The sequence below is a fragment of the Afifella sp. JA880 genome, assembly GCF_025379905.1.
GTDB classification, from domain to species: Bacteria; Pseudomonadota; Alphaproteobacteria; order Rhizobiales; family Afifellaceae; genus Afifella; species Afifella aestuarii.
Genome location: NZ_JAOANH010000001.1, coordinates 454,752 through 570,094, shown reverse-complemented (window position 1 = coordinate 570,094; position 115,343 = coordinate 454,752). Strand labels below are relative to the sequence as shown.

Below are 115,343 nucleotides of genomic sequence, written 5' to 3'. Positions count from 1 at the left end.
TGGCTTCGGCTTCATCTCGCCGGAGGACGGCAGCAAGGACGTCTTCGTGCATATCTCGGCGATCGAGCGCTCCGGCCTGCCGCAGCTTGCGGAAGGCACGAGGATCTCGTTCGAGACGCAGCAGGATCGTCGCGGGCGCGGCCCGCAGGCGGTCAATCTGCAGCTGCTCGACGACGAGGCCTGAGCAAGTCGGCGGAGGTGCGCCGGCGTTCTTGAGAGGACGCTTTTCGCCCACGAACGGCAAAGCGACAAAAATTGGGGCGGCTCGCTTGCGCGGGCCGCCCCTTTTTCTTGGCTTCTCGGTCTTCGAGATGCGTCAGCCTTGCTGGCTCTCCATCTCTGCAATCCGGAGCATCGCTGCCCCGGACCGGGGTGAGGCATCAGCTCAGCGTGTTGCAGAAACGCTGGATGCGTTCGCAAGCCGCCTCGAGCGCTTCCGTCGAGGTCGCATAGGAGATCCGGAAGTTGGGGCCGAGACCGAAGGCTCCGCCATGAACGACCGCGACACCCTCCGCTTCGAGAAGCTCGGTGACGAAATCCTGGTCGTTCTCGATGGTTTTGCCTGAGGGCGCCTTCTTACCGATCGCCGCCGCGCAGGACGGATAGACGTAGAACGCGCCTTCCGGCTCCGGGCACTTGAGAAGGGCACTCTGGTTGAGCATAGACACGACCAGATCGCGCCGCTTCTGGAAGGCCTTGCGCGAAGTCTCCACGAAATCCTGAGGTCCAGTGAGCGCCTCGACCGCCGCCCATTGCGCGATGGAGCAGGTGCCGGAGGTCTGCTGGCTCTGGATTTTGGTCATCGCCTTGATGAGCTCGTCCGGGCCGCCGGCATAGCCGATGCGCCAGCCGGTCATCGCATAGGCCTTCGACACGCCGTTCATCGTGAGTGTGCGTGAATAGAGCTCCGGCTCTGCCGCGGCGAGCGTGGAAAACGGCTCGTCGATGTAGAGAAGATGCTCGTACATGTCGTCCGACATGATCCACACATGCGGATGCTTCATCAAAACCGCCGCGAGCGCCTTCAATTCAGCTTCGGTGTAGGCCGCGCCGGAAGGGTTGGAGGGCGAGTTGAAGATCAGCCATTTGGTCTTCGGCGTGAGCGCGCCCTCAAGGGCTTCCGGCGTCAGCTTGAACTTGTTTTCAAGCGTCGTGTCGACGAAGCGCGGCTCGCCACCGTTGAGAAGAACCATATCCGGATAGCTCACCCAATAAGGTGCCGGAATGAGGACCTCGTCGCCCGGGTTAAGGGTCGCCGCCAGCGCGTTGTAAAGAATCTGCTTTCCACCGGTCCCGACGATGGTCTGCGTCGGTTTGTAGGTGAGACCGTTCTCGCGCTTGAACTTCTCGGCGATCGCCGTGCGCAGTTCCATGATGCCCGGAACCGGCGTGTATTTCGTCTCGCCACGCTTGATGGCGGCGATCGCGGCTTCCTTGATGTTGTCGGGCGTGTCGAAATCGGGTTCGCCCGCACTGAGGCTGATCACGTCTCGTCCCTGCGCCTTCAGTTCACGCGCCTTCTCGGCGACGGCGATGGTCTGGGAGGGCTGAACACGAGCGAGGTTGTCGGCAAGGAAGGCCATGAGTTTGAAATCCGACTGAAGGGAGTTAGCAACGGGCGCGAAACCTAGGCCCATGGGGCGAGAGGCGCAAGGCGCAAGCGCGTCGAACGCACAATGGCAGATGCGCTTTGCCGACGGATGTTGCTCGACCTCAGCGGGATTGAGGCGAACCTTCAGTCCAATTCCTTGCCGGAAAGGCAGCAAGTGGAAAAGCCCGCGCGCAGACAACCGCGGCAGAGAGAAGATGCTAACTCTCTATTCCATGCAGGATTCCGGGAGATTTTCGGGCATTCGCCGCTGGCTGCCGCGGGTCGCGGGGGAGGCGGGGCATGTGGCGATCGTCTGGCGCCGCGCCTGACGGAGTGCTCGCTTCGGCCTCGTAGGGTCAAGATCCATTGGGTGATCTATTGCGTGTTGGTCCGAAGCAGGTTCAGCGAAGGTTTCTTGAAGTTCACGCAACGAATTCCATGGCGCGGGTATTCTCGACGAGAGGGGCGCGTCAATGGGAGATACGAATGCGCAGACTTCTTGCCGCGAGCACGGCTCTCGCTCTCAGCATGTCCACACTGGCCTACGCCCAGACGGGAGCCGAAGAGCCTGCTTCGACGCCCGATGTGAGTGCGCCAAACCCTGATCAGAACAGTGATGAGGGTATGGAGGCCGATCCGGATATGGACATGATGTCCGATCAGGACGGGCAATCAGAGATGGAGGATGACACAGCGTCGTCGTCGCAGAACCAACCGAGGCAACGTTACGGCTCTGGCTGGGGCGGATCCGGCTATGGCGGTTGGGGTCCCGGCAATTGCATGATGGCGCCTGGAAACGGGCCCGGAGGCGGCTGGTATGGCGGAGGCCCCGGCTATCAGGGTGACTGGGCGGGCCAGACGCCGATGCAGCGACCCGGACCTGGTGGGGGTTGGGGCCAGTGGGGTCCCGGTCCGGCGGCGATGGGGCCTGGCCATCACGGCATGAAATGGCGGGGCCATCACGGGCATGGCATGGCCCGCGGCGGCACCAGCTTCAGGCTGCGTCAGGGCGACACGACGATCCGCGTGACGTGCTCACCGAAAGAGAGCGCGGAGGCCTGCGCCAGCGCGGCCGCCAAATTGATGGAGGCGGCCCACGAAATCGGCGCATCGGACGTGAACGTAAGGCGAGGGAGCGGCAGTACGCAGTAGCCGCACCAGAACAAACAGGGCTTCGCGCCTGCGGGCGCGGAGCGCTATGCGTGGCTGCGCCCATCAGTCAGAGCGCCGATCCATTATGGCAGTGGGATGCCCTGGTCCTTTTTCGGCACGTCGTAGCCCCGTTGGACAGCTGGGCGGTCGGCGATGCGCAGATACCAATCGCGCACATGCGGGAAATCGCCGAGATCGATGCCCTGCCACTCGAAACGTGAGGCCCACGGCCATGCGGCCATGTCGGCGATCGAATATTCCCCGGCGAGATAATCGTGCTCTGCGAGCTGCGTATCGAGCACCTTGTAAAGGCGCGCAGCCTCCTTGGCGTAACGCTCTTCCGCATAGGAAGCCTTGCCGGGATTGAACTTCAAGAAATGATGCGCCTGACCGAGCATGGGGCCGAAACCGCCCATCTGCCACATCAGCCATTCCATCGCCCGCCAGCGACCGGCATCGTCGGTCGGCATGAATTTGCCCGTCTTTTCCGCGAGATAGAGGAGGATCGCGCCAGATTCCATAAGCGCCTGGCCACCCTCGTGATCGACGATCGCCGGGATCTTGTTGTTCGGGCTGATCTTGAGAAATTGCGGACGAAATTGCTCGTCCGCCATGATGTCGATCGGATAGACCTCGTAGGCGAGCCCCATCTCTTCGAGAGCGATGGAGACCTTGCGGCCGTTCGGAGTGGTCCAGGTGTAAAGATCGATCATGGCAATGCCCACCTTAAGGTCAGGCGGGCCAGTTAGCAGGAGCGCGCCATAGGCTGCAAGACGAGCCGGCGCGCTCTTTCGTTACAAAACCCCAGGGAAGGGCTCAGCCGTAGGCGATCTCGAGGATCTCATAGCTGTGGGCACCGCCCGGAGCCGCAACCTCGACGGAATCGCCGACACTCTTGCCGATGAGGGCACGCGCGATTGGCGAAGAGATCGAAATGCGGCCGAGGCGGACATCGGCTTCCATGTCACCGACGATCTGCCAGGTCTTCTCCTCATCGGTGTCCTCGTCGACGAGCTTCACTTTGGCGCCGAATTTCACCGTCGAGCCGGTCAGCTTCGACACGTCGATAATGTCGGCGCGCGACAGCTTGTCTTCGAGCTCCGCGATGCGGCCTTCGTTCAGGCTCTGTTGCTCCTTCGCGGCGTGATATTCCGCGTTCTCCGAGAGGTCGCCATGCGCGCGGGCTTCGGCAATCGCCTGAATGATGCGCGGCCTTTCCTCGGAGGTGAGTCGTTTGAGCTCCGATTCCAGTTGCGCATGGCCGGCAGCGGTCATCGGAATCTTTTCCATCTTCTCCTCCACGACGCCTCGTTTTTGGGCTGGGGGCAACAAAAAAGCGGGTGCTCCACCGATGAGGGGAACACCCTGCTTGACGAAACTAACTCAGGCTGCGTCGAAGTAGGATTGCAGCGGCCTGACTTCAAGCTGCCCGCCGAGAAGGGCTTCAATGCCCTGTGCCGCAGCACGTGCTCCCGCCAAAGTGGTAAAATAAGGCACTTTGTGCAGCAGCGCGGCTCGTCTCAGCGACCGGCTGTCGGCGAGGGCCTGAGCGCCTTCCGTGGTGTTGAAGACCAGCTGCACCTCGCCATTCTTGATAGCATCAACGATATGTGGCCGGCCTTCAAGTACCTTGTTTACCTTGGCGCAGGCGATCCCGTGTTCTTCCAGAAAACGCTGTGTGCCGGTCGTCGCGATGATCGTGAAGCCGAGGGATGCAAGCTGGCGCATCGTGTCCATCACGCGCGGCTTGTCTCCGTCGCGCACCGAGACGAAAGCCGTACCGCCGGTGGGAAGCTGCACGCCACCGGCGAGCTGGCTCTTGGCGAAGGCCACGGCAAAATCGTAGTCGAGGCCCATGACTTCGCCGGTCGAGCGCATCTCCGGTCCGAGCACCGTGTCGACGCCGGGGAAACGGGCGAAGGGAAACACGGCTTCCTTCACGGCCACATGTTTGTGGACGAGCGGCGTCGCCTCCAGATCCTTCAGCTTTTCGCCGGCCATGATCCGCGCGGCGAGCTTCGCGATCGGCCGGCCGACGGCCTTTGCCACGAAAGGCACCGTGCGCGAGGCGCGCGGGTTGACCTCCAGCACAAAAATGTCGTCGCCCTTGACCGCGTATTGCACGTTCATGAGACCGCCGACGGAAAGCCCCTTGGCGAGCGCCGCCGTTTGACGGCCGAGTTCGTCGATGATCTCTTTCGACAGAGAATGCGGCGGCAGGGAACAGGCGGAATCGCCCGAATGGATGCCGGCTTCCTCGATATGCTCCATGATGCCGCAGACGACGACATCGGTGCCGTCGCAAAGCGCGTCGACATCGACTTCGATCGCATCGGCAAGGTAGGAATCGATCAGCACCGGCGACTTGCCGGAGACGACGACCGCCTCGTTGATATAGCGCTCGAGCTGGGCGGTATCGCGCACGATTTCCATCGCCCGCCCGCCGAGCACGTAAGACGGCCGGATGACGACCGGAAAACCGATCTTCTCGGCGATCGCGAAGGCTTCTTGCGCCGAATGAGCGATCCCGTTGCGCGGCTGTTTGAGGCCGAGCTTCCCGAGAACCTGTTGGAAACGGTCGCGGTCCTCGGCGAGGTCGATCGCATCCGGCGAGGTGCCGAGGATCGGTATGCCCGCCTTTTCGAGCGGCTGGGCGAGTTTCAGCGGCGTCTGGCCGCCAAACTGCACGATCACGCCTTTGAGCGTTCCGGCGCTCTGCTCGACCCGCAGGATCTCCAGCACGTCCTCCGCCGTGAGCGGCTCGAAATAAAGCCGGTCGGAGGTGTCGTAGTCGGTCGAGACCGTCTCCGGATTGCAGTTGATCATGATCGTCTCATAGCCCGCATCGGCGAGCGCGAAGGCGGCATGACAGCAGCAATAGTCGAATTCGATGCCCTGACCGATCCGGTTCGGCCCGCCGCCCAGGATGACGATCTTTTCCCGGTCGCTCGGACGCGCCTCGTCCTCGGCGTCGCCGCCGGCGCGGAAGGGGCGCTCATAGGTCGAGTACATATAGGCCGTGGCGGCGGCGAACTCGGCCGCACATGTGTCGATGCGCTTGAAGACCGGCCTGACGCCAAGACGGTCGCGCAGCGCGCGTACGCTTTCCTCGTCGGTGCCAGCGAGTTTGGCGAGGCGGGCATCGGAAAAGCCGAGGCTCTTCAGGCGGTGCAGGACCACCTTGTCGTCCGGCACACCGTTGGCGCGGATGCGTTCTTCCCAGCCGACGAGCCCTTCAAGCTCCCGCAGGAACCAGGGATCGATGGCGCAGGCTTCATAAATCTCTTCGCACGACGTGCCGAGACGAAGCGCCTGTGCCACCTTCAACAACCGGTCAGGCGTGGGGCGGGCAAGGGCAGCGCGAATGGCATTCTTGTCGTCGCCTTCGCCGAGGCCCGGAATCGTGACCTCATCCAGCCCGTCGAGCCCGGTCTCAAGACCCCGCAGAGCCTTTTGAAGGGATTCGCTGAACGAGCGCCCGATCGCCATCACCTCGCCGACGGACTTCATCGACGTGGTCAAAGAGGGTTCCGCTCCAGGAAATTTCTCGAAGGCGAAACGCGGGATTTTGGTCACGACGTAATCGATCGTCGGCTCAAAAGAGGCCGGCATCGCCCCGCCAGTGATCTCGTTTTCGAGCTCGTCGAGCGTATAGCCGACGGCGAGCCGCGCCGCGACTTTCGCGATCGGAAAGCCGGTCGCCTTGGAGGCAAGGGCCGAGGACCGCGAGACGCGCGGATTCATCTCGATGACGACCATGCGTCCGTCGGCCGGGTTGATCGCGAACTGCACGTTCGAGCCGCCGGTCTCCACGCCGATCTCACGCAGCACCGCGAGCGACGCATCCCGCATCACCTGGTATTCTTTGTCGGTGAGGGTGAGGGCGGGGGCAACGGTGATCGAATCACCCGTATGCACGCCCATCGGATCGATGTTCTCGATGGAGCAGATGATGATGCAGTTGTCCGCTTTGTCGCGGACGACCTCCATCTCGTATTCCTTCCAGCCGAGCACCGATTCTTCGATCAGGATTTCGTTGGTCGGCGAGGCGTCGATGCCGCGTTCGGCGATCTCGAGAAATTCTTCACGGTTGTAGGCGATGCCGCCGCCGGTGCCGCCGAGCGTGAAGGAGGGGCGAATGATCGCCGGCAGACCGATCTCTTCGAGTGCAGCAAGGGCTTCGGGAAGCGAATGGGCAAGACGCGAGGTCGGCGTATCGAGGCCGATCTTCGTCATTGCTTCGCGGAAGAGCTCTCGGTCCTCGGCCTTGTCGATGACTTCCGCGCGTGCACCGATCATCGTGACGCCATAGCGATCGAGAACGCCGGCCTTGGCCACGGACAAGGCGCAATTGAGCGCCGTCTGCCCGCCCATCGTTGGAAGGAGTGCGTCGGGCCGCTCCTTCTCGATGATCTTGGTGACCACATCGGGCGTGATCGGTTCGATGTAGGTGGCGTCCGCCAAATCCGGATCGGTCATGATGGTGGCCGGATTGGAATTGACGAGTATGACCCGATATCCCTCGGCCTTCAGAGCCTTCAAGGCTTGCGTGCCGGAATAATCGAATTCGCAGGCCTGGCCGATCACGATCGGTCCGGCCCCAATAACCAGAATGGAAGAGATGTCGGTGCGTTTCGGCATGGGGGCGTGCTGGTAGGCGGGCCGTTCTGCCCGGCCGGTTCCGAGTGGTTGGAAAGTTGCGCGCTTATAGAGGAATTCGCGCAAGAGGCAAAGTCGCTCCCTGGAGCGCTGTGGACCTACAGCCTCGTGGAGCCCAAAGCAGAGCCGACACGACCGAGAAAAATGAGGTCAGCTCATGCCAGCGATGGCAGACGGCTCAGATTCGGGGCTCAAATCTTCTTGTGGGTCTTGGCCGTCTTCGTACGAGGTCGTCTCGCCATCGTAGTCGGCGATCCCGACCGAGAGCGCGTAGCAGGCGAGGCGAACCGACTTCGGGATCTTGACCTTCTTGCCGTCACGTTCGCCTGTCTCATAATACTGAATCATACGTTTCTTGAGGCCCAGCCGGTCGGCCGCCTCTTTCTGTTTCATTCCGAGCTTTTTTCGCCAGGCTTTGAACTGGTCGGGTGTCATCGTGGAAACGCCCAAGGCAGGTCCCTTTCAGCTGACCGAATTTAGGGGCTTTTTACACTGCGGCCTATAGCGAAATCGTGAAGGCGCAAAAAGTGCATTTCTTGTTTGACAAATGCGCACAATGTGCACATATTCACGATGAAGGCGCAAATAGTGCTCCTTTTGGCGGCTAACATGCCGCCAGACGCAACCTGTCAGAGGAGGGCTCAGAGATGTTGAATGACATCGTCCTGCAGCGGGCTCGCCTGGGTTACGATCGCGTGGATATGCATCGCTACGCGACTCTGAACTGCGGCATGGCACGTTTGTTCAAACGTGTAGGACATTGGTTCAGCTGAGGTTTCTCACGGCGATTACGCTGTAAAGAAGTGTGATGAACAAAAACGCGGCTCCCCTGGCCGCGTTTTTGCTTTCAGGCGACGGAACCGCCGGCCATCTCCGTTTCTTTTCCCGTCGCAGAAACGGACGGAGCATCGGATGCGGTGGCGGGGTCGGCGGCAGTCGAGCAATATCGAATATCGAACTGGCGGGCGAAGCTCGCTGCCGATCGGACGTGCCGGCGGCGGCATTGGCTTCCTGATCGTGGCCGCAATCCTTTTCTTCGTCTTCGGCATCAATCCGATGGAACTCATCCGCGAGGTGGAGACCGGCCAGGGGCAGATCTCGAGCGAACAGCGCTCTCCTTCAGGAGACGTCGCCTCCACCCGAACGGAAGTGGATGATTTCGTGGCGACAGTGCTTGCCGAAACCGAAGACGTCTGGGGCGACATTTTCCGCGAGGCGGGGGCCGACTATCCCGAACCCACTCTCGTCCTCTTCAACGATTCCGTTCGCTCCGCCTGCGGCCTGGCGGGCAGGGGCGCGGGCCCCTTTTATTGTCCGGGCGACCGAAAGCTCTATCTCGATTTGTCGTTCTTCGAAGAGTTGAAGCGCCGCTTTCGTGCTCCCGGCGATTTCGCGCAGGCCTATGTCATCGCGCATGAAGTCGGCCATCATGTGCAGAACCTGACAGGCGTTCTCTCGAAAGTGAACGAGATGCGTCAGGGCATGAGCGAGCGTGCCGGCAACGCTTTGTCTGTGCGGGTCGAGCTTCAGGCGGATTGCTACGCCGGCATCTGGGCGAACCGGACGCGCGACAAGGGATTGCTGGAGGAGGGCGATCTCGACGAGGCGCTGAATGCGGCAACCCAGATCGGCGACGATATGATCCAGAAGCGCACGCAAGGCTATGTCGTGCCCGAGGCTTTCAATCATGGCTCGTCAGAGGAGCGGCGACGCTGGTTCCGCCAGGGTTACCAATCGGGAGATCTCGATGCCTGCGATACTTTCAGCGTTTCGACGCTTTGAGGCGGAAGGATGAGCGTTGCGGGCCGCACGGCCGTGCTGTGCCTCGCGCTGGCTGGAGGTCTTGCGGGCTCGCAGGCGCCGGAATTCGCCCAGCAATATCGGCAGCGCCTGGGCGGCGCGGTCGATGAAATGCGGCAGGTCGTGGCGGAGTTCGACGAGGATGTCCGCCGCAACGGCCTCGACCGCGACGAGGCTGTGGCGCTTTACGCCCAGTCGCCCGAAGCGTTTCTCAAGGATCGCGGGCTCTCGATGAAGCGTCTTCTCGCACGTTTCTCGACGCTCAGCCGTCAGCAGGCGGAGCTGGAGCTCGCCGAGCCTTTGATGCGACCGATGATCGTCTTCAGGAATCCGGACCAGAAAATCGTGCAAGGCGCCTGGCAGATCTACGAGCCGGCCGTTCCGGTGACGGCAGCGGGCGCTGCTTGGGCTTTCGCCGGACTTTCTCTCATCGGCGGTTTCGCCTGGTTCTCAGGCAAAATGCTGCGCTTCCTCTTTGCGAACAACCGCAGGCGCTCAGAAGCCACCCCCAGCTGAGACCGGCTTCGGAAAAGCTGGTCCGCCGGTGGCGGCGGCCTACGCCGGCGTCTTGTCCGTTTGCGCTTTGAGGTTCTCGCGAATGAGATTCATGAAGCGCTGGAAGAGATAATGGCTGTCCTGAGGGCCAGGCGAGGCTTCCGGGTGGTATTGCACCGAAAAGACCGGCTTGTCCTTCAGGCGCAGGCCGGCATTGGATCCGTCGAACAGCGAGACATGCGTCTCTTCCACCTCGGGCGGCAGGCTGTCGCGATCGATCGCGAAGCCATGGTTCATCGAGACGATTTCCACCTTGCCCGTGGTCTTGTCCTTGACCGGATGATTGGCGCCGTGATGGCCCTGATGCATCTTGGCCGTCTTCCCGCCGAGCGCGAGGCCCATCATCTGATGGCCGAGGCAGATGCCGAATGTCGGTGTCCCGCTGTCGATGACGCTGCGAATCGCCGGAACCGCGTAGGTCCCCGTCGCAGCCGGATCGCCCGGACCGTTGGAGAGGAAAACGCCGTCCGGATTGAGGGACAGAATATCTTCCGCCGTCGCCGTCGCAGGCAGAACTGTGACCTTGCAGCCCTCTTCGGTCAGGAGGCGCAGGATGTTCCGCTTGATGCCGTAATCTACGACCACGACGTGGCACTCGCCGTCCTCGCGATGTCCATAGCCTTGGCCGGGCTTCCAGCTCGTTTCGTTCCAGTCGTAGCGCTGGCCCGAGGTGACGCCCGGCACGAGATCCTGCCCGTCCATCTTCGGCATTGCGGCCGCTTCCGCTTTCAGCGCCTCGTAATCGAAATTGCCGTTCGGGTCGTGAACGATGACGGCATTCGCCATGCCGTTTTCGCGGATGCGATTGGTGAGGGCACGGGTGTCGACGTCCGCAATGCCGGGGATGCCGCGAGCCTTCAGCCACGCATCGAGGTTTTTCGCCGCACGCCAGTTGGACGGAGCCGTGATCGGTGCTCGCAAGACGCAACCGGCCACGCCGGAATTGCGTGCCATGTTCACCGTCTCGACGTCTTCGTCGTTCGTGCCCACATTGCCGATATGCGGGAAGGTGAATGTGATGATCTGCCCCGCATAGGAGGGATCGGTCAAAATCTCTTGATAACCGGTCATCGCGGTATTGAAGCAAACTTCGCCGGAAGACTTGCCTGTTGCTCCCAATCCTTCGCCTTCGATGATGGTGCCGTCGGCGAGGACGAGGCAGGCAGTGGGTTTGCTTTCGGGCCAGGAAGTGGCGGTCATGAGCGGATCCGACGGTCAGCATGAACAGGTGGAGCTTGCGCTCTCTTGCGTCCCCGCTGCGAGTGTCTATATCGACGGCCTCTATGGCGCGCTGGGGCAGCGCGCGATACGTAGTGGGCGGATCATGTCGCGTCAACGCGAGGATGGTTGAGACCCACATGAGACCCACAGCCGACCACCGAGACTTCACTTCTCATTTTATCTGAGGCGTCTGACGACGCATCGAAGGGGTGACCCATGGTTGATCGAATCCGCGATCAGATCAGCGAAGGCCTGAAAGAGGCCATGAAGAAACAGGACCGCGTGCGCATGACGACGCTGCGGTTGATCAACGCCGCCATCAAGGACCGCGACATCGAGGCGAGGACGAAAGGCAAGGACGGCGTCTCCAACGACGAGATTATGTCGATCTTGACCAAAATGATCCGCCAGCGCGAGGAATCCTCCAAGATCTACGAGGAGAACGCCCGCCTCGACCTCGCCGAGCAGGAACGCAAGGAAATCGAGGTCATCCGTTCGTTTCTGCCGCGGCAGATGGATGACGACGAGCTCAAAAGCGCCTGCCGCGATGTAGTCGGAGATGTGGGCGCTCAGGGCCTTCGCGACATGGGCAAATGCATGGGCACGCTCAAGGAACGCTATTCCGGGCGCATGGATTTTGCCCGGGCGAGCTCCGTCGTGAAGGACATTCTGAGCTCCTAAGAGCGCTCTTCAGGGCCTTCACGCGCCGATCTTGGCGCGTGAAGGCGTAGCTCTCGACGTGGCCTGACGCGCCAGGGATGTGGGGTTTCCTGGCGGAACTCGTCTGCCGATCGGTTGTTGGAAAAGCCGATACTCCAGCAACACGATTGGGATGTGACAATGGTTCCAGCCTGGCTCCATATTCTTGCGATTGCGTCTTTGCTTCTCGGTTTCGTCTGCGCTCTCGTCATTGCCGTCGATGAGCGCCGCCATCCGCAGCATATGTGGATCATGAACATCGTCTGGCCGGCGCTCGCGCTCTTTGCCTCACTCATCGCGCTCTGGGCCTATTTCACCTACGGGCGGCTCGCGACGCATGAGAAGATGCATGCGGCGATGCAGGCGAACGAGACGCCGCCGAGCCAGCGCCTGACGCCATTTCCCGTGATGGTCGGCAAGGGCACCAGCCATTGTGGATCCGGTTGCACACTTGGCGACATCTGCGCGGAGTGGATCGCCTTTCTGTTTCCGACCGTCGCCGTCTGGTTCGGCTGGCAGACGATCTTTTCGGAGAAGATCTTCGCGGTCTGGATCCTCGATTATATCCTAGCCTTCGGCTTCGGTGTGGCCTTCCAGTATTTCACCATCAAGCCGATGCGGAACCTCTCTCCGGTGCAGGGTCTCATCCAGGCGGTGAAGGCAGACGCTTTGTCTCTCACGGCCTGGCAGGTCGGCATGTACGGCTTCATGGCCATCGCCCATTTCTATATCTTCGCGCATGTCCTCGGCGTGAAGCTCGAAGTGACGAGCGTCGAGTTCTGGTTCATGATGCAGATCGCGATGATCTTCGGCTTCATGACGGCTTATCCGGTGAATTGGTGGCTGATCCGTGCCGGCATCAAAGAGAAGATGTAGGCCTGAAGCCGCGTTGCCGGCGCAAGCTGTGAGTAGCGGGGAGGGCGCGGCGCTCATGCCATTTGTTCTGCCGCGTTTCCCGCCGCTGTGCTAAGAGGGCGGGATGCGTTTCCCGCCATCTTTTCTCGACGCGATCCGAAGCCGGATCCCGATCTCCGACGTCGTCGGCCGGCGCGTGTCGTGGGACAAGCGCAAATCGCTGCCATCTCGCGGCGATTACTGGGCTTGCTGTCCGTTCCACGGCGAGAAGACGCCGTCTTTCCACGCCGACAATCGCCGGGGCCGCTATCATTGCTTTGGCTGCGGTGTGTCTGGCGACCATTTCACCTTTCTGGTCGAGCTCGACGGGATGACGTTTCCGGAGGCGGTCGAGCAACTTGCCGCCGATGCCGGACTGAAGCTGCCCGATCCCGACCCGCGCGAGGAGGCGCGCCAGGCCCGCCGTATGGGCCTTGTCGAGGTGATGGAGAAGGCGGCTGCCTTTTTTGAACAGAATCTCGCCGGAAAGGATGGGGCCCGGGCGCGCGCTTATCTGCGCGATCGCGGCCTCGGACAGGACATTCAACAGCGCTTCCGCCTCGGCTTTGCGCCGTCCTCGCGCAATGCGCTGAAAAACCATCTCGCCGAGGCGGGCGTGAAGCCGGAGGAGATGGCGGAGGCCGGCCTCGTCATCGCTGGCGACGACGTTCCGGTGAGCTACGATCGCTTCCGGGATCGCATCATCTTTCCGATCCTCGATTTCCGGGGGCGGGTCATTGCGTTCGGCGGGCGGGCGCTGTCACCGGACGCTCAGGCCAAATACCTGAATTCGCCGGAAACCCCGCTCTTCTCGAAGAGCCGCGTTCTTTTCAACGGCAAGATGGCGCGGGCCGCGAGCGCCAAGGGGCAGAAGGTGATTGCCGTCGAAGGCTATATCGACGTGATGGCGTTGGTGGCGGCAGGCTTTGAAGCCGCTGTCGCCCCGCTCGGCACCGCTTTGACGGAAGAACAGCTGCAGCTTCTCTGGCAGATGGCCGAGGAACCCATCCTGTGCTTCGATGGCGACCAGGCCGGTATCAAGGCGGCGGCGCGGGCGATCGATCTTGCCTTGCCGCATCTGAAGCCTGGACGCAGCCTGTTGTTTGCGCTCCTGCCGGAAGGGCAGGACCCGGACGACCTCATTCGGGCTTCGGGATCGGATGCATTCGCTTCTCTTCTCGATCAGGCGAACCCGCTTGCGGACATGCTCTGGCGCCGGGAGATGGAGCGCGGTCCGCTCGATACGCCGGAGCGTCTCGCCGGCGCCGAGAAAGCGCTCAAAGACGCTGTGGCGCAGATCGGCGATGCCGATGTCCGCCGCAACTACGAGCAGCTTTATCGCGACCGTCTGTTTGAGCGCCGTCGCAACCGCGGGGGAGGCGCGAAGCAGGGCCGCACGCCCCGCCAGAATTTTGGCGGAGGACGACGCCAAGGTGGTGGCAAGGGCGGTCGCTTCATACCGCCCGAGGCGCTGGGCGAAGCCTCGACCAGCCTTCTGTCGACGGCGCTTGTGCGTGGCGGTGGGCGGACGGGGGCGGCGATCGGCCTTTCCGACGCCATCCTGGTCGGCACCTTTCTGGCTCATCCTCAGCTTGCCGAAGAGAGGCTCGAAATGCTCGGCCGCATTCCTTTCACGGATGCGGCACTCTCTGAGCTTGCCGGCACAATAGCTTTGGCTTTGTCCGAAGAGCCCGAACTGAGCGCGGGCGCACTCCTTGACCGACTGAAGACAAAAGGACATTCGGCGCTGGTGGAGACAATCGGCCGCAAGCTGGCCACTTCAGGCCTTGCCGATCTGGGCCCGGGCGGAGATTCTCTCAAGGCCGCAGCCATTTGGGACGATGCGGCCCTCTTGCGTCTGCGCACCACAACTCTATCTAACGAGCGCCGGGAGGCAGCACGTGATCTTGCTAACGAGACGATTGAGGCCAGTTTAACCCGGTTGAAGGATATACAAGAGGAAGATCTGAGGCTCCGCCATCGTGCCTTTGAAGACGAGCAGACGGAAACCATTCTCCTTCATCCCTTCAAGGCTCGCCGTTGAGGCGGGCCAAGTTTGTTCGAGCGGTCGAGCGTTCGAGAAAAACAAATTGCCGATAAAGCGGGCCATGGTTAAGTGGCGCTTTACGGTGCAGCCCTTAGTTTGGAACGCAACCTCGACAGCGATAGCACGGGCGATTGACCATCGCACCGCTGAGACGACGGATCAATGACGACAGCGAACCAGCCCCAGACGACCGAAACCAAGGACGAGACGCGCGACGGCCAGCATAGCGATGGCCCGCTTCTTGATCTCTCTGATGCCGCTGTAAAGCGCATGATCAAGGAGGCGAAGAAGCGCGGCTATGTCACGGTCGATCAGCTCAACTCCGTCCTTCCCTCGGAGGAGGTGACCTCCGAGCAGATCGAGGACACCATGTCGATGCTCTCCGATATGGGCATCAACGTGGTGGAAGCCGACGAGGCGGAAGAGAACGAGCCGCAGGCGGAAGAAGAGGAAGAATCGGAGGGCCGCGATCTCGTGGAGGCCGGTTCGACCGCCGTCACGAAGAAGACGACCAAGCGCGAGCCGTCCGATCGCACCGACGATCCCGTGCGCATGTATCTGCGCGAGATGGGGGCGGTGGAGCTCCTGTCGCGCGAAGGCGAAATTGCGATCGCCAAGCGCATCGAAGCCGGGCGCGAGGCGATGATCGCAGGCCTTTGCGAAAGCCCGCTCACCTTCCAGGCCATCATCATCTGGCGCGATGAGATCAACAACGGCGACACGCTGCTGCGTGACATCATCGATCTCGAAGCGACCTATGCCGGGCCCGATGCCAAGGCGCCGGATCCAGCGCAGGGCCAGGCCGCAGGCGGGGCGGAAGCCGAGGCCGGGCAAGCTACCGAAGGCGGTGAGGAGAGCGACGAGGACGAGGACGATTACGAGAACAATCTGTCGCTTGCCGCCATGGAGGCGGAAATCAAGCCGCAGGTGCTCGCGACCTTCGATACCATCGCGGACAATTACAAGCGCCTCAGAAAACTGCACGATACGCTTGTCGAAAACGACATGCAGAGCCGGGCGCTGACCCCGCCGCAGGAGCGCCGCTACAAGAAGCTGCGTGACGAGATCGTTGCCGAGGTGAAGTCGCTGTCGCTGAACCAGGGCCGCATCGATGCCCTGGTCGAGCAGCTTTACGACATCAACAAGCGGCTCGTGTCTCTCGACACCAGGCTGATGCGCCTTGCCGAGGGCTATGGCGTCGACCGCATGGAATTTCTGTCGCATTATCGCGGCAACGAGCACGACCCGCACTGGATCCGCCGCGTGGCGCGTCTGACCTCGCCGGGCTGGCGGGATTTCGTCGCCAACGGCAAGGATCAGATCCACGATATTCGTACGGAAATTCAAGAGCTTGCTGTGAGAACCGGACTCGAGATCTCCGAGTACCGCAACATCGTTCACAAGGTGCAGAAGGGCGAGCGCGAAGCCCGGCAGGCGAAGAAGGAGATGGTGGAAGCGAACCTCCGGCTCGTCATCTCGATCGCCAAGAAGTACACGAACCGCGGCCTGCAATTCCTTGATCTGATTCAGGAAGGCAATATCGGCCTGATGAAGGCGGTCGATAAGTTCGAGTACCGCCGCGGCTACAAGTTCTCCACCTATGCGACCTGGTGGATCCGCCAGGCGATCACCCGCTCGATCGCCGACCAGGCGCGTACGATCCGCATCCCGGTGCATATGATCGAGACGATCAACAAGATCGTCCGTACCTCGCGCCAGATGCTGCACGAGATCGGCCGCGAGCCGACCCCGGAGGAGCTGGCCGAGAAGCTGCAGATGCCGCTCGAAAAGGTCAGAAAAGTCCTGAAGATCGCCAAGGAGCCGATCAGCCTCGAAACGCCGATCGGTGACGAGGAAGATTCGCATCTCGGCGATTTCATCGAGGACAAGAACGCCATTCTGCCGATCGACGCGGCGATCCAGTCGAACCTCCGCGAGACGACGACGCGCGTTCTCGCCTCGCTGACCGCCCGCGAGGAACGCGTTCTCCGCATGCGCTTCGGCATTGGCATGAACACCGACCACACGCTCGAGGAGGTGGGCCAGCAGTTTTCGGTGACCCGCGAACGCATCCGCCAGATCGAGGCGAAAGCGCTCCGCAAGCTGAAGCATCCGAGCCGCTCCCGGAAGCTCCGGAGCTTCCTGGACAGCTGATCGTCCAAGGCAAGAGACACAAAAAAAAGCCCGGCCATCGTGCCGGGCTTTTTCGTTCTGGTCACTCGTGTTCGGAGCTCGGAAGCGCTGCCTACTCCTCGATCCCCCAGACCATGTTGACCTGGACCTCGACGGAGACCTCGCCGCCTTCCAGCGGCACCGCTGCCTCGTCCATTTGCGCGCGCGCCATCGCCATCATCTTCGGCTGCGGGCGGCCATAGCTCTGTTCGGAGATCGACTGGATGGGCCCGAGGGTGATTCCGGCCGCCTCGGCGAGCTGTTCGGCGCGGGCACGCGCGTCCTCGACCGCCTTTTTGCGGGCCTCTTCTTCGAGCGGCTTCGGGTCGTCGATGGTGAACGACAGATTCTGGACGCGGTTGGAGCCGAGCTCCACGACCTTGTCGAGCGTCGAGCCGGCGCTTTCAAGATCGCGGATGCGAACCGTGAGGAGGTTGTCGACGCGGTAGCCGACGATCTTGCGCTCGGAAGCCTGGCCTGGGCGCGGCTGCTCGTAGACCGGCTGGATGGAGAAGCCGGAGGTCTGCAGGTCACGGTCGGCGATGCCCTGGTCCTTCAGCGCCTGGGTCACCTTCGTCATCGCCTCCGAATTGGCGCGAAGCGCCTCCTGCGCGCTCTTCGCCTGTTCCGACACGCCGAGCGTGACGACGGCCATGTCTGGCGTTCCGAATGCCTCGCCGTTGCCGGAGACGTTGATTTGCGGGCGCTCCGGCCCATCCTGTGCGAGCGCCGGTGCTGCGAATGCGGCGAGCGAGAGGGCGAGGGCCGGGGCGATAAGGCGTCTGGTCGGCATGTCGGTTCTCCGGGGTGCGTGAATCTGTGGCCCGTGCGAATGCCTGCCGAATGCGGCTCTTTTTGGGGCTGTTGTGTCGCGCCGGCTTGCCCGGTGCCGGGCAATCGCGTACCTGACGCCTGTCTGGGTCCGTAGCTCAATTGGTTAGAGCCGGCGGCTCATAACCGCTTGGTTGCAGGTTCGAGTCCTGCCGGACCCACCACGCCCTTTTCCCCCGCATGCTCTCGAACGAATTCTGATGCGCGCTGCTCGCCAAAGCTGTGCGGGACGAGGCGTTGGCCTCTGCGCAGCCTTTCGCGCAGCGGGTGAGGCGTTTACGGCATTGCGTGGCGCTCGCTCATCCGTATTGTGCGCGGCCTCAGATGGATTTTTCGATCACCAAAGAGCGCTTTGCCGAAAAATCGTTCGTATTGGTGAGGCGAAAACGGGAGGAAGAAAATGAAAATTTCGCAGTTTGGCGCGATTGCGCTGTTTTCCGCCACACTTGCCGCGATGGCGGGGCCGGCTTCGGCCGAAACCTATCGTTTGTCGCAAAATACCAGCAACACGACGACCTGGCAGAAGGGCGCCGAGAAGTTCAACGAGCTTCTGGGTGAGGCGACCGACGGCAAGATGGAAGTCCGTATCTTCCCGAATGCGCAGCTCGCCGGTGGCGACCAGATGAAGCAGACGGAGATGGTGAGCCGTGGCTCCATCGACTTCATGCTGACCTCCGCGATCAACGTCACGCCGCTTGTGCCGGAGCTTGCGGTCTTCTCGTTGCCGTACCTCTATTCGGACTATGACGCGGTCGACGCCACGACGAGCGGCGAGCCGGGGCAGAAGATCGAAGAGATCTTGAAAGAGCACGGCATCATCGCTCTCGCCTGGGGCGAAAACGGCTTCCGCGAAGTGACCAACAATGTCCGTCCGATCAAGACGCCGGAGGACATGCAGGGCCTCAAGATGCGCGTCTCGGGTCCGATGTACATCGACGTGATGCAGGCGCTCGGCGCCAACCCGCAGCAGATGCAATGGTCGGAGACGTTTCCGGCTCTGCAGCAGGGCGTGGTCGACGGCCAGGAAAACCCGATCGGTGCCGTCATCATCCCGCAGCGCGTCTACGAGGTGCAGAAATACCTGACCACTTGGCACTATTCCTACGACCCGCTTTTCCTCGGCGTCAGCGAGAAGCTGTGGGATTCGTGGGATGATGAGACGAAGACCACGGTGAAGAAGGCCGCCGAAGAGGCGATGGAATACCAGAAGGAAATCAGCCGTGAAGGCACGGCCAAGGGCGTCGAATTCCTGCGCGAACAGGGAATGGACGTCTACGAGCCGAACGCCGAAGAGATCGACGCTTTCCGCGAAGCGACCAAGCCGGCCTTCGACACCTGGTCGAAGAAGGTGGGCGAGGATCTCGTGAAGAGCTTCCAGGACACCATCGCTCAGTCGAACTGAGGCATCGCTCGTGCAGGCGGGGTGTCTGTGCCCGCCTGCACGTTCAGCCTTTGAGGAGGTTTCGTGTCGTTCCTGTTGCGCGAAGCGGAGAAGATCGTCTGCGCGGTGATCCTTCTTGCGATGACCGGCCTAGGCTTCGCCAATGTGGTCGTGCGCTATCTGACCAGCTATTCGCTCGCATCGACGGAAGAGCTCCTCACCAACGGCTTTCTGCTTTTGACGGTTTTCGGCGCGGCCATCGCCGCACGCAACGGCGAGCATCTTGCCGTGACCATCCTCTACGATGCCGTGCCGAGGCCGGTTCGGAGGGCGATCCTCGTCCTGTCGAGCGTCCTCTCCGTCGCTCTCCTCGCGATGTCGGCCTGGTTCACCTGGCAGCTTTTCGCGAACCAGTTCGAGAGTGGTGTGCGCTCCTACGCGCTGCAGATCCCGGCCTGGTACTACAGCGTGGCCCTGCCTTTCGGCTTCGCGCTCGTCATTATCCGCTACATTCAGCATGCCTTCGAGCGCTGGCGCGGTGACACGCATGAGGTCGTCGCCGATGTTTGACCTCGATGCAGGCACGCAGATGGTGATCCTGTTCTTCGTGCTGTTGTTCCTGCGCGTGCCAGTCGCGTTCGCCCTCGGGCTTTCCGCCGTCTATGCGATGTGGGCGATCGGCTTCGGTCTCGATATGGCGGGCGATCTCATCGCGAGCGGGATCGCCAAATTCTCCCTGCTGGCGATTCCGTTCTTCATCCTTGCCGGCACCCTCATGGGCTCCCTCGGCATTGCTGAGCGTATGATCGCCTTCTTCCGCGTTCTCGTCGGCGGCCTGCCGGGGGGCATGGGGCTTGTCGGAACCGTCGTCTGCCTCTTCTGGGGTGCGGTCTCGGGCTCCGGGCCGGCATCGGTTGCCGCAATCGGCCCGCTGATCGTGCGCGGCATGGCCGAGGATGGCTATCCGAGAGCTTTTGCAGCCGGCCTCGTCTGTGCCGGTGCGGGACTTTCCATCGTCATTCCCCCCTCGATCGGTCTCGTCATCTACGGCGTCATTGCCGAAACCTCGATTTCGGACCTCTTCACGGCAGCGATCATCCCGGGCCTTGTCATGGGGCTCTTGATGCTCGTCGCTCTGCCTTTCGTGCCGAAAGTGGATGCGAACGAGATGCCGCCGAGCCTGGAGCGCCTGATGCCGCAGGATTTTTCGGAGCTCCCATACGGGCGGCGGCTGTGGCGCTCCTTCCTGCATTCCTTCTGGGGTCTGATGACACCGCTCGTCATCCTGGGCGGTATCTATTCCGGCATCTTCACGCCGACCGAAGCGGCGATCGTGGCGACCGTCTATGCGCTCTTCGTCGGCGGCCTCGTCTACCGCACCTTGAGCTTTGCGACGCTCTACGAGGCGCTGTCCGCAGCTGCGGCATCCTCGGCCGTCGTCATGCTTGTGGTGGCCTATGCAAGCCTCTTCGGCTGGGTGGTGACGGTCGATGATCTCATCGGCAAATACTCGACCGTGCTTCTCGGGTTGAGCGACCAGCAATGGGTCATCCTCATCGTCATCATGCTCATCCTCCTGATCGCGGGGATGTTCATGGACGCGATCACCATCATGTTCATCACGCTGCCGATCTTCCTGCCGGTCATGCGCGAACTCGGCTGGGATCCGGTCTGGTTCGGCGTCCTGGTGATGGTCAATCTGGCGATCGGGCTCTTCACGCCGCCCGTCGGCATCAATCTCTACGTGGCAGCCAATATGACGTCGCTGCCGCTGGAGAAGATCGCGCGCGGCGCCGTGCCGTTTTTGATCACGAGTCTCATCGGCCTCATCCTCATCGCCGCCTTTCCGGGGCTGTCGAGCGTGCTCGTCGAGGTGTTGAAATAGGCGGCGGCGAGGTTCTGCCGTCCTGGCGAATGAGCGTGGTCAGGTGGCGGATGACCTGTCGGAGGCCCGAAGGATCCAACTCGCAATCTTCGGCCAGGTTTGCGACAGCGTGCGCGAGCTCATGAAAAGCCCGATATGGCCGCCGGGCACCGTCTCCTTCACGATCGCGTCCTTGGGCGTTCCAAGGAGACGGTCGGCCTCCAGCACCTGCTCCGGTGTGGTGATGTCGTCGGCGGCGCCGGCAAGGAGATAGACCGGGCAGCGGACATCGCTCAGCTTGAGCGGCCGTCCGAGGCCGACGAAGGTGCCCTTGGCGAAGCGGTTCTCCTTGAAGATCTCTTTGATCACCTGGAGATACCAACGTCCCGGCAGGTCGATCGGGTTTTCGTACCAGCTCTCGAAGGTCTCGCGTTTGGCGAGATAGGCCGGGTCGTCGATGTGCTCGTAAAGCTCGATGTGCTCGTCAATGTAATGCTCGGCGGGATGCATGTTCTTCCAGCCGCGCAGCATAAAGCGGCCGAGCATCAGCCCCCCGCCGAGTTCCACGAGTTCGCGGTAGAAGGAAAGGGGAGAGGCCTGCACCATGCGCTTGATGGGGCCGTCGCCGGCATTCGTGTCGATGGGCGCTCCCGCGAGAACGAGGCTTTTGACCTTCTCTGGAAAGCGCGCGGCAAGCATGGCCGATGCCCAGCCGCCCTGACAGAGCCCGACGAGATCGACCGAACCGCCGAGATCCTCGATCGCGACGAGAAGTTCTTCCAGATAATTGTCGACCTCGAAGTCGCGCATGTCGGGGGTGGCCGACTTCCAGTCCGTCAGGGCGACATGGGCGATGCCGCCATCGAGCAGCGTTTGGACGAGGCTTTGGCCCTTGTGATAGTCGGCGATCATCGCGCTATGCCCGGCATAGGGGGCGATGACGAGCGTCGGGCGCCCTTCTTCGCGTCCGTAATCGCGCAGATGCATGGTTCTCAGTTCGAGGCGGACCCGGTTCTCCGTCGCAAGCTGCGGCCGCAGTTCGTGATGGATCTTGATTTCCTCCTCGATGAATTTGACGTTGCGGGCATAGAGTTCCGCTTCCTCTTCAGCGAGAGCGGACGCCATGGCGACCGGCCAGAAGGCCGGCACGCTGGCGAGCTTGAACTCATGCGGTCGCGGCGTTCCTTGAGACATGACGACGGCTTCCCCCGTGACGAGCTAAAGACGGGAGCTATTGTCCGCTCCCCGTCTTCAGGTGGCGTGTCGAAAAAGCCCGGGCAAGTCGCCGTTAGGCGGGGCAGGGCTGCGCGAAACGAGCCTCTGCCGCGCTGAAGTCACCGATCAATCCGGATCGTCGCTTTCTCGCGACCGACCCTTGCCGACATTGGTGCGGAAGAACGAGCCGACGATAATCGGCAGGATGAAGCCGACGATCGCGAGCCCCCAGAGCGTGATCGACAGCCACGAATCGACGAGCGCCGACCAGTCGCCGTTGGAGATCGTCAGCTCGCGGCGCAGATTGACCTCCATTTGGCCTCCAAGGAGGACGCCGAGGATTACCGGCACCAATGGTACGTCGAGCTTGCGCAACAGCCAGCCGCCCAGGCCGAAAAGCACCATGACGACGAGGTCGAAGGTCGAACCGGAAATGCCGTAGACGCCGACGAAGGCGATCATCGCGACCGCCGGCATCAGGTATTTCGGCGGCACGAGAAGAACCCGCACGAACAAAGAGACGAGCGGGATGTTCATGATCAGCAAGATGATGTTGCCGATGAAAAGCGCCGCGATCAGGCCCCACACGACATCCGGATTGGACTGAAAGAGGAGCGGGCCAGGCGTGATGTTGAGGGCGAGCAGCATGGCGAGCAGCACCGCCGTCGTGCCCGAGCCTGGAACGCCGAGCGCCAGCATCGGAACGAGGGCGCCACCGGCGGCGGCATTGTTGCCAGCCTCTGGCGCAGCAACGCCGCGAGGGTCGCCCTTGCCGAAGGTGCCATTGCGGTCGGAGACGCGCTTTTCCACCGAATAGGCGATGAACGAGCCGAGCGATGCACCGGCCCCGGGCAGGACGCCGGCGAGGAAGCCGAGAACGGTCGAGCGCCCCATCGTGCCGGCGGTCTTGCGGAGCATCGAAAGCGGCGCGGTAACGCGGTTGACGAGCTTGCTCGCGTCCTCCGCATGAGCTTCTTCGCCGCGGTGTTCCAGGAAGATGAACACCTCAGAGACCGCGAACAGGCCGACGATCGCGACCAGAAAATCGATGCCGTCGTAAAGATGCACCTCGCCGAAAGCGAAGCGTGGCACGCCCGTCTGGGCATCGACGCCGATCATGGCGATCCCCACCCCGAGGGCTGCGGAGAAGGCGGCCTTCGCCTGATTGCGGCTGGCGATACCACCAAGCGTGGCAAAGGCGAGGGTGAAGAGCGCGAAGTACTCCGCCGGGCCGAAGAGCAGGGCGACCTTGACGAGCTGCGGGGCGAGGAAGACGAGCCCCCAGGTTGCAAAGAACGAGCCGACGAAGGAGGCGATGCCGGAAAGTGCGAGCGCCTCGCCGGCCTTGCCCTGCTGGGCCATCGGATAGCCGTCGAGCGTCGTCATCAGCGCCGGCTCGTCACCCGGAATGTTGAGCAGGATCGACGAGATGCGCCCGCCATACATGGCGCCGTAATAGACGCTGGTCAGAAGGATCAGAGCCGGCGTTGCAGGCAGGCCGAGCGTGAAGGCGAGAGGGATGAGAATGGCGACGCCGTTCGAAGGCCCCAGTCCAGGCAGAGCGCCGAAGATCGTGCCGAGGAAGCAGCCGAGAAGAGCCAGAAGCACGTTCTGGAAGGTGAGAGCGACGGCAAAACCATCGGCAAGGGAGGAGAGTGCGTCCATCGTAAAATCCTCCGCTTTCTCAAAAGCCCCAGGGGCCGCGCGCGAGCGACAGGCCGAGGACGACGCCGAAAAGGACGTAGATGCCAACCGAAATGGTGGCACCTGCGATCGCCGCTTGCACAGGCCCCGCGCCGAGACGCCAGGACAGAAACATTGCGGTGATGGCGGTCGTCAGGACAAAGCCGCCGATCGGCAGCGCATAGGCGTAACCGAAGAGCACTGCGGCGGCGAAAAGCACTTCCATCGTGCGCCCGAAGCTCGCCCATTGCGGTTCCGGATCGGGCTTGATGATGAAATAGATGGACGAAAGTCCGAGAATGACGCCGATGATGATCGGAAACGTCTTTGGTCCGACCGGATCGGACATGAAGCTTTCCTGGATGAGCGTCGCCTGCCAGATATAGAACGCGGCAAGCGCAACGCCGATCACGCCGAGTATCCGATCGCTCATGATCTCTTCCCGTTATCGAAGAGGGCCGCGCCGAGGTCCGGCACGGCCCTTCGCGGTGTCACCTGATGATGCCGATTTCTTTGGAGAGATCTTTGATCTCCGCGACGGAGTCTGCCACGAATTTCTCAAAATCTTCGCCCTGAAGATCCAGCGGGGCAAGGCCATTGGAGGCCATGATCTTCTTCCATTCGTCGGATTTGTAGGTTTTGCCGATGGTTCCGACCCACCAATCATAGGCTTCGTCCGACATGCCGCCCGGAGCATAGAAGCCGCGCCAATTGGCGCCGACGGCATCGATGCCCTGTTCCTTGGCGGTCGGGAATTTCGAGAAATCGCCGGGCAGGCGTTCCGGAGCGAGGACGGCGAGGACTTTGATGTCGCCGGAATCGACAAAACCCTTCGCTTCCGATGCATCGCCGGAGAAGGCCTGAACGGAGCCCGCGAGAAGCTGGGTCACCGCTTCGCCACCGCCTTCGAACGCGACGTATTTGATCTGACGCAGCTTATCGATGCCGGCGCGCTTGGCTGCGATCAGGACCTTCAGATGATCCCAGCCGCCGACGGCCGAGCCGCCTGAAACCGCGATCGAAGAGGGGTCGGCCTTGATGGCGTCGAACAGCTCGGGAAGCGTGTTGAATTTCGAATCCTTGGCGACCGCGATGATGCCATAGTCGGCGCCGACGGAGGCGAGCCAGCGGACCTGATCCATGTCGCCGCCGGGATAGGCGCCCTGGGCGAGGCGGCTCGAGGTTGCCGAAGAGGCTGCGACGATGAGGTTGTTGTCGTCATTGCGCTTGTTGACGACTTCGGCAAACGCGACGCCGCCGGATCCGCCGGCGAGATTGGTGACCTTCATCGTGCCTGGGATGAAGTCCAGATCCTGCATGGTCTTGCCGACCTGGCGGCAGGTGAAGTCCCAGCCGCCGCCGGGATTGGCGGGGGCGATGCATTCGGTCGACGACGGCTCGAAGGCCGACGCCCGGTCGCTCAGCGTGGCCGTGGCGAAGGCCAGCGGCAGAGCAAGTACAAGCAAACGACGCAATGACATGGTCATGAATCCTCCCTGATTTGACCATTCTGACGCAGCTTCTGGCTGCGATAGGAAGCCGGCACTTCGCGCGGAGCCATTCCGTCGAAGGTCCAGCGATAGGCTGGTGGTGTCGGGCCCTTATTGCGGCCACCCTGACACATCTGCTCCCAGGCATGGGAGAGAATGCCGACGGAACGTGACAGGCAGAAGAGGCCCCTGGCAAGAGGAGCCGGAAAGCCGAGCTCGGCGTAGATGACGGCGGTTGCCCCATCGATGTTCATCGGGACGGGTTTGCTCTTCGCCTCCGTCAGCGTTTTTTCAATTGCACGACCGATCTTCGCAAAGCGTCCGGAAACGGTCCCGGCCGCGGCTGCCTCGTCGACAAGCCCAAGGAGGCGGGGCGCGCGGGGATCGACAGGCTTGTGAAAGCGGTGGCCGAAGCCGGGCACGAAACGGCCGCGTTCCGCCTGCCAGCGGTCTAGGATATCGGCCGTCTTTTCCGGCCCGCCGGCGTCGTCGATCATGTGGTAGAGTTCGACGGCCTGCTCGCCTGCGCCACCATGCACGTCGTCGAGGAAATTGACTGCGGACGCCATGGCGCCATTCAAGGGCAGGCCACAGGTGACGGCCATGCGAGCCGCCGCGATCGAAGGAGCCTGAGGCCCATGATCGACGGCCGCTACGAGCGCCGCCTCAAATAGGGCCGCCTCGTCATGGCCTGGCAGTTCGCCGCGCGTCATGAGCCAGATCATCTCGGGAAAACTGACCTGGCCGATGAGGTCCTGGACCGGGTAGCCGCGGAAACTGATCTTGCCCGGCTCCATCTCGATGATGGAGGTGCGCCACCAATCGGACACGTCGCTCATATCGCACCTTCCTTCTGAAGCGTCTCGATCTCGCTCGCCGGCAGTCCGAGAGCGCCGTAGACTTCCTGGTTGTGCTCGCCGAGTTGCGGCGGCGGCGCGTCGACGCTGGGTGCCTCGCCACTCATCTTGATGCCGGTGCGGATGACCGTGATGTCGCGCCCGACGCCTGGAACGTTCTGGAAAGTCCCGAGCATTCCTCTTTCGGCGATCTGCGGATGCGCCAGGATGTCAGGGACACTCATCACGGCACCCGCCGGGACGCCGATCTCGTTCAATTCGCGCACCCAGTCGCGTGCAGGGCGGCGTGTCAGTGCCGTTTCCAACTCAGCCTTGAGACGAACGCGGTTCTCCTTGCGCTTCTCGCGGGTGGCGAAATCCGGATCCTGAAGCAGGTCCTCGCGTCCAAGATGGCGGGCAAGGAGTTGCCACTGCTCGTCTTTGTTGGCCGCGATGTTGAGAAGCCCGTCCTGCGCCTGGAACGAGCCGGAAGGTGCAGACGTCATGTTTTCGTTGCCCTTCGGCGAAGGCTCGACGCCGCCGATCAGATAATTCGAGACGACCCAGCCCATGGTGGCGATCGTCGCTTCGAGCATGGAAACATCAAGAAACGCACCGCGCTCCTCGGCATTGAGGGCAGCTGCGATTGCAAAGGCCGCGGTCAATCCGCCGATCGTGTCTGCGATCGGGTAGCCGACGCGCAACGGGCCTGAATCATTGTCGCCGGTGATCGACATGACGCCGGACGCGCCCTGGATGATCTGGTCGTAGGCGGGGCGTCCGATCCAGGGGCCGCTTTGCCCGAAGCCGGAGATGGCGCAGTAGATGAGCTGCGGGTTGACGTCCTTCAGCGCCTCATAGCCCACGCCCAGCCGCTCCATGACGCCGGGGCGAAAATTCTCGACGAGCACATCAGCGCTTTCCACCAGGCGGCGGAAAATGGCTTTGCCGCGCTCGTCCTTGAGGTTGACCGTGACGGATTTCTTGCCGGCGTTCTGCGCCAGGAAGGAGATGCCCATGTTGCGGGCATTGAGCTCGGGATCGGCCCCGAGCTGGCGCGCGAGGTCGCCTCGACCCGTCGCCTCGACCTTGATCACCTCCGCACCGAAATGCACGAGCTGATGGCAGCAGAATGGACCTGCGAGGACGTTCGTCAGGTCGAGAATGCGGATACCGGCGAGGGGCCGGAGCATGGCGTCTCCTTTTCGATCAGAGGGATAGCGGGACGTGCGGAATCAATTCCGCAAGTTGGGCCGATGTCCTCCGGATCGTTCTTCATTGTTCTTGCGTTCTGTCAGGTAGAACGTATATTCAACGTAGCAGAACGATTGTATAGCGGCAAGAGGGGAAGACAATTGTGGCAGCGGCTGAAAACGGTGGTTCCAACGATGCGGGCCAGCGCGGCGTAGAGGCCGTCGAGCGGGCCTTCCGCATCCTGGCCTGCTTCGATGAGGGAGAGTTGACACTCACGCTTGCGGAGCTTGCGCGCCGCACGGGCCTCTACAAGAGCACGATCCTGCGGCTCTGCGTGTCGCTGGAGCGTTACGGTTACATCGCGCGCCAGCCCGATGGGCGCTATCGGCTCGGCGCGACGGTGTGGCGGCTTGGGGCGCGTTACCGGCAGAATTTCACCGCTGCAGACCTCATCCGCCCGGAACTGCGTCGTCTGGCCGAGACGATCGGTGAGACGGCATCCTTCTATGTTCGCGACGGTGACAGCCGTGTCTGCCTTTATCGCCATGAGCCGGACCGCGCGATTCGTCACCACATCGTGGAGGGCGCGCGTATGCCGTTGACGGCGGGGGCGGCGTCCCACCTTCTCCTTGCCTGGACTGAGGATGATCCGCGGTACCGGGAGATCCGGCGGGTGGGGCACGCGGTCTCTCTGGGTGAACGCGATTCAGACATCGCTGCGATCGCCGTCCCTGTCTTCAGTCCCGACGGCAATTTGCGCGGCGCGCTCGCCATCTCCGGGTTGATCACGCGCTTCGACGACGCCCGGCGCGAGACGGTGCTGGTGGCGTTGAAAGAAAGCGCCGAGCGGATCGGTCGCCAGAAGACGGTCTCCTGAGACGCTCAGTCAGGCTTGCCGGGCGTGTGTGGCTTTGCGAGGTGTTTGAGGCCGAGCGGGATCAGCGCCACCATGAGTGCGACCCGGACGAGATGATGACAGGCCACCATCGCCGGCGCGATGTGAAGGGCGACTGCGACCACCCCCATCTCCGGGGCGCCGCCGGGCAGGAATGACAGAAGCAGCGGCGCCGCGTCGATCCCGGTGAGTTTCGAGGCGGCAAGGGCGGCGAGGAAGGTGCTGAAGGATAGCACCACGCCGATGATCGCTGACATCCAGCCGTCGCTCAAAATGTCTCGAAGCCGATAGCCGACGAAGCGGACGCCGACATTCGCGCCGATAATGATTTGTGCGACGATTGAGATCTGCGCCGGCACATGCGCCTCGACGACGCCGAGGCTGTGGACGAAGGCGGACAGGACGAGCGGGATCAGCAGGAGACCCGAAGGCACTTTCATCACCCGCCCGAGAAAATAGCCGGCGATCGCGCAGCCGAGAAGCAGCAGAAGATCAAGGGGCGACCCGTCGATTGGCGGCAGGCTGCCTGGACGCGTGGCTCCGGCGAGATCGTAATCCCCGAGAAGATGGATGAGGATCGGCATCGTCACCAGAAGGGCGACGAGGCGGGCGGAGTGGCAGAGCACGACCCGGCGGGGATCCGCGCCATAGGTTTCGGCAATGACGCTGACGACCGACAGACCCCCGGCATCGCCGCCAGAAAGGCGGTTGCCGGCGTCATCTTCGCCCATGTCCGCAGAACCAGAAAGGCGAAGAAGAAGAACGCGATCGACAACAAGATCATGATCAGGAGGCTCGGCCACCAGCCGGGGATCGCCTTCACCGTTTCTGGGTCGAAGCCGGCCCCCAGCATCGTGCCGACGATCACCATGGCGTAACCGCGCCAGGAACCCGGCAGGGCGAGCCGGACCCCGAAAAGCGACAGGAGGCCGGTCGCCGAAAAACTTCCGAGCACCCATGGCAGTGGGATCGACAGCGCGGTGAAGGTGAGGCCGCCGGTGAGGCCGGCGGCAAGAGTGGCAAGACCGATGAGAAGGGTTGATGCTCGGCCGGATGTCTTCTGGCTCAAGACGAGCCGGCGGCCGCTTCCTCCGCGCTTTGCCGGTTTTCACGATGGCGGCGCCACAGGGGCAGCACCACCGCGGAAAGCAGAAGCAGGACGAGGAACAGGATCGCGATCGGCCGCTCGGCGAGATAGGCGAGCGGGTTGCCGCCCGAGATCTGCAATGTGCGCACCATCTCACCCTCTGTCATGCGGCCAAGAAGCAGGCCGATGACCGTCGCTGCGACGGGATAGGAATGCCGGCGCATCATCCAGCCGAGCCCGGCAAAGACGGCGACCGTCACGGGACCAGCGATGGTGCCGGTGATACCGAACCCGCCCCAGGCACACAAGGCGAGAACGGAGGGTACGAGGTAGCTGAGCGGCACGCGTACCACCATGCCGAGCACGCGCAGCGACAGGATGCCGACGACCGCAAGCAGGATCACCTGGCCCATATTGCCGATGATGATGGAGTAGACGACGTCCCGGTTGTCTCTGATGAAGGACGGTCCGCCCACGAGATTGTGGAAAGAGAAGGCCGCGAGGAGCACGGCCGTTGCCGCACCGCCCGGCACGCCGAGTGCCAGAAGCGCCGTCATCGATCCGCCTTCGGAGGATGAGTTTGATGATTCGGCCGCGACGACGCCCTCAGGCTCGCCCTTGCCGAACTTTTCCGGATGGTCGGAGCTGCGGCGCACTTCGCCATAGGCGACGAGATTTGCAACCGAGGAGCCGACGCCCGGCACCGCTCCGATCAGGGCGCCGATCAGGCTGCCGCGGATCAGGGTCTTCGGATAGCGAAACGTCTTGAGGAAGCCCTTGAGGAGCGCCGAGAGCGAAATCGTGCGCAGGCCCTTGGCGTCGACGAGATAGGAATTGCCGCGCAGCCGGAGAAGCTCGGAGGCGGCAAACATGCCGATCATCGCCGGGACCACCGGGATACCGTCGATGAGATAGGGATTGCCGATGGTCGTGCGCATCGTGCCGGTCGTCGACATGCCGATCTGGCTCAGAAGCAGACCGAGAAGGCCCGCATAAAGGCCCTTCGCCATGGTGCTGTCGTTGAGCGTGGCGATGAGGGTGAGCCCCCAGAACACCACCATCACCATTTCAAGCGGACCGAGCTTCAAGACGACGACGGTCAGCGGTTCGATCAGGAGAAAGAGCAGGACATAGCCGACAAAAGCGCCGACGACGGAGGCGCCGAGGCCGAGGCCCAGCGCTTCGTTATGCCGGCCCTGACGGGCCATTGGATAGCCGTCGAAGGCGGTCGCGACGCTCGACGACGAACCGGGGATGTTCATCAAGATTGCCGTGACGCCGCCACCATAGGCGCCACCGGTGAAAATCGACGTCAGGAACAGCATCGCCTGAAGGAAATCCATGTTCCAGGTGAGCGGCAGGAAGACGGCCATCGCCATGGAGATCTGCAGGCCCGGAATGGCGCCGAAGACAAGCCCGATGAGAAGGCCAGGCAGGACATAGAGCCAGGGGCCGAAACCGCCGAAAAGAAGGTCGAGCGACTGTGAAAGTGCGAGGCCGTCGATCATGAAAGGACCGCCAGGGGCATGGGGAAGGGAAAGAGCGAGCCGAAGCTCTCCACCAGGAGCGCTGTAAATACGGCCGCGTAGAGCGGCGGCGCCCAGAGGCGCTTTTCACCGCTCAGATGCACCCCGATCCACACGAAGAAGAATGTCGCGAGATCGAAGCCGACCTTGGTCAGCGCCACGCAGAAGACGCCGAAGCAGGCAAGCAGAACGACATCTCCGAGGGTCTCGCGGAGCGGTGTCCTTTCCAGGCCTTCCGGATCGTGGGGGCGCAGCAGGCTCTTGCCGAGGATGAGGGCGGCAAGCACGAGGAGCGCGATTCCGACAGGCACGACGACGATGAGATTGTAGAGCTTCGTCGATGCGGAAATGGCGCTCCAGTTGAGATAGATCGCGGTGATCGATCCGAGGATCAGAAAGACGAGATGAGTGGGCGCGATACGCAGCGGCATGATCTGCGACAGACCTCGGGAAAGATTTCGCCGGAAGGGTGGGGGGAGAGGGCAAGAGCCCTCTCCAGGCGGGTTCAGCCCGCGACGTCGTTAAAACGCTTCAAGATCTCGAAGTTGGACTTGATGATCTCGGTGGTTTTTTCCGGCCCGAGCCATTCGGCGCCGATGCCCTGCTTCTTGAGGCTTTCGACGAATTCCGGGTCGTCGAGAGCCGCCTTGTAGGCGTCCGTGATGCGCTGGAAGCGCTCCGGATATTTCTCCTTGAAGGTCGCATGGGCCGCGAGGCCGCGCATCGAGCCGACGAGCGGTGGCACGGTCACGCCCTCGTCCGAGAGAGCCTCGTTCAAGGTCGGGGCGTCCCAATCCGGCAGGCGCTTCTCGGAGGCGACGGCGAGGGGGCGGATATATTCTGCAATCGACAGCGACCCGTCGGCGCCGAGCACTGTCATGTCGACCTGTCCGCCGGCTGCGGCGGTGCGGGCTGCCGACCCCGATTCGTAGGTGACGATGTTCACGTCATCCTCCGAAAGGCCGTAGCCTTCGAGCATCAGGAGCGCGTTGATGTAGCCCGTGGAGCCGGGAACGACGCTGATCGAATGCTTGCCCGGCTCTTCCTTGATGGCGGCGGCGAACTCGTCGAGCGTCTTGTAGGGGAGATCCTTGTTGAGCGCGAAGAGATCGATATCCGTCCACTGGCCGTTGATGAAGGCGAAGTCGTCGAGCGTGTAGTCGGCGTCTTTCTGCAGGATGGCGTTGCTGATGTAGGGGTGGATCGACGTCGCCAGGAAGAAGCTGCCATCGTCGGGCATGTTGAGGAAGTAGGTGTGGCCCACATGGCCGCCACCACCCTTCTGGTTGACCACCCGGATCGGCACGCCGAGTTCATCCTGCATCTTCTGAGCCAGCATGCGTGCGGTACGGTCGGCCGAGCCGCCTGGTCCGAGCGCCACCACGAAGGTGATCTGCTGGTTCGGCCAGTCGTCCTGCGCCTGTGCCGAGATCGATGTTCCGAGCAAGGTCATGCCGGCGACGAGGCCGGCCAATGCGGAGCGTCTGGTGAGTTTCATAATTGTCCTCCCGCTTTTGTTGTCTTCGCGGAATTTGCACCGCCGAGCGAGAATGTCAACAATGTGAGAGGGGTGACGGCACTGGCTCGGGCAATAGGGGGCGCTTGTCAGAGGCGTACTATTCTTCTAAGTGAGACAAAACAGGGGGTTGTGGCCCTAAATTGAATCTGCCTCGTCATTGAGCAGAAAACGCCGCTAGTGTTGGGGGAGGCATATTGTCGACAATTGCAGTCAGGCACGGCGATTCCTCTGCCGCCATTCTGGAGCGTCTGCGGGCCGATATCCTGGCCGGACGCCTGGTTCCTGGAGAGCGCCTCGGCGAAGTGGCTCTGGCGAGACGCTTCGAGGTGAGCCGCGGGCCGGTCCGCGAGGCGCTGCGGCTTCTGGCAGATGCCGGGCTCGTCAGTTTCACGCCCAATGTGGGCGCGCGCGTGCGCGAACTCTCCCTCGCGGACGCCCGTGTCCTCTATGAGCTGCGCGAAGCGCTGGAGGCTGAAGCCGCGAGGCTTGCGGCACTCAGGGCGACGCCGGAAGAGGCGCAGGATCTCGGGGCGCTCTTGAAGCAGCACGCAGGAGAGATCGCCGCCCATCCCGTGGGCGCTTACTTTCAAAGCGGTGGCGATGCGGATTTTCACATCGTCATCGCCAGGCTTTCAGGAAACCCACTCATCCTGCGGCTTCTCGATTCGGAGCTTTATCCGCAGCTCTCCCTTCTGCGCCGCCGCCATGGCCGCGTGCAGGGCCGGGGCCGCGAGGCGCTGATCGAACACGAGCGCATCCAGGAGGCGATCGCAGCTGGCGACGGCGAGCTCGCCGGACTTTTGATGCGCCGGCATATCCGCGCGAGCTGGACCTCGCTTGCCGGCGAACTCTCTCAAGAGGAGGAACGATGACCCAGCAGCGCATTCCTGCTGTTTTCATGCGCGGCGGCACCTCGAAGGCGATCATGTTGAAGGAGCAGGATCTGCCTGAGGACCGCGCTCTGTGGCCGGCGCTTTTTCGCAAGATGCTCGGCAGTCCCGATCCGAACGGGAGGCAGCTCGATGGCCTCGGTGGTGGCATTTCTTCCCTGAGCAAGATTTGCGTCATCGGCCCTTCGTCGCGCACCGATGCGGATGTAGACTACACGTTCGCCCAGGTTTCGGTGAAAACCGATGAGGTCGATTTCAGCGGCAATTGCGGCAATATGAGTTCGGCCGTCGGCCCTTTTGCCGCCGACGAGAAAATGGTTGCTGCGCCGCGCGACGGCGAGGCCACGGTCCGCATCCACAACACCAACACGGGCAAGATCATCCGCTCCGTCTTCCGGATGGCAGGCGGCGAGGCTTCCGTCGAGGGCGATGCGGTTTTGCCCGGCGTGGCCGGAAGCGGAGCGCCGGTGCGTCTGGAATTCCTGCATCCTGCCGGAACGCGCGGCAAAGGCCTTCTGCCGGCGGGCGAAGCGCTCACCCGGCTTACGAAGCGTGATGGCAGTGCGGTCGAGGCGAGCCTCATCGATGCCGCGATCCCGACCTGCTTCCTCCCGGCGTCGGCGCTTGGTGTCGATCCGACGATCATGCCGGACGCCCTCGATGCGGCGGGAGACGTGCTTGAGGAGATCGAGCATCTCCGGCGGCAGGCATCCGTTGCCATGGGCATCGCTTCGAGCGTGGACGAGGCGACGAAGATCATCGCCATTCCGAAGATCGGCTTTGTCGCTGCGCCGTCCTCGTTCTCTGACCTGTCCGGTTCTGCTCTCGCGCCCGACGACTTCGACATCCTCGTGCGCATGATTTCGGCGGCTCAGCCGCACCGTGCCGTTCCCATCACCTGCTCGCTCGCTCTGGCGAGCGCGGCCGCGGTCGAGGGAAGTGTCGTGCGCGCGCTGCTCAAGCCGGAGACAGATTTGAGCCGGCTTCGGCTCGGCACGCCGAGCGGCATCGTGACCGTCGGCGTGAAGGTGAACGGCGAGAACGCCGGCGTCCCGGTGATCGAAGCCGCGCATGTTCTTCGGACCCAGCGCCGCCTCATGGAAGGCGCGGTCTGCATCCCCAACCCATCGTGAATTCCCCAAAGTGGAAAACAATCAAGGAGTGCCCATGACCGAGACACCGAACAGACCCGTATGGTTGGAAGAGCCGCTTCCGCGCGATCTTGGCGCCGCGCTTGCCGAAAAATGGTCCTCCGGCGAATTCCTGCAGATCGCGGGTGCCCACGATCCGATGGCCGCGCTTGTAGCGCGCAAGGCAGGGTTTGAGGCATTGTATCTGTCCGGGGCGGCGCTCACGGCGTCTCTCGGCTTGCCGGATCTCGGCCTCCTCACCATGGAAGAGCTCGTCGGACGGGCGCGGGCGATCATCCGCGTGACGAGGCTTCCCTTGGTCGTCGACGGCGATACGGGCTTTGGCGAGGCTTTGAACGCCATGCGCCTCATTCGCGAACTCGAGGATGTGGGTGTGGCGGCCGTGCAGCTCGAAGACCAGGTGATGCCGAAGAAATGCGGCCATCTGAACGGCAAACAGCTCGTTTCCGCCGAAGACATGGCCCAGAAGGTCGCTGCGGCCGCCCGCGCGCGGCGCGATCTCAAGATCATCGCCCGCACCGATGCGGCGGCAAGTGAAGGCGTCGAGGCCGCGATCGAGCGTGCGCGCCTTTACATCGAGGCCGGGGCCGATGCGATTTTCCCCGAGGCGCTCGAAGGCGAAGAGCAGTTCCGCCAGTTCGCTTCGGCCATCAAGGTGCCGCTCCTCGCCAATATGACGGAGTTCGGCCGCACGCCGCAGACTTCGGCCGCGGAGTTTGCCGAGATGGGCTATGCGATGGCGATCTGGCCGGTTTCGAGCCTGCGCATCTGCGCACATGCCATGGAAAAGTTCTTCACCGAGCTGAAGACCACGGGCACCGCGGCCGGCACGGTGAAGGACATGCAGAGCCGGGCCGAGCTCTACGACATCATCAATTATTTCGGTTACGAGTCTTTGGACAAGAAGGTTCTGCGGACGGTCCTCGACCCGGCCTTTGCGGCGTAATCGGATCTTGCTCCGGATTGTCGCCGGCGCGGCTTGCCGTGGTCGGCGTCAATCCCGGGCGAGTGCGGCGACCGGATCGAGCCTGGAGGCATTGCGTGCCGGCAGATAGCCGAAGACGATGCCGATGAGGCTTGAACAGAGGAAGGCCGCGACGATCGAGACGGGCGAGTAGATGAGCTTGAAGCTCGATCCGAGCGCATCGAAAAGGGCGCCGAAGCCGAGCGCCAAAGCGATGCCGAGCACGCCGCCGATCAGGCAGACGAGCACGCCCTCGATCAGGAATTGCTGCAGGATGTCGCTCTGGCGCGCACCGACCGCCATGCGCACGCCGATCTCGTTGATGCGCTCAGACACCGAAACGAGCATGATGTTCATGACGCCGATCCCGCCCACGATCAGCGAAATGAGGGCGATGGAGGCGATCAGGACGGTCAAGGTTTCCGTCGTCGCCGTGATCGTCTGACGGATGTCGTCCGTATTGAGAATGAAGAAATCCTTCGAGCCGTGACGCCGGGTGAGGAGCTCCGTCACGGCCTGTTCGGCGGTATCGGTGGACGTATCGTCGGCGACGCGCACCGTAATGCTCCTGAGTGACTGGTCCCCGAGGAATCGCGCCTGCACCGTCGTATAAGGCAGGTAGAGGTTGAGGTTGCTGCTGGCGCCGAAGCCGCTTTGTTGGGCTCCTGCGACCCCGACGATGCGACAGGGCACCTTGCCGACCAGGATGACCTGGCCGACCGGGCTGCCGTCGAAGTCAGCGAAGAGCGATTGCCGGGTATTGTCGTCGATGACGACGTCTTTCTCCAACCGCCTCACGCTCTCCTGATTGAAGAAGCTGCCGGCGGCGAGCGTCGTGCCCCGAGCCTCGAAATACTGCGCACCGACACCGTTGACGAGCGCACTCGCTTCGATCGAGCCGAAACGCACGTTGGCGCTCGTGGAAACCGTGGGCGTGACGGCTGCCACATAGGGCTGGCCGGCGAGGGCGTCCGCATCGGAGACGACCAGCGTCGTAATCTTGCCCGAGCGCACGTCGCCGAAATCCTTGCCGGGAAAGACCTCCAGCGTGTTCGTGCCGAGGCTTGAGATTTGCGAAAGAACCTGCTGCCGCGATCCTGCCCCGAGCGCCACCACGCAGACGACGGACGCAATGCCGATGATGATGCCGAGCATCGTCAGAAACGTTCTGAGCTTGTGGGCGCGCATGGCTAGCAGTGCCATCCGAAACGCTTCGCCGAAACGATCGACCGCGGCGCGCACACGCCCGCGCCGTCGGTCCTCTGCGATCTCTCCGGCAATCTGTTGCCCGTCCGCCTTGGCGCTGCGGGTGTCGGAAATGATCTCGCCATCGCTGATTTCGATGATCCGCTCGGCGCGCGCCGCGACATTCATGTCGTGCGTCACCAGGATGACGGTCTTGCCCTCTCGGTTGAGCTCTTCGAGGATCTTCAGGACTTCTTCGCCGGAATGCTTGTCGAGGGCCCCGGTCGGCTCATCGGCGAGGATCACCTGCGCGCCGTTCATCAGTGCACGGGCGATGGAGACGCGTTGCTGCTGGCCTCCGGAGAGCTGGCCGGGCCGGTGCTCCAGCCGGTCGGCCATGCCAAGCCGTGCCAGAAGCTCTTCGGCCCGCTCTTCGCGCTCCGCGGGAGGCTGGCCGGCATATATCGCCGGGATTTCGACGTTGCCGAGAGCCGTCAGTTCCGAAAGCAGATGATAGCGCTGGAAGATGAAGCCGAAATGCTCGCGCCGAAGCGCCGCCAGCTGATCGGGTTCGAGTGATGACGTCTCCTGCCCGGAAATCCTGTAGCTTCCCGCTGTCGCACGGTCGAGACAGCCGAGAATGTTCATCAGCGTCGATTTTCCGGAGCCGGAGGCGCCGACGATCGCGACCATTTCTCCGGCATCGATCTGAAGGTCGATGTCCTTGAGAACTGCGATCGTGTCCTCACCGGCGGGAAACTCCCGCCGAAGCTTCTCGAGCGTAATGAGAGGTGTGGCCAATGCCTAGAACCCCATCGGTCCCCGGGGCCCGCGCCGTCGACCGCTCCCAGAGCTGCCTGGCTGACCCATGACGACACGATCGCCTTCCGAAAGGCCGGAAACAACCTCCGCCCGGATCTTGTCGTTGAGGCCGATTTTTACCGTGCGTTCGGCGACGTTGCCATCCGCCTCCAGCACATGGACCGAATACGTCCCGTCAGCACCTTTGCTGCCGAGTGCCGCCGACGGCAAGGTCAGGACATCATGGGCCTGGCCGAGTACGATGTGGACTTCCGCCGTCATGTAGGTGCGCAACTCGCGATCCTGGTTCGGCACATCGAAGATGCCGTTGTAATAGATCGCCTTCTCGGACGCGGAACTCGAGCCTGAGGACGACGAGGCCACCATGCTGTCGCTGGTGATTGATTCCGGTGCGGGCTCGATGAACGAGAGGGTCGATTCGTAGCGACGGTCGGGATTTCCCAGTACCGTGAAATAGACGGGCTGGCCGGGTTTGACGTCCACGACATCGACTTCGGAAATCTCCGCGCGCACGGTCATCGTGTCGAGCTGCCCGAGAATGACGATCGTCGGGGCAGATTGGATGGCATTCACGGTCTGCCCCTCCTGCGTCACCACCCAAAGCACCGTCCCGTCCATCGGAGCCGTAATTTTGGTGTAGCCGAGGTCGACTTTCGCCGTTTCGACGGCGACCTCCGCCTCGGCGATCTGCGCGTCGAGCGCGGAGATCTGCGCTTTGGTCACTTTTACGGTCGCTTCCGCCTCTTCGTAATCGGCACGCGAAACCGCGTTCTGGTTGATCATACGCGTCTGCCGCGCGAGAGCCTGCTCGGCCTGAACGAGCGTCGCCTGCTTCTCCTCCTTTTGAGCGCGAACGTTGGCAAGCGACGCCTCTGCGGTGCGCAGGTCGTTCTCCTGCGTTTCGGAATCGATCTCCGCGATGAGATCGCCTTCCTTGACGCTGTCGCCCACGCCGACGTCGAGAGACGTGACGCGGCCCGAAACCTGCGCGCCCACGGCGACCAGTTTCGCCGGCTTGAGAATGCCCGTGGCGAGGACCGTCTTCTCGATATCGCCCCGTGTGACCGGCGACGTCATGATCTCAGGCGGCTCTTCGGTGAAATAATTGCCCCTCGCCCAGTAGCCCGCCCCGCCGATCAGAAGGAGGGCGACAAGGAGCCAGATGAGCTTGGAACGCTTGCGCTTGCGGGCTGCCATCACGTTGCCGATCTTTGTGCCCTAATGCTGCACGAAGACGACCGGCCTGGTCTTCGGCCGATCGACGATCTCCGGCTCGTCGATCCGCACTCGTCCGTCCCAGCCGCCGCCCAGCGCCTTTTGCAGGGCGATATAATCCTGCGTGATTTCCACGCGGCTTGCGAGCAACGCATCCTCCGCGGAATAAAGCGAGCGTTCGGCGTCGAGCACGTCGAGGAAGCTCGATGAACCGCTCTTATAGAGTGTCCGGGCAAGGTCGGCCGCCTGCCGGTAGGCCTGTGTGGATGTGGCAAGCTTGCCGTAGCGGATGCGCTCCTGGGACAACCCGACGATGGCGTTCTCCACTTCCTCCAGCGCGTTGAGCACGGACGATTTGTAGGCGATGAAATACTGGTCACGCTGAGCCCGTGCGACATCCGCCGCAGCGGCGAGCTGGCCGCCATGGAAAAGGGGAACGCTGAGGCTCGGACCGAACGACCAGGCGATCGAAGAATGGTCTGCAAGATCGCCGATCTGAGCACCCGATGTGGCGATGTTGCCGAGGAGACTGACACTCGGGAATCGATCGGCCTCGGCCGCGCCGACCCGCGCCGTGTACTGGGCGAGCTGTCTCTCTGCCATACGCACATCGGGGCGTGTGTTCAAAATTTCGGCCGGAATGCCGGTCGGGATCGGCAGCTTTGGCCGCGGAATCGGTTTGCTCTTCTTGAGCTTGCTCTCGAGGGCGCTCGGCGCCTGACCGGTCAACACGCCGAGCCGGTGCAACGCTTCGGCGTAGGAGGTGCGCAGCGATGGAATCGTCGCCTCCGTATTGGCCGCCTGACCCGTGGCGTTCGCCACATCGAGCGAGGATGCCGCGCCCGCCTCGAACTTGTTGCGGGTGATGTCCGCGGTCTCGCGCTGCGAGGATGCGGTCCGCTGGGCAAGCGCGATGCGCGCCTGATAACCGCGGAGATTGACGTAGTTCGACGCGACATCGCCGATCAACGTCAAAAGCGTGTTGCGCAGATCTTCCTCCGCGGCATCGATGCCGTAGCGGGCGGCCTCGGCCGTGCGGCGATTCCCGCCGAAAAGATCGAGCTCCCAGGTCGCGTCGAAGCCGGCCTGATAGTTCCATGCCGTGTTCGAGCCGCCCGAACCTGCACCGTTGCTCTTCGAACGCTGGCTGGAACCGGATCCGTCGGAAGAAGGGAGGAGCGCGCCGGTGCTCTGCCGGTAGCTCGCCCGCGCCTCGCGGATCCGCGCTTTCGCCGAGGCAACGTCGAGATTGCCCGCGACCGCTTCCTCGATGAGGGAATCGAGCAAGGGATCGTTGAGGCGGCTCCACCAATGCGCGAGTTCCGGCGGACGGGTCGGTTGCGTGGCGCCGTTGTTGCTCCAGCTGGCGGGAAGCGCCATCAGAGGCTTCTGATAGTCTGGCCCGACCATGCAGCCGGCGAGCCAGGGCAGGGTCAGAAGCATGGCCGCGGTGGTGCGTCTGCCTCGACGATGCGAAGCCCGTGTCGCGATGGGGTGAGCGATCATCTTTGTCATGCCTGGCGATCGGTCTTTCTTGTCCGCCTAAGCCTGTGAAGCTGGGGCGGGGATGGTGTCGGCTGCGGAAGCCTGCGAATTGCGTCGCTTGGAGAACAGACGACGCACCGCAACGAATAGGAGAGGCGCGAAGAACACGCCGAGGGTCGTGGAGGCGATCATGCCGCCCATGACGCCGATGCCGACGGCATTCTGGCTGCCAGATCCGGCGCCATCGGCAATGGCGAGCGGCAAGACGCCGAGAATGAAGGCGAGCGACGTCATCAGGATGGGCCGCAATCTCTGCCGGCATGCTTCGAGTGTCGCTTCCACCAGGTCTTTGCCTTGTTTCTGCCAGTCCAGCGCGAATTCGACGATCAGAATGGCGTTCTTCGCCGCGAGACCGATGGTCGTCAGCAGACCGACCTTGAAATAGACGTCATTGGATTGGCCGAAATAGAGCGACGCGACGAGCGCTCCCAGAATGCCGATCGGCACGGTCAGGATCACGGCGATCGGGATCGTCCAGCTCTCGTAAAGCGCCGCAAGTGCCAGGAACACGACAAGGACCGAAATCGCATAAAGGGAAGCAGCTTGGTTGCCTGCGATGCGCTCCTGATACGACAAGCCGGTCCATTCGTGTCCAAAGCCGGCTGGCAGCTCGGAAATTAGCTCTTCGACCTTCTCCATCGCCTGGCCGGAGCTGTAGCCCGCACCCGCCGAGCCCTGGATTTCCATGGCCGGCAGCCCGTTGAAACGTTCAAGGCGCGGTGAGCCATAGGTCCAGGTCCCGGTGGCGAACGCCGAGAACGGCACCATCTTGGCGTCCGAATTGCGCACATACCATTGCTCGATGTCCTCCGGCTGCATGCGGAAGTGCGAATCTCCCTGCACATAGACGGGTTTCACGCGGCCCTTGTTGATGAAGTCGTTGACGTATTTGCTGCCCCAGGAGACCGAGAGGGTGCTGTCGATGTTGGAGAGGGCAAGAGAATAGGCGCTCGCTTTCTCCTGATCGATGTCGATGTGGTATTGGGAGGTGTCTTCCTGGCCATTGGGGCGGGTGCCGCTCAGAACCGGGCTTCGTGCCGCCAACCCGAGCAGTTGGTTGCGCGCCCCTTTGAGGGCATCGTGGCCGGCGTTGTTGAGATCCTGCAGGTAGAAATCGAATCCGCCCGTTGCGCCGAAGCCCGGCAGGGCAGGCGGGTTGAGCACGAAGACGCGGCCGTCCTTGATTCCCGATAGCGCACCCATAGCTCGTCCGGCGATCGCCTGCGCGCTCGCAGCTTCGCTCGTACGTTTCTCGAAATCGCTGAGGCGAATAAAAGCGAGACCGACATTCTGGCCCTGGCCGCCGAAGCCGAACCCGACCTCCGTCATCACGCCGGCGACGTTGTCCGTCTCATCGTCGAGGAAGTAATCCTGCACCTGACGCATCACGCGCCACGTTCGCTCCTGGGTCGCGCCGGCAGGAAGCTGCACGCTGGCGATCAGGATGCCCTGGTCCTCGTCTGGCAGGAAGGAGCTCGGCAGCTTTGTGAAGAGATATCCGGTTGCCCCCGCGATGACGAGGAAGACGACAAGGAAGCGAAGCGAACGCTTAATGATCCCGCTGACGCCTGAGCGGTACCCGTTGGTCAAGCGTTCGAAAGAGCGGTTGAAGAGGCCGAAGACGCCTTTCTGCTTGTGTCCTTCCTTAACGGGCTTGAGCAGCGTTGCGCACAGGGCCGGGGTCAGGATGAGCGCGACGGCGACCGAGAGGATCATCGCGGTGACGATGGTCACGGAGAACTGACGATAGATGATACCGACCGAGCCGGAGAAGAACGCCATCGGCACGAAGACGGCGGACAGCACCGTGGCGATGCCGATCAGCGCGCCCTGGATCTCGCCCATCGACTTGATCGTCGCCTCCTTGGGCGGCAAGCCTTCTTCGTCCATCACGCGCTCGACATTCTCCACCACCACGATGGCGTCGTCGACGAGAAGGCCGATGGCCAGCACCATGGCGAACATGGTGAGGGTGTTGATGGAATAGCCGGCGAAGGACAGCATGGCGAAAGTGCCGAGCAGAACGACCGGCACGGCGATCGTCGGAATGAGTGTCGCGCGGATGTTCTGCAGGAAGACGAACATGACGATGAAAACGAGGACGATGGCCTCAAACAGCGTCTTCACCACCTCTTCGATGGAGAGTTCGACGAACGGGGTCGTGTCGTAAGGATAGACGATCTCGACACCCCGCGGCAGCGTGCCGGCATTCGCGTCGAGCACATCGCGAACCTCTGCCGCCGTGGAGATGGCGTTGGCACCGGTGGCGAGATAGATCGCGAGACCGGCGGCGGGTTTGCCGTTGTAGCGTGAGCTCGTGTCGTAGCTCTCCGAGCCGATTTCGACACGCGCCACGTCGTTGAGCCGCACGATCGATCCGCCGGTCGCGCTCTTCAGGATGATGTTCTCGAATTGCTCGACGGTCTGAAGGCGGCTCTTGGCGGTGAGGGTGACGTTGAGCGCCTGTCCCTGGACCTGCGGTTCGGCGCCGAGCTGGCCGGCGGACACCTGCGTGTTCTGGGCCTGGATTGCCGCCGTCACGTCGCTCGGCATCAACGAGTATTTTTGCAGCTTGGCAGGGTCGAGCCAGACGCGCATGGCGTAGCCCGAGCCGAAAAGGCGGGTCGAGCCGACGCCGCCGAGGCGGCTCAAAGGGTCGTTCAACGTCGATTGAACGTAATCGGCGAGGTCCGTGGTCGTCTGCGAGCCGTCGGTCGACACAAATCCGACGACCATCAAGAAGCTCTGCGTCGACTTGGTGACCGTCACGCCATTGTTGACGACGGCCTGGGGCAGTTGCGATTCCACAAGCTGCAGCTTGTTCTGCACCTGCATCTGCGCGACGTCGGGATCCGCTTGATTGGTAAAGGTGAGCTGGATTGAGGCGGAACCGGTCGATGTCGACGACGAGGTCATGTAGTCGAGAAAATCGATGCCGGTCATGCCCTGCTCGATGACTTTGGTCACCGAATTCTCGACCGTCTCCGCATCGGCGCCGGGATAGTTGGCGCGGATCTGCACAGTCGTCGGCGAGATCTGCGGATATTGCGAGATGGGCAGGGTCGTCAGGGCAAGGAGGCCGCCCAGCATGACGACGAGCGCGATGACTGCGGCGAAGACCGGCCGTTCGATAAAGAAGCGCGACATGGGTGTGGCTCAGCCCTTCTGAGCGGGGTCGTTCGAGAGGGCGGCTTTTTCGGGGGGCGTCTCCGAAAGAGCCTGAACTTCGCCGGTCTCCTCGTCGAGGGTGACTTCGGTGGCGCGCACGCTGTCACCGTCTTTGACGGATTGCGCGCCTTCCACGATGAGCCGGTCGCCATCCGACACACCGCCGTCCACGAGCCAATTGCGGCCGATGCTGCGCTGCACGCTCAACACGCGCTGGTCCACCTTTCCGTCGGCATCGACGAAAAACGCCACCGCCTCGCCATCCGGATTGTGGGTGACGGCGCGCTGCGGGACGAGAAAACTCCCCTCCGCGACGCCCTCTTGGAGGATGCCGCGCACATACATACCCGGCAGAAGCAGTCGATCGGGATTGGGAAAGACGGCGCGCACCGTGAACGTCCCCGTCGTCTCGTCGATCACCGATTCCATGAACTCGAGCGCTCCGTCCTGAGCGTAGGTGCTGCCGTCGTCGAGTTTCAGCCTGACCGCGACGTTCTCGCCCGAAGTTTTGATGCGCCCTTCGTCGACGGCGCGCCTCAATCTCAGCAGGTTCGTGCTCGATTGCGTGACATCGATATTGATCGGGTCGAGCGTGCGGATCGTCGTCAAAGGCGTCTCTTGATCGGCGGTGACGAGCGCACCGACGGTGACAGCCGAGGCGCTGATACGACCGGAGATCGGCGCCTTCACCTTGGTATGATCGAGATTGATGCGGGCGGATTCGAGATCGGCCTTGGCTGACGCGACATCGGCCTGCGCTTGCAGAAGGTCCGATCGAGCATCGTCGACATCCTGCTTCGACACGGCGTTCTGCGCCACGAGCCCTTCATAGCGTTCCACCTTGGCCTTGGCGCTTGGGACCTTCGCTTCGGCTTTCTGGAGAGCTGCAGCCGCCACGTCGTAGGCTGCCTGGTAAGAGGCGCTGTCGATCTCATAGAGAACATCGCCTTCTTTGACCTCGCTGCCTTCTTCGAAGGCGCGCGCGCGGATGATGCCGCCAACCTGGGGGCGAACCTCCGCGACCAGGGAGGCCGCTACGCGCCCAGGAAGTTCGGCCGTGATGGTTGTCGATCCCGGATGGAGAGCAATGACGCTCACCTGCGGAGAATTGCTCTGCGCCGGGGCTGTCTTTTGTTCCTCAGACGGGTTGCAGGCGCTGAGAAGCAAGGTCGCAGCAAAGGTCCCCACAATGAGGTTCAGACAGTGCAGACGCAACCTGTCGTAGAGTCTACCTATGCGGCTGGTCCCGGGGGAGGTAGGGAGGGTGGAAATGGCCGTCGGGCGCGGAGTTTCGGGGGCGTCCGTCGCCGCAAAGCGAAGAAAGATCTCCTTGCGATGACCACCTGAAGAGGAGCTGCAGAAAATCATTCGCGCATTTCGCCGTTTACGTGAGGCGTTATTTCCGCGATAACCATATTTGGGAAAAGGACTGTCTTGAGCCATGTTGAGACCGGGGGGCGATACAGCATAAGGATTGGGAGGGAGCAGCTGTGCCCGTTAATATAAAACGCGATCGTACCTATAAATGTCCCTGGCGCTCTGTCAAGCCGCTCAGGTGACCGATATGCATTCCGTAGCCTCTTCAAAAGACGAAGAAACCTTAAATCTCGGCAAGGCTGAGGGGGGCTCTGAGGCTCCTCGTGGACGTGGCCGTCCCAAAGTCATGTCGGATGAAGCCCAAAGCGCGATCATCCTTCAGAAGGCACGCGAGCTGTTCCAGGAGAGCGGCTATGCCCGCACGACGATGGATGAGGTGGCGGCGCGGTGCCGGATTTCGAAGCGCACGCTTTACCGGCTTTTCCCCAGCAAGACGGAGCTTTTTGCCGCGATCATCGACGCCCATCGTGAGACCATGCTGGCGCTCCCGGGCGACTACGAGGAGATGTCGCTGCAGGAGGCCCTGGAAGCCATTTTCCGCATCGACATTTCAGAAGAAGCCGATCGTGAGCGCGTCGCTCTTTTGCGTTTCGTGATGGTGGAATCGCGGCATTATCCGGAATTGCACGATTTGGCGCGCCAGCGCGGCGGCGAGAGATCGCGAGCTCTCTTGGGCGAATGGTTTGACAAGCAGCGTCAACTCGGGCGTATCGATGTCGACGATGCAATGAGTGCTGGGAAGATTTTGATGGACATGATCTTCGGTGCCATTGTTTTCAAAACGCCGGGAGACCCCGAATTGGGCGGTGGCGATGACCGTAAGAGCTATCTGCGCCGCTGTATTCGGATATTTTTGAACGGAGTGCGTCCCCGGTAGCGGGCGACGGTGGCGAGCAGGTCATGGATCAACACGTTAAGAAGACCGATTCACACTCCGCCTTTGATTGGGCGGATCCTTTTTTCCTCGAAGATCAGCTGAGTGAAGAAGAACGGCTGATCCGTGATACGGCGCACGATTATGCGCAGGAGAAGCTCGCCCCTCGGATTCTCGAAGCCTACGCCAAGGAAAGAACCGAGCCAGAAATCTTTGCGGAAATGGGCGAACTCGGCCTTCTCGGGATCACCATCCCCGAAGAATATGGCTGCGCCCACGCCTCCTACGTCGCCTACGGCCTTGTGGCGCGTGAAGTCGAGCGCGTCGATTCGGGCTATCGCTCCATGATGAGCGTGCAATCCTCGCTCGTCATGCATCCGATCTACGCCTATGGCGACGAAGCGCAGCGGCAGAAATATCTGCCGAAGCTCGCAAGTGGCGAATGGATCGGCTGCTTTGGTCTGACCGAACCCGATGCCGGCTCCGATCCCGCCGGAATGAAGACGCGGGCGGAAAAGGTGAGCGACGGCTATCGTCTCACCGGCTCCAAGACGTGGATCTCGAATGCTCCGCTCGCCGATGTCTTCGTGGTGTGGGCGAAATCGGCCGAGCATGACGGTGCGATCCGCGGTTTCATTCTCGAGAAGGGCATGCCGGGTCTTTCCGCACCGAAAATCGGCGGCAAGCTGTCCCTGCGCGCGTCGATCACCGGCGAGATCGTCATGGATGGCGTCGTGGTGCCGGAAGAGAATCTCCTGCCCAATGTTTCGGGGCTGAAAGGCCCGTTCGGTTGCCTCAATCGCGCGCGCTATGGAATCGCCTGGGGCGTCATGGGGGCCGCCGAGGATTGCTGGTTCCGCGCAAGGAGTTACGCGCTAGAGCGGAATCAGTTTGGCAGGCCGCTCGCCGCCACTCAGCTGGTTCAGAAGAAACTGGCCGACATGCAAACGGAGATCGTTCTGGGTCTCCAGGCGGCTTTGCGCGTCGGTCGTCTCTTCGACGATGGCAAGATGGCGCCTGAGATGATCTCGCTCATCAAGCGCAACAATTGCGGCAAGGCGCTCGATATCGCCCGTGTCGCCCGCGACATGCATGGCGGCAACGGGATCCAGGAAGAATACCACGTCATGCGCCATGCGCAGAACCTCGAGACCGTCAACACCTATGAGGGCACGCACGACATCCACGCGCTGATCCTCGGCCGTGCCCAGACGGGTATTCAGGCCTTCTTTTGATCTGAAGCTCGGGGTCGGAAAATGAATAAGCCGCTTGAGGGCGTCAAAGTCATCGAGCTCGCCCGCATTCTGGCCGGGCCTTTTGCTGGTCAGGTTCTCGCCGATCTCGGTGCGGACGTGATCAAGATCGAGGAGCCGAGCCAGGGCGACGATACCCGGCGCTGGGGACCGCCTTTCGTCGTCAATCCGGAGGGTGGATCGGAGGGGGCCGCTTATTTTCACGCCTGCAATCGGGGCAAACGGTCGATCGGGGTCGATATCGCCACGCCCGACGGGCAGGAGATCGTGCGACGGCTTTGCGCCGAGGCGGACGTGCTCGTCGAAAACTTCAAACTCGGCGGCTTGAAGAAATATGGTCTCGACGCGGCGACGCTGCGCTGTGATTTCCCCCACCTCATCGTCTGCTCCATCACTGGCTTCGGCCAGACCGGTCCTTATGCGTCCCGCGCCGGCTATGACGTGATGATCCAGGGTATGTCGGGGATCATGTCTCTGACGGGCGAACCGGACGGCGAGCCGATGAAGATGGGTGTCGCTTTTGCCGACATCTTCACCGGCCTTTATTCCGTCATTGCGATCCAGGCGGCGTTGCGCGCGCGCGAAGCGAGCGGCGAGGGGACGCACATCGATATGGCGCTGTTCGATTCCATGACGGGCGTCCTGGCGAACCAAGCGATGAACTACCTCGTGACCGGCAAGAACCCGCAACGCGCCGGCAACGCCCATCCCAATATCGTTCCCTACCAGGTGTTCGCCGTCAGCGACGGCCATCTCATCATCGCGGTCGGAAACGATCGGCAGTTTCGTGGGCTTTGTCGAATTCTCGGCAACGAAGAATGGGCGGACGATCCGCGTTTCGCCGACAATGCTGCGCGTGTCGCAAACCGCCCCGAGCTTCTTGGGCTTCTTTGTCCGAAACTCGCGTCCTGGCGGCGGACAGACCTCCTTCAACGTCTCGAGACGGCGGCAATCCCTGCAGGACCGATCAACACATTGTCGGAGGTTTTTGCCGACCCGCAACTGCGCGAGCGCGGCATGGTGATCGAAGCCGAGATGGCGGGTGGCGCCTTCACCCTGCCTGCGCTACGCACGCCGATCCTCTTCGACGGAACGCCGCTTGCGGCCCAATCGGGCTCTCCGCGGCTCAACGAGCACGGTGAGGAGATTCTGCGCGAGATCAATATGGAAGCGGCCTCCGAAGCCTGACACCGGCAGGATGCTTCAGGCGCATGTCGGCTGCCGTGTCTCCTCAAAGTAGGCAAGAGCCTGCGGATTTGCCGGAATCGTCAGCGTCTCGCCGCCTGAGCGGGAGTGAAACGCGGCGAGGAACGTGGGCACGTCCTCGGCTGGCATCGGGCGGGCGAAGTAGTAGCCTTGGGCTTCGTCGCACTTCATCTCCCGCAAGATCGCCAGCTGATCGGCATCCTCCACGCCTTCTGCAACCACTTTCATTCCAAGACGCGCGCCGAGTGTGACGATGGCGTGGACGATGGCCCCGTCACTGGTGCCACGCAGAAACGACTTGTCGATCTTCAACCGGTCGATCGGAAACTGATTGAGATGGGTGAGGGACGCGTAGCCCGTCCCGAAATCGTCGAGCGCGATCTTGATGCCCGCAATATGGAGGGCGCGCAGAGCGTCCCCGACCATTTCGGCACTCCACCCCATATAGGTGTTTTCCGTCACCTCGAGGACGAGGCGGGAGGGGGGAACCCCTGCGGCCGCGAGCTTGTCCAGAATCACCTCGGTGAGATTGCCGGTGCGAAACTGTGCCGAGGAGAGATTGATGGCCACGCGGCCGAACTCGACACCCTCGTCGAGCCAGCGCCGCATCTGCCCGATGGCGCTGTCGAAAGCGAGCTCGCCGAGTTGATGCCCGCATTCCGTGTCCTCGAATGCGGCGATGAAGGCTGCGGGCGTGAGCAAACCTTTGCTGGGGTGCTCCCACCGCATCAGCGCCTCGAGGCCGGTCACCTGACAGGGCTCCGCAAGACTGACAGTCGGCTGATAGAAGAGCTTGAAATGGCTCTGCTTAAGGCTGCTGCGCACATCATGCATGAGCTCGGCCTTGCGCTCCACGGCAAGGCGCATCCAGGGTTGGAAGCCGATCAGGCGATTGCGGCCTGTAAGCTTCGCCCGAAAAAGCGCGATGTCGGCGTTCTTCAAGAGATCCGTCGGGTTTTCATGATGCTGGGGACACATCGCCGCTCCGGCGCTGGCCGTGATGGAGAAGTTGCGTCCGTCATGCTCGACGGGATGGCGAAGTGATTCCATCACCCGCTCGACGGCTTTGTGGATGTCGGCGGCCGTTTTGATGCCGGGCATGATGATGGCGAATTCGTCGCCGCCGAGGCGCGCGACCGTGTTGTCTTCTCCAAAGACGCGCTGGAGCCGTTCTGCAATCAGGCACAGAAGCTGGTCGCCCGCGTCGTGACCGAGGGTGTCGTTGACGGTCTTGAAGTGATCGAGATCGAGCATGATGAGCCCGACGCTCGTCCGGCTTTGCCGCGCATGATCTATGGCGTCCGACAAGCGCTCATGAAACAGGGCCCGGTTGGGAAGCCCCGTCAGGCCATCGCGGAAGGCGAGTCGCTCTATTTCGGCATTGTGCTGGTGTTGTTCGGTCACGTCCTGGACGCTGCCGATCACATGCGCGACCCTGCCTTCGCTCCACTCGGCTTCGGCAAGACACCGGATCCAGCGTCGATGGCCTTTGACAGTGGTGATTTCGACTTCACGATCGAAGCGTTTGCCTGCCTGAACCAGGGCCGTCACGGCCTGATGCGCCTCTGTGTCGCTCGCGCTCGAGAGTGTCTGCTTGAAGAACTCGCGCGTTGGATTGACGCGGCGATCGAGCTCGAAGATGCGGTACATCTCCTCCGACCAGGTCAGGCTGTCGTTGCGCACATCGAGTTTCCAGCTGCCGACTTTGGTCAGGCGGGTGGCCTGTGCCAGGAGCCTCTTCTGACGGCGCAGATCGATGATGGTGCGCCTGCGCGACAATTCGTTCATGGCGAGAGCGGCAAGCATCGCAAGTCGCACTCTTTCGCCCGCTGAAAAGCGACGCGGCTGGGTGTCGATGAGACAGAGAGTACCAACGGCGACGCCGGGGCGTACGATGAGAGGCGCTCCCGCATAAAAACGCAGATGACGCCGCTGCACCCATTCGTTGCTGTGAAACCGTGGATCCTGCAGGGCGTCTTCTACGATGAAGACGTCATCGGACAAGACTGTCCAGCTGGAGATCGCCTCGCCGCGTGGAATCGGGCGATCACCGGCCCCACAGCTTGCGAGGACGACTTCCTCGTTCGCGTCCATGAGCGTGACGAATGCAAGCGGAACCTCAAACAGGCTGTGTGCGAGAGCGCAGATTTCGTCGAGGGCCTTTTCCGAACCGCCATCGGCAAAACGATAATGTAGAACTTCCTGGAGCCGTTCCTGCTCATTGGCCGGGCAGGGGCACATCGCCTCCTGTATCTGTGCGGCCGTCATGATGTTGTCCTCTTGGTTCCCCCGAGCCAAACCTGCCGGCAAGCAGTAAAAGCTTTGTCCACTTTTTGAGATAAAGGGGAGTTAATCGCTCGGCGCAGACGCTGTCGGGGCGACGGCAATCCGTCACAGTGTCAAACCGACGTGACACATTCCGCCGTCCGCGTAGATTGCCTATAAAGAGGCTTATGGCGACAGGACGGTCTTTGAGGGTGATCCTAGCCCAGCCACGCGGTTTCTGCGCGGGCGTCGAACGTGCGATCACGATCGTGGAGCGCGCGCTCTCGCTTTATGGCCCGCCGGTCTATGTGCGCCACCAGATCGTTCACAATCAGCACGTTGTCGACACGCTCAAAGAGCGCGGCGCTGTCTTCGTGGAGGAGACGGACGAGATTCCGGACGGCTCCATCACCGTCTTCAGCGCCCATGGTGTGTCCCGTGCGGTTGCCAATCGTGCCGCGGCCAAGAAGCTGGACGTCATCGATGCGGCATGTCCGCTCGTGCAGCGAGTGCAGAGGGAAGGTCGCCGCTACGCCGAGCAAGGCTACGACGTGGTGCTCATCGGTCACGCCGGTCACGCCGAGGTGGAAGGCACACGCGGCCAGATTGACGGTCGTCTCCATATCCTGTCGACGCCCGATGCGGTGGCTGAGATCGATGTCGCGGACCCCGAGCGCGTCGCCTACATCACTCAGACGACCTTGAGCCTGCTCGACACGCGCAACGTCATCGCCGCTTTGAAGGCGCGCTTTCCTTCGATCGTCGGGCCGGAGACGCGCAATATCTGTTATGCGACGCAGAACCGGCAGACCGCAGTGCTGGAGCTTGCCGCAAGCGTCGAAAAGCTGGTGGTGGTGGGCTCCGCCAACAGCTCCAATTCAAGCCGGTTGCGCGAACTCGGAGAGGCGTCGGGTATTCCGAGCTATCTGATCGAGGCCCCGCAAGAGCTTGATCCAGCATGGCTTCGCAATGTCGATCGGCTCGGCGTCACGGCCGGCGCTTCGGCACCGGAGGCGAGCGTACAAGCGGTGCTGAACTGGCTGCGAACTTTCCGCACACTTCATGTAGAAACCCTGGACGGAATCGAAGAAAAAGTTCACTTCAAACTGCCTCAGAGACTTCTTCGAGAGGCTCTGGCCGATGCCTGAGCCTTGCTGGCGGAAAGCTTGATTTTGCATTCCTGGCTTGTGAGGATGGTGTTTCATCTGGCGTCTCTCTTTCGAAAAAGTCTCAATCCTTTCATGAACCTGGGTGAGCGCTGTGGCGCCAGCCCGTCGTTGTCCGGCCCGGCGTAAGCCTGTCGGATGTTGAGCTGCGAAGCTGACATTTCGGGCGCGTATCGGCCCAAGCCGCAAGGTTGAACACACATGGCAATGCCGTTTCCCTTCTCCGCCATCGTCGGCCAGGACGAAATGAAGACAGCGCTGCTTCTGGCGGCGATCGACCCTTCCATCGGCGGTGTCCTCGTTTTTGGTGATCGTGGCACCGGAAAGTCGACGGCCGTGCGCGCGCTGGCGGCTTTGCTGCCGAAGATGCGGGTGGTCGTGGGTTGCCCCTATGGCTGCGATCCCGCCAATCCAGGCGCTTTTTGCGACAGCTGTAAGGAGAAAGCGGCGGAAGGCGACCTGAAGACGCGCCAGGTCCCGGTTCCGGTGATCGATCTGCCGCTCGGAGCGACCGAAGACCGCGTGGTCGGGGCGCTCGATCTCGAACTCGCGCTCACAAAGGGTGAAAAGGCGTTCGAGCCCGGTCTTCTGGCCCGCGCCCATCGCGGCTTTCTGTATATCGACGAAGTGAACCTTCTCGAGGACCACCTCGTCGATCTTCTGCTCGATGTGGCGGCTTCTGGCGAGAACGTCGTCGAGCGCGAAGGTTTGAGCGTTCGCCATCCTGCCCGCTTCGTGCTCGTAGGCAGCGGCAATCCGGAAGAAGGCGAGCTGCGCCCGCAGCTTCTCGATCGTTTCGGTCTGTCCGTCGAAGTGAAGACGCCGACGGATCTGCCGACCCGTATCGAGGTGATCCGCCGTCGCGACACGTATGAACATGACCCCGCCGCGTTCGTCGAGCACTGGAAGCGCCGAGACGGCAAGCTGCGTTCACGTCTAACTGCCGCGCACAAGCGCCTTGGCGACGTGTCCGTGCCCGACAAGGCTTTGGAGCGCGCGGCCGAATTGTGCATGGCGCTTGGCACCGACGGTTTGCGGGGCGAGCTGACGCTGATGCGGGCCGCGCGCGCTCTTGCAGCTTTCGATGGCGATGCGGAGGTCGGCGACAAGCATTTGCGTCAGGTGGCGCCACCGGCACTCCGACACCGCTTGCGGCGCAACCCGCTCGACGATTCCGGTTCCTCCGTGCGCGTCGATCGCGCCCTGGAGGAGCTTTTCGGCGCTTAAGGGTGTAACGGTGATGAGAGAGCGCTCGGCAGAAGATCCGATTTGGGGGGATGCGCTTCTTGCGGCGGCATTGTTTGCCGTTGCCCCGGCGCAGCTCGGCGGTGCTGCGATACGCTCTCTCGCAGGGCCGGGCCGCGATGCCTGGCTTGAAACCTTGCGCGCGCTTCTACCCGATGAGGCCCCCATGCGCCGGGTGCCGCTGCATGCCAGCGAGAGCCGTATTCTGGGCGGACTGGATCTGACGGCGACCTTGCGCGCCGGGCGTCCGGTGGCCGAGCGCGGCATCCTCGCCGCAGCCGATGGCGGCGTCGTTGTTCTCGCCATGGCGGAACGTATGGAGCCCAACAAGGCGGCCCATCTCGTTGCGGCCCTCGACGCTGGTGAAGTTGTTCTCGAACGTGACGGCCTTGCGTTGCGGACGCCGAGCCACTTCGGTGCCGTCGCCCTCGACGAGGGCTTGTCGGAAGAGGAGCGGCCGCCCGCCGCGCTCATGGACCGTCTCGCCTTTCATATCGATCTTTCAGGCGCCACCTTACGGGACCTGGAGCCTTCCGTCGTGACGGCCGAAGAAGTGACGGCCGCCGCTGCGCGCTACAGCGCGGTTTCGCTCTCAGATGAGGCGCTGCAGGCGCTGTGCACGACGGCGATGGCACTTGGGATCGGTTCTCTGCGTGCACCGCTGCTGGCCGCACGGGCCGCAAAGGCGCACGCCGCCTTGTGCGGGGAGGATTCCGTCGGCGAGGTGGATCTGCAGACGGCCGCTCGTCTCGTTCTGGCGCCGCGTGCCACGATGATCCCCCAAATCGAGGATCCGGAGGATGAATCCACCGAGGAACAACCGCCCGAGCCGCAGGAACCTCCGGAAGAAGCCGAGCAGAAGGACGAATCGGAGGCCAAGGACAAGCCGCTCGACGACGTGATCCTGGAAGCCGCGCAGGCTGCCATTCCGCCGGGCCTCCTGGCCATGTTGAAAATGGGGCTCGACCGGCACAGCCGCGGCGCCTCTGCGGGCGGTAAGGCGGGCGCGCAAAAACAATCGAAGACGCGCGGCCGTCCGATCGGCACACGGCAAGGCGATTTGCGTGACGGGATGCGTCTCAACGTCGTGGAGACGTTGCGCGCGGCGGCGCCATGGCAGCCGATCCGCAGGACTGCGCGCGGAGAGGTGCTCGAGCCCGGCAAACGTCCGGCGCGCGTCGAGGTGCGGCGCGACGATTTCCGCATCTCGCGTCACAAGGAGCGGTCGGAGACGGCCACGATCTTCGTCGTCGATGCTTCTGGCTCGGCGGCTTTACACCGCCTCGCCGAGGCCAAGGGCGCCGTCGAGCTCCTCCTGGCCGATTGCTATGTGCGCCGCGACCAGGTGGCGCTGATCGCCTTTCGCGGACGCGATGCCGAGCTTCTTTTGCCGCCGACGCGGTCTTTGACGCGCGCCAAACGCAGCCTCGCGGGGCTGCCGGGCGGAGGTGGCACGCCGCTCGCGACGGCGATCGATGCGGCCGCGGCGCTTGCTGATAGCGTCAAGCGCAAGGGCCAGACGCCGAGCATCGTGTTCTTGACCGATGGACGCGCCAATATCGCGCGTGATGGCGAGCCGGGTCGCGCGCAAGCCGATGAGGACGCTTTGGCTTCTGCCAGGGCCTTTCGTCTGGCTGGATTTCGCGCCGTTCTCGTCGATACGTCGCCACGGCCGCAACCGAAGGCGGAGAAGCTTGCCGGGGAAATGGCTGCGATCTATCTGCCTTTGCCCTATGCGGATGCCGAGGGCCTCTCGCAGGCGGTGCGTGCCGTATCCTCGAATGTGCCGGCGGCGGCATAGTTCGCCCGAGGCGCGGCGAGGAAAAAGTGCGGGTGGTGGAGTGAGCCGAGGGCGATTCGTCGGATGACCAGGAAGCTCGACTGGGAAAAGGAAGGCCGCAATTGGCCGAACCGTGCCGCGAGCCGCTTTGTCGAGGCGGCAGGACTGCGCTGGCATGTGCAGCAGATGGGGGAGGGACCGTCGCTCGTGCTCCTTCACGGTACCGGCGCGACGACCCATTCCTGGGGATCGATCCTTCCGCTTCTGGCTGAACGATTTTCCGTGACGGCCATGGATCTGCCGGGGCACGGATTTACCTCAACGCCGGCGGCTCATCGGCTTTCGATGCCGGGAATGGCCGATGCGGTCGCTGGCCTCCTCGATGCTCTTTCCGTTCGTCCGACCATCGTCGCCGGACATTCGGCGGGAGCGGCCATCCTGATGCGTATGGATCTCGATGGGCATTTGGATTCCGATCTCCTGATCAGCCTCAACGGAGCCATTCTCCCTCTCTCGGGGATGGCGGGTCAGTTCTTCTCTCCCGTGGCGAAGATCCTGGCGCGCACGTCTTTGTCCGCGCGCTTTTTTGCCTGGAGTGCCGATCGGGACGAAAACGCCGTCAAACGGTTGATCGACGGAACGGGCTCGAAACTGAGCCAGCAGGACATCGACTGGTACGAGATGCTCGCCCGCAACACCGGTCACGTCTGGGCGGCGATCAATATGATGGCGAATTGGGAGCTCGGGCCGCTGGAGCGGGATCTGCCGAAGCTCAAGACGCGGCTCGTTCTCGTCGCCGGCGGTGAGGATGGTTCCATTGATCCCTCCACTGCGTTTCGTGTCAAAGACATCCTGCCCTCTGCCCGTGTCGAGTATCTGCGCGGTCTCGGGCATCTCGCGCATGAGGAAGCGCCGCGGCAGGTGGCCGACCTCATCTTCCGTTTGGTCCTGGAAGAAACGCGGGTTTTCGACGCCTGAGGTGGTGTGATGGGCCGGAATTGTCGCGGTCATGATGGCTTGCGCCGCGTTGCGCCAAACGGCCTCTCAGGTGTACATGTCAGTTTATGTTGACACGTGCTTCAGCTTCAAACCCGGTCGCTGAGATGGCGGAGCGTCGCCCGCATGCGATCGTCATTGGCAGCGGCTTCGGTGGTCTTGCTGCAGCCATCCGTCTCGGTGCTCGAGGATACCGCGTAACGGTTCTCGAGAAGCTCGATCAGCCGGGCGGTCGCGCCTATGTCTTTCGCCAGGACGGCTTCACCTTTGACGCCGGGCCGACGATCGTCACGGCGCCGTTTCTCTTCGAGGAACTCTGGCGCCTCGCCGGACGCGAGTTTGCCGACGACATCACGCTGAAGTCATTGAGCCCGTTCTATCGGCTGATTTTTGCCGACGGCACGACGTTCGAAGAGTTTTCCGATCCTGATGTCATGCGCAAGGAAGTGGCGCGCATCTCTCCGGAGGACGTAGAAGGCTACGACCGTTTCATGGCCGAGAGCGAGGCGATCTTCCGCGTCGGGTTCGAACAACTTGCGCATGTGCCCTTCGGCTCCTTGCTCGATATGGCAAAGGTGCTGCCGGACTTCGTGCGGCTCCAGAGTTTCCGCAGCGTTTATTCCTGCGTCTCGCGCTATGTGAAAGATGAGCGCCTGCGCATCGCGCTGTCCTTCCATCCGCTCTTCATCGGCGCCAATCCCTTCCGGACCACGTCGATCTACGCCATGATCACCTTCCTGCAGCGGCATTGGGGGGTGCATTTCGCCATGGGCGGAACGGGCGCCCTCATCGAAGGGATGGCAGGCCTGGTTAAGCATCAGGGCAACGACATCCGTCTCAATGCCGAGGTCGACGAGATCCTGGTCGAAAATGGGCGCGCCTGTGGCGTGCGTCTCGCCTCGGGAGAGACGATCGCCGCCGATGTCGTCGTCTCCAATGCGGATTCGGCCTTCACGTATCGCAAGCTCTTGCGCAGCGTGAAGCGGCGTCGCTGGACCAACGAAAAGATCGATCGTGCGCGCTATTCGATGAGCCTCTTCGTCTGGTATTTCGGCACCGATCGCACCTATCCAGACGTCGCGCATCACACGATCCTCCTCGGCCCGCGCTACCGGGAATTGCTGAGCGACATCTTTGACAAGAAGCGTCTTGCGCCAGATTTCAGTCTCTACCTGCACCGGCCGACGGCGACGGATCCTTCGCTGGCGCCTGCTGGATGCGACGCGTTTTACGTGCTCTCGCCGGTTCCGCATCTCGGCGGCAACACGGACTGGCATACGGAAGCGGAAGCTTATCGCCAGACGATCGAAGAGCACCTGAGCAAGACCGTCTTGCCGGACCTCAAATCGCATGTCGTCAGTTCGCGCATGACGACACCTTTGGACTTCCGCAATCGGCTCCTGTCGCTCAATGGCGCCGCCTTCGGGCTGGAACCGGTTTTCACGCAAAGCGCCTGGTTCCGTCCTCACAACAAGAGCGAAGAGGTGGACCGGCTTTATCTCGTGGGTGCAGGTACGCATCCAGGAGCCGGACTGCCGGGTGTTCTCTCTTCCGCCCGAATTCTCGATGAGGTCGTCCCTGATGCTGCCGCACTGGCCTGAGCAACGCCTGGCCACACCCGCCGATCACGCCGCCTGTCGCGAGCTCATTCGCACGGGCTCGCGCACTTTTTTTGCGGCATCGCTTCTTCTCCCTCCGACGGTGCGCGCGCCCGCTTATGCGCTTTATGGCTTCTGCCGCCTTTCCGACGATGCCGTGGATCTGTCGAACGGCAAGGCGGAGGCGCTCGACCGTCTGCGTGCCAGGCTCGATGCGGCCTATGCGGGCCGCCCCGCGGCCGTTCCAGCGGACCGTGCCTTTGCCGAGATGGTTCTATGCTACGGCCTGCCGCGTGCGCTGCCGGAAGCGTTGCTCGACGGTTTTGCTTGGGACGTCGAGGGGCGCCGTTACGAGACGATCGGCGAGCTCAACGCTTATGCGGCACGTGTCGCCGGCACGGTCGGCGCCATGATGACGGTGCTGATGGGCGAGTGCGATTATCCGGTCCTGGCGCGCGCCTGTGATCTCGGCGTGGCAATGCAGCTCACGAATATCGCGCGCGATGTCGGCGAGGATGCGCGCGCAGGCCGCATCTATCTGCCGCTCGAGTGGATGCACCAGGCTGGCATCGATCCCGATCTCTGGCTGGATAACCCGACATTCTCTCCCGAGCTCGGCAGCGTCATTCAACGGCTCCTCGATTATGCCGACGTGCTTTACCTGCGTGCTGCGAGCGGCATCGCACGGTTGCCGTGGCGATGCCGGCCAGCCATCAGGGCCGCGTGTTATCTTTATGCCGAGATCGGACGTGAGCTCGAGCGCAGGGGACTCGATTCGGTGTCGAGCCGCACCGTCGTTCCTGCCTCCCGAAAGGCCTTTCTGCTTGCGTGCTGCGCGGCAGGTCGATCGGCACAGGAGCATCTGGTGTTCGCACCGCTTCCGGAAACCCGCTTCCTGGTGGAAGCGGCCGCTGCCTCGTCAGCCTATCCCTTCCGGGAGATGGCGGTTCGGCGGCGTGGCTTCGGCGAGCAGGCAGAATGGGTGATCGACCTCTTCGCCCAGCTCAACGAGAGGGAAGCGACAGGCCGTATTCGCCTCTAGGGCAGCTGTGGCTGCCCATCTTTGCCTCGGGGGAGAGCATGGACGCAACGACAATCGTCCTGACCGAACTCATTTTTTTCTTCGGCGGCGTCCTCGTCTTCGGCATTTGGCAGATTGTTTCAGTGCGCCGCGCGGACAGGCAAGCGAAGCTTGAGGAAGAGAGCAAGCAGGCACTCGACCGGCGGCCGCCGCGCTGAGCGATATCGGCCGCTGTTCCCCGCGCGCGCCAGGCCTTTGGTGAAACCTTCACGAAGAGCAGGGAGAGGAAAATGGGTGAAATGGCATTGTTGCCGTCGCTGACGTTGATGACGCTCGGCGGCCTGATCGCGCTGGCGATCGTCTTCATCGTCTACAAAATGAAGAGCCGCCGGCCGCGGTAGGCCGCATCGGCAGTGCCGGCGACAAGCTCGTCGCCGGCCCCTTTTTCTGCGTTGACGCTCAGCGCAGCCGCGGCATGCGGAAGGGCAACAGCATCTTCACCCATCTAGTTTTGAAGCGCTCGAGCGACAGGCTTTCGTGCACGGCTTTGACCGGGGCGCCTGCCAGATGCGTCGCCACGAGAGAGCGGGTGTAGAACGGCGTGTCCTCGAACGTGTCGAGCACACGCGCCTCGCTGCCGACTTCGCAATGCGTGCTGCGCGCAACGCGCCAGAGCGTCGAAGGCAGCGGAGCGGGGGCGGGGACGTCGAAATCCCGGGCATTGCCTTCACGGTCGAAGAGAAGCGCCAGGGTCTTGTTGCCTCCCTGCCGCCGCTGCATGTCGTAGAGGATCGCAGCGCCTTCTGGATGCGCGGAGCGCGACCAGTCCCACTGGCGAAAACCGTCTTCCAGCGGTTCGCTGCCCCAGTTGGAATCAAGATACGCCTCGCCCTGCCAGACGCGCGACGGCTTTTCCATCTCCACCTCTGCATGGCCGCAAGGTCCGATGGGCCACCAGAAGTGCTTGCCCGCCTCGTCGAGCTGATAGGGGCCCGGGGTCACCGCATGCGGGGTGATTTTCACCTTACCCTTCAGGCTTGTGGGGATCGGCACGGTGGTCTCGTCGATGCGAATCGTGAGCGTTTGCCCGTCCCACGAAAGCGCGCTCGGTCCGATGACGAGTGCATCAGGACCCTGCTGCAGGCGCCCGCGGCCGCGTTCGGTGAGCGACCAGCGCTTGCCGCCGTCGCCGTACAAGGCGACGTTCAATCCGCAATGATCTCTGGGATCCGTCTCGCCGCGGTCCCGCGCCCATGCGTAATAAGGTGAGAAGACGGAGCCGATGAAGGCGATGATGGTCAGCCCCTGGCGACCATCCTCGCTCAGCGCATCGACGTACCACCAGCGATAGCCGCGGGGCGGGACCGTCGTGTCGAAGCACAATCGTCCATCAGGCTCGTGGCGGCGATCTTGCCCGACAGCGCCGCCATCGGAACGCCCGCTCCCGGATGCACGCTGCCCCCGGCCAGATAGAGCCCCTTCAGCTTTGTTCGTGCCCCCGGCCTCTCGAACGACGCCTTCCACCCGTGTGACGCCTGACCGTAGAGGGCTCCCCCCGTCGCCGGGAAAAGCCGATTGAATCCCTGTGGCGTCGTGATCACCGTCGCCTCTGCGCTGTGTTTGATCGTCAGGCCGCATTTTTCCATGAGTTGGAACGTCTGTGTCTCGCATGCCGCGATCTCGCTGTCGGTGAGGGGCGCGCTGTCGCCGCGCGCTGGTGCGTTGATGAGGCAAAACAGGCGCTCAGGTCCAGTCGCGGCAGAGGCCGCGCTGTCGTCGCGATCTTGTGCGCAGAGATAGGCTGTCGGAACGTCTGGCAGCCGTCCGGCTTTAAAAATGCGCTCGAATTCGCCCTCGTAATCGTTTGAAAAGAATACGTTGTGGCGAATGAGTGGGAAGCCCGCTGCCTCCGCCGTCATCGCCCAGGTGATGGCAGAGAGGGAGCGTTCGGCCGAGGTAGGGAGGCTGATGGCGCGGCGAGAAGCCTCACCGGCGAGCCCTGCCGCAAGCGCTGCGACATCTCCGTTGAAGATGACGGCATCGGCTTCCAGGCGTTCGCCCGACGCAAGAGCGACCCCTGTTGCTCGTCCTCCGGCGGAAAGGATTTCCGTGACCGTCTTCTCATAGAGGAACCGCGCGCCCTTGGCCTCCGCGAGGCGGGCGAAGGTTTCCGCCACTTCGTGCATGCCGCCATCGACCAGCCACACGCCCTCCTGTTCGACATGGGCGATCAGCATCAAGGTGGCGGGTGACGAAAACGGCGAGGAACCGCAATAGGTGGCGTAACGGCCGAAGAGCTGCTTGAGGCGCGGATCTTTGAAGTAGTCACCGAGTGCTTGCCACATTGTCGTGAACGGGCTGATCTGCATGAGCCCCGGTAGGCCGAAGAGACCGACACCGCGAACGAGACTTTCGACGCTCGGCCGTGGCGTGCGGATGAAAGGTTCGTCGAGCGTTTCGAAGATGCGTTTGGCCCGCTTGCAAAAGCGGCGATAGCCGCGCCCTTCTTCGGGGCCGGCAAAAGCTGAGATCGCTTCGGCGCTTTCGTCGATGTCGGCGAAGAGGTCGAGACGCTCCTCCGCGCTCCAGGCGTGACGGGCGAGGATCGATAAGGGTTTAAGCGAAAGCGCATCGCCGAGACTGACACCAGCATCTGCGACGATCTCCTCGAAGAGACCTCGCATCGTGAACACGGTCGGACCTGCGTCGATCCGGCGGCCTCCGGCTGCGACTTCTCGCATCTTGCCGCCAGGCGCGTTTTCTTTATCCACGATCGTCACGGCGCAGCCTTTGGCAGAAAGGATGAGGGCCGCCACAAGGCCCCCGATCCCGGCCCCGACGATCACCACCCGTTCGCTGCCCACCGCGACATTTACTCCTACATGACTTTGTTGACTTCAGGCTAGCATCTGTCCATCGTAATTGACACTCCCTGTGACAATAGGGACTTACAGACAGCGCGAAGGGGGGCGTTATGGAAGCCTTGGTCCGCATCGAGCAGGCGCTCGACATGGCTGTGGCCTATGCCGAAGCACCAGGGGCCCCGCCACAATTGGCGCAGGCGATGCGCTATTCTGTGTTTCCGGGCGGCGCACGTATCCGTCCTCGGCTTTGTCTTGCCGTTGCGCATGCCTGCGGCGACGACGAGCCTGATCTTTCCAATGCGGCAGCGGCCTCGATCGAACTCTTCCATTGCGCGTCGCTTGTTCACGACGACCTTCCTTGCTTCGACGATGCAGAATTGCGGCGTGGCCGTCCTTCGGTCCACCGTGCCTTCGGCGAGCCGCTGGCGGTTCTTGCTGGCGACGCTCTCATCGTTCTTGCTTTTGAGACGCTGGCGCGGGCAGGAGCCTGCGCCCCTCAGCGGCTCGCCGGTCTCACTTTGACACTCGCCCGCTCGGTCGGCATGCCGACCGGAATTATCGCCGGTCAGGCGTGGGAAAGCGAGCCGCGGGTGTCTGTCTCCGATTATCAGCGGGCGAAGACGGGGTCGCTCTTCGTGGCTGCGACCGCTGCTGGCGCTCTTGCCGCGGGCGCCGATCCGGCGCCGTGGCGCGCGCTCGGTGATCGCCTTGGGGAGGCCTATCAGGTCGCCGACGACATCGGTGATGCAGTCGCTGCCGAGGAAGACAACGGCAAGCCGGTCGGTCGGGATATTGCTCTGGGGCGCCCGAGTGCGGTCGTTCAGCTCGGTCTCGCCGGAGCCATGGAGCGCCTGCGTGATCTCGTGAAGGGCGCGGTTGCCTCGATCCCGGAGTGTCAGGGGTCCGACGAGCTCAAAGCGCTCGTGATGTCGGAATCGACGCGGCTCGTACCGAAACAGCTCTCCGATCGCGTCGCCGCCTGAGCCGGCGAAAAAATCGAAGGCAACCGGGTCGGCCGTAAGATGAAGGCCTCGAAACTGCGCGCATCGGTACTCGACCGGGTCTACGCCCTGCGGGACCGTTTGGTTGGGAGCAAGGAGTTTCGCGAGCGCGCCTCGCGCAATCTCCTGACGCGGCCGGTTGCGCAGCACAATGCGCGTTCGCTTTTCGATCTCTGCGCGGGGTTCGTTTATTCGCAGGTCCTTTTCGCCTGCGTGCGGCTCGACCTGTTTCGGATTCTTTCCGAGGGGCCCCAGGATCTCGCAACGCTCGCCAGACGGTTGAAGCTCGAGGAGAGCGAGGCGCGCCGGCTTCTGCGGGCCGCCGCGTCTTTGGGGCTCGTCTCCGTTCGCGGCGAGGCGCGTTACGGTCTTGGCACCCTCGGCGCTGCCATGCTCGACAATCCGGGTGTTGCCGCGATGGTCGAGCACCATGCGCATCTTTATGCCGATCTCGCAGATCCGGTGGCCCTGTTGCGGGGCGAGGCGCAGGAGAAGCGGCTTGCCCGATACTGGGCCTATGCCGAGGCCGACGATCCGCGCGCTCTGCCAGCGGAAGCGATCGACGAATACACAGCCTTGATGGGCGCCTCGCAGGCTATGATCGCCCAGGAGGTGCTGGCGACGAATGCGCTCGCCACACGGCGGCGTCTCCTCGATGTCGGCGGTGGCGACGGCACTTTCCTGATGGAAGTGGCGAAGCGGGCCCCCGATCTTCAGTTGATGCTGTTCGATCTGCCGAGCGTCGCCGCCCGTGCCGAAGCGCGCTTCGCTCAGGCGGGGCTGGGCCAGCGCGCCGCCGCCGTCGGCGGGGATTTCCTGCGCGACCCTCTGCCGCTTGGTGCCGATGTCATTTCGCTCGTACGCATCTTGCACGATCACGACGATGCGTCGGTGATGACGCTTTTGCGAGCCGCGCACGCTGCCTTGCCACGCGACGGCATGCTGTTGATCGCAGAACCGATGGCCCCGGTGCCGGGCCGGGATGCCGCTGCGGAGGCTTATTTCGGCTTCTATCTGCTCGCCATGGGCAGCGGTCGGCCGCGTTCGGTCGGCGAGCTTCAGGCCATGTTGCGGGAGGCGGGTTTTGCGCGTTCGCAGCAGCTTGGAACGCCGACCCCGGTTCTGGCGCGCGCTTTGGTCGCCTTCCGTGATGGGGCGACTGTGTAAATCTAGCTTGACGTATTGGTGGGTCAAGCTAGACTTACACTCCATAAATCGCGCCAAAACAGAAGCGTGAACACACATTTAGGAGAGGCCGGTTTGAACACTCTCGCCGTCGTTCTGGAACAGCCTGAGCATCTTGCTCTCAAGGAAGTCGCGCTTGTGACGCCTGGCGCGGACGACGTTGTCGTGGATGTGGAATGGAGCGGCATCTCGACGGGAACGGAGCGTTTGCTCTGGTCGGGGCGGATGCCGGACTTCCCGGGCATGGGATATCCGCTGGTCCCCGGATATGAATCCGTTGGACGGGTGAGCGATGCAGGCGAGGGGGCTCGCGCCAGAATTGGCGAGCGGGTCTTCGTGCCGGGGTCGCGTAGCTTTGCCGACGTACGCAGTCTTTTCGGTGGCGCCGCCAAGCGGCTGATCGTGCCGGCGGCGCGGGCCATCACCATCAAGGAAGATCTTGGCGAGCGGGGGACGTTGCTTGCTCTGGCCGCGACCGCATATCACGCGATCGCGGCCGAAGGGGCGAGAAAGCCGGATCTGATCATCGGCCACGGCGTTCTCGGACGTCTTCTGGCGCGCGTCACCGTGGCGCTCGATGCCGAGCCGCCCGTTGTCTGGGAGCGCAACGCCGAACGCGCGGAGGGTGCGCTCGGCTATGTCACCATCGATCCGGACAAGGATGTCCGACAGGATTATCGCGCGATCTATGACGTGAGCGGGGATTCGACGATCTTGGATCGGCTCATTGCGCGTCTTGCTCCCGGCGGTGAGATCGTTCTCGCCGGTTTCTACTCCGCACCGCTGTCTTTCACCTTCCCGCCGGCGTTCTTGCGTGAGGCGCGACTGCGCGTCGCGGCCGAATGGCGCGAGCCGGATCTGGTGGCGGTCAAGGAATTGGTGGAAACGGGGCGCCTGTCGCTCGACGGTTTGATCACGCATCGCTGCCCGGCGCAGGACGCCGACGGCGCCTATCGAACCGCATTTGGCGACGCCGCCTGTCTCAAGATGATTCTGGATTGGAGAGCTGCATGACCCTTGACGTCAACGCGCCAGGCCCCAGCCGCCGTGGAATGCAAGACTATCTGCGGGACGAGGCGGCGATCGAGCCTGATCCGGTTGCAACGGGTCCCGTAACACGCGAGACCCAGATTATCGCCATCTACGGAAAGGGCGGCATCGGCAAGAGTTTCACGCTCGCCAACCTCTCGTACATGATGGCGCAGCAGGGGAAGAGGATTCTTCTGATTGGCTGTGACCCGAAGAGCGACACGACCTCGCTGCTGTTCGGTGGGCGCGCCTGCCCGACGATTATCGAGACCTCGGCGGTCAAGAAAGCCGCCGGCGAAGAGGTCAAAATCGGCGACGTCTGCTTCAAGCGCGACGGCGTCTTCGCCATGGAACTCGGCGGTCCGGAAGTCGGGCGTGGCTGCGGCGGTCGCGGCATCATCCATGGCTTTGAGCTTCTGGAAAAACTCGGCTTCCACGATTGGGGGTTCGATTACGTCCTGCTCGATTTCCTGGGCGACGTGGTTTGCGGCGGCTTCGGTCTGCCGATCGCCCGCGACATGTGCCAGAAGGTCATCGTCGTCGGCTCCAACGATCTGCAATCGCTCTACGTCGCCAACAACGTCTGCAACGCGGTCGATTACTTCCGCAAGCTCGGCGGCAATGTCGGCGTGGCCGGCATGGTGATCAACAAGGATGACGGGACCGGGGAAGCGGCCGCCTTTGCCGAGAAGGTCGGCATCCCGATTCTTGCCGCCATCCCTGCGGATGAAGACATCAGGCGCAAGAGCGCTGCCTATCAGATCGTCGGACGCCCCGGTACGCAATGGGCGCCGCTTTTCGAAGGGCTCGCGACCAATGTCGCTGAGGCACCTCCGATGCGGCCGGATCCGCTCAGCCAGGAGGATCTTCTCGGTCTCTTCAAGAGCGACGAGGTCGGGCGCGACGTGGTCTTGGAGCCAGCCACCATGGAAGACATGTGCGGCAAAGCTGCCCAAGAGAAACCGTCGCTCGAAGTGATATACGACACAGTGTGACAGCCGTCTTGGGGGGCTAAGACGATGGCAGATACCGAAGACCGGAAAGGTGGGGACCGCAAGGCGACGGAAGTCGTCTACGACGGTGCCGCTGCCGCGCCGATGGCGAATGATCTCGCCGCGGCGTCCGGGACCGGTATGCCCGCTCCAGGTGAAAACATGACGAAAAGCCCCTCGAACGCTCCGTCTCCAGAAGGGGACGGCCTTGGTTGCCACGGCGGTCAGGCCGAAATGCGCGCTGCAGCCGAAAAAGCCGGCCAGAGCGAGGTTCTCGAACGTTACGCCGCCGATTATCCGAAGGGTCCTCACGACCAGCCGCAATCGATGTGTCCAGCCTTCGGCTCGCTGCGCGTCGGTTTGAGAATGCGTCGCACGGCGACGGTCCTCTCAGGTTCCGCGTGCTGCGTCTATGGTCTGAGCTTCGTCTCGCACTTCTATGGCGCGCGGCGGACCGTCGGCTACGTCCCCTTCGATTCGGAGACGCTCGTCACCGGCAAGCTCTTCGAGGACATTCGTGAAGCCGTCCATAAGCTCGCGGATCCCGAGAAATACGACGCCGTCATTGTCACCAATCTCTGCGTGCCGACGGCTTCCGGCGTGCCGCTCAGGCTTTTGCCGAAAGAAATCAACGGTGTGCGCATCATTGGCATCGATGTGCCGGGATTCGGCGTGCCGACCCATGCAGAGGCGAAAGACGTTCTCTCGGGTGCCATGCTACGTTATGCACGCACCGAGGCGGAGCTTGGTCCCGTTCAGGCGCCGCGTGGCGGGCCGAGCGACAAGCCGACCGTGACGCTTCTTGGCGAAATGTTCCCGGCCGATCCCGTGGGTCTTGGCATGATGCTGGAGCCGCTCGGTCTTGCCGCGGGTCCGGTTGTGCCGACACGCGAATGGCGCGAGCTCTATGCCGCGCTCGACTGTGCCGCGGTCGCCGCGCTTCATCCGTTCTATACGGCAAGCATCCGAGAGTTTCAGGAAGCGGGGCGCCCGATCGTCGGCTCCGCACCGATCGGCCATGATGGAACGGCCGCCTGGCTCGACGCGATCGGCGAGGCGTGTGGCATTTCCCGCGACTGTGTCGACCGGACGAAGAATCGCTTCCTGCCGATGATCAAGGGCGCGCTGGCGAATGCTCCGATCAAAGGGCGCGTGACGCTCTCCGGCTACGAAGGCTCTGAGCTTCTTGTCGCGCGGCTTCTCCTCGAGAGCGGGGCGGATGTGCCCTATGTCGGCACCGCCTGCCCGAAGACACCTTATTCGGCTGCCGACCGCGAATGGCTCGAGGCCCGCGGCGTTCACGTCGAATACCGCGCGTCGCTTGAAAAGGACATTGCCGCGGTCGAGGAATTTCGGCCGGACCTCGCTATCGGCACGACACCGGTCGTGCAGAAGGCGAAGGAGATGGCGATCCCGGGCCTCTATTTCACCAACCTCATTTCGGCGCGGCCGCTGTTCGGTGTCGCGGGCGCCGGCTCGCTTGCGCAGGTCGTCAACGCTGCGATCGGCAACAAGGCTCGCTTCGACGAGATGCGCGAGTTCTTTGAGGGCGTCGGCCACGGCGATAGCGCCGGCTTGTGGGAAGAGATTCCCGCCGACCATTCAGATTTCCGCCGCAAGGAACTTGCCAAGGCGGAGAAAGCTCGGAAGGCCGCAGACCCGAAACGGGTCGCGGAATCGGTGGTCTGATGCTGGTCCTCGATCACGATCGCGCCGGCGGCTATTGGGGCTCCGTCTACGTCTTTACCGCGATCAAAGGGCTCCAAGTTGTCATCGACGGCCCTGTCGGGTGTGAGAATCTGCCGGTCACCTCGGTCCTGCATTACACCGATGCGTTGCCGCCGCACGAATTGCCAATCGTCGTCACCGGGCTGTCTGAAGAAAATCTCAACCAGACCGGAACGGAAGGCGCGATGCGTCGGGCGCATGAAACGCTCGATCCCGCGCTCCCTGCAGTCGTGGTGACAGGTTCGATTGCCGAGATGATCGGTGGCGGTGTGACGCCGGAGGGGACGAATCTCCAGCGCTTTCTGCCGCGTACGATCGATGAAGACCAATGGCAGAGCGCCGACCGCGCGATGACGTGGCTCTGGAATCAGTTTGGCGCCAAGAAGGGCAAGATGCCGAAGGCGCGCGCCCGCAAGGAAGGCGACAAGCCGCGGGTCAACATCATCGGTCCGATCTACGGCATGTTCAACATGGCCTCCGACCTCGCCGAAATCAGGCGACTGGTGGAGGGGATTGGTGCCGAAGTGAATATGGTCTTCCCGATGGGCAGCCATATCTCCGAGGTCGGCCGGCTTGTCGACGCGGACGTCAACATCTGCATGTACCGCGAGTTCGGCAGGCTCCTCTGTGAGGCGCTGGAAAAGCCCTATCTGCAGGCGCCGATCGGGCTGCATTCGACGACGAAATTCCTGCGCGCGCTGGGCGAGCTTCTGGGTCTTGACCCGGAACCCTTTATCGCGCGCGAAAAACACACGACGATCAAGCCGATCTGGGATCTGTGGCGCTCCGTCACTCAAGATTTCTTCGGCACGGCGAGCTTCGCCATCGTCGCGAACGAGACCTATGCGCGAGGCGTGCGCCACTTCCTCGAATCGGAAATGGGCCTGCCTTGCGCCTTTGCCTTTTCGCGCCGCGCGGGCGTCAAGCCCGACAACGAATCGGTGCGCGAATCGGTCAAGGAGAAGACGCCGCTCGTTCTGTTCGGCAGCTACAACGAACGCATGTATCTGGCCGAAATCGGCGCGCGCAGCGTCTACATTCCGGCCTCGTTCCCGGGAGCTATCATCCGGCGCCACACAGGCACGCCGTTCATGGGCTATTCGGGTGCGACGTATCTCGTTCAGGAAGTGTGCAATGCGCTTTTCGACGCACTCTTCCACATTTTGCCCCTCGCAAAAGACCTTGACGAGATCGATGCGACGCCTTCGCGGCTCCATGATGAGCTGCCGTGGGATGACGATGCCAAGAAATCATTGGATTCATTGGTGGAATCGCAGCCGGTTCTGATCCGTATCTCTGCAGCGAAGAAGCTGCGCGATCAGGCTGAGCGCGAAGCCAGGCGCGTCGGCACGCCCCGCGTCACCATAGCATGTGTTCGTAGGGCTGCGACCGGTCTAAAAGAAGATCAGCTCGTATGACGGGGGGTCATCCGCAGCACGAAATCTTAACCGGACTGGCGCGGGGGCGCGCTGTCCGAAGAGTTTGATGTGGAGAGGCATATGGCTGCAATCGAAAAATCGAACGTAGCGCTGCTGCGGTCCAAAGAAGAGCGCGATTTCCGTCTCATCGTGATGGTGAGCTTCGCCTTCTTCCTGGTCGTTTGCATGATTGCGCGGCTTCTGCCGCCGCAATGGCGTCCTTTCTCGCCGGGACCGAATGGTCGCCGGTCGGTGATTGAAGAGGCGCGCGTCGCGGCCAACACGACGATCCCATTCGCTTTTATGCGCTAAGGCGCATTCGCTGGAATTCGTCCGGCATTGCTGGGCGGAGATGTGTCACGGCTTTCGTGTCGTGACCATTCCCTGCCGCGCGGGAGGTGCGCGGTAACGGCCGAAAGGCTGATTTTAACGAGGGTAGATCAATGGCTGAAATCGATAGGCCGGTCTCGCTGTCGGGTCTGACGGAAGGCGAGGCTCGCGAATTTCACGGTGTGTTCATGACCAGCTTCATGGTCTTTGTCGCCGTGGCAATTGTCGCTCACATTCTTGCTTGGATGTGGCGTCCTTGGATCCCGGGGCCGGAAGGCTACGCGTTCCTTCAAGACCTGCCGACGACCGCTTCGGCGCTCCTGTCAACTCTCGCATAGGGGGAGAGAGAAATGTGGAAAGTTTGGCTCCTGTTCGATCCGCGTCGCATGCTGGTCGCGCTGTTCACGTTCCTGTTCGTGCTGGCTCTGCTCATTCACTTCATTCTGCTGAGCACCGACCGGTTCAACTGGATGCAGGGCGCTTCGACGGCCCCGGCGCAGACCAGCCAGGTCGAGCTGATCACGCCGCTCGCCTAATCGACGAGACGGAAGGTTTTGCGAATGGCAGCGGACTGGGTTCCAGTCCGCTGGGATTTTCAGCCCGCTGCCATCTTCACGCAGGAGCGACTTCGCTCCTCGTCTCGTTGACCGGAGGATTGAGCAATGGCGATGCTCAGCTTTGAAAAGAGGTATCGCGTTCGTGGCGGTACGCTAGTCGGAGGGGATCTCTTCGACTTTTGGGTGGGGCCGCTTTACGTCGGCTTTTTTGGCGTAACGACGGTCTTCTTCTCAGCGTTGGGCACCGGGCTCATTCTCTGGGGCGCGGCGCTGGGACCGACCTGGAACATCTGGCAGATCAGTATTGCTCCGCCAGATCTTTCTTATGGCTTAGGCTTGGCGCCGCTCCGCGAGGGCGGGCTTTGGCAGCTCATTACCATTTGCGCCCTGGGCGCATTTGTTTCCTGGGCTCTGCGTCAGGTCGAAATCTCCCGCAAGCTTGGCATGGGCTATCATATTCCTATTGCCTATGGCTTTGCGGTCTTTGCCTACTTCACGTTGGTCGTCATCCGGCCCGTGTTGATGGGTGCGTGGGGGCACGGTTTTCCTTATGGCATCATGAGCCACCTCGATTGGGTGTCGAACGTCGGGTACCAGTACCTGCACTTCCACTACAATCCGGCTCACATGATCGCCGTCAGCTTCTTCTTCGCGACGACGCTCGCGTTGGCGTTGCACGGAGGCGTGATCCTTTCCGCCGTCAACCCGCAGCCTGGTGAGGCCGTCAAAGGCCCGGAGCACGAGAACACCTTCTTCCGTGATGTGGTGGGCTACTCCATCGGTTCGCTCGGCGTGCATCGTCTGGGATTGTTCCTGGCGCTGTCAGCAGCGTTCTGGAGTGCCGTCTGCATCGTCATCAGCGGTCCGTTCTGGACCCGCGGATGGCCCGAATGGTGGGGTTGGTGGCTCAACCTCCCGATCTGGAGCTAGGGCAGGGGGACTATTATGGCTGAGTACCAAAACATCTTTAACCGGGTGCAGGTCCACGGACCTGTCTACGCCGGTGTCCCGGTCGCTGGCTCTGCTACCGGTCGGGCAGGACAGCCGATTGTCTCCTATTGGCTAGGCAAGATCGGCGACGCACAGATCGGACCCGTCTATCTCGGGCTGTCCGGTGTCGCTTCGTTGATCTTCGGCTTCCTGGCCTTTGAGATCGTCGGTCTCAATATGCTGGCCTCGGTGAACTGGAGCCCGATTGAATTCGTGCGCCAACTGCCGTGGCTCGCGCTTGAGCCGCCGCCTGCCGAGCTTGGTTTCTGCGTGCTGTGTCCGCTCGACCAGGGCGGCTGGTGGCAGATGGCCGGCTTCTTTATGACGACGTCGGTTCTTCTTTGGTGGGTGCGCACGTACCGCCGGGCTACCGCGCTCGGTATGGGCACGCACGTTGCCTGGGCGTTCATGGCGGCGATCTGGCTGATGATTGTGATCGGCTTCTTGCGCCCGCTGCTTCTTGGCAGCTGGTCTGAGGCTGTTCCGTTCGGCATCTTCCCGCACCTCGACTGGACTGCGGCTTTCTCGATCCGCTACGGTAATCTGTACTACAACCCGTTCCACATGCTCTCGATCGTCTTCCTTTATGGCGCGACTCTTCTGTTCGCCATGCATGGCGCGACGATCCTGGCCGTGGGCCGCTTCGGCGGCGACCGGGAAGCTGAGCAGGTCGTGGATCGCGGTACTGCAGCGGAACGCGCCGCGCTCTTCTGGCGCTGGACCATGGGCTTCAATGCCACCATGGAATCCATCCATCGCTGGGCCTGGTGGTTTGCGGTTCTTTGCCCGATCACCGGCGGTATCGGCATGCTTCTCACGGGTACGGTTGTCGACAACTGGTTCCTGTGGGGTATCAAGCACGGGATCGTTCCCGCCTATCCGCAGGTCTTTGACGCCATTCAGGATCCGGCTCTTATGTCAGGAGGGGCGCAATGACCTTCACGATGAAAATGGCCGTTGCATTCTGCGTGCTAGTTGGCGGCCTGTTGCTGTTCACCCTTAATCTGCCGCAGCCGGATCATATCTGGCCTTTGGCACAGGGTACGCAGCTGGGTTACCGCGGCACCGGCATGCAGCAGATCAAGTCTGTTGAGGATCTGCGCAAGGCGGCGGACCAGATCCCCGATCCGTTCCCAGCGGTTTCGGCTGAAGGTCCCCGCGCCTCGGAAGTCTATGAGAACGTTCATGTTCTCGGTGACCTTTCGGAAGAGCAGTTCCTGCGCGTCATGACCGTGATCACGGAGTGGGTGTCGCCGGAACAGGGCTGTGCCTACTGCCACGATGAAAACGACCTGGCCGCCGAGCGGCCTTACACCAAGATCGTGTCGCGTCGCATGCTTGAGATGACGCGCCACATCAATTCCGACTGGACGAACCACGTCGCCCAGACGGGTGTGACCTGCTACACTTGCCACCGCGGCAACCCTGTCCCGACCGAGATCTGGTTCAAGGACGAGGCTCCCACGAAGGCAGTCTATGCAGGCTACAGCCCGAACGGGCAGAACCACGCGAACGAAGTTGCCGGCCTGACGTCAATGGCTGCCAACCCGTCGGATGTGTTCCTGACCGGTCCGTCCAATCCTCGTATCGTTCCGACGACTGCTCTCCCGGCTAAGGGCAGCGGCCTCGGCGCGAGCATCAAGGATACGGAAGACACCTATGCGCTGATGATCCATCTGTCTGACGCGCTTGGCGTGAACTGCACCTACTGCCATGACAGCCGGTCGTTCATGTCTTGGAATGAGAGCAGCCCGCCGCGGCTCACGGCCTTCCACGGCCTTGACCTGGTGCGCGATCTCAATGCGAACTACCTCGTGCCGCTGCAGCCGGAATATCCGGCGATGCGCCTCGGCCCGACGGGAGACGCTCCCAAGGCGAACTGCGCGACCTGCCATCAGGGCGAGCCCAAGCCGCTTGGCGGTGCGCCGATGGTCCAGGATTATCCTGAGCTGATTTCCGCTCAGGTCTCCCCTGACCAGGCCCCGGCTGAGCAGCCCCAGGCTCCGGCAGAGCAGCCAGAGGCTCAGCAGCCCCAGGCCCAGCAGCCGGCCCAGCCTCAGGCTCCGGCTCAGCAGCCCCAGGCTCAGCAGCCGAAGGCGCAGCAGCCGGCTCAGCCCAAGGCCCCGGCTCAGCAGCCCCAGGCTCAACAGCCGAAGGCACAGCAGCCGGCTCAGCCGCAGGCTCAGCAGCCGGCCCAGCAGGCCCCGTCTGGCGAGATGACGCCGCAGCAGCAGCTGATGCAGCAGCAGATGCAGCTGATGCAGCAGCAGATGGAGCAGATGCAGCAGATGCGCCAGCAGATGGAGCAGATGCAGCAAAATCAGTAAGACGGCGGCGTCTTCGGACGCCTCCTCAACCTCGATCCGGGAGATGTCTCATCTCCCGGATTTTTTTTGTTTCGATTTCCGGCGGGACCGAGCCAGCAGCCAAAAGCGCAGCTTGAGCTCAAGCGACGTGAAGATCGGGAAGGGCGGCATAGAGCGGGATCGTCCGATCTCCGAGGCCGTTCCGGAACGTGCAAGAATTGCCGAGGTTGTCGTCCTTGGCGGCGAAGATCCCCGAAATTGCGAGAGGAGCCCCAGGCGGCCCATGACGCACCCAGCCATCACGACGGAGCCAATGGCCGGAGTCGTGGTGGGCGGAGCGTAACTCTGCGGCGCGCTTGAGAGGCGCCATCATGTGGCTCAGTTATAAGAGGACGGGGCTGAGTGTTGCTCGCAGGCTGCACGTGAGGCGTTCTGCGCGAACGCGACAATTTTGGCGATCGGACCGCGGGCGCTGACGCCGCTTTTAGCGAGGCGTCCCGTTGCATGCATTCGTGGTCGCAGGTGCCGTGTCAGGAAACGGCGAACCGTGCGGATTGCCTGCCGGATCACGCGAGGGGCACCGCTTGGCGCGAGGCGATCACTTGAATCAATCTTTGAAGTTTCTCCCCTAAGCGGCACAGAGAACGCGCCAGGGGCGTCGCCAAACGTGAATCAAGACGTGAGCAGTTCCGGGCAAGTGATTCTTCAAAAAGGGTAACGACGGCATCAAAGGCTGCGGACGGGGGCGTGGGCGACGACACAGAGGACGGTCCGGTCCAGAGGTGCAACTGTCCAATCGGGTGAGGGCAAGCCTCAGATGGGCGTGGTCCGCGATCTGCCGGAGAGTGCCGAAAGAGCCGGGACACGGCTCGCTCCCGTCCGGCAGGTTACATCTCGGCCGGCCGCAAAAAAAAGCGCCGGCGAGGGGCCGGCGCTTTGACAGACTTGCGACTAGACCCTGTCATTTTGTGACGGAAGCGTATCCGGCGTTGCGCAGGTAGTTGGCGCATTCTTGAGGGGCGATGGTCTGAACGAGGTGTCCGATGTGGCGCCAGGTGTCGTCGATGGTTCGTTTCTGGGCCATGCGCATCCAGTGTTTGACCTTTGAGAAGGCCTGCTCGATCGGGTTGAGGTCGGGGGAGTAGGGCGGCAGGAACCAGAGGCGCGCGCCAGCAGACCTGATGGTCTGGCGGATGATGGCGGCCTTGTGGGAGCCGAGGTTGTCCATGACGACGATGTCGCCGGGCCGGAGGGTAGGCAGGAGCACCTGCTCGACATAGGCGCGGAACGAGGTGCCGTTGATCGGGCCGTCGAAGACGCAGGGTGCGGTGAGCCCGTCGCAGCGCAAGGCCCCGAGGAAGGTCATGGTGCGCCAGTGGCCGTGCGGGGCATAGCCGCGCAGGCGCTTGCCCTTCGGCCCCCATCCCCGGATCGGAGCCATGTTGGTCTTGATCCAGGTTTCGTCGATGAACACCAGGCGCTTCGGATCGAGCCGGGCCTGCCAGCTCTTCCAGCGCTCACGCCGGCGGGCGATGTCCCTTCGCGCCTGCTCCAGGGCGAACAGCGTTTTTTTTGAAGCTCAGCCCCTCGCGCTTCAGGAACTGCCAGACCGCATGGTGGGAGACCGACACGCCCCGATCGGCCAGCATCGCCTGCAGCTTGCGCACGCTCAGATGCGGTGTCGTGGCGATCGCATCCAGGATCACAGCGCGGTGCGCGTCGAGGACGAACACGCGGGGCCCCTCACGCCGGGACGGAGCCACCGAGCCGGTCGCCCGATAGCGCTGATGCCACTTCACCACCGAGGAGACGGCAACATCGAAGCGGGCGGCGACAGATCGAACCGCTTCCCCCGCCTTCACAGCCGCAACGACACGTTCACGCAGATCAATGGAATAAGCTCTGGTCATGCATGCCGGCCTCCGACCCAGCATGCAGCTTGAATCAGATTTGCTTCCTCAACGGAATCCCAATTCCGATTCAGAACCCGAATGACATGCTCTAGGAAAGGTCAGGCGGCGCGTTCGAGGCCGATCTCGGACCATATCGCTTTCAAGGCGTTGATGAGGCGGTCGACGTCCCAGTCGGAATGAAGCGGCGAGGGCGTGACACGCAGCCTCTCCGTGCCGCGCGGGACGGTCGGATAGTTGATCGGCTGCACATAGATCCCGTACTGCGTGAGAAGCCGATCGCTGATCTGCTTGCACAAAACGGCGTCGCCCACCATCACCGGAACGATATGGCTCTCGTTCATGAGGTGCGGCACGCCGATCTCGTCCAGGCGACGCCGAACCGTCGCCACGCGCTCCTTCTGTCTGTCGCGTTCGGCCTCGCTCGCTTTCAGATGCCGGATGGAGGCGAGTGCACCCGCCGCGACGGAGGGCGGCAGAGCGGTCGTGAAGATGAAGCCGGAGGCAAAGCTGCGAATAAAGTCGCAGAGGGCTGTCGAGGCTGCGATATAGCCCCCCATGACGCCGTAAGCCTTGGCGAGGGTACCCTCGATAACGGTCAGACGATGGGCCACCTCGTCACGCTCGGAGATGCCGCCACCGCGCGGGCCGTAGAGGCCGACGGCGTGGACCTCGTCGAGATAGGTCATGGCTCCATGCGCATCGGCGACGTCGCAGATCTCGGCGATCGGCGCGATATCGCCATCCATCGAATAAACGGATTCGAACGCGACGAGCTTGGGCCGAGCCGGGTCGATCTCGGCGAGCTTGCGGTTGAGATCTTCCGGATCGTTATGCGCGAAGATCATGCGGTCTGCGCGGCTGTGGCGGATGCCCTCGATCATTGAGGCGTGGTTCTTGGCGTCGGACAGGACGACGCAGCCCGGCAGCTTCGCGGCAAGTGTGCAAAGCGTGGCCCAGTTGGAGACGTAGCCTGAGGTGAAGACGAGGGCGCTCTCCTTGCCATGCAGGTCGGCGAGCTCGTTCTCCAGAAGCACGTGATAGTGGTTGGTACCTGAGATGTTGCGTGTGCCGCCCGCGCCCGCGCCGCAGCGATCGAGCGCGAGATGCATGGCATCGATAACCAGAGAGTTCTGGCCCATACCCAGATAGTCGTTGGAGCACCAGACGGTCACCTCGGCCCGGCCGCGTTCGCGGTAATGCGTGGCGCGCGGAAACTCGCCCGCATGACGCTCAAGATCGGCGAAGACCCGGTAGCGACCTTCGTGGCGCAACGCCTCGAGTTCCTGCCGAAAGAAATTTTCGTAATCCATGGATCGCCTCCCCAAATCCGCGCTGACCTCGCGTGCCATCCCGATCGCTCCCGATTATTCCCCCGGCGGTGACGCGCCATACGTGCTCAAGGCCGGCTGCGCGCGCAGTCGGCTGCCGGGCAATGCTGCGGCTGTCCGCGCCGAAAAGGGCGTCGACGGCCGCGCCCGTGAAGTCTCGTCTTTGGGCTGCTGCACCTCATGTGTCCGCAGCCCCCATTTCCACAGCGCTTCAGCCGGCAGCGGCAGCACCATGAACCAGTGCTCCAGGACGGCGAGCGCCATCAGTGTGGCGAGGAAGGTATAGGCGGTTGCTTCGAAGGGGCTCGCAACATCGGCGATGGCGCGCTGTGCAAACAACACGGTGATCACCGTTGCAACTGTAACGGAGATAGGGAAGAGCGGATTCATCGGCTTCTTGACCATGAAGCTCTTCAGATAGGCGAGGCTGTCGGGCAGGAACTGCTCGGAGAGGTTGCGCACTCCGAGGAAGAGATTGAGCTTGGCGCTGGCCCTCATGCCCCACAAGAGGAAGAAAATGCCGGTCCCAAGCTGGTTGGGGCCGCCCCAGGTGAGGGTGACGATCACGGCCGCCGAAAGGAAGATGGCGAGCTCGTGGTAGAGAATCGTTTGGACGGCGAAGAGGAAACGCTTCCAGCCTGAAATGTCGCTCGGGCACAGGCTCTTTCTCGGCCCGGTGACGTATCCCATGAGAAAGCTGATCTCATGCCAGCCCCACGCGGTCAGGCCGCAGGTGAAGGCGATAAAGGCGCCCGAGACACTCGCATCCCGACTGGAGACCGCCAGGCCGTAAAAGGCCGCGCCGAGCAGAACCGTCGCGCCGGCAAGACTCCAGCGAAACGTTCGCCGGGGCAGGCCGTCGAGATACAGAATCGCTCCCGTCGAGAACCACCAGGCAAACAACGCGAAGACGATGGGCAGAGCGTAGAGCGACACTCTGATGCCTCCCTACCAGGCCGGAACGAGCCGGCTCTCGGCCGGCGGGGCATTGTCCTTGACCGGCAGGAAATAAAGACGGGCGATGGCGACCCCTACGCCGGCGCCATGGAAGAGCTGCTGCAGGCCGCCGACGAGGCCGCCCTTGCGTTTGGCGGCCGCCATTCTCTCGCTCGCCTGCCGCAGGCTTTCGAGGCCGACGCGAAAGCGGGGATTGTCGATGTCGAGCGTCAGCGGGAAGACCTGCTTGCTGATTTCCGACGTGATCCGAAAGACCGTGAAATCATATTCCGTCGGGTCGATGTCGAGAGCCTTGTGGAACGCAGGGCGGGCATGGTCGCGCACATACATCGTCGCGAAAACGGCGAGCACGAAGAAGCGCACCCAGTATTTGTTGAGGCCCTGCGTCACCTCCGGGTTCGCACGCATCAGGAGAGCGAAGGCTTCACCGTGCCGGAACTCGTCGTCACACCATTGCTCGAACCATTTGAAGATCGGGTGGAAGCGCTTCTCCGGGTGCTTTTCCAGATGCCGGAAGATCGTGATGTAGCGCGCATAGCCGATCTTTTCGGAAAGATAGGTCGCGTAATAGATGAATTTCGGGCGGAAGAAAGTGTACTTCTTCGTGCGCGTCAGAAAGCCAAGATCGACGCCGATGTCGAAATCCTTGAGCGTGTCGTTGATGAAGCCCGCATGGCGCGCCTCGTCGCGGCTCATATAGCGGAAGAGCTCGCAGATATCGGGGTTGTTGCCGCGCTTCTTCATTTCCGAATATAGCACGCAGCCCGAAAATTCAGCCGTGAGCGAACTTACGAGAAAGTCGACGAACTCCTTCTGGAGATCCTCTGGCAGATCGGAGAGCTTCACGTCGTCCCAGGCTTCTGTGCGCTTGAAATGGCCCTTGTTGGGGTCGCTCTTCATCTCAGCGATGAGCGCGTCCCACTCGAGGCGAATGTGACTGACATCGATGGCGTCAAGCTCGTCGAAGTCCGTCGTGTAAAAGCGCGGACTCAAAACCGTGCTTTCTTGAGCCTTGAGGGTCGTGTCGTTCGGAGAGAGGGAGAGGGTCTCGATCGTCATAGCCTGCTTTCGGAAGAGAAGCTGAACTCAAGGAGCTCCATGAACTCCATGTCACCGGTCATGCGTGTCCAAAGCCGTTCCAGAGCGGTCGCCCGCACCACCGTCGCGCGGCGGTGAAACGTAGCCGTCTCGCCGTAAGGGACGGTGATCGGCTCACCATGGACCCGCACCGCATCGCCCGGGCGGATTTCGATGCCACCATCGAGATCCACATGAGCGTGCAGGCTTTCGAAGGTGTTTTGCACCTCGATGGTGCACTCCACTTCGATCTCTTCGCGTCCGCCGACCCAATTGCCGATCATTGCGCATGCCTCGTCTCGGAGAGGAAGCGGGCGAAGACCTGTGCATTCGTCGGTCCGAAAGCTTCAAGGGCGACGAGCCGGCCGGTCGAGGGATCCTCGAGCGACAATTGTCCGTCGTCCCAATAGGTCAAACGAAAGGGGCTGTCGGGGCTGATGCCGCGACGTTCCCGTTCGTGTGCGAGGCCGCGCAAGGTCGCGCGCAAAAAACCATTCGTGCCGGGAGCGGCAACGGCGATCTGGCTGCCGTCGGAGGCGTCGAAAATCCCGACGCCTCCGTTCGGCAGATCTCTGAATTGCAGAAGACGCACCTCCACGGCCGTCGTCCCCGGCATCTCGGTGCTGTGGCCTCTACGGTCAAATGCGCTCACGGCTGCAAGGACGATCGAAACCGTCAGCAGCGCCGCCACGGCCAGAAGGGGGCCTCGCGGAAAGGGCGCAGTGTTCGTAAAGCCGCTCACCTTGATCTCCTATGCCACCGCACTTGCGTGCGATGACCATTGTGCGTGCGTATCAGTCTCTGCCTCGGGGGCAGCTTCCGCCGTTTCGTCGCTACGTTCGGCGGTTGCTGCGAGCGCGCCTGCCAGGATCTCAGCGACGCGCTTGGCATCTGGAACAGACCTCAGCATGGGCTCAGGCTGCTTGATTTTCCATGGCCGGGCATGCGGCCACAAAGCATAGTAAGCGACACGGTGTTTTGGGGAAAGAACGAGAGGAATGTCGCCAATTCCCTGTCCGTAGAGCCGCAACGCGGCCGATTCCACCGCTACGAAAGGGATGTTGAGCGTCATCGGCAGCACGACACCGCTACGGATGACGAGACGCTTCTCCGTGATCGTATAGACCGTGGTGCGGGCTATCAGCCAGCCATAGACGGTGAGGATAACGAGCGCGAGAGCGGCGACCGGCAAAAGCCAGGTCGCCGACAGGATCGCGTCTTTTACCGTTCCTCCCGCCGAGAGAGCCAGAATGGCCCGCAGGACGAGAAGAACAGCAAAATAGACGACGAGGGTTGGAAGGTAGAAAAGGCGCCGGGCAAGACTTGCCCAGCGCGGTTCCCCCTGCCAGAGGATCCGTTCCCCCTTCGGCAAGCGCTGAGGCAGGCCGCGGATAGGCTCGGATTCGTATTCGTTCACAGCAGCGGCTCCTGCCGTGCCGGCGTTGCGTAAAGAGTACCACCGGCGAAGTAGCCCTGAATACGGTCTTCTTCCATCATGGTGATGCTGTTCGGGCTGGCCGTACGCGGCGCATCGGCGAACTGCTTGGCAACCAGCGCGTTCACGCGGATCTGACGCTGGCGAGCGTTGAGGTTCGTCATCACGAACGGAACCAGCACAGTGCCGGCGCCATCGAGCGCGACCTCGAGATAACGGATCATCACGTCGGAACGATCGACCCAGACGTCTTCAACGCTGCCCACGACTTCACCATCGGCGGCGATGACGAGCATGCCCCGAGGATCCGGATCCTTCGGATCGAGATAGAAGCTCTCGTCGCTTGAGAGCGGAACGATCTTCGGATCGCCATCGAGCGTCAGCTCGGGCTCATGGGCACGATCGGCATAGGCGGCCGGGCCAACGCCATCGACCAGCGGATTGCCGACGGGACGGAACGGTGCGCCGTTCGACGGGCCGGCCGGCGTAAGACGCACGTCGCGGTCGTCGCTGCGGCCGGACTGTGCCGTGCCACCGCCATGAAGTTTGAAGTATTTCGGTGCCGGTGCGTCGGGGAACCCGACGATCCGGTCATTGGTCTCACCGCGTTCCGCAACAAGCGGATAACCTTCGCGCTTATCTTCGCGACGAAGGTAGATGATGAGACCGGCAAAAAAGATCCAGAACGCATAAAGCGTCATCTGGGCCACATCCATATACCCAGTAAGTGCTCCGGCGGGCATTGATAACCTCCATTGACAACGGCTAGCCAGGAAACTCGGCTAGACCGAAGGACGATGATGGATCGGAGCGTGTTCGCCCCCCCGACCCCACGAGCGGCCCGATCGCCACGAGCGTGACGGCGAGCAGCGCGATTTCGAAATGGTAAACAAAGCTGTAGCCGGTGGCCGGGCCCGTGAGAGCCGACCCGAGAACGCCTTGTTCTGCCAATGTGGAGAAGGTGTCGCGAACGACGCCACCGAGCGCGATCGCGAGACCCGCGGCGGTCGCCTGAACGGCGCCCCAGGCGCCGAGGGCGAGGCCGCTTTGCCCATTCTCCGATAATTCCATGGCGGCTGTGAGCGTGCCGACCGAGAAGAGGCCGCCGCCGAAGCCGATGATGATGGTACCTGCCCGGAAGAGCATCGCTGATTCCAGGGGCGCGGCGAAGATCACGGCGACGAACGCCACGACGCCCGCAAGCGCGCCATAGGCAGCAAGCTTGTGCGGATCCTGGCCGCGCCCGAGACGGCGGGCGGCGAGCGCAAATCCGACGAGCGAGCCTCCGGCGAGGAGAGCCGTCAATGTTGTCGTGCCGCTCACGGTCAGGTGCAGGACTTCGCCGCCATAAGGCTCGAGCAGAATATCCTGCATGCTGAAACCTGCCGTGCCGAGACCGACTGCGACGAGGAGGCGGCTTGCGCGTCCACCTTTGGCGAAGGAGCCCCAGGCTTCGCGGAAGCTGGTTCTTGGCGCGTCTTTTGCGGTGAGTGCGGGATTGCGCGCCTCCTGCTTCCACAAGGCGACGACGTTCAAGACCATCGTCAGGAAGGCGGCACCCTGAATGACCTGGATGAGCCGGAACGGGCTGAAATTGTCGAGAACCACACCGAAGACGAGGGCACTCACCATCATGCCGAGAAGCAGCATGACGTAGAGCAGCGCCACGACGCGCGGGCGGGATTCGGCCGGCGCGATGTCGGTGGCCAGCGCAAGCCCGGCTGTCTGCGTCGTGTGCAGCCCGGCGCCGACGAGGAGGAAGGCAATGGCAGCCCCGGCCTGACCGGCTACCATCGCGGGCCCCTGGCCCTCGGACAAAACCAGAAGCGCGAATGGCATGATGGCGAGACCGCCGAACTGGATCAGCGTGCCCATCCAGATATAGGGCACACGACGCCAACCAAGCAGCGAGCGATGGGTGTCCGATTTGAAGCCGATCAGGGCACGGAACGGCGCGAAGACGAGCGGCAGCGACACCATCAAGGAGACGAGCCAGGCATGCACGCCCATCTCGACGATCATGACGCGGTTCAACGTGCCGTTCAAAAGCACCACCGCCATGCCGACGGAGACTTGGAACAATGACAGACGCAAGAGGCGGCCGAGCGGAAGCTCGGCCGTTGCAGCATCTGCAAACGGCAAAAAGCGGGGGCCGAGACGGCTCCACGCTGCGCTCACCGAATTGTTCAGCCGCTTCATGCGGGCACGAGCTCCATAGCCTGTGACGTGTAAAATCCGCTTACGATACGACGGCTTCGACCCGGCCGCCATGCCGTTAGCTCAGGTGTCGCAGCGACCAGCTGGCGCAGCCGCGCTTCGCTGATCGGTTCGATGGAAGGCGCGCGGTCGCTGCGCGGAAAAAACCGCCCCGCCATGTGCATGGCCGCGAGCAGCGCTGTGCGGGGTGCGAAGGTGAAAACCACCCCCTGCCGGGCCCGCGTCGCCATCCGGGCGAGAATATTCGCGAGGTCCTGATCGCGGTAATGGATGAGCGAATCCATGCCGACGATGAAGTCGAAATCACCGAGCGCGGGATCGAGCATGTCTCCGACGTGGAAATCGATCCTCTCGGCCTCCGGCTCGTCCTTGGTGCGCTCTTTGGCGAGTGCGACGAGCGACGGCGACAGATCGATTGCGACGATATCGCCGCCGCGGCGCGCAGCTTCCAGGGACAGCGCACCGGTTCCGCAACCGGCATCGAGGAGCCGCAGCCCGGAGAGGTCGTCCGGCAGATAGCTCAACAGGGTTGCCCGCATCTGGTCGCGGCCGGCGCGCACGGTGGCCCGGATACGGCTCACCGGCGCGTCGGACGTGAGTTTGGACCAGGCATCGGCCGCGGTGCGGTCGAAATAGGTCTCAAGCTCTCCGCGGCGCTCCAAATACGAGGCTGTTGGCATCAATCGAATCCCAAAAAGTCGAAGATCTCGCGATCTTTCATCGGTGTCGCTGCAAGCGGCTCGACGCCTGCCCAGAGCTGAGCGGCAAGGCGCAGATATTCGTTCTGCACCTGCTCCAGTTCGGGGGAGGGTTCCATTTCAAAGAGCGTCGACTTCTTCAGACGGCTGCGCCGGATCGCATCGAGATCGGGCAGATGCGCCAGACGCTTCAGTCCTGTCGCTTCGTTGAAGCGGTCGATCTCGTCGGTTCCAGCGCTGCGATTGGCGATCACGCCGCCGATCCGCACGTCGTAGTTCTTCGCCTTGGCGAGGATCGCCGCGGCAATCCGGTTCATCGCGAAGATGGAATCGAAATCGTTGGCGGTCACGATAAGTGCGCGCTCGGCATGCTGCAGAGGCGAGGCGAAGCCGCCGCAGACCACATCGCCCAGGACGTCGAAAATCACGACATCTGTGTCTTCCAGAAGATGATGCTCCTTGAGGAGCTTCACGGTCTGACCGACGACATAGCCACCGCAGCCTGTGCCGGCAGGCGGTCCGCCGGCTTCCACGCACATGACGCCGTTATAGCCTTCGTAGACGAAGTCTTCGACACGCAGCTCTTCGGAATGGAAGTTCACAGACTCCAAAACGTCGATGACCGTCGGCACGAGGCGCTTGGTCAAGGTGAAGGTCGAATCGTGCTTCGGGTCGCAACCGATCTGCAGAACCCTTTTGCCGAGCTTTGAAAAAGCCGCCGACAGGTTCGACGAGGTCGTCGACTTGCCGATCCCGCCCTTGCCATAGACGGCGAACACTTTCGCCGTTTCGATATGGATCGACGGATCGAGCCGAACCTGAACGCTGCCTTCTCCGTCCTCGTTCTTCGCGATCGGTGGCATCGGTCTCAGAGGGATGTTCATGCGGCTCTCTCCACGGGTATGCCTTCGAGCTGGTCTTCCAGTTCTTCACCCGCCTGCCGCAGGGCTTCCACCACGGCTTCGTCGGGCTGCCAGTACTGGCGCTCATGTGCCTCCAGAAGCCGGTGCGCGACCTTTGCCGACGCAACCGGATTGAGGGCGGCCATGCGCTGCCGCATTTCCGGATCAAGCACGTAAGTCTGCGTGATCTGCTGATAGATCCACGGCGCGACCTGACCTGTCGTGGCCGACCAGCCCATCGTATTGGTGACCGCGGCCTCGATCTGACGCACGCCTTCGTAACCGTGCTTCAGCATGCCCTCGTACCATTTCGGGTTGAGCATGCGGGTGCGGGTTTCGAGTGCGACCTGCTCCGACAGAGAGCGAACCATGCCTTCCGAACGGGTCTGGTCGCCGATGTAGACGGGAATCTCGCCGCCCTTGGCCTTGCGCACCGAGCGGCTGATTCCGCCGAGCGTGTCGAAGTAGTGATCGACGGTGGTCACGCCGAGCTCGACCGATTCGAGGTTCTGGTAGGCGAGCTCCACATCGCTGAAGATCGTCTGCAGAAGAGCGGCTTGCTGCTTGGGCGCGCCCTGGCGTCCGTAAGCGAAGCATTTGCGCTTTGCGTAGGTGTCGGCGAGCTCGTCCTCGTCTTCCCATCGCCCGGAATCGAGCAGCATGTTGACGTTGGAGCCGTAGGCACCGTCGGCGTTGGAGAAGACGCGCAGCGCGGCCGTCTCCAGGTCGCATTGATGCTCTTCCTGATAGCGCAGCGCGTGCTTGCGCACATAGTTCATTTCAAGCGGTTCATCCGCCGTGGCGGCAAGATAGGCGGCCTCGGCGAGCAGCTTGGTCTGCAACGGCAGGAGGTCGCGGAAGATGCCCGACAGCGTCATGACGACGTCGATGCGGGGCCGGCCGAGATCTTCCAGGCGGATGAGAGCCGCCCCACAGAGACGACCGAAGCTGTCGAAACGCGGCCGCGCGCCGAGCAGCGCCAACGCCTGGGCGATCGGACCGCCTTCGCTCTTCAGATTGTCGGTCCCCCACAGGACCATCGCCACCGATTCCGGGATCGGATGTCCGTCTTCGACGTATCGGTCGAGGAGGCGCTTCGCCTGGCGCGCCCCATCCGTAACGGCGAACGCACTCGGCATGCGGAAGGGGTCGAAGCCATGCACATTCCGGCCCGTCGGCAGGATCGCCGGCGTGCGCAGAAGATCGCCGCCGGGGGCAGGGCGCACGAAGCATCCGTCGAGCGCGTGGATAAGGGACGGGAGTTCGTGGTCTTCCGACAGGAGCTTGTTGGTCGAGGCGAGCTCATCGAACAATTCGATATTCGCGTCGTTCTCATCCATTCCGCCGACGACCAGAGCCTGCCGCGGCTGCCGCCCGGCAACGAGCGCCTCGACAGCGTCCTTCTCCGGCTTGGTGCCGAAACGGGCTTCAGCCACCGCGAGGAGGAGATCGGCACGCTCTTCCGCCGAAGGTGGCTCGCCGATGACGTGCAGTCCGTGCGGGATGAGGCTGTATTCGAGGTCGAGAATGGCCTCACTCAGCTTCGCCGTCTCCGCTGCGGGATCCTCCCAGGCGGGTTCCGGAGCCGCCAGGTCGAGCTCTGCGGCCTGAGCCTGAATGAGCGGGGCGAGCTGCTCGCGCTCATTCGTCTCGTCCGGCGGCAAAGCCCGCCAGCGGTCGAGAGACGCTTTGAGATCGAGAAGGCCGCGATAGAGCCCGGCCCGGGCCACGGGCGGCGTGAGGTAGGAAATCAGTGTTGCTGCGGAGCGCCGCTTGGCAATCGAGCCTTCTGACGGATTGTTGGCCGCATAGAGATAATAGTTCGGCAGATCTCCGATCAGCCGGTCAGGCCAGCAGGCATCCGAGAGCCCCGTCTGTTTGCCGGGCATAAATTCGAGCGCGCCGTGCATGCCGAAATGCAGAACCGCGTCGGCACGGAAATCTTCGCGCAGATACCGATAGAAGGCGGAGAACGCGTGCGTCGGAGCAAAGCCCTTCTCGAAAAGCAGCCGCATCGGATCGCCTTCATAGCCGAAGGCCGGCTGCACACCGACGAAGACATTGCCGAGCTGAACGCCGAGCACGAAGATCGAGCTGCCGTCGCTTTGTTGCCGTCCGGGCGCCGGGCCCCACTGCGCTTCGATGTCCTTCAGATAGCGCTCGCGCCTCACGTGATCGTCGGTCGCGATGCGATCATGCACATTGGCGTCCGTGCCGTAGCGGCTCGCATTGCCCTTCAAAATCATGTCGCGCAGGGCATCGACGCTTTCCGGCACGTCGACCGTGTAACCCGCTTCCTTCAGGGATTTCAGCGTGTTGAAGAGCGAATGATAAACCGAAAGGTAAGCGGCGGTGCCGGTGCTGCCAGCGTTTGGTGGGAAGTTGAAGAGAACGACGGCGAGCTTACGCTCAGCGCGCTTCGTGTGACGAAGCCTGACGAGCTTATCAACACGCGAGGCGAGCATTTGAGCGCGTTCTGAATGCGCCTGCATGTCGCGCGTTTGTTCGGCATTCTCCGAACGACCGCCGAAGAGCATCGGTCCGGTTGCCCCGTCGAGTTCCGGGATCGCGACCATCATGGTCGTTTCGACCGGAAGAAGGCCGCGGTCAGACCCATCCCATTGCTCAAGCGTTTGGAACTCGACAGCCTGTGCCGAAATGTAGGGAACGTCGAGATGCGTCAGCATCTCTTCGGCCGCCTTGGCGTCGTTGTAGGCGGGGCCGCCGACGAGCGAGAAGCCCGTCAATGAAACGACGGCATCGACAACCGGGCGTCCGTTCGGCGTGAAGAAAGCTTCAACCGCAGGGCGGCTGTCGAGACCGCTCGAATAGGCCGGCACCACCTGCAGGCCATGGGCCTCCAGGGCGTCGATCACAGCGTCGTAATGCGCCGTGTTTCCGGCAAGCACATAGGACCGCATGATGAGCAGGCCGACACGGCCCTTGCGCTCCTTCGACGGGGAGGGCAGGGCTTCCAGGCGCTCCGTGATGCGTCCCTTGAGCCTCGGATGATAAAGTCCCACCTCCGGATAATGGACCGGCGGCTTGGCCTTCAAATGGTGGCGCAGCTGCTTGCGCGGGCCCTCGGCGTAACGCTCGACGAGAAGCCGCACCATGTTGACGATATTGTCTTCCGAACCGGCGAGCCAGTACTGCAGAACCAGGAAGTAGGCGCGCACATCCTGGGCCGTGCCCGGGATGAACCGCAGGAATTGCGGGATCCGGCGCAGCATCGCCATCTGCTTGGCGCCGGAATTGGCGGCCTGCTTGGCGCCTTCCTTGTCGCGCTTGTCCGAGCCGCGAAGCCGCTTGAGAAGGGCGAGCGCGCCGCCTTGCGAGCCGTCCATCTTGAAACGGCCGATGCGGGTGAGGCGGATCACTTCGCCGGCCGACATGAAGCCGACGATGGCGTCGCATTCGTCCTGCCGCGCCTTCAAGGCCGGCATCACCGCCTGAATATGGTCTTCCATGAAGAGCATATTGGCGAGGATGATATCGGCCTCGGCGATGTCGGCTTGGCACCGGCCGAGCGCAGTCGCATCGTCGCCCCATTCGGTGGCGGCGTGCAGATTGAGCGTGAGACCGGGGATCTCTTTCTGAAGAATCGGGCGTGCGCGCTCGACTGCGCTCGCCAGATGGCTGTCGAGTGTCACGATGACGACGCGCAGAGGCGTCGCGTTATCGGCCGAAATGGGCTTTGGCATCGTAGAGTGTCTCAACTGTAATCGTCGCTAAGCCGCGTTCTTCGGCGAAACGTTCGGTATTGCGGCGCGCCTTGCCGCGGACGAAGAACGGTATTTTGCGCAGTTCCTGCTCCGCTTCTGCCGCCCAGGTGACAGCTTGGACGGCACCGGCAATCTCAGCCTTTTCGATCTCCGTTTCTTTGATCTGAGTCTGGTCTGGCGCCGGTGCGGCGCCGTGCCCCAGATGCGACGGCTGGACCTCGTCGTGGAATTCGAAATCGCCGCGGAACATGCCGAGAAGGTGCTCTTCGAGGCCCATCATCAAAGGATGCACGAAGGTGTCGAAGATCACATTGGCGCCTTCGAAGCCCATCTGCGGCGAATAGCGTGCCGGAAAATCCTGGACGTGGACGGGCGCCGAGATGACTGCGCAGGGCACACGCAGCCGCTTTGCGATATGGCGCTCCATCTGCGTGCCGAGAACGAGCTCGGGATGAAGCTCTGCCACCTTCTCTTCGACTTCGAGATAGTCGTCGGTGATGAGCGCTTCGACGCCATAGCTTTCGGCGGCGGCGCGCACGTCGCGGGCGAATTCACGCGAATAGGTGCCAAGGCCTACGACCTTGAAGCCGAGCTCCTTGTCGGCGATGCGCGCGGCTGCAACGACATGCGTCGCATCGCCGAAGATGAAGACGCGCTTGCCGGTGAGATAGGTCGAATCGACGGAGCGTGAGTACCACGGAAGACGCGACGGCGCGCCCGCGAGAACGGCGGTGGGATCGACGCCTGCGATCTCGGCGACTTCCTTGATGAAGTCGATTGTCGCGCCAAAGCCGATCGGGACCGTTTTCGTTGCCGGCTGTCGGAACGTGCGGGTGAGCCAACCGGCGGCCGTTTGCGCAATTTCCGGATAGAGCACAACGTTGAAATCTGCCTCTCCGAGCCGCGCGATATCGGCCGGAGTGGCGCCGAGCGGCGCCGTTACGGCGACATCGATGCCGAGGCGGTCGAGAAGTCGGGTGATCTCCGCCACATCGTCGCGGTGCCGAAAGCCGAGAGCGGTCGGTCCGAGCAGATTGCACCGCGGCCGGCGGCCTGCGTCCCGGGGCGGTCGTTCCGTGCCAGGCGCCGGCGCATGCGGGCCGGCGAGGGCGCGAACGAGATGATAGAAGGTCTCCGAGGCGCCCCAGTTTTCCTTCCGCTGATAGGATGGCAGTTCCAGCGGAACGACGGGGATCGGCAGGGCCAATGCTTTGGCAAGGCCGCCCGGATCGTCTTGGATGAGTTCCGCCGTACATGACGCGCCGACCAGCATCGCCTGCGGCTGAAAGCGCTCATACGCATCGCGTGCCGCGTTCTTGAAGATCTCGGCCGTATCTGTGCCGAGGTCGCGCGCCTCGAAAGTCGTGTAGGTGACCGGCGGGCGCTTGTTGCGCCGCTCGATCATCGTGAAGAGAAGATCGGCGTAGGTGTCGCCCTGCGGTGCGTGCAAGACGTAGTGGATGCCTTCCATAGCGGTGGCGATGCGCATCGCTCCGACATGCGGCGGCCCTTCATAGGTCCAGACGGTGAGCTGCATCTCACACCTCCAGCCGAGCGGCGCGGTTGAGCGGCCGCGCAAAGAGTTCGGCGAGATCGCCAGCCTGCTCGTAGCCCTGGATCGGCGTGAACACGAGTTCGATCGCCCATTTGGTGGTCAAACCCTCCGCCTCCAGCGGATTGGCGAGGCCGAGCCCGCACACGGTCAGGTCCGGGCGCGCGGCCCGCGCGCGGTCGAGCTGCCGGTCGACGTCCTGGCCTTCGGACAAGACGACGCCTTCCGGCAGCAGATCAAGCTCTGCCGCGAGATTCTGACGATGCAGATAGGGGGTGCCGATTTCGGCGATCCGCATCGACAGCTCCCGCGACAGAAACCGTGCAAGCGGTATCTCGAGCTGAGAATCGGGGAAGAAAAAGATGCTCTTGCCGGCGAGCTGCTCCTGATAGTGCGACAGCGCGCGTTTGGCGCGTTCGCGGCCAAGCGCGGTGACCGCCGTGAACCGGCTCTCGTCGACGCCGAAGCAATCCGCTGCAGCTTTCAGCCATGCGGTGGTGCCTTCAGCGCCGAAAGGGAAGGGCGCCTGCAGGGCCTTTGCCCCGCGGCTCTCCAGGATCCGCCGCGTGTCGGCAAGATAGGGCTGCGCCATCAAAAAACGGGTGTTCGGGCCGACCTCGGGCAGCTCTGTCGACGATCGCGGCGGCAGGAAGCCGACTGGCCCTACGCCGAGATCGTCGAACAGCCGCCGGAACTGGTCTTCCACCACATCGGCGAGCGAGCCGACGACGAGGAGGGAAGCGGGCGCCTGTGCAGATGCTTCGGGCATCTGCGGGACAAGTGCGGCAAGGCATGCATCCTCACCCTGCGTGAAGGTGGTCTCGATGCCGCTGCCGGAATAATTCAGGATGCGGGTCGTCGACGCGAATTTCTCGTTGAGGCGATCGGCAGCTCGCGACAGATCGAGCTTGATCACTTCCGAGGGGCAGGATCCGACCAGGAATAGAAGCTTGATCTCAGGGCGGCGCGCCAGAAGCTGCGTGACGACCCGGTCGAGCTCTTCGTTGGCATCGGCCATGCCGGCAAGGTCGCGCTCTTCGATGACGGCCGTCGCAAACCGCGGCTCGGCGAAGATCATCACACCCGCCGCCGACTGCATCAAATGCGCGCAGGTGCGAGATCCGACGATCAGAAAGAAGGCGTCCTGGATCTTGCGGTGCAGCCAGATGATACCGGTGAGGCCACAAAATACCTCACGCTGGCCGCGCTCCCGAAGGATCGGCGCTTCACTGCAGCCCGTCGTGACGCGTGCGACGCCTGCTGGGTTCATCGTGCGAACTCCATATCCGTCTTGGACGCGGCCGCCGCATCGCGATTCGCCTGCTCCTGCAGCCGCGCGGCGCGCAGCTTCAGAACGAACTGCGTCGCGTTGATCACGTATGCGAGATAGGCGGCGAGCGCCAAGATCATCTGCCCCCCAGCATCCAGGAAACCCGTCCAGAGCGCGCCGAGATAGGCCGTGTGAAGGGCCAGAACGAGCATCGAGAAGACGTCTTCCCAGAAGAAGGCTCGTGCAAAGAGATAGCGGCCGAAGACCACCTTCTCCCAGATCGAGCCCGTGATCATGATCGTATACAGGACGGCGGTTTTGACGACGACGGACGCAGTTGCGACAAAATACCCTTGGCCTGTCGTCAAATACCGGATCACAAGGGCTAAACTAATGAGAAATACGAGGAATTGAATCGGCGCAAGCACACCCTGAACCAGCGTCCAGGAGGTCGAGTCACGCCGTCGACGTTCTTCCTCTGTATAGAGAGAAATGATTGGTTTATTTGGCGTTTTCACCGCGCCCCGTCTCCCCAACCGGCACAACGTAAGACCGACTCTAGGGCTGCCGCTCGGCGACTGTCAACAACACTAGACGTAAATCTCACTTTACATTCCGCCGAGCCGAGGCGTACGCTCCGGCTCTATCGCTGAGGGACCGAAAGTGCTTAAACTCGCGCGTCGAAAGGCGGAGGTCTGAGGCCTCCGTCCGGAGCCGCTGCCGGGAAGGTGAAGCGGTGTAATATCCGTTTTTTGGCCAGTTTGAGCTCGGGGGTGCGAGAGATGGTCGACATTAGGCAACACGCTGAGGACCGCTGCGGAGGCTGGGACGTAAATCGGCCATGGGAAGATGTCCCCATGCGCTCGTTCCCGGTCTCAGACATTGAGGCGACTTCCAGCGAGAGCGCCTGGAGTGGCCGTATTCTCACGACGATCGAAGGTGAGATCATCCCGCGGTTGATGCTGGCCCATCGGGTCGGGTGGGGAGAGCCGCATCTCAATTGCGTTGAGGGAACTGGCGTCGACGCGGTTGATATCGACGAATTCGCCCGTCTTTTGCTGGCGCGTGATGGGAGCGTCGCCTTCGCTTATGTGGATATGGCGCGCGCGCGCGGTGTCGGGCTCGAGGCACTTCTGCTTGAGCTGATGGCGCCCGCAGCAGCGCGGCTTTGGGATTTCTGGAACGATGATCGCTGCGATTTCGCCGAGGTGACCATCGGCATGTCGCGGCTTCAGCACCTTTTGCGGGAGCTCGGCCCGGCCTTTTACTGCCAGTCGGCCGATTGCGGCGACGGACGGCGCATCCTGCTCGCCTCTGCACCGGGCGAGCGGCATTCCTTCGGCATCTTTTTGACGGAGGCTTTCTTCCGTCGCGGCGGCTGGGATGTATCTGTGGAACTCGATGCGAACCCCGCCGATCTCGTTGGAACCGTCAAGCGCGAATGGTTTTCGATGGTCGGGTTGTCGCTGTCGAGCGCGCGTGGAATCGACGATCTGGCGGCGACGATAAAGGCGGTCCGTCTGGAATCTCGTAACAAATCCATCGCTGTAATCGTTGGTGGACACATTTTTATGGAGCATCCAGAGCTTGTCGCGTTGGTCGGGGCCGATGTAGGAGCGACGGATGCGCGCAGTGCAGTATCGCAGGCCGAGCGTATGCTCGGGCTTCTAGCTATGCGTTGCTAATGATTCATGCCTGATGCGGGACTAAGTGCAACAGATGGACGGCTTGGTTACAAAATCAGCCCCAAGCGAGTTCTCGGTCCCGCATAAGTCGGTCGGCGACCTGGACGCCGAGATCGCCGGAAAGCTAATCGCCCACGCGGCAGATATTGCCCTTGTCCTGGACAAGGGGGGCGTCGTTCAGGATCTCGCCTTCGGCGACGAAGAATTCTCTCACGAAGGTGTTTCAGACTGGGTCGGAAAGGCCTGGCGCGATCTTGTCACGGCCGATAGCGAAAAAAAGGTCGCGGCTCTTCTGAGCGAGGCGGATGCGAAAGGCGTTTCGCGCTGGCGCGAGGTCAATCACCCTTCAAACCGTGGCGCCGACGTGGCCGTCCGTTATTTCGCGATGCAGGTGGGCGGTGGTGAGCGTTACATCGCAATCGGTCGCGATTTGCGTCCCGTGTCCGCGCTGCAGCAGAGGCTGATTGAAGCGCAGGTGGCGCTGGAGCGCGAATATTCGCGCCTGCGCCAGGCGGAGACACGCTACCGCCTGTTCTTCAAAATGGCCTCTGAGGCCGTCCTGATCGTCGATGCCAACAGCCAGAAGGTCGTCGAGGTCAATCCCGCCGCCAGCGGGCTGCTCGACCAGTCTCCGGAGCAGCTTGTCGGGGCACCGCTGCGCAGGCTCTTTTCCGACGAGTCGGAGCGCGCCGTGCAGGCGCTGCTTGCGATGGTGAGGGCTGCCGGTCATGCCGAAGATGCGCGCGTGCGGCTTCCCTTTAGCGAGCAGGAGTGCGTTCTCTCCGCTTCGCTTTTCCGGCAGGAATCCTCTGCCCATTTCCTTATCCGCCTGTCGCCGGTCGACGGCGAGAGAGTGAGGCAGGATGCCGGGACGACCTCGCTTCTGGTCGATATCGTGGAGCATCTGCCCGACGCTTTCATCGTGACCGACCCCGACCGGCGGATCCTGGCGGCGAATATCGCTTTTCTTGATTTGGCGCAGACCGCGAGCCTCGAGCAGGTTCGTGGAAAGCGCTTGGAGCGCTGGGTCGGGCGGCAGGGGATCGAACTCGACGTTCTCATCGCCAATCTGCGCGAACACGGCTCGGTTCGGCATTTTCGGTCGATCCTGCGCGGTGAATACGGCTCTGTCGTTGATATCGAGGTTGCCGCGGTATCGGTGCTCGAGGGGGAGCAGCCCTGCCTCGGTTTCGTTCTTCGCGATGTCAGTGCGCGGGTGGAAAGAGAGCGCCCGGCGGCGAGGCAATTGCCCCGCTCGGTCGATCAATTGACGGAACTCGTCGGCCGCGTGCCGCTCAAGGATCTCGTGCGCGAAACCACCGACGTGATCGAGAAGCTCTGCATCGAGGCGGCCCTCGAGCTGACCGGCGACAACCGCGCCTCCGCCGCCGAAATTCTCGGTCTCAGCCGGCAAAGCCTCTATTCGAAGCTTCGCCGGTACGACCTCGTAGATTTTACGCCGGAAAACGGCAGCGACCACTGAACTGCATTGCGGCCTTGGGAAAGGCCCGAGAGGGCTGCGTGATACGCCTCAAGCTTTTGCGGACGCCAGGAACTCTTCGAAGCTAGCGAGGAACGCCTCGGGCTGCTCGAAATAGACCATCGCGCCGGTCTTGAACGGCTTCACCGTCCAATTGGGTTGCGCGCGCAGCCAATCGACCTCGGAGAAATCCTGAAAATCCCCGCGGGTGCCGTGGGCGAGGAAGATCGGCAGCGTCAGCTTCTCGTAGATGCGCCTGATATCGTTGGCGAAGAGACATCCCGAAACGAAGGCATAAGGCGCGTGACGCGCCCCGTCCTGATGCGTCGTCTCATAGGCGTAGTTGAAAAGCCCCTCGTCGATGTCCTTGCTGCCGAAGGTTTTTTCCAGGAAGAAGCGAATGCTCGGCCTGGTGGTGAGGAGGCGAAAGGCCCCCTTGCTCCAAAGCGGCACGTTGAGCGTTTCGTAGAGAAACGGCACCTGCCGCGTGGAGCCTTCGGGACCACGACGTTTGCTCGACCCTGTCTCGAACCCGGTTGGCGTGACGAAGGTGAGGCTGCGAAGACCTTCCTGCCGTTCGGTCGCGGCGCGCGCCAGAAACTCTGACGACAAGGAGAGTGCCATGGCGTCGATCGCCTGTGAGCCGGTCTCCGCTTCGATGAGATCAAGCATGTCGTGGACCGCGTCGACGAAGAGCCGAATGTCGTACGTGCGGTCGGAGCGATCGGAAAACCCGAAACCCGGAAGATCGACGGCATAGACGCGGTGCCGCGTCTGAGTGTGCATGAAAACCGGCCGCACTTCGTAGGCAGAGCCTGCGGCGTTGATGCTGTGGATGAGGAGGAGGGGGCTCCCTTCGCCTGCGACATAATAGGAGAGGCGGCCGGCACGTCCCGTGATCTCGCGCCTTTCGGCGGGAAAGGCCTCAGGCAAAGAGGGCATTGGCGCGGCAGGTCGGCTGTCGCTGACCGGCGAGACGCTTTTCGCGGCGGGTTCGGGGCGCATGTGAGCGCCATTGCCCAACGCTGCGCTGCCTTCAGTTTCGTTCTGCGATGTCATCGCCTTATCCTCGCTCGTCATCCGCTCCGCCGTTTTGCTCTGCAACATTCGCGATGCTCTCGCAACGTCCGGCAGTGACGCGGGTTCCCCGCTGCCGGGGGGCGCGAGATTCCGCCGCGGGGGCGAGTGTAAAGTTGAGTTGACGGTGCGCGAGGCGGCCAATACTGTCCCGGCCATGTCTCGTTCGGCTTCGATTGCATCCGATACTTTAACCCGCCCGAAACCGGCGGCCGTGCTCGAATTGTTGAAGCCGATCACATGGTTCGCACCCATGTGGGCGTTCGGCTGCGGCGTCGTCTCCTCAGGCGTTCCGATCTCTGAGCGCTGGCTGGTGATGCTTGCCGGCATCGTGCTCGCGGGACCGATGGTAACGGCGACGAGCCAGGCCGCGAACGACTGGTACGATCGCCATGTCGACGCGATCAATGAGCCGAACCGACCGATCCCGTCGGGGCGCATTCCGGGCCGTTGGGGCCTTTATATCGCACTCATTTGGACGGCTTTGTCGCTCGTCCTCGCAGCGTTTCTCGGCATCTGGGTGTTCTGGGCGGCAGTGGTCGGCCTCATTCTCGCCTGGGCCTATTCGGCGCCGCCCTTCCGGCTGAAAAAGAACGGCTGGTGGGGCAATACGGCGGTGGCCGCCTGCTACGAGGGGCTTCCGTGGTTCACCGGCGCCGCTGTCATGGTGGGCGGGCTGCCGGACTGGCGGATCATCACGCTTGCCGCGCTCTACAGCCTCGGCGCCCACGGGATCATGACCCTCAACGACTTCAAGGCGGTCGAGGGCGACCTCAAGATGGGGATCCGGTCGCTGCCGGCGCAATTGGGCGTCGCGCGCGCGGCGAGGTTTGCCTGTTTTGTCATGGCTTTCCCGCAAGCCATTGTGATTGCACTCCTGTTTTCGTGGGGAAAGCCGATTTACGCGGCCGCGGTCTGTGTCTCCTTGCTTGTGCAGTTCGTGCTGATGGCGCGCCTGTTGCGTGAGCCGAAAGAGCAGGCCGCCTGGTACAATGCCACCGGCACCACGCTTTACGTTCTTGGCATGCTGATTTCGGCTTTCGCACTGCGTACGATTGGAGCGTGACATGCAGACAGCCACGTTGGGCTGGGTCAGCATCGTCCGTCTCGGACTGGTGCAGGCAGCGCTTGGAGCGATCGTCGTCCTGACGACGTCGACGTTGAACCGGGTGATGGTTGTCGAGCTTGCGCTTCCGGCCACTTTGCCCGGCGCTCTGGTCGGCGTCCATTATGCGGTGCAGATGCTGCGCCCGCGTTGGGGTTATGGCTCGGACATCACCGCGCGCAGAACGCCGTGGATCGTCGGAGGCATGGCCGTCCTTGGGGGCGGTGGCTTCCTGGCCGCGGTCGCGACAGCCTGGATGAGTGTCAATCTCGCCGGCGGCATCGCGCTTGCCGTCATAAGCTTCTTTGCAATCGGCATCGGCGTCGGTGCGGCCGGCACCTCGCTTCTCGCCCTGCTTGCCGCAAAGGTCGATCCCGGCCGTCGCGCGGCGGCGGCAACCCTCGTCTGGGGGATGATGATCGTCGGTTTCGTGGTGACGGCGACCTCAGCCGGCCATTTCCTCGATCCGTTTTCTCCGCAGCGGCTCGTTGCCGTGACGGGAGCGGTCTCTCTGGCGGCTTTCCTGGTGACACTCGTCGCCGTCTTCGGTGTCGAAAAGCGCGTTGCCCGGCCCGATGATGCGCATCCCGCAGGCAAGGACGGGGCGGAGGAAAAGCCCGCATTCCGGCAGGCGCTGAAAGAGGTGTGGAGCGAGACGACGGCTCGTCGCTTCACCATCTTCATCTTCGTGTCGATGCTCGCTTACAGCGCCCAGGATCTCGTGCTTGAGCCTTTCGCGGGCACGGTCTTTGGAATGACGCCGGGCGAATCGACGAAGCTCGCCGGCGTCCAGCACAGCGGCGTCCTTGTCGGCATGCTGCTGGTCGGCGCTCTCGGCAGCAACGTGATCGGCCGGCGCATCGGCACCATGAAGAGCTGGACCATCGGCGGCTGCTTCGCCTCCGCTTTGGCGCTCTTCGGGCTGGTCACGGCAGGCTTCTGGGGCCCCGGTTGGCCGATCAGGGGCTCGGTCTTCTTTTTGGGTGCGGCAAACGGCGCCTTCGCTGTGGCCGCCATCGCGTCGATGATGGGTCTTGCGGGTGCCGGGCGCGAGCGCCGTGAAGGTGTGCGCATGGGCCTGTGGGGTGCCGCGCAGGGCGTGGCTTTCGGCCTTGGTGGATTCCTGGGCACGGTGGCCATCGATACGACGCGCACGATCTTTGCTTCGCCGGTGCCGGCCTATGCCATGGTCTTTGCGATCGAAGGCGTGTTCTTTGTGATTTCGGCCTGGCTTGCATACCGGGTCGATCGCGCGGGGAAGGTGATCTCGGCCCCGCTGGATGTGACGGCCGTGGGCGAGGAGACGCTCGCCGGTTTAGGGGGACGGTAATCATGCCTGAGAGCAAAACATACGATGTGGTCGTTGTCGGGGGTGGCCCGGCTGGCGCAACGGCTGCAACCGATCTTGCCTCCAAGGGGCATTCGGTCCTGCTGCTCGACAGGCAGGGCCGCATCAAGCCGTGCGGTGGCGCGGTGCCGCCACGTCTTTTGCGCGATTTCAACGTCCCGACCTCGATGCTCGTCGCGCAGGTCTCCTCCGCGGAGATCGTCTCGCCGACGGATCGGCGCGTGAACATGCCCATCGAAGGCGGCTTCGTCGGCATGGTCGATCGCGAGCATTTCGATGAATGGCTGCGTCAGCGCGCGGCCGAGGCCGGCGCTGAGCGCTGTGCCGGCACGTTCGAAGCTTTCGACCGCGACACCGACGGGGTGGCGCGCATTCATTACCGGCCGAAAGACGGCGGACGCGACGCGTCTCTCGAAGTCGTGCGCGCACGCGCCGTGATCGGCGCCGACGGCGCAAATTCCGCCGTCGCGCGCGAGGCCGTGCCGCGGGCTGGCCGGGTGCCGTACGTGTTCGCCTATCATGAGATCGTTCGCTCGCCGCAAGATGGCGCGGCGCATTTCGATCCGAAGCGCTGCGATGTCTATTACAACGGCCGCATGTCGCCGGACTTTTATTCCTGGGTCTTCCCCCATGGTGACACGACGAGCATCGGTACCGGCAGTGCCAACAAGGGCTTTTCGTTGCGCAACGCCGTCGCCGATCTCCGCGGCATCACGGGCCTCGACGCGGCCGAAACGATCCGCAAGGAAGGTGCGCCGATTCCGCTGAAGCCGCGCCGGAAATGGGACAACGACCAGGATGTGCTTTTGGCGGGTGATGCCGCTGGCGTCGTGGCGCCGGCTTCCGGCGAGGGCATTTATTACGCCATGGTTTGCGGTCGCTTCGCCGGAGAGGCCGTCGAGGAATTCCTGCGCACCAACGATTCGAAGGCGCTCGCGGGTGCACGCAAGCGCTTCATGAAAGAGCATGGGCGCGTCTTCTGGATCCTCGGGATCATGCAGTACTTCTGGTACAAGAACGACAAACGGCGCGAGCGCTTCGTGTCCATGTGCGCCGATCCGGACGTGCAGCGGCTGACCTGGGAAGCCTATATGAACAAGAAGCTCGTGCGGGCGCGGCCGGGAGCGCATATGCGGGTCTTCTTCAAGGATATGGCGCATCTTCTGGGGCTTGTGCAGCCGGACGAGGCGAGCAAGCTCGGTCCCCGTCGCCGCGTTTCCTGATCCCTTTCAGGAGGCGCTCTCATGGCCGGTCTCATCGAAAGCGGTCGGATCGCCGACCTCATCCTTCTGCTTGTGCTCGCGGAGGCTGTCGGCCTCGTCTACTTTTATCGGCGGACCGGGCGGGGCGTTCGCCCGCTCGATCTTCTCGTCAATCTTGCCGCGGGCGCGACGCTGATTTTGGCGCTGCGTGCTGCACTGGTGGGGGCGGAGTGGCAGGTGATCGCCTTCTTCCTGACGCTCGCGGGTCTTGCGCATCTCGGGGACCTCGTCCGCCGCTGGCGTTGAGCGGCTCTGCATCGGCCTTCGTTGACTTCGCCTCGGCCTGACGGCTAAAGCCGGCGCCTTGAAGCGAGGGTTTGATATGCACGATAAGATTCGCATCGGCGTCCTTGGCGCCTCCGGCTACACCGGCGCCGATCTGGTGCGTCTCGCGGCGCGCCATCCGCATGTCGAGATCGCTGCGCTGACCGCCAACACCCATGCCGGGAAGGAGATGGGGGCGGTGTTTCCGCACCTCGCAATCCTCGATTTGCCGCGTCTTAAAGCCTGGGAAGAGGTCGATTGGAGCGAGCTTGACGCCGTTTTCTGTGGCCTTCCACACGGGACGACGCAGGAGATCACGGCGGCGGTTTTGAGCGCCAATCCGAAAGCGCACATCATCGATATGTCGGCCGATTTCCGTCTCCGCGACGCGTCCGTCTATGCCGAGTGGTACGGCCATGAGCATCAGGCGCCGGAGCTTCAGGAAGAGGCGGTTTATGGCCTGACCGAGCATTACCGCGCTCTCATCAAGGATGCCCGGCTGATCGCCTGTCCCGGCTGCTACCCAACCGCGGTGCTGATGGCACTCCTGCCGCTCGTGCGCCAAGACATGATTGATGCGAGCGATCTCATCATCGATGCGAAATCGGGCGTGACCGGTGCCGGCCGCGGTCTCAAGCAAAACACGCTTTTTGCCGAGGCGGGCGAGGGGCTGTCACCCTATTCCGTCGGCAAGCATCGCCACGCGCCGGAGATCGAACAGGAAATCGGCGTTGCCGCGGGGATGCCCATCACGGTGAATTTCACGCCGCATCTCATCCCGATGAGCCGGGGCGAGCTCGTCACCTGCTACGTGCGCCTTGCCGAAGGCGTGACGGCCGGCGATCTTCGCCAACGGCTCGTGGAGGATTACGCGCCGGAGCCGTTCGTGCACGTCCTGCCGGAAGGGGGCGTTCCCCAGACGCAGAATGTCCGCGGCTCCAACTACGTGCAGATCGGCGTTTTCCCTGATCGCATCAGCGGGCGCGCCCTGGTCATTGCCGCAATCGACAATCTCGTCAAAGGCTCCGCCGGCCAGGCCCTGCAGAACATGAATGTCGCGTTCGGTTTCGAAGAAGGCGAAGGCCTCTTGCAGCTGGCGCTGTTTCCTTAAGGCGTTCTTTTCCGCGATACGAAAAGAGCCCGTCCGGGTGTCCCGGGCGGGCTCTTTTTAGCTCAACGAGCGATCGCTGTGTTCAGAGGAATGAACGACGCTGCCACCAGCCGACGCGCTTCGGCCGGTTCGGGTCGTCCTTCGGCTCGTCGTCCTTGGCCTTTTCGGCAACGTCCGCCTGTGCTGAAGCGGTCTCATCGGATTGCCGCTCTTCTGGCGTGCCGCTCGAGGTAGCGCCGCTTTCGGTTGCCTCTGGTTCGGCGGGCATTGCCGCTTCCGCCACACGATCGGCGTTCTCGTCCTTGGCTTCTTCGTAGCTCGAACGATTTTCGTGTTCTTCGGCAGCTTCTTCGCCGGCGTCCAAGCTTGTGGCAGGTTCCACCTTCGGCTCGCTCTCAGCGCCCGTTCCGACCTGTTCTGACGCGGCCGGGAGCGAAGGCTGCTCCACCGCCCTCTCCACGGAAGGCTCGGCCGTCGCGGTTTCCTGCGTCGCTTCGACGGCCGGAGAGGTCTGCTCCGCCGACGGGGCTTCCGGAGTCTCAGAGGGGTTCGCTACTTCGTTCTGCTCTTCGGTCTCGGGCCGGCGCGCGTCTGCGCGATCGTCGTCCTCATCGTCGTCATCGGAGCGCGAACCACGATCTTGCGCATTGTCGCCGTTCGTTGCATTCGCATCCTGCTGCTCATCGCGATTGCGACCGCGCCGCCTTCCGCCACGGCGGCCACGGCGCCGTTTCTTCGGCTTCGTCTCGTCGCCATCGTCGTCTTCCGAGTTTTCGTCCCGCCGGCCTTCGCCGCCATTCGCTGCGGCGGCTTCCGAGGTCGCGGCCTCCGTCTCCGAGCGGTCGCTTTCGGCTCTCTCGCCCTTCGGACGACGACGCTTGCGCCGCCGGCCTCCGCGGCGGCCACCATCCTCGCCGTCCTCATCGGCGCTCGCTTCGCTCTCGTCTTCGACTTCAGCCGGAGCCGGCTCGTCGAAATCAGACACGTCGAGCATCGCGACGGCGGCCGAGTGCGGCGGCTCCTCTTCGGAGAGGTCGGCGCGATCGATGGTGAAGCCCGAGGCCGCATCCGGGGCATCCCCGGCGACGCTGATCGAAACCGCGAAGCGGCGTTCGAGGTCAGCGAGGTGCGAACGCTTCTGGTTGAGCACGTAAAGCGCAACGTCCGGACGCGTCGACACTTCGAGATTGCGGGTGCGGTCCTGAATGAGGTGCTCTTCCAGCATGCGCAGGAGCTGCAGCGCGAGAGACGCCACAGAGCGAACCTGGCCGGTGCCATGGCAGGCATGGCAGAGCGCCGTCGAACTCTCCAAGACGCCGGTCCTGAGGCGCTGCCGCGACATTTCCATCAAACCGAAATGCGAGATGCGCCCGAGCTGAATGCGCGCCCGGTCGAAGCGCAGGCAGTCCTTCAGCTTGCGTTCGACCGCCCGATTGTTGCGCTTCTCCTCCATGTCGATGAAGTCGATGACGATGAGGCCTGCCAGATCGCGCAGCCGCAATTGGCGTGCGACCTCTTCGGCCGCTTCGAGGTTCGTTCGAACCGCGGTGTCCTCGATCGAATGCTCGCGCGTCGAACGGCCTGAATTGACGTCGATGGCGACGAGCGCCTCGGTCTGATTGATGACGATGTAACCGCCCGAGCGCAGGGTGACCTGCGGCAGGAACATCGCTTCGAGCTGACGCTCCACCGAATGGCGCGAGAAGATCGGGGCCGCATCGCGGTAGGGCTGAACATTCTTCGCATGGCTCGGCATGAGCATGCGCATGAAGTCCTTCGCCTCGCGGTAGGCTTCTTCGCCGGCCACCATGACCTGGTCGATCTCGCGCGAATAGAGATCGCGGATAGAGCGTTTGACGAGACTGCCTTCCTCGTAAACGAGGGTCGGTGCCGCAGATTTCAGCGTCAGATCGCGAACGTTCTCCCACAATCTGAGGAGATACTCGAAATCGCGCTTGATCTCCGTCTTCGTTCTGGAGGCACCCGCTGTGCGCAGGATGACGCCCATTCCCGACGGCACCTCGAGCCCTGCCGCAATGCTCTTCAGGCGCTTGCGGTCGGCCGGGTCGGTGATCTTGCGGGAAATGCCGCCGCCACGGCCCGTATTCGGCATCAAGACGGAATAGCGACCGGCGAGCGACAGGTACGTCGTCAGCGCAGCGCCTTTGTTGCCGCGCTCCTCTTTGACCACCTGCACCAGCAGAACCTGGCGACGTTTGATGACTTCCTGGATCTTGTACTGCTTGGCGCGCTGGCGGCGCCGTTCCGGCACCTCCTCCATCGCATCTTCCGCGCCGACGCTTTCGACGGCATGGTCGGCGTCGTTATCGTCGCCGTTGGTGTCGTCGCTGTTGTCGTCCTCGGAATCGTCATCGGACGACTTGTCCGCCTTTGCGGGGGCCTCGTCGCCGTGGGCGTCACCGCCATGATTGTCGGAATCCTCGTCGCGGTCGGATTCTTCCGCATCGAGAAGCGCCTGCCTGTCGGCGAACGGGATCTGGTAATAGTCTGGATGGATCTCCGAGAACGCCAGGAACCCGTGCCGGTTGCCGCCATAATCGACGAAGGCGGCCTGCAGCGACGGTTCGACCCGCGTTACCTTCGCCAGATAGATGTTGCCTCGAAGTTGTCTTCTCTCTGCTGATTCAAAATCAAATTCTTCAACCTTGTCGCCGCGCAGCACCACGACCCGGGTCTCTTCCGGGTGGGCCGCGTCGATGAGCATCTTGTTCGACATAGTGTGTGACTCCGCCCCGGGCCAAATATGCGTTGGGCGCGCCAGTTGCTCTTGGCGCGCGGCCGGGGCCAAATGTGAATAAGGGGAGAACAGGCGCCAGCGCGTGTCGCCGCGGAAGCATCGGCTGCTGCGCGATCTGCCTTTGCGGCAGAACCATCAGCTGCTGAGCGTTGCGGGCGCGGTCACCCATGGGCTGCCTTTCCAAGTCGTTGCGGCTCATGCCGCCTGAGACCAGCGGTGCGTCCGGCTGGTCCGTCTTCGCCTCCGTACAGTCGGCTGAAGGGCGTTGATCTTTACAACGCCGCACCCGATGACAGCCGGAGAAGAATCCGTCATTCTCTCTCTTATAAACGAGCTTCGTTCGATTCAAGAGAACGTTGCGACGTGGAGACGCGAAAACCACATTCGCTCGCCTTTGCCTTGCCACATCCTTTAGAGAGAAGCGAGGCGTTTTCTAAGAACTGAAGAAGGTGGGCATGGTCCGCTTCGCCCTCATGCTGCTCGTCTTGCCTTGGCTTGCAGCTTCTCCAGCGCTTGCCGCGAAGGTTTCCGACATCCGTGTTGTTGGAGATAGTGAGCGCACGCGTATGGTGCTCGACGTGGAAGGAGAGCCCCGCTTTCACATCTTGCGGTTACGCGCGCCCTATCGGCTTGTTGTCGATCTGCCCGATACGGAATTTGCCGCGCCAGCCTCCAAGACCAAGGCGATCGGGCTCGTCAGCGATTATCGGTTCGGCCAGATTGCGGCCTCGCGCGGTCGCGTGGTCCTCGACCTGACGGGTCCGGTGGAGGTGGAAAAATCCTACCTGATGCCGGGAGTTGCCGAACAGCCGGCTCGTCTCGTCCTCGATATGGTTCCCTCCACGGCAGAAGCCTTTTCGGAGGCGGCGGCGCCGATCAGCGAGCCTACGCCGGCGCTCGCCTCGCTTCAGGAAGGGGAGGAGGGCGCATCACCCGAGACTCACGAAATTCCGATCGATCGGCCCGACGCGGCCGACACCCGTCCGGTCGTCGTCATCGATCCTGGCCACGGTGGCATCGATTCCGGCGCGATCAGTTCAGATGGGCTCTTGGAAAAGGACATTACGCTCGGCTTCTCGAAGGCATTGCGCGAAGTCCTGATCGAGCGTGGCAAGACGATCCCGATCCTCACGCGCGACGACGACGTCTTCCTGCCCCTCGGCAAGCGCGTCGCCTTCGCCAGACGTGAGGGGGCGGCGCTCTTCATCTCGGTTCATGCCGATACCGTGCCGCAGGATTACGTGCGTGGCGCAACCGTTTACACGCTCTCGGAAGAAGCCTCCGATGTGCTTGCGGCGCGTCTCGCCGCACGCGAGAACCGGGCCGACATTCTGGCGGGCCTTGCCATCGAAGATCAGCCGGACGAGGTGGCGACGATCCTGTTTGATCTGGCGCGGCGCGAGACCCGCAACCTCTCGATGCGTTTCGCCGCCGATCTCGTAAAGGATCTGAGCGCGGAAATGGTCCTGAACAAGAAACCTCGGCGGGGTGCATCCTTTCGTGTTCTCAAGGCCCCGGACGTGCCCTCGGTGCTCTTGGAACTCGGCTATCTTTCCAATAATGTGGACGAGAAGCTTTTTCAGTCGGATGAATGGCGAGAGCGCACGAGCGAGGCGGTGGCCAGCGCCGTGGAGAAGTATCTCGCCTTGCCGGGCGTCGCGCGGCGCTGAGGAAGATCACGATAAAGCGTGTGGCTTATTGGCGACAGAGCCAGCGCCGGGGCGGTCCCGCCGGGGAACCGCCTCAGTTTCATCACAAAACTGGATGAAGCCGATCTTTAGCAATCTCGGCTTTTCCGAATAGGTGGGGCAGCCCCTTCATGTTCTTGCGATTAATCGGCTATTTGTTCGGCATCGGCGCGCTTCTGGCGCTGTGCGTGGCGGCTGTGGCCGGCTTCCTGTTGCATCGCTACAATCAGGATCTTCCAGATTACGACGTGCTCGCCAAGTACGAGCCGCCGGTGATGACGCGCATCCATGCCGATGACGGCCAGCTTGTTGCCGAATATGCGCGCCAGCGTCGGCTCTATCTGCCGATTCAGGCCGTGCCGGACCTGGTCAAGGCTGCCTATCTGTCTGCCGAGGACAAGAATTTCTACAACCATCCTGGGATCGACGTGGAGGGCATCCTTCGCGCCATCGTCTCCAACCTCAGGAACAGCGGCTCTGGCAAACTGCAGGGTGCCTCCACCATCACCCAGCAGGTGGCGAAGAATTTTCTTCTCACCAACGAACGCACTTACGAGCGCAAGATCAAGGAGGCGCTTCTCTCGCTGCGCATCGAGCAGGCCTATTCCAAGGACCGTATCCTGGAGCTCTATCTCAACGAGATCTATCTCGGCCTCGGCTCCTACGGCATTGCGGCCGCGGCCCTCAACTATTTCGACAAATCCGTGAACGAGCTGACTCTCGCTGAAGCGGCCTATCTCGCCGCGTTGCCGAAGGCGCCGGAGAACTACAATCCGTTTCGCGACACCGAGCGCGCCGTCGATCGCCGCAATTGGGTGATCGATCAGATGCTTGAGAACGGCTACATCCGCGCCGAGGATGCGCAGAAGGCAAAGACCGAGCCGCTCGACGTCAATCCGCGCCCGCGTGGGCAGTATCTTTTCGCGTCCGAATATTTCGCCGAAGAGGTGCGCCGCCGTCTGATCGATATGTACGGCAGCGAAAAGCTCTATGAGGGCGGCCTGTCGGTGCGCACCACGCTCGACCCGCAGCTTCAGGCGCTCGCCCGCAAGACCCTCCAGAAAGGTCTCATCGCATTCGACGAAAAGCGCGGCTTCCGTGGGCCGGTCGATCGCATCGATATCGCCGGCGACTGGGGCAAGAAGCTGGGTGAGGTGGGCGGCCTCTCGGACGTTCCGGAATGGCACCTGGCTGTCGTGCTGGCGACGGGTGACGGCGAGGCCGACATCGGTTTGAAGCCGAAGCGTCTCATCTCCGGCAAGCTTTCCGATGAGCGCGAAACCGGCGTCTTGCCTGTCTCGAACATGAAATGGGCGAAGCGCAGCGTCAAATCCGCGAGCGATGTGTTGAGCGCCGGCGACGTCATCTTCGTCGAAGAGGATGCCGATAAGAAGGGCGTCTACAAACTGCGGCAGGCGCCGAAGATCCAGGGTGCCATGGTCGCCATGGACCCCTATACGGGCCGCGTCCGCGCGCTTGTCGGGGGGTTTTCCTTCGACCAGAGCAAATTCAACCGCGCGACGCAGGCCTATCGCCAGCCGGGCTCGTCCTTCAAACCGTTCGTCTACGCGACGGCTCTCGACAACGGCTACACGCCGTCGTCCGTGGTCATGGATGCTCCGATCGAGATCAAGGCTGGCGACAAGATCTGGCGGCCGCAGAATTACTCGAACAAATATTACGGCCCCTCGACGCTGCGCATCGGCATCGAGCATTCCCGCAACGTTATGACCGTGCGTCTGGCGCAGGATATGGGCATGCCGCTGATCGCCGAATATGCGGAGCGCTTCGGCATCTATGACGACCTGAAGCCCTATCTGCCGATGGCGCTCGGGGCGGGTGAAACGACCGTCCTGCGGCTCGTCACCGCCTATGGCACGATCGCCAATGGAGGGCGTAAGATCAACGCCACGCTGATCGACCGCATTCAGGACCGCTACGGCAAGACCATCTATCAGCACGATCAGCGCGAATGCATCGGCTGCGAAGCCCAGGACTGGCACGGACAGGCCGAGCCGGAGCTGATCGACCAGCGTGAACAGATCCTCGATCCGATGACGGCCTACCAGATTACCTCGATGATGGAAGGCGTTGTCCAGCGGGGCACCGGCAGCCGCGTCAAGGTCGTCGGCAAGCCGATCGCCGGCAAGACTGGAACGACGAACGAGGAGAAGGATGCCTGGTTCATCGGCTTCTCGCCGGATCTCGTCGTCGGTGTCTTCATCGGCTACGACCAGCCAAAGCCGATGGGTCGTGGGTCGACGGGTGGTGTGCTCGCGGCGCCGATCTTTGCAGATTTCATGAAAGTGGCGCTTGCCGACGAGCCGGCGAAGCCCTTCCAGGTACCGCCGGGTATCCAGCTCATCCCGATCGATGCCCGTACCGGTCTGCGCGCCAGCGGCGCTGAAGGTGAGAAGGTCATCATGGAGGCCTTCAAGCCGGGCACGGCACCTCCCTCCAGCTATTCCATCATCGGCTATCAGGATTCCTCCGGTCAGCCTTTGACCGTGACGCCCGAGGCCGACAGAGCGATCAGCACCGGGACGGGTGGCCTTTACTAGGTCGACGCAAAAGCGTTACGCCTCCCTCTTTCATCAGGCGGCGCTCCTCTGGGGCGCCGCCGTCGGTACATTTGCATGAGGACAAGATGCGCGCCGAAATCGAAAACCTCGTTGACGAGATCAGGGAGGCGCTGACCCTGATAAGGAGGCATCTTTGACTGGGATGTCTCTCAGAAACGTCTCGCCAAGCTGAACGAACGCGTCGAAGACCCGACGCTCTGGGATGATCCGCAGGAAGCTCAGAAGGTGATGCGCGAGCGCCAACGGCTGGAGACGGCCATTTCCGGCGTCCGCGAGATCGAAGCGAGCATTGCCGACAGCATCGAGCTGATCGAGCTTGCCGAGGAAGAAGACGACGACACCGTCATCGCCGAGGCTGAGAAGTCCCTCGTCGCTCTGCATAAGGACGTGCAGAGACGGCAGGTCGAAGCTTTGCTTTCAGGCGAAGCCGACGCGAGCGATGCCTATCTCGAAGTCCACGCCGGTGCGGGCGGTACGGAGAGCCAGGACTGGGCCTCGATGCTCCTGCGTATGTATACGCGCTGGGGCGAGCGCCGGAAATTCTCCGTCGAACTCATCTCGCAGACGGACGGCGAAGAAGCCGGCATCAAGTCAGCTACCCTCCTGCTCAAAGGCGAGAACGCCTATGGCTGGCTGAAGACCGAATCGGGCGTTCACCGTCTCGTCCGGATTTCGCCCTTCGACAGCCAGGCTCGCCGGCATACGTCCTTCTCGTCTGTCTGGGTCTATCCAGTCGTCGATGACAACATCGAGATCGAGATCCAGGACAAGGATATCCGCATAGACACCTACCGGTCTTCAGGTGCCGGCGGACAGCACGTCAACACGACCGATTCGGCTGTGCGGATCACCCACTTGCCGACAGGCATCGTAGTGACGTCATCGGAGAAGTCGCAGCACCAGAATCGCGCCAACGCCATGAAGGCGTTGAAGTCGAGGCTCTATGAGATGGAGCTGAAGAAGCGCGAGGAATCGATCCAGGAAGCTCACGAAGCCAAATCCGAAATCGGCTGGGGCCATCAGATCCGCTCCTACGTGCTGCAGCCGTACCAGCTGGTCAAAGATCTGCGCACATCCGTGGAGCACACGACGCCGTCGGAGGTTCTCGACGGAGATCTGGACGGCTTCATGGAAGCGGCTCTCGCCCAGCGCGTGGGCAGCACCGACAATACCGAGGAAGCGGCCGAATAGCCGCTTCCTTTCCGCGAGCCATCCCTCTCAAAAACCCAAGGTTAGGTGAGGGATGCGCTTCGCGGCGTTTAGCTGAAGCGTTCGGTTTTCAAGAACGGGGTCGGGTCTTCCGGCCGTCCGTCGCGCCTTGTTTCGTAGTGAAGGTGCGGGCCGGTTGAGCGCCCGGTCGAGCCGACGCGACCGATCACTTCACCGGCGGTGATCTTGTCGCCGACCTTCACGTCGATGCGCGACAGATGCCCATAGCGCGTGCTGACGCCGTGGGCATGGCGGATCTCGATCATCTTGCCGTAACCGCCGTTCCATCCGGCCTCGACGACTTCACCCGGAGCCGTTGCGCGAACAGGCGACCCACTCACCGCTCGGAAGTCGATGCCCGTATGCAGGGCCGGCCGCTTCAGAAACGGGTCCGTGCGATAGCCGAAGCCGGACGACCGCGGCGCGATGATGGGGCGCCCGAGAGGCAGAGAGGCGAGTTTTCGGCGCATATCCTGCACATTGGCGAGCGTGGTATCGATCCCATCGATCGTTTCCACGAAGGCGAGCCCGCGCAACGCGGCATCATCGTCGACCGGAACGAAAGGTCCGCCTGTGGCATCGTCGCCTGAAGATCTGTTGTTCCTCGGAACGAGATCGGAAAAACCGAGATCGTTCAGCGTCGTCTCGAGACGTTCCGTTTCAGCGTGAGACGCGGCTGAGAGAACCGCTGCGGCATCCAGTTGGGTCGCAAAGCTGTCCCGCAAGGCTCCATCCATCGATTTGAGGAGAGGGCGAAGTTTTTCGCTCTCGAGATCGCTCGTCCTTGCAGCTGCCGGTTTGATCTGCGCCTCGCCCGGATGAGCGAAGATGCTGCCGGTGATGATGTCCGCCCGAGAGGGGCCATCCTCGGCATAGCCGAGCGCCGGGCCTTCCTCTGGATTCGCAACCTCTCCTGGCGCGGCTGCCAATTGCTGGGACGGTCGGTCGGGGCGCGGTCGCGGCGTCGTCATGCGTGTTTCGGCAATGCTGATGCCGGCAGCCTCGGCCTTTTGCATGACATCGTCGAGCAGGGACTGGCGCCGGAAGATCGCCTCCTGGCGGTCGAGCAGCGTTGCCAGCTGCTCCTCCATCGATTGTGTCTCGACGAGATGCTTGCTGGTGACCTTGTCGATTTCACCTCGAAGCCGGGCAATCCTGTCTTCATAGACATGTTGCAGTTCCGCCTGGCGTGCGGAGGCCGCATCGAGAAGGCCGTCGCGATAAAAGAGGTAAGCGGTTCCGCCGATATAGCCGGTGCCGAACAGGACGAAGACGCTGGCGATCGAGCCGAAAAGCCAGGGGCGAAGGGTATAGGACGTAAGTCGTCCGCGCCGAGCGATGATGACGCGGGGCGGTTCTTTTCGGCGTTTGGAAGCAGGCTGAGAACTTGAGAAGGGGACCATGAGCACGAAGGCGCGGTATGGTTGAGAGGAGGTAAAGACCCTCGCAGCCCATGGTTAATATCGCGTTTCCTTAAGAGCGATTAGCGCTCTCCTCAGGTCGCCATTATCCGCGCGGCTTCCAAAACGTCCGCGACATGACCGGGGACTTTCACCTTGCGCCAGACGCGCGCGATCACACCGTCGCGGTCGATCAGAAAGGTGGAGCGCTCGACACCCATATAGCGACGGCCGTACATGGATTTTTCCGCCCACACGCCATAGGCCTCGCACACCTTCGTGTCTTCATCTGCGACGAGGGTGATGGAGAGATCGTGCTTCGTCTTGAACTTGTCGTGGCTCGATGCGCTATCGGGTGAAATCCCGACCACGGAAATGCCGGCAGAGCGGAAGGCGTCTATTTCGGAGCTGAAGGAGATCGCCTCTTTGGTGCAGCCGGGCGTGTTGTCCTTCGGGTAAAAGTAGAGAACGACCGGTTCGCCGCGATGCGCAGCGAGCGAGAATTCGCCGCCGCCATCGGTTGGAAGAGTGAAGTCCGGGGCCGGATCGCCCACATCGGGGGCCTTCGCCATCTCGTCATCCTTTCGACGTGTTTGGAAATCAGGTGAACTCTAGGGTGCGATTTCGTGCCTGCGCTCGCCAAGTTGTCTATCGTTGGCAGCCACCTTGGGAAGAGCGAGACCCGATTCGGAAGAAAATGCTGTCGCAGGAACCCAAGTCAACGACCGAGAAGCCAGGGAAGAACGCCCCGCGAACGACACGTCGTGTCATGCGTCGGATCCTTCGTGTCGCATTTCTATCCTTGCTTGTGGTCGTCGGCCTGTTGGTTTTGGTGACGGGCGGCCTCGTTTACAGCGTGAGCGGGGAGGGCTTCGGCCCGAATTGGATGCGCGATCGCCTCGAGGCGAGCCTCCGAGACCGTGTCCCGCCCGGGGCGCACGTCGAGCTTGGCAGCATCCGTGCCTACTGGGAATCGGGCAGTGGCCTCGTGCTCGAAGCGGGAGACGTCGATTTCAGCTTCGGCCCGGCTTTGCACATCAAGGCCAAGACGATGGCCGTTTCCTCCTCGTTGCGGGACTGGCGCGAGACCTGGATCAAGCCGCGTCACGTGCGGATCTCGCAGGTGGAAGTCTCCCTGCAGTTGCCGGAAAGCGCGACCGAGGCGCAGCCGCGCGCCGAATTGATCCGTCAGTTCGCGCGGTCTTTCTCGGAAGGCGTCGTGGAAGCGGACGTGACCCTGCGCGAACTCGGATTTGAGGATTTCGAGGTTGAGAACATCAAGCTCGAACTGCCGCGTTCCGATCTCCCACCTCTGACCGGGCAGATTTCCGATTTCACCTGGCAGCCGCTGGGAGAGGCGCGCAGCAAGCTGTGGCTTCAGGCCTCCGCGGCCGGGGCTTTCTGGTCGCTGACCGTGGAGCGCACACGCGAGAGCGGTGCCGACATCGTGGAGCTCAATCTCGATGATCTGCCGCTTGCGACGCTCGTTCCGACACTGGCGAACCCGGAGACGCAGCAAAGCTATGCCGGTCGCCTTCAGCTTCATGCGCGTTTCCAGGCGGGTGTGGATGACGTGCAGCTTTTGGGCGAGATCGGGCTGACGCCGGGGCTCGTCACCGTCGACGATGCCAGTTCCTTTTATCTGAACGATGCGCGCTTTGCCTTTACGCTGCCTCCCGAAGGCGACGAGATACTCTTCAACCGGGCCTATGTGGCGAGTTCTGCCGGCCTCTTCGGCCTCGCTGTGGCGCTCGATCTCAACGATGTCGACGAACCGGTGGAGGTGCGTGCGCAAATGCCCTCCGGCGTCGTTTTCGCCCCAGGCGGGGCGCGGGAGCAGGTGCGGGGCGAATTCGACGTCACATTCGATCCGGCCCGCGGCAGCGTCTCGATTGATCGTTTCTCGGTCGCAAACCCTGCCGGTAACATCAGTGTCGTTGGCGGCTGGCATCCCGATGGCGCCTCGCCGGGCCTTGCGCTCGCCGTATCCATCAGCGAGATGCCGAGCTCGCTCTTTGTGGCGCTATGGCCGGGGTTCGTGGCGCCGGGCGTGCTCCACTGGCTTGAGGACAATCTCAAAGAAGGCGTCGTCGGACCGGTCGAGTTGCAGGTTGCATTGCCGCCGGATCACATCGGCCCCGAGGGCAAGGACAAGGTTCTGCCGGAGTACGGTTTGTCCGGCGATGTGCCGTTTCGCTCTGGACGTTTCACACCCGCTCCCGATCTGCCGGACTTTGTCAATGCGAAAGGCTCTGTAAGGCTCGCCGACGCGACGGCGACGATCGCGTTGGATTCGGCCGATGTTGCCGTGCCGAACTATCCGGCTCTCTCGGCCGGAGGGTCTTTGCTCGTTATTCCGGACCTCGGAGGCAAGGACGCCGTCGGCGACCTCACCCTGCGGCTCATCGGTCCGGCGCCCGCACTTGCCGCGCTTTCCAATACCGGACCGCTGGACGTGGCGGCGTCGAAGGGCATTTCGCCGGATGACTTGGCGGGAGAGGCAGAGCTTTCGCTCGTTGCGGCTGTGCCTTTGAAGAAAGAGGCTTCGCTTCTCTCGGTGGAGCCGAAGTTCGAACTCGTCTTGCGCGATTTTTCGAGCAAGGCGCCGATAGAGGGCCACTCCGTCGCGGATGCTGACTTGACGTTGAGTGGGGTCCCCGACGCCTACCGGGTTGCGGGCAAGGCTCGCCTCGACGGGATCGAGGCGAACATCGACATGACGGGGGGCGAGGCCGGCAAGTCCGACACCGACGTTGCCCTCATCCTCGACAAGGCGGCACGAGAGCGCCTCGGCATCAACCTGGATGATTATCTTTCCGGACCCGTGATCGCGTCGATATCCGCCGAAGACGACGGATCGCAGATCATCAATCTCGATCTGACGAAAGCGCGCGTGCGCCTGCCGCCGATTTCGTGGGAAAAGGGCGCGGGTGTTGCTGCCAGCGCCGAATTTCGCGTGAAGACGAGCTCCTCTGGTCGCGATGTCGAGGGGCTTTCGCTGAAAGGCGAGGGCTTCCACGCCTCCGGGTCGCTGAAGCTGACCTCGGACGGAAAGCTCGACAGCCTCGACCTTCACGATGTGGCCCTGCGGCCGGGGGATGATTTCGCGCTGAAGGCGAACGTCTCCGGTAGCACTGGGAGCATCAGCGTGAGCGGGGCTCAGCTCGATGCGCGTGGTCTCATCCGCGCGCTGAAAAGCAGCAAGAAGGGTGCAGGTGCCGGCATGATGCCGTTACGTCTCGATGTCGCGCTCGATCGCGTGAAGGGCGAAAACGATGTCACGGCTTACGGCATCAAGGGCTCTGCGGCGATCGCCAGCGGTCGCCTCCACGGGCTGAACCTTTCAGGCGTGCTTGGGGATGCTGCCGGTGGCGCCTTCAATTGGCGCATCACCGAGAACTCGAAACTGCGAGAGCAGGTGCTGGATGCCGCCGACGGCGGAGCGGTCCTGCGCTTTGTCGATCTCTATGCACGTGTCCGCGAAGGGCTCTTTACCCTCGTCATGCGCGGTCCGCCGGGTGGCGACAGCGCGTCTGGAGAAGCCTGGCTGCGGGACTTCCGCGTTGTGGAAGAGGCCGCACTCGCCGAAGCCGTCCGTCCGGCGACGCGCAAACGCGACCAGCCGGGGTCGCAGCGGGCGCGCGAACAGATCACCGAGGAGGTCGACACCTCCAATATGACTTTCACGAAGCTCCGCGTCCCCTTCCGCATGGAAAAGGGAGTGGTCGCGATCGATGAGGCTTATCTGCGCGGGCCGATGCTAGGAGCGACCGCGAGCGGGACCATCAACCTGACCGATGAGAAGATCGCCTTAAGCGGAACCTTCATCCCGGCCTTCGGCATCAACAACATGGCGGGTACGATCCCGATCTTCGGACAGATACTCGGGGGCGGTCAGAACGAAGGCCTGGTCGGAGTGACCTTCAAACTCTTCGGCAATCTCGGCAATCCATCTCTCAAGATGAACTTGATGTCGGCGATCGCACCCGGCATTTTTAGAAAGATCTTCGAGTACCGCTGAGGCCGCCGGAATGCGGCCTCGATGGTGTGTGGCGCCGTGACGGCAGGCGGGCGGCTTAGGCCGCCCCGCCCATACGCAAAAGCGCGTGTTTCTTGCGGCCGCTCGAAAGCTTCACGGCACCGTCCTCGGAGAGGTCGGAAAGGCCAATGAGGGCGCGCTCATCGCTGACTGGCGTATCATTCACCTTGATACCCCCGCTGCGGATGAGACGCCGGACTTCGCCATTGGAAGTGGCAAGACCCGCACGCACAAAGGCGGAAAGCACGCCGATCCCGGCCTCGAGCTCGCTGCGCTCCACTTCGATGCTCGGCAACGCATCACCCGTCTGACCGGCTTCGAAGGTGCGCCGCGCAGTCTCTTCGGCGTCCTTCGCCGCGTCGCGGCCATGAAGGAGCGCCGTGGCCTCCGTGGCGAGAACCTTCTTCGCCTCGTTGATCTCTTCGCCCTGCAAGACTGCCAGACGTTCGATCTCGTCGAGGGGGAGGATCGTGAAGAGCTTCAGGAAGCGACCGACATCCGCATCGGCGGCGTTGCGCCAGAACTGCCAGTACTCGTATGCCGACAGCATGTCGGGGTTGAGCCAGACAGCTCCCTCCGCGGTCTTGCCCATCTTGGCTCCCGTCGCAGTCGTCAGGAGCGGGGTGGTGAGGGCAAACATCTCCACCTGTTCCATCCGGCGTCCAAGATCGACACCCGAAACGATATTGCCCCATTGGTCGGAGCCGCCCATCTGCAGGCGCGCGCCGTAACGTCGGTGAAGCTCGACGTAATCGTAGGCCTGCAGCACCATGTAATTGAACTCCAGCAAGGAGAGGTGCTGCTCGCGCTCCAACCTCAGCCGCACGGAATCGCGCTGAATCATCTGGTTGACGGAGAAATGCCGCCCGACATCGCGCAGAACGTCGATGTAGTTAAGTTTCAGAAGCCACTCGGCATTGTCCGGCATGATGGCGTCGTTGCCGCTCTCGCCGAAATGCAGAAGCGGGTCGAAGGCGCGTCGGATGCCCTGCTTGTTCGCCTCGATCTCGGCATCGGAGAGGATTTTGCGGCTTTCGTCGCGACCGGACGGATCGCCGATCCGCGTCGTGCCTCCGCCCATCAGCGCGATCGGCCGATGCCCTGTCTGCTGCAACCAGTAAAGCATCATGATCTGCACCAGGCTGCCGGCATGGAGGCTCCGGGCGGTGCAGTCGAAGCCGATATACGCGCTCACCATCTCCTTCGACAAAAGGCTATCGAGCCCTTCCGGATCGGAGATCTGATGGATGAAGCCCCGGGCCTGGAGCGTGTTGAGGAAATCGGATCGAAACGTGGTCATGGGTTCGTTAGTTGCAGGAATGATATGGGGTGCTCCCTTAGCACCTGAAATCACGGAGCGCGAAGGGCGTGACAAAATTTCGTAGCACTTTGGGGGTGATCAGCGGCACATCGATGGATGGGGTCGACGTTGCGCTGCTTGAAAGCGACGGCGAAACGCTCGGCGATATCGGCCCTGCCGCGACTTATCCTCTTGATGATACGCACCGGGCGCTGCTGAGGCGCGCGATGGCGGCTGCAAAAGACGGTGCTGTGCGAGGCGAGCCGATCATCGACGAGGCGGAGGCCACCGTCACCAAAGCGCATGAGCTCGCTCTTCGTCGCTTTGTTAGCGATCACGCGTTGCGGCTCGAAGATATCGCCTGCGTCGGGTTTCACGGACAGACCGTTTTTCATGCGCCTGAACGCGGCATTACGCTCCAACTCGGAGACGGCCAGGCCCTCGCCGATTCGCTTGGCGTTCCAGTTGCCTGGGATTTCCGAACTGCCGATATGATCGCAGGCGGCGAAGGTGCGCCGCTCGTTCCGGTCTATCATCGTGCGCTCGCCCGACGCCTGGGCCGCGGATTGCCGATCGCCTTCGTCAATATCGGCGGCGTTGCCAACGTGACCTATGTCGGCGAGGGCGACACCTTGATCGCGCTCGACACGGGGCCGGGCAATGCGCTGATCGACGATCTCGTGACTTCGCGCCGAGGCCTGGCATTTGATGCTGACGGTGAAATCACGATGCGTGGGCACCCCGATGTCTCACGGGTTGAGAGGTGGCTCGAGCATCCCTTCTTCACGCGGCCGGTGCCGAAATCGCTCGACAGAGACGCCTTTGCAGCCACCGATGTGACCGGGCTCGACGACGACGATGCGGCCGCCACGCTTGCCGCCTTCACGGCTTCCGCGTTGAATCGAGGTTTTCAGCTTTTGCCGCAAGTTCCTGATCTCGTGGTCGTTTGCGGAGGAGGTCGCCTGAACCGGGGCTTGATGAAGCTGCTTGCCGCGGAGCTTGCCCCGGCGGAAGTCGTCGCGGCCGAGCATCTGGGGCTCGACGGAGACGCGATCGAAGCAGAGGCTTTTGCCTATCTGGCTCTCAGGGTGGCGGAAGGGCTGCCGCTCACATTCCCCGGGGCCACGGGCGCTCCGCGGCCCTTGCCCGGAGGCCGCTGGAGTCGTCCCAACCGCAACAATTAACCTCGAATCAAGCCTTTCGGATCAAGGTCAAGTTCCGAAGAAGGTATCGGGTCCGAGTTCATGCGTAAAATAGCGGCCTCCTTCGCGGATATGTTCCGACGCAAGGCGACAAAACACGGCCGAACGGTCGCACCAGCACAGCCCCTCGAAGAAACATCAGCCCGCGAAACCGCGCCCGCAACGACGCCTCAGGTGATCGAAGCCGGCCGCGAGGCAATCAAGAAGGCTTCCCCCGCCAAGGAGAAGAAGGTCGGGGCCGCAAAACGACAGAAGAAAGCGGCTCGCTCCATTCCAAGCCGGCGCGGCTCGATTGCGGGCGACCAGACGATCGCGGTCTTCGTCACC

General features: G+C 62.6%; 94 protein-coding genes, 1 tRNA gene and 1 pseudogene (2 of these 96 cut by a window edge). 51 read left to right on the top strand and 45 right to left on the bottom strand.

Features of this window, described 5'->3' with window-relative positions; translation table 11 throughout:
- Positions 1 to 184, top strand: partial view of a cold-shock protein gene (locus NYQ83_RS17755; RefSeq protein ID WP_314733276.1) — the 3' end only. Its footprint begins 509 nt before the window's first position; 184 of the gene's 693 nt are visible here — the last part of the coding sequence; the start codon falls outside the window, past its left edge; the stop codon is at positions 182 to 184.
- Between the two features lie 196 nt (positions 185 to 380).
- Here NYQ83_RS17755 and NYQ83_RS02640 read toward each other — a convergent pair whose 3' ends face one another.
- Positions 381 to 1,583: a pyridoxal phosphate-dependent aminotransferase gene (locus NYQ83_RS02640; RefSeq protein ID WP_261212159.1), complete on the bottom strand. Its 1,203-nt coding sequence runs from the start codon at positions 1,581 to 1,583 to the stop codon at positions 381 to 383.
- Positions 1,584 to 2,077: 494 nt separating this feature from the next.
- On the opposite strand from NYQ83_RS02640, the gene NYQ83_RS02635 reads away from it, so the two are divergent.
- Positions 2,078 to 2,743, top strand: coding sequence for a hypothetical protein (locus tag NYQ83_RS02635; RefSeq protein WP_261212158.1), 666 nt, complete (start codon positions 2,078 to 2,080; stop codon positions 2,741 to 2,743).
- An 83-nt stretch (positions 2,744 to 2,826) separates the two neighbouring features.
- Here the strand turns inward: NYQ83_RS02635 and NYQ83_RS02630 are convergent, their stop codons facing one another.
- From NYQ83_RS02630 to NYQ83_RS02615, 4 genes are all read right to left on the bottom strand, one after another.
- Complete coding sequence (locus NYQ83_RS02630; protein ID WP_261212156.1) at positions 2,827 to 3,456, bottom strand: glutathione S-transferase family protein; 630 nt, start codon at positions 3,454 to 3,456, stop codon at positions 2,827 to 2,829.
- A gap of 103 nt (positions 3,457 to 3,559) precedes the next feature.
- Entirely contained in the window at positions 3,560 to 4,033 is a 474-nt protein-coding gene (gene greA / locus NYQ83_RS02625; protein WP_128293834.1) for a transcription elongation factor GreA, read from the bottom strand.
- Positions 4,034 to 4,126: 93 nt separating this feature from the next.
- On the bottom strand, positions 4,127 to 7,384 hold the full coding sequence (gene carB / locus NYQ83_RS02620) for a carbamoyl-phosphate synthase large subunit (protein WP_261212153.1): 3,258 nt from the start codon (positions 7,382 to 7,384) through the stop codon (positions 4,127 to 4,129).
- A 168-nt stretch (positions 7,385 to 7,552) separates the two neighbouring features.
- Positions 7,553 to 7,837 carry a helix-turn-helix domain-containing protein gene (locus tag NYQ83_RS02615; protein WP_261213900.1) on the bottom strand — a complete coding sequence of 95 codons (285 nt, stop codon included), beginning with the start codon at positions 7,835 to 7,837 and terminating at the stop codon, positions 7,553 to 7,555.
- A gap of 477 nt (positions 7,838 to 8,314) precedes the next feature.
- Between NYQ83_RS02615 and NYQ83_RS02610 the strand changes: the two genes are divergently transcribed.
- Together NYQ83_RS02610 and NYQ83_RS02605 are read left to right on the top strand one after the other, a co-directional pair.
- Positions 8,315 to 9,184, top strand: coding sequence for a neutral zinc metallopeptidase (locus tag NYQ83_RS02610; RefSeq protein ID WP_261212147.1), 870 nt, complete (start codon positions 8,315 to 8,317; stop codon positions 9,182 to 9,184).
- Between the two features lie 9 nt (positions 9,185 to 9,193).
- Positions 9,194 to 9,718 (top strand): DUF2937 family protein, encoded by a 525-nt coding sequence (locus NYQ83_RS02605; protein WP_261212146.1) that lies wholly within the window; start codon positions 9,194 to 9,196, stop codon positions 9,716 to 9,718.
- Between the two features lie 39 nt (positions 9,719 to 9,757).
- Here the strand turns inward: NYQ83_RS02605 and carA are convergent, their stop codons facing one another.
- Entirely contained in the window at positions 9,758 to 10,957 is a 1,200-nt protein-coding gene (gene carA, locus NYQ83_RS02600) for a glutamine-hydrolyzing carbamoyl-phosphate synthase small subunit (RefSeq protein ID WP_128293838.1), read from the bottom strand.
- 237 nt (positions 10,958 to 11,194) lie between these two features.
- On the opposite strand from carA, the gene NYQ83_RS02595 reads away from it, so the two are divergent.
- The 4 genes from NYQ83_RS02595 to rpoD all read left to right on the top strand — a co-directional run bounded on the left by NYQ83_RS02595 (position 11,195) and on the right by rpoD (position 16,772).
- On the top strand, positions 11,195 to 11,659 hold the full coding sequence (locus NYQ83_RS02595; protein ID WP_128293839.1) for a GatB/YqeY domain-containing protein: 465 nt from the start codon (positions 11,195 to 11,197) through the stop codon (positions 11,657 to 11,659).
- Between the two features lie 159 nt (positions 11,660 to 11,818).
- Positions 11,819 to 12,553 (top strand): DUF4396 domain-containing protein, encoded by a 735-nt coding sequence (locus tag NYQ83_RS02590; RefSeq protein WP_261212138.1) that lies wholly within the window; start codon positions 11,819 to 11,821, stop codon positions 12,551 to 12,553.
- Positions 12,554 to 12,656: 103 nt separating this feature from the next.
- On the top strand, positions 12,657 to 14,615 hold the full coding sequence (dnaG, locus tag NYQ83_RS02585) for a DNA primase (RefSeq protein WP_261212136.1): 1,959 nt from the start codon (positions 12,657 to 12,659) through the stop codon (positions 14,613 to 14,615).
- A gap of 165 nt (positions 14,616 to 14,780) precedes the next feature.
- On the top strand, positions 14,781 to 16,772 hold the full coding sequence (rpoD, locus tag NYQ83_RS02580; RefSeq protein WP_261212133.1) for an RNA polymerase sigma factor RpoD: 1,992 nt from the start codon (positions 14,781 to 14,783) through the stop codon (positions 16,770 to 16,772).
- A 91-nt stretch (positions 16,773 to 16,863) separates the two neighbouring features.
- Here the strand turns inward: rpoD and NYQ83_RS02575 are convergent, their stop codons facing one another.
- Positions 16,864 to 17,583 carry an SIMPL domain-containing protein gene (locus tag NYQ83_RS02575; RefSeq protein WP_261212130.1) on the bottom strand — a complete coding sequence of 240 codons (720 nt, stop codon included), beginning with the start codon at positions 17,581 to 17,583 and terminating at the stop codon, positions 16,864 to 16,866.
- A gap of 125 nt (positions 17,584 to 17,708) precedes the next feature.
- Here NYQ83_RS02575 and NYQ83_RS02570 point away from each other — a divergent pair.
- The 4 genes from NYQ83_RS02570 (at position 17,709) to NYQ83_RS02555 (ending at position 20,887) form a co-directional block, all read left to right on the top strand.
- Positions 17,709 to 17,785: transfer RNA gene (locus NYQ83_RS02570), tRNA-Ile, on the top strand.
- Between the two features lie 236 nt (positions 17,786 to 18,021).
- Entirely contained in the window at positions 18,022 to 19,023 is a 1,002-nt protein-coding gene (locus NYQ83_RS02565; RefSeq protein ID WP_261212128.1) for a DctP family TRAP transporter solute-binding subunit, read from the top strand.
- A 63-nt stretch (positions 19,024 to 19,086) separates the two neighbouring features.
- Positions 19,087 to 19,572 (top strand): TRAP transporter small permease, encoded by a 486-nt coding sequence (locus NYQ83_RS02560; RefSeq protein ID WP_128293846.1) that lies wholly within the window; start codon positions 19,087 to 19,089, stop codon positions 19,570 to 19,572.
- Entirely contained in the window at positions 19,565 to 20,887 is a 1,323-nt protein-coding gene (locus NYQ83_RS02555) for a TRAP transporter large permease (protein WP_261212126.1), read from the top strand. The genes NYQ83_RS02560 and NYQ83_RS02555 overlap by 8 nt, the downstream gene beginning before the upstream one ends.
- A 39-nt stretch (positions 20,888 to 20,926) precedes the next feature.
- Here the strand turns inward: NYQ83_RS02555 and NYQ83_RS02550 are convergent, their stop codons facing one another.
- The 6 genes from NYQ83_RS02550 to NYQ83_RS02525 all read right to left on the bottom strand — a co-directional run bounded on the left by NYQ83_RS02550 (position 20,927) and on the right by NYQ83_RS02525 (position 27,283).
- On the bottom strand, positions 20,927 to 22,060 hold the full coding sequence (locus tag NYQ83_RS02550) for an alpha/beta fold hydrolase (RefSeq protein WP_261212124.1): 1,134 nt from the start codon (positions 22,058 to 22,060) through the stop codon (positions 20,927 to 20,929).
- A 147-nt stretch (positions 22,061 to 22,207) separates the two neighbouring features.
- Positions 22,208 to 23,746, bottom strand: coding sequence for a tripartite tricarboxylate transporter permease (locus tag NYQ83_RS02545; protein WP_261212122.1), 1,539 nt, complete (start codon positions 23,744 to 23,746; stop codon positions 22,208 to 22,210).
- Between the two features lie 19 nt (positions 23,747 to 23,765).
- Positions 23,766 to 24,197 (bottom strand): tripartite tricarboxylate transporter TctB family protein, encoded by a 432-nt coding sequence (locus tag NYQ83_RS02540; RefSeq protein ID WP_261212119.1) that lies wholly within the window; start codon positions 24,195 to 24,197, stop codon positions 23,766 to 23,768.
- Positions 24,198 to 24,255: 58 nt separating this feature from the next.
- Positions 24,256 to 25,251 (bottom strand): Bug family tripartite tricarboxylate transporter substrate binding protein, encoded by a 996-nt coding sequence (locus NYQ83_RS02535; protein ID WP_409976944.1) that lies wholly within the window; start codon positions 25,249 to 25,251, stop codon positions 24,256 to 24,258.
- On the bottom strand, positions 25,248 to 26,093 hold the full coding sequence (locus NYQ83_RS02530; RefSeq protein ID WP_128293851.1) for a citryl-CoA lyase: 846 nt from the start codon (positions 26,091 to 26,093) through the stop codon (positions 25,248 to 25,250). The genes NYQ83_RS02535 and NYQ83_RS02530 overlap by 4 nt, the downstream gene beginning before the upstream one ends.
- Positions 26,090 to 27,283, bottom strand: coding sequence for a CaiB/BaiF CoA transferase family protein (locus NYQ83_RS02525; RefSeq protein WP_261212115.1), 1,194 nt, complete (start codon positions 27,281 to 27,283; stop codon positions 26,090 to 26,092). The genes NYQ83_RS02530 and NYQ83_RS02525 overlap by 4 nt, the downstream gene beginning before the upstream one ends.
- A gap of 164 nt (positions 27,284 to 27,447) precedes the next feature.
- On the opposite strand from NYQ83_RS02525, the gene NYQ83_RS02520 reads away from it, so the two are divergent.
- A complete protein-coding gene (locus NYQ83_RS02520; protein ID WP_261212113.1) occupies positions 27,448 to 28,161 on the top strand; it encodes an IclR family transcriptional regulator in 714 nt (237 codons plus the stop codon).
- A gap of 5 nt (positions 28,162 to 28,166) precedes the next feature.
- On the opposite strand, the pseudogene NYQ83_RS02515 reads toward NYQ83_RS02520, so the two are convergent.
- From NYQ83_RS02515 to NYQ83_RS02500, 4 genes and pseudogenes are all read right to left on the bottom strand, one after another.
- Positions 28,167 to 29,134, bottom strand: a pseudogene (locus NYQ83_RS02515) (AbrB family transcriptional regulator).
- Between the two features lie 110 nt (positions 29,135 to 29,244).
- Positions 29,245 to 30,774, bottom strand: coding sequence for a tripartite tricarboxylate transporter permease (locus NYQ83_RS02510; protein WP_261212112.1), 1,530 nt, complete (start codon positions 30,772 to 30,774; stop codon positions 29,245 to 29,247).
- Positions 30,771 to 31,223, bottom strand: a complete 453-nt coding sequence (locus NYQ83_RS02505) for a tripartite tricarboxylate transporter TctB family protein (RefSeq protein ID WP_234627764.1) — start codon at positions 31,221 to 31,223, stop codon at positions 30,771 to 30,773. The genes NYQ83_RS02510 and NYQ83_RS02505 overlap by 4 nt, the downstream gene beginning before the upstream one ends.
- A gap of 74 nt (positions 31,224 to 31,297) precedes the next feature.
- The gene (locus tag NYQ83_RS02500; protein WP_261212110.1) at positions 31,298 to 32,290 is read right to left on the bottom strand and encodes a Bug family tripartite tricarboxylate transporter substrate binding protein; all 993 of its coding nucleotides are present in this window, start codon (positions 32,288 to 32,290) and stop codon (positions 31,298 to 31,300) included.
- 215 nt (positions 32,291 to 32,505) lie between these two features.
- Between NYQ83_RS02500 and NYQ83_RS02495 the strand changes: the two genes are divergently transcribed.
- From NYQ83_RS02495 to prpB, 3 genes are read left to right on the top strand one after another with little or no spacing between them, the layout of a single operon-like run.
- Entirely contained in the window at positions 32,506 to 33,183 is a 678-nt protein-coding gene (locus tag NYQ83_RS02495) for a GntR family transcriptional regulator (protein WP_234627766.1), read from the top strand.
- Positions 33,180 to 34,334: a PrpF domain-containing protein gene (locus NYQ83_RS02490; RefSeq protein WP_261212107.1), complete on the top strand. Its 1,155-nt coding sequence runs from the start codon at positions 33,180 to 33,182 to the stop codon at positions 34,332 to 34,334. The genes NYQ83_RS02495 and NYQ83_RS02490 overlap by 4 nt, the downstream gene beginning before the upstream one ends.
- Before the next feature lie 34 nt (positions 34,335 to 34,368).
- On the top strand, positions 34,369 to 35,298 hold the full coding sequence (prpB, locus tag NYQ83_RS02485) for a methylisocitrate lyase (RefSeq protein WP_261212105.1): 930 nt from the start codon (positions 34,369 to 34,371) through the stop codon (positions 35,296 to 35,298).
- A 48-nt stretch (positions 35,299 to 35,346) separates the two neighbouring features.
- Here the strand turns inward: prpB and NYQ83_RS02480 are convergent, their stop codons facing one another.
- The 5 genes from NYQ83_RS02480 to NYQ83_RS02460 form a co-directional block, all read right to left on the bottom strand.
- The gene (locus NYQ83_RS02480) at positions 35,347 to 37,302 is read right to left on the bottom strand and encodes a MacB family efflux pump subunit (protein ID WP_261212103.1); all 1,956 of its coding nucleotides are present in this window, start codon (positions 37,300 to 37,302) and stop codon (positions 35,347 to 35,349) included.
- A gap of 3 nt (positions 37,303 to 37,305) precedes the next feature.
- A complete protein-coding gene (locus tag NYQ83_RS02475) occupies positions 37,306 to 38,520 on the bottom strand; it encodes an efflux RND transporter periplasmic adaptor subunit (protein WP_261212102.1) in 1,215 nt (404 codons plus the stop codon).
- 21 nt (positions 38,521 to 38,541) lie between these two features.
- A complete protein-coding gene (locus NYQ83_RS02470; RefSeq protein ID WP_261212100.1) occupies positions 38,542 to 39,981 on the bottom strand; it encodes an efflux transporter outer membrane subunit in 1,440 nt (479 codons plus the stop codon).
- A 99-nt stretch (positions 39,982 to 40,080) separates the two neighbouring features.
- Positions 40,081 to 43,230 (bottom strand): efflux RND transporter permease subunit, encoded by a 3,150-nt coding sequence (locus NYQ83_RS02465; RefSeq protein WP_261212096.1) that lies wholly within the window; start codon positions 43,228 to 43,230, stop codon positions 40,081 to 40,083.
- Positions 43,231 to 43,239: 9 nt separating this feature from the next.
- Positions 43,240 to 44,349, bottom strand: a complete 1,110-nt coding sequence (locus tag NYQ83_RS02460; protein WP_409976943.1) for an efflux RND transporter periplasmic adaptor subunit — start codon at positions 44,347 to 44,349, stop codon at positions 43,240 to 43,242.
- Positions 44,350 to 44,914: 565 nt separating this feature from the next.
- Between NYQ83_RS02460 and NYQ83_RS02455 the strand changes: the two genes are divergently transcribed.
- The 3 genes from NYQ83_RS02455 to NYQ83_RS02445 are packed head-to-tail and all read left to right on the top strand — an operon-like array spanning position 44,915 to position 47,943.
- Positions 44,915 to 45,505 (top strand): TetR/AcrR family transcriptional regulator, encoded by a 591-nt coding sequence (locus NYQ83_RS02455; protein WP_246008563.1) that lies wholly within the window; start codon positions 44,915 to 44,917, stop codon positions 45,503 to 45,505.
- 23 nt (positions 45,506 to 45,528) lie between these two features.
- The gene (locus tag NYQ83_RS02450) at positions 45,529 to 46,737 is read left to right on the top strand and encodes an acyl-CoA dehydrogenase (RefSeq protein WP_261212094.1); all 1,209 of its coding nucleotides are present in this window, start codon (positions 45,529 to 45,531) and stop codon (positions 46,735 to 46,737) included.
- A gap of 21 nt (positions 46,738 to 46,758) precedes the next feature.
- A complete protein-coding gene (locus NYQ83_RS02445; protein ID WP_261212093.1) occupies positions 46,759 to 47,943 on the top strand; it encodes a CaiB/BaiF CoA transferase family protein in 1,185 nt (394 codons plus the stop codon).
- Between the two features lie 15 nt (positions 47,944 to 47,958).
- Here NYQ83_RS02445 and NYQ83_RS02440 read toward each other — a convergent pair whose 3' ends face one another.
- Complete coding sequence (locus NYQ83_RS02440; protein ID WP_261212092.1) at positions 47,959 to 50,229, bottom strand: putative bifunctional diguanylate cyclase/phosphodiesterase; 2,271 nt, start codon at positions 50,227 to 50,229, stop codon at positions 47,959 to 47,961.
- Positions 50,230 to 50,414: 185 nt separating this feature from the next.
- Between NYQ83_RS02440 and ispH the strand changes: the two genes are divergently transcribed.
- From ispH to NYQ83_RS02405, 7 genes are all read left to right on the top strand, one after another.
- Positions 50,415 to 51,374 carry a 4-hydroxy-3-methylbut-2-enyl diphosphate reductase gene (gene ispH, locus NYQ83_RS02435; protein ID WP_261212090.1) on the top strand — a complete coding sequence of 320 codons (960 nt, stop codon included), beginning with the start codon at positions 50,415 to 50,417 and terminating at the stop codon, positions 51,372 to 51,374.
- 219 nt (positions 51,375 to 51,593) lie between these two features.
- Positions 51,594 to 52,619, top strand: coding sequence for a magnesium chelatase ATPase subunit I (gene bchI / locus NYQ83_RS02430; RefSeq protein WP_261212089.1), 1,026 nt, complete (start codon positions 51,594 to 51,596; stop codon positions 52,617 to 52,619).
- 13 nt (positions 52,620 to 52,632) lie between these two features.
- Entirely contained in the window at positions 52,633 to 54,438 is a 1,806-nt protein-coding gene (locus tag NYQ83_RS02425) for a magnesium chelatase subunit D (protein ID WP_261212087.1), read from the top strand.
- Positions 54,439 to 54,501: 63 nt separating this feature from the next.
- Positions 54,502 to 55,395, top strand: a complete 894-nt coding sequence (gene bchO, locus NYQ83_RS02420; protein WP_261212085.1) for an alpha/beta fold hydrolase BchO — start codon at positions 54,502 to 54,504, stop codon at positions 55,393 to 55,395.
- A gap of 125 nt (positions 55,396 to 55,520) precedes the next feature.
- Positions 55,521 to 57,014 carry a phytoene desaturase gene (locus tag NYQ83_RS02415; protein ID WP_261212083.1) on the top strand — a complete coding sequence of 498 codons (1,494 nt, stop codon included), beginning with the start codon at positions 55,521 to 55,523 and terminating at the stop codon, positions 57,012 to 57,014.
- Positions 56,980 to 58,053 carry a phytoene/squalene synthase family protein gene (locus NYQ83_RS02410; protein WP_261212081.1) on the top strand — a complete coding sequence of 358 codons (1,074 nt, stop codon included), beginning with the start codon at positions 56,980 to 56,982 and terminating at the stop codon, positions 58,051 to 58,053. The genes NYQ83_RS02415 and NYQ83_RS02410 overlap by 35 nt, the downstream gene beginning before the upstream one ends.
- A gap of 38 nt (positions 58,054 to 58,091) precedes the next feature.
- Entirely contained in the window at positions 58,092 to 58,250 is a 159-nt protein-coding gene (locus NYQ83_RS02405) for a hypothetical protein (RefSeq protein WP_164879672.1), read from the top strand.
- A 241-nt stretch (positions 58,251 to 58,491) separates the two neighbouring features.
- Here the strand turns inward: NYQ83_RS02405 and NYQ83_RS02400 are convergent, their stop codons facing one another.
- Both NYQ83_RS02400 and crtD read right to left on the bottom strand, forming a co-directional pair.
- Positions 58,492 to 59,415, bottom strand: coding sequence for a carotenoid 1,2-hydratase (locus NYQ83_RS02400; protein WP_261212077.1), 924 nt, complete (start codon positions 59,413 to 59,415; stop codon positions 58,492 to 58,494).
- Complete coding sequence (gene crtD, locus NYQ83_RS02395; RefSeq protein WP_261212075.1) at positions 59,355 to 60,896, bottom strand: 1-hydroxycarotenoid 3,4-desaturase CrtD; 1,542 nt, start codon at positions 60,894 to 60,896, stop codon at positions 59,355 to 59,357. The genes NYQ83_RS02400 and crtD overlap by 61 nt, the downstream gene beginning before the upstream one ends.
- A gap of 110 nt (positions 60,897 to 61,006) precedes the next feature.
- On the opposite strand from crtD, the gene NYQ83_RS02390 reads away from it, so the two are divergent.
- The 12 genes from NYQ83_RS02390 to pufC all read left to right on the top strand — a co-directional run bounded on the left by NYQ83_RS02390 (position 61,007) and on the right by pufC (position 72,453).
- A complete protein-coding gene (locus tag NYQ83_RS02390) occupies positions 61,007 to 61,879 on the top strand; it encodes a polyprenyl synthetase family protein (RefSeq protein WP_128293875.1) in 873 nt (290 codons plus the stop codon).
- A 39-nt stretch (positions 61,880 to 61,918) separates the two neighbouring features.
- Positions 61,919 to 63,064 (top strand): acetylserotonin O-methyltransferase, encoded by a 1,146-nt coding sequence (locus NYQ83_RS02385; protein ID WP_261212073.1) that lies wholly within the window; start codon positions 61,919 to 61,921, stop codon positions 63,062 to 63,064.
- A gap of 93 nt (positions 63,065 to 63,157) precedes the next feature.
- On the top strand, positions 63,158 to 64,096 hold the full coding sequence (bchC, locus tag NYQ83_RS02380; protein WP_092815002.1) for a chlorophyll synthesis pathway protein BchC: 939 nt from the start codon (positions 63,158 to 63,160) through the stop codon (positions 64,094 to 64,096).
- Entirely contained in the window at positions 64,093 to 65,106 is a 1,014-nt protein-coding gene (locus NYQ83_RS02375) for a chlorophyllide a reductase iron protein subunit X (RefSeq protein ID WP_261212071.1), read from the top strand. The genes bchC and NYQ83_RS02375 overlap by 4 nt, the downstream gene beginning before the upstream one ends.
- A 138-nt stretch (positions 65,107 to 65,244) precedes the next feature.
- Positions 65,245 to 66,792 (top strand): chlorophyllide a reductase subunit Y, encoded by a 1,548-nt coding sequence (bchY, locus tag NYQ83_RS02370; RefSeq protein ID WP_409976973.1) that lies wholly within the window; start codon positions 65,245 to 65,247, stop codon positions 66,790 to 66,792.
- Positions 66,792 to 68,249 carry a chlorophyllide a reductase subunit Z gene (bchZ, locus tag NYQ83_RS02365; RefSeq protein ID WP_261212069.1) on the top strand — a complete coding sequence of 486 codons (1,458 nt, stop codon included), beginning with the start codon at positions 66,792 to 66,794 and terminating at the stop codon, positions 68,247 to 68,249. The genes bchY and bchZ overlap by 1 nt, the downstream gene beginning before the upstream one ends.
- An 81-nt stretch (positions 68,250 to 68,330) precedes the next feature.
- Positions 68,331 to 68,561 (top strand): hypothetical protein, encoded by a 231-nt coding sequence (locus NYQ83_RS02360; protein WP_128293879.1) that lies wholly within the window; start codon positions 68,331 to 68,333, stop codon positions 68,559 to 68,561.
- A gap of 131 nt (positions 68,562 to 68,692) precedes the next feature.
- The gene (gene pufB, locus NYQ83_RS02355; protein WP_261212068.1) at positions 68,693 to 68,917 is read left to right on the top strand and encodes a light-harvesting antenna LH1, beta subunit; all 225 of its coding nucleotides are present in this window, start codon (positions 68,693 to 68,695) and stop codon (positions 68,915 to 68,917) included.
- Between the two features lie 12 nt (positions 68,918 to 68,929).
- Entirely contained in the window at positions 68,930 to 69,115 is a 186-nt protein-coding gene (gene pufA / locus NYQ83_RS02350) for a light-harvesting antenna LH1, alpha subunit (protein ID WP_128293881.1), read from the top strand.
- Positions 69,116 to 69,241: 126 nt separating this feature from the next.
- Positions 69,242 to 70,066, top strand: coding sequence for a photosynthetic reaction center subunit L (gene pufL / locus NYQ83_RS02345; protein ID WP_128293882.1), 825 nt, complete (start codon positions 69,242 to 69,244; stop codon positions 70,064 to 70,066).
- 15 nt (positions 70,067 to 70,081) lie between these two features.
- Complete coding sequence (gene pufM / locus NYQ83_RS02340) at positions 70,082 to 71,062, top strand: photosynthetic reaction center subunit M (protein WP_261212058.1); 981 nt, start codon at positions 70,082 to 70,084, stop codon at positions 71,060 to 71,062.
- Positions 71,059 to 72,453, top strand: coding sequence for a photosynthetic reaction center cytochrome PufC (pufC, locus tag NYQ83_RS02335; protein WP_261212056.1), 1,395 nt, complete (start codon positions 71,059 to 71,061; stop codon positions 72,451 to 72,453). The genes pufM and pufC overlap by 4 nt, the downstream gene beginning before the upstream one ends.
- A gap of 940 nt (positions 72,454 to 73,393) precedes the next feature.
- Here the strand turns inward: pufC and NYQ83_RS02330 are convergent.
- The 15 genes from NYQ83_RS02330 to bchF all read right to left on the bottom strand — a co-directional run bounded on the left by NYQ83_RS02330 (position 73,394) and on the right by bchF (position 90,051).
- Positions 73,394 to 74,342 (bottom strand): IS630 family transposase gene (locus tag NYQ83_RS02330; RefSeq protein WP_261212054.1). Its coding sequence is split into 2 segments (ribosomal slippage): positions 73,394 to 74,005 and positions 74,007 to 74,342, totalling 948 coding nucleotides; the frame shifts between segments, so codons are not numbered across the junction.
- Between the two features lie 101 nt (positions 74,343 to 74,443).
- Positions 74,444 to 75,655, bottom strand: coding sequence for a 5-aminolevulinate synthase (gene hemA / locus NYQ83_RS02325; protein ID WP_261212052.1), 1,212 nt, complete (start codon positions 75,653 to 75,655; stop codon positions 74,444 to 74,446).
- A 54-nt stretch (positions 75,656 to 75,709) separates the two neighbouring features.
- Complete coding sequence (gene puhE, locus NYQ83_RS02320; RefSeq protein ID WP_261212050.1) at positions 75,710 to 76,609, bottom strand: putative photosynthetic complex assembly protein PuhE; 900 nt, start codon at positions 76,607 to 76,609, stop codon at positions 75,710 to 75,712.
- A 12-nt stretch (positions 76,610 to 76,621) separates the two neighbouring features.
- Positions 76,622 to 77,689 carry a magnesium-protoporphyrin IX monomethyl ester (oxidative) cyclase gene (gene acsF, locus NYQ83_RS02315; RefSeq protein ID WP_261212048.1) on the bottom strand — a complete coding sequence of 356 codons (1,068 nt, stop codon included), beginning with the start codon at positions 77,687 to 77,689 and terminating at the stop codon, positions 76,622 to 76,624.
- Positions 77,686 to 77,991 (bottom strand): hypothetical protein, encoded by a 306-nt coding sequence (locus NYQ83_RS02310; RefSeq protein WP_128293889.1) that lies wholly within the window; start codon positions 77,989 to 77,991, stop codon positions 77,686 to 77,688. Before NYQ83_RS02310 ends, acsF begins: the two co-directional genes overlap by 4 nt.
- A complete protein-coding gene (gene puhC, locus NYQ83_RS02305; protein ID WP_261212046.1) occupies positions 77,988 to 78,449 on the bottom strand; it encodes a photosynthetic complex assembly protein PuhC in 462 nt (153 codons plus the stop codon). Before puhC ends, NYQ83_RS02310 begins: the two co-directional genes overlap by 4 nt.
- A 9-nt stretch (positions 78,450 to 78,458) precedes the next feature.
- A complete protein-coding gene (gene puhB / locus NYQ83_RS02300; RefSeq protein WP_261212045.1) occupies positions 78,459 to 79,124 on the bottom strand; it encodes a photosynthetic complex putative assembly protein PuhB in 666 nt (221 codons plus the stop codon).
- Positions 79,121 to 79,885, bottom strand: a complete 765-nt coding sequence (puhA, locus tag NYQ83_RS02295) for a photosynthetic reaction center subunit H (RefSeq protein WP_128293892.1) — start codon at positions 79,883 to 79,885, stop codon at positions 79,121 to 79,123. Before puhA ends, puhB begins: the two co-directional genes overlap by 4 nt.
- Before the next feature lie 22 nt (positions 79,886 to 79,907).
- Positions 79,908 to 81,341 (bottom strand): BCD family MFS transporter, encoded by a 1,434-nt coding sequence (locus tag NYQ83_RS02290; protein ID WP_128293893.1) that lies wholly within the window; start codon positions 81,339 to 81,341, stop codon positions 79,908 to 79,910.
- Entirely contained in the window at positions 81,338 to 82,039 is a 702-nt protein-coding gene (gene bchM, locus NYQ83_RS02285) for a magnesium protoporphyrin IX methyltransferase (RefSeq protein WP_261212041.1), read from the bottom strand. Before bchM ends, NYQ83_RS02290 begins: the two co-directional genes overlap by 4 nt.
- Entirely contained in the window at positions 82,039 to 82,941 is a 903-nt protein-coding gene (bchL, locus tag NYQ83_RS02280) for a ferredoxin:protochlorophyllide reductase (ATP-dependent) iron-sulfur ATP-binding protein (RefSeq protein ID WP_128293895.1), read from the bottom strand. Before bchL ends, bchM begins: the two co-directional genes overlap by 1 nt.
- Positions 82,938 to 86,663, bottom strand: coding sequence for a magnesium chelatase subunit H (locus NYQ83_RS02275; protein WP_261212040.1), 3,726 nt, complete (start codon positions 86,661 to 86,663; stop codon positions 82,938 to 82,940). The genes bchL and NYQ83_RS02275 overlap by 4 nt, the downstream gene beginning before the upstream one ends.
- Positions 86,638 to 88,221: a ferredoxin:protochlorophyllide reductase (ATP-dependent) subunit B gene (gene bchB, locus NYQ83_RS02270; RefSeq protein WP_261212039.1), complete on the bottom strand. Its 1,584-nt coding sequence runs from the start codon at positions 88,219 to 88,221 to the stop codon at positions 86,638 to 86,640. The genes NYQ83_RS02275 and bchB overlap by 26 nt, the downstream gene beginning before the upstream one ends.
- 1 nt (position 88,222) lies before the next feature.
- Positions 88,223 to 89,506, bottom strand: coding sequence for a ferredoxin:protochlorophyllide reductase (ATP-dependent) subunit N (locus tag NYQ83_RS02265; protein WP_128293898.1), 1,284 nt, complete (start codon positions 89,504 to 89,506; stop codon positions 88,223 to 88,225).
- Positions 89,503 to 90,051, bottom strand: coding sequence for a 2-vinyl bacteriochlorophyllide hydratase (gene bchF / locus NYQ83_RS02260; protein ID WP_205649948.1), 549 nt, complete (start codon positions 90,049 to 90,051; stop codon positions 89,503 to 89,505). The genes NYQ83_RS02265 and bchF overlap by 4 nt, the downstream gene beginning before the upstream one ends.
- 312 nt (positions 90,052 to 90,363) lie before the next feature.
- On the opposite strand from bchF, the gene NYQ83_RS02255 reads away from it, so the two are divergent.
- Together NYQ83_RS02255 and ppsR are read left to right on the top strand one after the other, a co-directional pair.
- Positions 90,364 to 91,191, top strand: a complete 828-nt coding sequence (locus tag NYQ83_RS02255) for a B12-binding domain-containing protein (protein WP_261212033.1) — start codon at positions 90,364 to 90,366, stop codon at positions 91,189 to 91,191.
- A 34-nt stretch (positions 91,192 to 91,225) separates the two neighbouring features.
- A complete protein-coding gene (gene ppsR / locus NYQ83_RS02250) occupies positions 91,226 to 92,674 on the top strand; it encodes a transcriptional regulator PpsR (RefSeq protein WP_261212031.1) in 1,449 nt (482 codons plus the stop codon).
- Positions 92,675 to 92,722: 48 nt separating this feature from the next.
- On the opposite strand, the gene NYQ83_RS02245 is transcribed toward ppsR, so the two are convergent.
- The gene (locus tag NYQ83_RS02245) at positions 92,723 to 93,778 is read right to left on the bottom strand and encodes an alpha/beta fold hydrolase (protein ID WP_261212029.1); all 1,056 of its coding nucleotides are present in this window, start codon (positions 93,776 to 93,778) and stop codon (positions 92,723 to 92,725) included.
- A 127-nt stretch (positions 93,779 to 93,905) separates the two neighbouring features.
- On the opposite strand from NYQ83_RS02245, the gene chlG reads away from it, so the two are divergent.
- From chlG to argC, 5 genes are all read left to right on the top strand, one after another.
- Positions 93,906 to 94,814 (top strand): chlorophyll synthase ChlG, encoded by a 909-nt coding sequence (chlG, locus tag NYQ83_RS02240; RefSeq protein ID WP_128294309.1) that lies wholly within the window; start codon positions 93,906 to 93,908, stop codon positions 94,812 to 94,814.
- A gap of 1 nt (position 94,815) precedes the next feature.
- Entirely contained in the window at positions 94,816 to 96,183 is a 1,368-nt protein-coding gene (locus tag NYQ83_RS02235; RefSeq protein WP_261212017.1) for a BCD family MFS transporter, read from the top strand.
- Positions 96,184 to 96,185: 2 nt separating this feature from the next.
- Positions 96,186 to 97,424 (top strand): geranylgeranyl diphosphate reductase, encoded by a 1,239-nt coding sequence (locus tag NYQ83_RS02230; RefSeq protein WP_261212016.1) that lies wholly within the window; start codon positions 96,186 to 96,188, stop codon positions 97,422 to 97,424.
- Between the two features lie 21 nt (positions 97,425 to 97,445).
- A complete protein-coding gene (locus NYQ83_RS02225; protein WP_261212013.1) occupies positions 97,446 to 97,709 on the top strand; it encodes a hypothetical protein in 264 nt (87 codons plus the stop codon).
- Between the two features lie 76 nt (positions 97,710 to 97,785).
- Positions 97,786 to 98,838, top strand: a complete 1,053-nt coding sequence (gene argC, locus NYQ83_RS02220) for an N-acetyl-gamma-glutamyl-phosphate reductase (RefSeq protein ID WP_261212012.1) — start codon at positions 97,786 to 97,788, stop codon at positions 98,836 to 98,838.
- 82 nt (positions 98,839 to 98,920) lie between these two features.
- On the opposite strand, the gene NYQ83_RS02215 is transcribed toward argC, so the two are convergent.
- Positions 98,921 to 101,575: a ribonuclease E/G gene (locus tag NYQ83_RS02215; RefSeq protein ID WP_261212010.1), complete on the bottom strand. Its 2,655-nt coding sequence runs from the start codon at positions 101,573 to 101,575 to the stop codon at positions 98,921 to 98,923.
- 476 nt (positions 101,576 to 102,051) lie between these two features.
- On the opposite strand from NYQ83_RS02215, the gene NYQ83_RS02210 reads away from it, so the two are divergent.
- The 3 genes from NYQ83_RS02210 to prfB all read left to right on the top strand — a co-directional run bounded on the left by NYQ83_RS02210 (position 102,052) and on the right by prfB (position 107,057).
- Positions 102,052 to 103,266: an N-acetylmuramoyl-L-alanine amidase gene (locus NYQ83_RS02210; RefSeq protein ID WP_261212006.1), complete on the top strand. Its 1,215-nt coding sequence runs from the start codon at positions 102,052 to 102,054 to the stop codon at positions 103,264 to 103,266.
- A 149-nt stretch (positions 103,267 to 103,415) separates the two neighbouring features.
- Positions 103,416 to 105,845 (top strand): penicillin-binding protein 1A, encoded by a 2,430-nt coding sequence (locus tag NYQ83_RS02205; protein WP_261211999.1) that lies wholly within the window; start codon positions 103,416 to 103,418, stop codon positions 105,843 to 105,845.
- An 86-nt stretch (positions 105,846 to 105,931) separates the two neighbouring features.
- Positions 105,932 to 107,057 (top strand): peptide chain release factor 2 gene (gene prfB / locus NYQ83_RS02200; protein ID WP_128293907.1). Its coding sequence is split into 2 segments (ribosomal slippage): positions 105,932 to 106,000 and positions 106,002 to 107,057, totalling 1,125 coding nucleotides; the frame shifts between segments, so codons are not numbered across the junction.
- Positions 107,058 to 107,125: 68 nt separating this feature from the next.
- On the opposite strand, the gene NYQ83_RS02195 is transcribed toward prfB, so the two are convergent.
- Both NYQ83_RS02195 and bcp read right to left on the bottom strand, forming a co-directional pair.
- Positions 107,126 to 108,478, bottom strand: a complete 1,353-nt coding sequence (locus NYQ83_RS02195; protein WP_261211991.1) for a M23 family metallopeptidase — start codon at positions 108,476 to 108,478, stop codon at positions 107,126 to 107,128.
- Between the two features lie 92 nt (positions 108,479 to 108,570).
- Complete coding sequence (gene bcp / locus NYQ83_RS02190; RefSeq protein ID WP_261211989.1) at positions 108,571 to 109,047, bottom strand: thioredoxin-dependent thiol peroxidase; 477 nt, start codon at positions 109,045 to 109,047, stop codon at positions 108,571 to 108,573.
- A 197-nt stretch (positions 109,048 to 109,244) separates the two neighbouring features.
- Here bcp and NYQ83_RS02185 point away from each other — a divergent pair, with 197 nt between their 5' ends.
- Positions 109,245 to 112,496, top strand: a complete 3,252-nt coding sequence (locus tag NYQ83_RS02185; RefSeq protein WP_261211985.1) for an AsmA-like C-terminal domain-containing protein — start codon at positions 109,245 to 109,247, stop codon at positions 112,494 to 112,496.
- Positions 112,497 to 112,551: 55 nt separating this feature from the next.
- Here the strand turns inward: NYQ83_RS02185 and tyrS are convergent, their stop codons facing one another.
- Positions 112,552 to 113,814 (bottom strand): tyrosine--tRNA ligase, encoded by a 1,263-nt coding sequence (gene tyrS, locus NYQ83_RS02180; RefSeq protein WP_261211984.1) that lies wholly within the window; start codon positions 113,812 to 113,814, stop codon positions 112,552 to 112,554.
- A gap of 68 nt (positions 113,815 to 113,882) precedes the next feature.
- Between tyrS and NYQ83_RS02175 the strand changes: the two genes are divergently transcribed.
- Together NYQ83_RS02175 and NYQ83_RS02170 are read left to right on the top strand one after the other, a co-directional pair.
- Positions 113,883 to 114,998: an anhydro-N-acetylmuramic acid kinase gene (locus NYQ83_RS02175; protein ID WP_261211976.1), complete on the top strand. Its 1,116-nt coding sequence runs from the start codon at positions 113,883 to 113,885 to the stop codon at positions 114,996 to 114,998.
- A gap of 192 nt (positions 114,999 to 115,190) precedes the next feature.
- Positions 115,191 to 115,343 carry the 5' portion of a putative bifunctional diguanylate cyclase/phosphodiesterase gene (locus NYQ83_RS02170; RefSeq protein WP_261211975.1) on the top strand. It continues 2,019 nt past the right edge of the window, so only the first 153 of its 2,172 coding nucleotides appear in the window; it begins with the start codon at positions 115,191 to 115,193; its stop codon lies off the right edge, out of view.

Coding starts and splice junctions, on each gene's coding strand:
- NYQ83_RS02640 (WP_261212159.1), bottom strand. CDS start 1,583: ATGGCCTTCCTTGCCGACAACCTCGCTCGTGTTCAGCCCTCCCAGACC.
- NYQ83_RS02635 (WP_261212158.1), top strand. CDS start 2,078: ATGCGCAGACTTCTTGCCGCGAGCACGGCTCTCGCTCTCAGCATGTCC.
- NYQ83_RS02630 (WP_261212156.1), bottom strand. CDS start 3,456: ATGATCGATCTTTACACCTGGACCACTCCGAACGGCCGCAAGGTCTCC.
- greA (WP_128293834.1), bottom strand. CDS start 4,033: ATGGAAAAGATTCCGATGACCGCTGCCGGCCATGCGCAACTGGAATCG.
- carB (WP_261212153.1), bottom strand. CDS start 7,384: ATGCCGAAACGCACCGACATCTCTTCCATTCTGGTTATTGGGGCCGGA.
- NYQ83_RS02615 (WP_261213900.1), bottom strand. CDS start 7,837: ATGACACCCGACCAGTTCAAAGCCTGGCGAAAAAAGCTCGGAATGAAA.
- NYQ83_RS02610 (WP_261212147.1), top strand. CDS start 8,315: ATGCGGTGGCGGGGTCGGCGGCAGTCGAGCAATATCGAATATCGAACT.
- NYQ83_RS02605 (WP_261212146.1), top strand. CDS start 9,194: ATGAGCGTTGCGGGCCGCACGGCCGTGCTGTGCCTCGCGCTGGCTGGA.
- carA (WP_128293838.1), bottom strand. CDS start 10,957: ATGACCGCCACTTCCTGGCCCGAAAGCAAACCCACTGCCTGCCTCGTC.
- NYQ83_RS02595 (WP_128293839.1), top strand. CDS start 11,195: ATGGTTGATCGAATCCGCGATCAGATCAGCGAAGGCCTGAAAGAGGCC.
- NYQ83_RS02590 (WP_261212138.1), top strand. CDS start 11,819: ATGGTTCCAGCCTGGCTCCATATTCTTGCGATTGCGTCTTTGCTTCTC.
- dnaG (WP_261212136.1), top strand. CDS start 12,657: ATGCGTTTCCCGCCATCTTTTCTCGACGCGATCCGAAGCCGGATCCCG.
- rpoD (WP_261212133.1), top strand. CDS start 14,781: ATGACGACAGCGAACCAGCCCCAGACGACCGAAACCAAGGACGAGACG.
- NYQ83_RS02575 (WP_261212130.1), bottom strand. CDS start 17,583: ATGCCGACCAGACGCCTTATCGCCCCGGCCCTCGCCCTCTCGCTCGCC.
- NYQ83_RS02565 (WP_261212128.1), top strand. CDS start 18,022: ATGAAAATTTCGCAGTTTGGCGCGATTGCGCTGTTTTCCGCCACACTT.
- NYQ83_RS02555 (WP_261212126.1), top strand. CDS start 19,565: ATGTTTGACCTCGATGCAGGCACGCAGATGGTGATCCTGTTCTTCGTG.
- NYQ83_RS02550 (WP_261212124.1), bottom strand. CDS start 22,060: ATGTCTCAAGGAACGCCGCGACCGCATGAGTTCAAGCTCGCCAGCGTG.
- NYQ83_RS02545 (WP_261212122.1), bottom strand. CDS start 23,746: ATGGACGCACTCTCCTCCCTTGCCGATGGTTTTGCCGTCGCTCTCACC.
- NYQ83_RS02540 (WP_261212119.1), bottom strand. CDS start 24,197: ATGAGCGATCGGATACTCGGCGTGATCGGCGTTGCGCTTGCCGCGTTC.
- NYQ83_RS02535 (WP_409976944.1), bottom strand. CDS start 25,251: ATGACCATGTCATTGCGTCGTTTGCTTGTACTTGCTCTGCCGCTGGCC.
- NYQ83_RS02530 (WP_128293851.1), bottom strand. CDS start 26,093: ATGAGCGACGTGTCCGATTGGTGGCGCACCTCCATCATCGAGATGGAG.
- NYQ83_RS02525 (WP_261212115.1), bottom strand. CDS start 27,283: ATGCTCCGGCCCCTCGCCGGTATCCGCATTCTCGACCTGACGAACGTC.
- NYQ83_RS02510 (WP_261212112.1), bottom strand. CDS start 30,774: ATGATCGACGGCCTCGCACTTTCACAGTCGCTCGACCTTCTTTTCGGC.
- NYQ83_RS02505 (WP_234627764.1), bottom strand. CDS start 31,223: ATGCCGCTGCGTATCGCGCCCACTCATCTCGTCTTTCTGATCCTCGGA.
- NYQ83_RS02500 (WP_261212110.1), bottom strand. CDS start 32,290: ATGAAACTCACCAGACGCTCCGCATTGGCCGGCCTCGTCGCCGGCATG.
- NYQ83_RS02490 (WP_261212107.1), top strand. CDS start 33,180: ATGACCCAGCAGCGCATTCCTGCTGTTTTCATGCGCGGCGGCACCTCG.
- prpB (WP_261212105.1), top strand. CDS start 34,369: ATGACCGAGACACCGAACAGACCCGTATGGTTGGAAGAGCCGCTTCCG.
- NYQ83_RS02475 (WP_261212102.1), bottom strand. CDS start 38,520: ATGGCAGCCCGCAAGCGCAAGCGTTCCAAGCTCATCTGGCTCCTTGTC.
- NYQ83_RS02470 (WP_261212100.1), bottom strand. CDS start 39,981: ATGCTTCTGACCCTGCCCTGGCTCGCCGGCTGCATGGTCGGGCCAGAC.
- NYQ83_RS02465 (WP_261212096.1), bottom strand. CDS start 43,230: ATGTCGCGCTTCTTTATCGAACGGCCGGTCTTCGCCGCAGTCATCGCG.
- NYQ83_RS02455 (WP_246008563.1), top strand. CDS start 44,915: ATGTCGGATGAAGCCCAAAGCGCGATCATCCTTCAGAAGGCACGCGAG.
- NYQ83_RS02450 (WP_261212094.1), top strand. CDS start 45,529: ATGGATCAACACGTTAAGAAGACCGATTCACACTCCGCCTTTGATTGG.
- NYQ83_RS02445 (WP_261212093.1), top strand. CDS start 46,759: ATGAATAAGCCGCTTGAGGGCGTCAAAGTCATCGAGCTCGCCCGCATT.
- NYQ83_RS02440 (WP_261212092.1), bottom strand. CDS start 50,229: ATGACGGCCGCACAGATACAGGAGGCGATGTGCCCCTGCCCGGCCAAT.
- ispH (WP_261212090.1), top strand. CDS start 50,415: ATGGCGACAGGACGGTCTTTGAGGGTGATCCTAGCCCAGCCACGCGGT.
- bchI (WP_261212089.1), top strand. CDS start 51,594: ATGGCAATGCCGTTTCCCTTCTCCGCCATCGTCGGCCAGGACGAAATG.
- NYQ83_RS02425 (WP_261212087.1), top strand. CDS start 52,633: ATGAGAGAGCGCTCGGCAGAAGATCCGATTTGGGGGGATGCGCTTCTT.
- bchO (WP_261212085.1), top strand. CDS start 54,502: ATGACCAGGAAGCTCGACTGGGAAAAGGAAGGCCGCAATTGGCCGAAC.
- NYQ83_RS02415 (WP_261212083.1), top strand. CDS start 55,521: ATGGCGGAGCGTCGCCCGCATGCGATCGTCATTGGCAGCGGCTTCGGT.
- NYQ83_RS02410 (WP_261212081.1), top strand. CDS start 56,980: ATGAGGTCGTCCCTGATGCTGCCGCACTGGCCTGAGCAACGCCTGGCC.
- NYQ83_RS02405 (WP_164879672.1), top strand. CDS start 58,092: ATGGACGCAACGACAATCGTCCTGACCGAACTCATTTTTTTCTTCGGC.
- NYQ83_RS02390 (WP_128293875.1), top strand. CDS start 61,007: ATGGAAGCCTTGGTCCGCATCGAGCAGGCGCTCGACATGGCTGTGGCC.
- NYQ83_RS02385 (WP_261212073.1), top strand. CDS start 61,919: ATGAAGGCCTCGAAACTGCGCGCATCGGTACTCGACCGGGTCTACGCC.
- NYQ83_RS02375 (WP_261212071.1), top strand. CDS start 64,093: ATGACCCTTGACGTCAACGCGCCAGGCCCCAGCCGCCGTGGAATGCAA.
- bchY (WP_409976973.1), top strand. CDS start 65,245: ATGCCCGCTCCAGGTGAAAACATGACGAAAAGCCCCTCGAACGCTCCG.
- bchZ (WP_261212069.1), top strand. CDS start 66,792: ATGCTGGTCCTCGATCACGATCGCGCCGGCGGCTATTGGGGCTCCGTC.
- NYQ83_RS02360 (WP_128293879.1), top strand. CDS start 68,331: ATGGCTGCAATCGAAAAATCGAACGTAGCGCTGCTGCGGTCCAAAGAA.
- pufB (WP_261212068.1), top strand. CDS start 68,693: ATGGCTGAAATCGATAGGCCGGTCTCGCTGTCGGGTCTGACGGAAGGC.
- pufA (WP_128293881.1), top strand. CDS start 68,930: ATGTGGAAAGTTTGGCTCCTGTTCGATCCGCGTCGCATGCTGGTCGCG.
- pufL (WP_128293882.1), top strand. CDS start 69,242: ATGGCGATGCTCAGCTTTGAAAAGAGGTATCGCGTTCGTGGCGGTACG.
- pufM (WP_261212058.1), top strand. CDS start 70,082: ATGGCTGAGTACCAAAACATCTTTAACCGGGTGCAGGTCCACGGACCT.
- pufC (WP_261212056.1), top strand. CDS start 71,059: ATGACCTTCACGATGAAAATGGCCGTTGCATTCTGCGTGCTAGTTGGC.
- hemA (WP_261212052.1), bottom strand. CDS start 75,655: ATGGATTACGAAAATTTCTTTCGGCAGGAACTCGAGGCGTTGCGCCAC.
- acsF (WP_261212048.1), bottom strand. CDS start 77,689: ATGACGATCGAGACCCTCTCCCTCTCTCCGAACGACACGACCCTCAAG.
- NYQ83_RS02310 (WP_128293889.1), bottom strand. CDS start 77,991: ATGATCGGCAATTGGGTCGGCGGACGCGAAGAGATCGAAGTGGAGTGC.
- puhA (WP_128293892.1), bottom strand. CDS start 79,885: ATGCCCGCCGGAGCACTTACTGGGTATATGGATGTGGCCCAGATGACG.
- NYQ83_RS02290 (WP_128293893.1), bottom strand. CDS start 81,341: ATGAAGCGGCTGAACAATTCGGTGAGCGCAGCGTGGAGCCGTCTCGGC.
- bchM (WP_261212041.1), bottom strand. CDS start 82,039: ATGCCAACAGCCTCGTATTTGGAGCGCCGCGGAGAGCTTGAGACCTAT.
- bchL (WP_128293895.1), bottom strand. CDS start 82,941: ATGAACATCCCTCTGAGACCGATGCCACCGATCGCGAAGAACGAGGAC.
- NYQ83_RS02275 (WP_261212040.1), bottom strand. CDS start 86,663: ATGCCAAAGCCCATTTCGGCCGATAACGCGACGCCTCTGCGCGTCGTC.
- bchB (WP_261212039.1), bottom strand. CDS start 88,221: ATGCAGCTCACCGTCTGGACCTATGAAGGGCCGCCGCATGTCGGAGCG.
- NYQ83_RS02265 (WP_128293898.1), bottom strand. CDS start 89,506: ATGAACCCAGCAGGCGTCGCACGCGTCACGACGGGCTGCAGTGAAGCG.
- NYQ83_RS02255 (WP_261212033.1), top strand. CDS start 90,364: ATGCGCTCGTTCCCGGTCTCAGACATTGAGGCGACTTCCAGCGAGAGC.
- ppsR (WP_261212031.1), top strand. CDS start 91,226: ATGGACGGCTTGGTTACAAAATCAGCCCCAAGCGAGTTCTCGGTCCCG.
- NYQ83_RS02245 (WP_261212029.1), bottom strand. CDS start 93,778: ATGTTGCAGAGCAAAACGGCGGAGCGGATGACGAGCGAGGATAAGGCG.
- chlG (WP_128294309.1), top strand. CDS start 93,906: ATGTCTCGTTCGGCTTCGATTGCATCCGATACTTTAACCCGCCCGAAA.
- NYQ83_RS02235 (WP_261212017.1), top strand. CDS start 94,816: ATGCAGACAGCCACGTTGGGCTGGGTCAGCATCGTCCGTCTCGGACTG.
- NYQ83_RS02230 (WP_261212016.1), top strand. CDS start 96,186: ATGCCTGAGAGCAAAACATACGATGTGGTCGTTGTCGGGGGTGGCCCG.
- NYQ83_RS02225 (WP_261212013.1), top strand. CDS start 97,446: ATGGCCGGTCTCATCGAAAGCGGTCGGATCGCCGACCTCATCCTTCTG.
- argC (WP_261212012.1), top strand. CDS start 97,786: ATGCACGATAAGATTCGCATCGGCGTCCTTGGCGCCTCCGGCTACACC.
- NYQ83_RS02215 (WP_261212010.1), bottom strand. CDS start 101,575: ATGTCGAACAAGATGCTCATCGACGCGGCCCACCCGGAAGAGACCCGG.
- NYQ83_RS02210 (WP_261212006.1), top strand. CDS start 102,052: ATGGTCCGCTTCGCCCTCATGCTGCTCGTCTTGCCTTGGCTTGCAGCT.
- NYQ83_RS02205 (WP_261211999.1), top strand. CDS start 103,416: ATGTTCTTGCGATTAATCGGCTATTTGTTCGGCATCGGCGCGCTTCTG.
- NYQ83_RS02195 (WP_261211991.1), bottom strand. CDS start 108,478: ATGGTCCCCTTCTCAAGTTCTCAGCCTGCTTCCAAACGCCGAAAAGAA.
- bcp (WP_261211989.1), bottom strand. CDS start 109,047: ATGGCGAAGGCCCCCGATGTGGGCGATCCGGCCCCGGACTTCACTCTT.
- NYQ83_RS02185 (WP_261211985.1), top strand. CDS start 109,245: ATGCGTCGGATCCTTCGTGTCGCATTTCTATCCTTGCTTGTGGTCGTC.
- tyrS (WP_261211984.1), bottom strand. CDS start 113,814: ATGACCACGTTTCGATCCGATTTCCTCAACACGCTCCAGGCCCGGGGC.